Annotated in this window: 116 protein-coding genes (1 of these 116 running past the window's edge); 43 read left to right on the top strand and 73 right to left on the bottom strand. The window is 42.8% G+C overall.

Annotation, left to right across the window (positions count from 1 at the left end):
* The first annotated feature begins 28 nt into the window (after window positions 1–28).
* The gene (locus IEX80_RS13210; RefSeq protein ID WP_176623473.1) at window positions 29–793 is read left to right on the top strand and encodes an SDR family NAD(P)-dependent oxidoreductase; all 765 of its coding nucleotides are present in this window, start codon (window positions 29–31) and stop codon (window positions 791–793) included.
* Between the two features lie 115 nt (window positions 794–908).
* Here IEX80_RS13210 and IEX80_RS13205 read toward each other — a convergent pair whose 3' ends face one another.
* From IEX80_RS13205 to IEX80_RS13195, 3 genes are read right to left on the bottom strand one after another with little or no spacing between them, the layout of a single operon-like run.
* A complete protein-coding gene (locus tag IEX80_RS13205) occupies window positions 909–1610 on the bottom strand; it encodes a pirin family protein (RefSeq protein WP_176623472.1) in 702 nt (233 codons plus the stop codon).
* A 1-nt stretch (window position 1611) separates the two neighbouring features.
* Complete coding sequence (locus IEX80_RS13200) at window positions 1612–2133, bottom strand: hypothetical protein (RefSeq protein ID WP_176623470.1); 522 nt, start codon at window positions 2131–2133, stop codon at window positions 1612–1614.
* 28 nt (window positions 2134–2161) lie between these two features.
* Complete coding sequence (locus IEX80_RS13195; RefSeq protein WP_176623468.1) at window positions 2162–2890, bottom strand: dioxygenase family protein; 729 nt, start codon at window positions 2888–2890, stop codon at window positions 2162–2164.
* A 221-nt stretch (window positions 2891–3111) separates the two neighbouring features.
* Between IEX80_RS13195 and IEX80_RS13190 the strand changes: the two genes are divergently transcribed.
* The gene (locus IEX80_RS13190; RefSeq protein WP_188833152.1) at window positions 3112–4110 is read left to right on the top strand and encodes a beta-ketoacyl-ACP synthase III; all 999 of its coding nucleotides are present in this window, start codon (window positions 3112–3114) and stop codon (window positions 4108–4110) included.
* 52 nt (window positions 4111–4162) lie between these two features.
* Window positions 4163–4546 carry an acyl-CoA thioesterase gene (locus IEX80_RS13185; protein ID WP_091163312.1) on the top strand — a complete coding sequence of 128 codons (384 nt, stop codon included), beginning with the start codon at window positions 4163–4165 and terminating at the stop codon, window positions 4544–4546.
* A 95-nt stretch (window positions 4547–4641) separates the two neighbouring features.
* On the opposite strand, the gene IEX80_RS13180 is transcribed toward IEX80_RS13185, so the two are convergent.
* On the bottom strand, window positions 4642–5502 hold the full coding sequence (locus IEX80_RS13180) for a YitT family protein (protein ID WP_188833151.1): 861 nt from the start codon (window positions 5500–5502) through the stop codon (window positions 4642–4644).
* A 188-nt stretch (window positions 5503–5690) separates the two neighbouring features.
* Here IEX80_RS13180 and IEX80_RS13175 point away from each other — a divergent pair, with 188 nt between their 5' ends.
* Window positions 5691–5918: a hypothetical protein gene (locus IEX80_RS13175; protein ID WP_188833150.1), complete on the top strand. Its 228-nt coding sequence runs from the start codon at window positions 5691–5693 to the stop codon at window positions 5916–5918.
* The gene (locus IEX80_RS13170; RefSeq protein WP_188833149.1) at window positions 5908–6243 is read left to right on the top strand and encodes a hypothetical protein; all 336 of its coding nucleotides are present in this window, start codon (window positions 5908–5910) and stop codon (window positions 6241–6243) included. Before IEX80_RS13175 ends, IEX80_RS13170 begins: the two co-directional genes overlap by 11 nt.
* Here the strand turns inward: IEX80_RS13170 and IEX80_RS13165 are convergent, their stop codons facing one another.
* The 4 genes from IEX80_RS13165 to IEX80_RS13150 form a co-directional block, all read right to left on the bottom strand.
* Complete coding sequence (locus IEX80_RS13165) at window positions 6244–7500, bottom strand: aspartate kinase (RefSeq protein WP_188833148.1); 1257 nt, start codon at window positions 7498–7500, stop codon at window positions 6244–6246.
* Window positions 7501–8298, bottom strand: a complete 798-nt coding sequence (locus IEX80_RS13160) for a DUF3298 and DUF4163 domain-containing protein (RefSeq protein WP_188833147.1) — start codon at window positions 8296–8298, stop codon at window positions 7501–7503.
* A gap of 10 nt (window positions 8299–8308) precedes the next feature.
* On the bottom strand, window positions 8309–8821 hold the full coding sequence (locus IEX80_RS13155) for a GNAT family N-acetyltransferase (RefSeq protein WP_188833146.1): 513 nt from the start codon (window positions 8819–8821) through the stop codon (window positions 8309–8311).
* A gap of 475 nt (window positions 8822–9296) precedes the next feature.
* Window positions 9297–9986: a YggS family pyridoxal phosphate-dependent enzyme gene (locus tag IEX80_RS13150; protein WP_188833145.1), complete on the bottom strand. Its 690-nt coding sequence runs from the start codon at window positions 9984–9986 to the stop codon at window positions 9297–9299.
* 43 nt (window positions 9987–10029) lie between these two features.
* On the opposite strand from IEX80_RS13150, the gene IEX80_RS13145 reads away from it, so the two are divergent.
* The 4 genes from IEX80_RS13145 to IEX80_RS13130 all read left to right on the top strand — a co-directional run bounded on the left by IEX80_RS13145 (window position 10030) and on the right by IEX80_RS13130 (window position 15513).
* Window positions 10030–10605, top strand: coding sequence for a DUF4296 domain-containing protein (locus IEX80_RS13145; RefSeq protein WP_090523992.1), 576 nt, complete (start codon window positions 10030–10032; stop codon window positions 10603–10605).
* A 4-nt stretch (window positions 10606–10609) separates the two neighbouring features.
* Window positions 10610–12973 carry an endonuclease MutS2 gene (locus IEX80_RS13140; protein ID WP_188833144.1) on the top strand — a complete coding sequence of 788 codons (2364 nt, stop codon included), beginning with the start codon at window positions 10610–10612 and terminating at the stop codon, window positions 12971–12973.
* A gap of 245 nt (window positions 12974–13218) precedes the next feature.
* Window positions 13219–13581: a VOC family protein gene (locus IEX80_RS13135; protein WP_229701620.1), complete on the top strand. Its 363-nt coding sequence runs from the start codon at window positions 13219–13221 to the stop codon at window positions 13579–13581.
* A gap of 846 nt (window positions 13582–14427) precedes the next feature.
* Window positions 14428–15513: an SGNH/GDSL hydrolase family protein gene (locus IEX80_RS13130; protein WP_176623450.1), complete on the top strand. Its 1086-nt coding sequence runs from the start codon at window positions 14428–14430 to the stop codon at window positions 15511–15513.
* Between the two features lie 130 nt (window positions 15514–15643).
* Here IEX80_RS13130 and IEX80_RS13125 read toward each other — a convergent pair whose 3' ends face one another.
* On the bottom strand, window positions 15644–16201 hold the full coding sequence (locus IEX80_RS13125; protein ID WP_188833143.1) for a hypothetical protein: 558 nt from the start codon (window positions 16199–16201) through the stop codon (window positions 15644–15646).
* Between the two features lie 168 nt (window positions 16202–16369).
* On the opposite strand from IEX80_RS13125, the gene IEX80_RS13120 reads away from it, so the two are divergent.
* The 3 genes from IEX80_RS13120 (at window position 16370) to IEX80_RS13110 (ending at window position 18615) form a co-directional block, all read left to right on the top strand.
* Window positions 16370–17068: a CoA transferase subunit A gene (locus IEX80_RS13120; protein WP_188833142.1), complete on the top strand. Its 699-nt coding sequence runs from the start codon at window positions 16370–16372 to the stop codon at window positions 17066–17068.
* Window positions 17069–17210: 142 nt separating this feature from the next.
* On the top strand, window positions 17211–17867 hold the full coding sequence (locus IEX80_RS13115; RefSeq protein ID WP_090523970.1) for a 3-oxoacid CoA-transferase subunit B: 657 nt from the start codon (window positions 17211–17213) through the stop codon (window positions 17865–17867).
* A gap of 409 nt (window positions 17868–18276) precedes the next feature.
* Window positions 18277–18615, top strand: a complete 339-nt coding sequence (locus IEX80_RS13110; protein ID WP_090523962.1) for a superinfection immunity protein — start codon at window positions 18277–18279, stop codon at window positions 18613–18615.
* On the opposite strand, the gene IEX80_RS13105 is transcribed toward IEX80_RS13110, so the two are convergent.
* The 3 genes from IEX80_RS13105 to IEX80_RS13095 are packed head-to-tail and all read right to left on the bottom strand — an operon-like array spanning window position 18612 to window position 21036.
* Window positions 18612–19244: a uridine kinase family protein gene (locus IEX80_RS13105; RefSeq protein ID WP_091163301.1), complete on the bottom strand. Its 633-nt coding sequence runs from the start codon at window positions 19242–19244 to the stop codon at window positions 18612–18614. The two genes, IEX80_RS13110 and IEX80_RS13105, sit on opposite strands and share 4 nt — an antisense overlap.
* Window positions 19237–20250 carry a LysM peptidoglycan-binding domain-containing protein gene (locus tag IEX80_RS13100; protein ID WP_090523953.1) on the bottom strand — a complete coding sequence of 338 codons (1014 nt, stop codon included), beginning with the start codon at window positions 20248–20250 and terminating at the stop codon, window positions 19237–19239. The genes IEX80_RS13105 and IEX80_RS13100 overlap by 8 nt, the downstream gene beginning before the upstream one ends.
* Before the next feature lie 21 nt (window positions 20251–20271).
* Complete coding sequence (locus tag IEX80_RS13095) at window positions 20272–21036, bottom strand: DUF4905 domain-containing protein (protein ID WP_176623441.1); 765 nt, start codon at window positions 21034–21036, stop codon at window positions 20272–20274.
* Between the two features lie 95 nt (window positions 21037–21131).
* On the opposite strand from IEX80_RS13095, the gene IEX80_RS13090 reads away from it, so the two are divergent.
* Window positions 21132–21611 (top strand): Dps family protein, encoded by a 480-nt coding sequence (locus IEX80_RS13090; protein WP_090526149.1) that lies wholly within the window; start codon window positions 21132–21134, stop codon window positions 21609–21611.
* A 385-nt stretch (window positions 21612–21996) separates the two neighbouring features.
* On the opposite strand, the gene IEX80_RS13085 is transcribed toward IEX80_RS13090, so the two are convergent.
* From IEX80_RS13085 to IEX80_RS13035, 11 genes are all read right to left on the bottom strand, one after another.
* A complete protein-coding gene (locus tag IEX80_RS13085; protein WP_188833141.1) occupies window positions 21997–23580 on the bottom strand; it encodes an arylsulfatase in 1584 nt (527 codons plus the stop codon).
* A gap of 9 nt (window positions 23581–23589) precedes the next feature.
* On the bottom strand, window positions 23590–24321 hold the full coding sequence (locus tag IEX80_RS13080; RefSeq protein WP_188833140.1) for a thioredoxin domain-containing protein: 732 nt from the start codon (window positions 24319–24321) through the stop codon (window positions 23590–23592).
* A 2-nt stretch (window positions 24322–24323) separates the two neighbouring features.
* Window positions 24324–26204: an arylsulfatase gene (locus IEX80_RS13075; protein WP_175489888.1), complete on the bottom strand. Its 1881-nt coding sequence runs from the start codon at window positions 26202–26204 to the stop codon at window positions 24324–24326.
* A 92-nt stretch (window positions 26205–26296) separates the two neighbouring features.
* Window positions 26297–28132 carry an arylsulfatase gene (locus IEX80_RS13070; protein WP_090523940.1) on the bottom strand — a complete coding sequence of 612 codons (1836 nt, stop codon included), beginning with the start codon at window positions 28130–28132 and terminating at the stop codon, window positions 26297–26299.
* A 90-nt stretch (window positions 28133–28222) separates the two neighbouring features.
* Window positions 28223–29779: a RagB/SusD family nutrient uptake outer membrane protein gene (locus IEX80_RS13065; RefSeq protein WP_090523937.1), complete on the bottom strand. Its 1557-nt coding sequence runs from the start codon at window positions 29777–29779 to the stop codon at window positions 28223–28225.
* A gap of 25 nt (window positions 29780–29804) precedes the next feature.
* The gene (locus IEX80_RS13060) at window positions 29805–32894 is read right to left on the bottom strand and encodes a SusC/RagA family TonB-linked outer membrane protein (RefSeq protein WP_188833139.1); all 3090 of its coding nucleotides are present in this window, start codon (window positions 32892–32894) and stop codon (window positions 29805–29807) included.
* Entirely contained in the window at window positions 32891–33067 is a 177-nt protein-coding gene (locus IEX80_RS13055) for a hypothetical protein (RefSeq protein ID WP_188833138.1), read from the bottom strand. The genes IEX80_RS13060 and IEX80_RS13055 overlap by 4 nt, the downstream gene beginning before the upstream one ends.
* A 192-nt stretch (window positions 33068–33259) precedes the next feature.
* A complete protein-coding gene (locus tag IEX80_RS13050) occupies window positions 33260–34402 on the bottom strand; it encodes a formylglycine-generating enzyme family protein (protein ID WP_188833137.1) in 1143 nt (380 codons plus the stop codon).
* Window positions 34402–35367 (bottom strand): sterol desaturase family protein, encoded by a 966-nt coding sequence (locus IEX80_RS13045; protein WP_188833136.1) that lies wholly within the window; start codon window positions 35365–35367, stop codon window positions 34402–34404. The genes IEX80_RS13050 and IEX80_RS13045 overlap by 1 nt, the downstream gene beginning before the upstream one ends.
* Window positions 35360–35557, bottom strand: a complete 198-nt coding sequence (locus IEX80_RS13040; protein ID WP_090523922.1) for a hypothetical protein — start codon at window positions 35555–35557, stop codon at window positions 35360–35362. Before IEX80_RS13040 ends, IEX80_RS13045 begins: the two co-directional genes overlap by 8 nt.
* Complete coding sequence (locus tag IEX80_RS13035) at window positions 35554–35730, bottom strand: hypothetical protein (RefSeq protein WP_188833135.1); 177 nt, start codon at window positions 35728–35730, stop codon at window positions 35554–35556. The genes IEX80_RS13040 and IEX80_RS13035 overlap by 4 nt, the downstream gene beginning before the upstream one ends.
* Window positions 35731–36245: 515 nt before the next feature.
* On the opposite strand from IEX80_RS13035, the gene IEX80_RS13030 reads away from it, so the two are divergent.
* Window positions 36246–37073, top strand: coding sequence for an SDR family NAD(P)-dependent oxidoreductase (locus tag IEX80_RS13030; protein ID WP_188833134.1), 828 nt, complete (start codon window positions 36246–36248; stop codon window positions 37071–37073).
* 62 nt (window positions 37074–37135) lie between these two features.
* A complete protein-coding gene (locus tag IEX80_RS13025) occupies window positions 37136–38053 on the top strand; it encodes a helix-turn-helix domain-containing protein (protein ID WP_188833246.1) in 918 nt (305 codons plus the stop codon).
* Between the two features lie 135 nt (window positions 38054–38188).
* Here IEX80_RS13025 and IEX80_RS13020 read toward each other — a convergent pair whose 3' ends face one another.
* Window positions 38189–40354, bottom strand: coding sequence for a TIM-barrel domain-containing protein (locus tag IEX80_RS13020; RefSeq protein ID WP_188833133.1), 2166 nt, complete (start codon window positions 40352–40354; stop codon window positions 38189–38191).
* Window positions 40355–40744: 390 nt separating this feature from the next.
* On the opposite strand from IEX80_RS13020, the gene susR reads away from it, so the two are divergent.
* Window positions 40745–42379 carry a SusR family glycan utilization regulator gene (gene susR, locus IEX80_RS13015; protein WP_188833132.1) on the top strand — a complete coding sequence of 545 codons (1635 nt, stop codon included), beginning with the start codon at window positions 40745–40747 and terminating at the stop codon, window positions 42377–42379.
* A gap of 63 nt (window positions 42380–42442) precedes the next feature.
* Here the strand turns inward: susR and IEX80_RS13010 are convergent, their stop codons facing one another.
* The 15 genes from IEX80_RS13010 to IEX80_RS12940 all read right to left on the bottom strand — a co-directional run bounded on the left by IEX80_RS13010 (window position 42443) and on the right by IEX80_RS12940 (window position 62297).
* Window positions 42443–44173: a RagB/SusD family nutrient uptake outer membrane protein gene (locus tag IEX80_RS13010; protein ID WP_176623418.1), complete on the bottom strand. Its 1731-nt coding sequence runs from the start codon at window positions 44171–44173 to the stop codon at window positions 42443–42445.
* Window positions 44174–44185: 12 nt separating this feature from the next.
* The gene (locus tag IEX80_RS13005; RefSeq protein ID WP_188833131.1) at window positions 44186–47173 is read right to left on the bottom strand and encodes a SusC/RagA family TonB-linked outer membrane protein; all 2988 of its coding nucleotides are present in this window, start codon (window positions 47171–47173) and stop codon (window positions 44186–44188) included.
* A gap of 606 nt (window positions 47174–47779) precedes the next feature.
* Window positions 47780–48295: an SHOCT domain-containing protein gene (locus IEX80_RS13000; RefSeq protein ID WP_188833130.1), complete on the bottom strand. Its 516-nt coding sequence runs from the start codon at window positions 48293–48295 to the stop codon at window positions 47780–47782.
* A 158-nt stretch (window positions 48296–48453) separates the two neighbouring features.
* Window positions 48454–49365, bottom strand: coding sequence for an SDR family oxidoreductase (locus IEX80_RS12995; RefSeq protein ID WP_229701619.1), 912 nt, complete (start codon window positions 49363–49365; stop codon window positions 48454–48456).
* 6 nt (window positions 49366–49371) lie between these two features.
* On the bottom strand, window positions 49372–50148 hold the full coding sequence (locus IEX80_RS12990; protein ID WP_188833129.1) for an enoyl-CoA hydratase/isomerase family protein: 777 nt from the start codon (window positions 50146–50148) through the stop codon (window positions 49372–49374).
* Between the two features lie 3 nt (window positions 50149–50151).
* Window positions 50152–51966 carry an AMP-dependent synthetase/ligase gene (locus IEX80_RS12985; protein WP_188833128.1) on the bottom strand — a complete coding sequence of 605 codons (1815 nt, stop codon included), beginning with the start codon at window positions 51964–51966 and terminating at the stop codon, window positions 50152–50154.
* Window positions 51967–51996: 30 nt separating this feature from the next.
* A complete protein-coding gene (locus IEX80_RS12980; RefSeq protein ID WP_188833127.1) occupies window positions 51997–53172 on the bottom strand; it encodes an acetyl-CoA C-acyltransferase in 1176 nt (391 codons plus the stop codon).
* A gap of 26 nt (window positions 53173–53198) precedes the next feature.
* Window positions 53199–55577 (bottom strand): 3-hydroxyacyl-CoA dehydrogenase/enoyl-CoA hydratase family protein, encoded by a 2379-nt coding sequence (locus IEX80_RS12975; RefSeq protein WP_188833126.1) that lies wholly within the window; start codon window positions 55575–55577, stop codon window positions 53199–53201.
* 39 nt (window positions 55578–55616) lie between these two features.
* Complete coding sequence (locus IEX80_RS12970; RefSeq protein ID WP_188833125.1) at window positions 55617–56069, bottom strand: DUF2147 domain-containing protein; 453 nt, start codon at window positions 56067–56069, stop codon at window positions 55617–55619.
* A gap of 320 nt (window positions 56070–56389) precedes the next feature.
* Window positions 56390–56659 carry an acyl-CoA-binding protein gene (locus IEX80_RS12965; RefSeq protein WP_090523886.1) on the bottom strand — a complete coding sequence of 90 codons (270 nt, stop codon included), beginning with the start codon at window positions 56657–56659 and terminating at the stop codon, window positions 56390–56392.
* 79 nt (window positions 56660–56738) lie between these two features.
* Window positions 56739–57182 carry an acyl-CoA thioesterase gene (locus tag IEX80_RS12960; RefSeq protein WP_208057802.1) on the bottom strand — a complete coding sequence of 148 codons (444 nt, stop codon included), beginning with the start codon at window positions 57180–57182 and terminating at the stop codon, window positions 56739–56741.
* A gap of 12 nt (window positions 57183–57194) precedes the next feature.
* Window positions 57195–58172 carry an electron transfer flavoprotein subunit alpha/FixB family protein gene (locus IEX80_RS12955; RefSeq protein WP_090523882.1) on the bottom strand — a complete coding sequence of 326 codons (978 nt, stop codon included), beginning with the start codon at window positions 58170–58172 and terminating at the stop codon, window positions 57195–57197.
* 173 nt (window positions 58173–58345) lie between these two features.
* On the bottom strand, window positions 58346–59089 hold the full coding sequence (locus IEX80_RS12950; RefSeq protein WP_188833124.1) for an electron transfer flavoprotein subunit beta/FixA family protein: 744 nt from the start codon (window positions 59087–59089) through the stop codon (window positions 58346–58348).
* Window positions 59090–59308: 219 nt separating this feature from the next.
* A complete protein-coding gene (locus IEX80_RS12945; RefSeq protein WP_188833123.1) occupies window positions 59309–61105 on the bottom strand; it encodes an acyl-CoA dehydrogenase FadE in 1797 nt (598 codons plus the stop codon).
* 304 nt (window positions 61106–61409) lie between these two features.
* Window positions 61410–62297 (bottom strand): helix-turn-helix domain-containing protein, encoded by an 888-nt coding sequence (locus IEX80_RS12940; protein ID WP_112651847.1) that lies wholly within the window; start codon window positions 62295–62297, stop codon window positions 61410–61412.
* 215 nt (window positions 62298–62512) lie between these two features.
* On the opposite strand from IEX80_RS12940, the gene IEX80_RS12935 reads away from it, so the two are divergent.
* Complete coding sequence (locus IEX80_RS12935) at window positions 62513–63736, top strand: OmpP1/FadL family transporter (RefSeq protein WP_188833122.1); 1224 nt, start codon at window positions 62513–62515, stop codon at window positions 63734–63736.
* 19 nt (window positions 63737–63755) lie between these two features.
* Window positions 63756–65075: an SGNH/GDSL hydrolase family protein gene (locus IEX80_RS12930; protein WP_188833121.1), complete on the top strand. Its 1320-nt coding sequence runs from the start codon at window positions 63756–63758 to the stop codon at window positions 65073–65075.
* A 95-nt stretch (window positions 65076–65170) separates the two neighbouring features.
* Here the strand turns inward: IEX80_RS12930 and IEX80_RS12925 are convergent, their stop codons facing one another.
* Both IEX80_RS12925 and IEX80_RS12920 read right to left on the bottom strand, forming a co-directional pair.
* Window positions 65171–65575: a VOC family protein gene (locus IEX80_RS12925; protein WP_188833120.1), complete on the bottom strand. Its 405-nt coding sequence runs from the start codon at window positions 65573–65575 to the stop codon at window positions 65171–65173.
* 199 nt (window positions 65576–65774) lie between these two features.
* Window positions 65775–66596, bottom strand: coding sequence for a patatin-like phospholipase family protein (locus IEX80_RS12920; RefSeq protein ID WP_188833119.1), 822 nt, complete (start codon window positions 66594–66596; stop codon window positions 65775–65777).
* A 323-nt stretch (window positions 66597–66919) separates the two neighbouring features.
* Here IEX80_RS12920 and IEX80_RS12915 point away from each other — a divergent pair, with 323 nt between their 5' ends.
* The gene (locus IEX80_RS12915) at window positions 66920–68329 is read left to right on the top strand and encodes a hypothetical protein (protein ID WP_188833118.1); all 1410 of its coding nucleotides are present in this window, start codon (window positions 66920–66922) and stop codon (window positions 68327–68329) included.
* Between the two features lie 167 nt (window positions 68330–68496).
* Here IEX80_RS12915 and IEX80_RS12910 read toward each other — a convergent pair whose 3' ends face one another.
* The 4 genes from IEX80_RS12910 to IEX80_RS12895 form a co-directional block, all read right to left on the bottom strand.
* A complete protein-coding gene (locus IEX80_RS12910) occupies window positions 68497–69153 on the bottom strand; it encodes a phosphatase PAP2 family protein (RefSeq protein ID WP_229701618.1) in 657 nt (218 codons plus the stop codon).
* 364 nt (window positions 69154–69517) lie between these two features.
* A complete protein-coding gene (locus tag IEX80_RS12905; RefSeq protein ID WP_188833117.1) occupies window positions 69518–70078 on the bottom strand; it encodes an isochorismatase family protein in 561 nt (186 codons plus the stop codon).
* A gap of 19 nt (window positions 70079–70097) precedes the next feature.
* Window positions 70098–71357: an MFS transporter gene (locus IEX80_RS12900; RefSeq protein ID WP_188833116.1), complete on the bottom strand. Its 1260-nt coding sequence runs from the start codon at window positions 71355–71357 to the stop codon at window positions 70098–70100.
* A gap of 23 nt (window positions 71358–71380) precedes the next feature.
* On the bottom strand, window positions 71381–71818 hold the full coding sequence (locus IEX80_RS12895) for a MarR family winged helix-turn-helix transcriptional regulator (RefSeq protein ID WP_188833115.1): 438 nt from the start codon (window positions 71816–71818) through the stop codon (window positions 71381–71383).
* Window positions 71819–72034: 216 nt separating this feature from the next.
* Between IEX80_RS12895 and IEX80_RS12890 the strand changes: the two genes are divergently transcribed.
* The gene (locus tag IEX80_RS12890; RefSeq protein ID WP_308421690.1) at window positions 72035–72910 is read left to right on the top strand and encodes a glycoside hydrolase family 25 protein; all 876 of its coding nucleotides are present in this window, start codon (window positions 72035–72037) and stop codon (window positions 72908–72910) included.
* A 330-nt stretch (window positions 72911–73240) separates the two neighbouring features.
* Window positions 73241–73444, top strand: a complete 204-nt coding sequence (locus tag IEX80_RS12885; protein ID WP_176623386.1) for a hypothetical protein — start codon at window positions 73241–73243, stop codon at window positions 73442–73444.
* Window positions 73445–73514: 70 nt separating this feature from the next.
* Here the strand turns inward: IEX80_RS12885 and IEX80_RS12880 are convergent, their stop codons facing one another.
* On the bottom strand, window positions 73515–73874 hold the full coding sequence (locus IEX80_RS12880) for a DoxX family protein (RefSeq protein WP_176623384.1): 360 nt from the start codon (window positions 73872–73874) through the stop codon (window positions 73515–73517).
* A 92-nt stretch (window positions 73875–73966) separates the two neighbouring features.
* Here IEX80_RS12880 and IEX80_RS12875 point away from each other — a divergent pair, with 92 nt between their 5' ends.
* Complete coding sequence (locus IEX80_RS12875; protein WP_090523849.1) at window positions 73967–74368, top strand: winged helix-turn-helix transcriptional regulator; 402 nt, start codon at window positions 73967–73969, stop codon at window positions 74366–74368.
* An 80-nt stretch (window positions 74369–74448) separates the two neighbouring features.
* On the opposite strand, the gene IEX80_RS12870 is transcribed toward IEX80_RS12875, so the two are convergent.
* The 3 genes from IEX80_RS12870 to IEX80_RS12860 form a co-directional block, all read right to left on the bottom strand.
* Window positions 74449–74631: a hypothetical protein gene (locus IEX80_RS12870; RefSeq protein ID WP_188833114.1), complete on the bottom strand. Its 183-nt coding sequence runs from the start codon at window positions 74629–74631 to the stop codon at window positions 74449–74451.
* 80 nt (window positions 74632–74711) lie between these two features.
* Window positions 74712–75215, bottom strand: a complete 504-nt coding sequence (locus tag IEX80_RS12865; protein ID WP_188833113.1) for an inorganic diphosphatase — start codon at window positions 75213–75215, stop codon at window positions 74712–74714.
* 11 nt (window positions 75216–75226) lie between these two features.
* Complete coding sequence (locus IEX80_RS12860) at window positions 75227–76012, bottom strand: mechanosensitive ion channel family protein (RefSeq protein ID WP_090523837.1); 786 nt, start codon at window positions 76010–76012, stop codon at window positions 75227–75229.
* A gap of 184 nt (window positions 76013–76196) precedes the next feature.
* Here IEX80_RS12860 and IEX80_RS12855 point away from each other — a divergent pair, with 184 nt between their 5' ends.
* From IEX80_RS12855 to IEX80_RS12845, 3 genes are all read left to right on the top strand, one after another.
* Window positions 76197–76394 (top strand): type II toxin-antitoxin system RelB/DinJ family antitoxin, encoded by a 198-nt coding sequence (locus IEX80_RS12855; RefSeq protein ID WP_090523834.1) that lies wholly within the window; start codon window positions 76197–76199, stop codon window positions 76392–76394.
* Between the two features lie 7 nt (window positions 76395–76401).
* Window positions 76402–76683 carry a type II toxin-antitoxin system YafQ family toxin gene (locus IEX80_RS12850; protein ID WP_188833112.1) on the top strand — a complete coding sequence of 94 codons (282 nt, stop codon included), beginning with the start codon at window positions 76402–76404 and terminating at the stop codon, window positions 76681–76683.
* 122 nt (window positions 76684–76805) lie between these two features.
* Complete coding sequence (locus IEX80_RS12845; RefSeq protein WP_188833111.1) at window positions 76806–79841, top strand: glycosyltransferase family 117 protein; 3036 nt, start codon at window positions 76806–76808, stop codon at window positions 79839–79841.
* Window positions 79842–79902: 61 nt separating this feature from the next.
* Here IEX80_RS12845 and IEX80_RS12840 read toward each other — a convergent pair whose 3' ends face one another.
* Both IEX80_RS12840 and IEX80_RS12835 read right to left on the bottom strand, forming a co-directional pair.
* Window positions 79903–80805, bottom strand: a complete 903-nt coding sequence (locus tag IEX80_RS12840) for a metallophosphoesterase family protein (RefSeq protein WP_188833110.1) — start codon at window positions 80803–80805, stop codon at window positions 79903–79905.
* A 211-nt stretch (window positions 80806–81016) separates the two neighbouring features.
* Entirely contained in the window at window positions 81017–84130 is a 3114-nt protein-coding gene (locus IEX80_RS12835; protein ID WP_188833109.1) for a lantibiotic dehydratase, read from the bottom strand.
* Window positions 84131–84506: 376 nt separating this feature from the next.
* Between IEX80_RS12835 and IEX80_RS12830 the strand changes: the two genes are divergently transcribed.
* The gene (locus IEX80_RS12830; RefSeq protein ID WP_090523823.1) at window positions 84507–85589 is read left to right on the top strand and encodes a sensor histidine kinase; all 1083 of its coding nucleotides are present in this window, start codon (window positions 84507–84509) and stop codon (window positions 85587–85589) included.
* Window positions 85576–86313 (top strand): LytR/AlgR family response regulator transcription factor, encoded by a 738-nt coding sequence (locus IEX80_RS12825; protein ID WP_090523820.1) that lies wholly within the window; start codon window positions 85576–85578, stop codon window positions 86311–86313. Before IEX80_RS12830 ends, IEX80_RS12825 begins: the two co-directional genes overlap by 14 nt.
* Before the next feature lies 1 nt (window position 86314).
* Here IEX80_RS12825 and IEX80_RS12820 read toward each other — a convergent pair whose 3' ends face one another.
* Together IEX80_RS12820 and IEX80_RS12815 are read right to left on the bottom strand one after the other, a co-directional pair.
* Window positions 86315–89299 carry a lantibiotic dehydratase gene (locus tag IEX80_RS12820; protein WP_188833108.1) on the bottom strand — a complete coding sequence of 995 codons (2985 nt, stop codon included), beginning with the start codon at window positions 89297–89299 and terminating at the stop codon, window positions 86315–86317.
* A 438-nt stretch (window positions 89300–89737) separates the two neighbouring features.
* Entirely contained in the window at window positions 89738–90988 is a 1251-nt protein-coding gene (locus tag IEX80_RS12815; protein WP_176623368.1) for a DUF2130 domain-containing protein, read from the bottom strand.
* 237 nt (window positions 90989–91225) lie between these two features.
* Between IEX80_RS12815 and IEX80_RS12810 the strand changes: the two genes are divergently transcribed.
* Window positions 91226–91624, top strand: a complete 399-nt coding sequence (locus IEX80_RS12810) for a hypothetical protein (protein ID WP_129568859.1) — start codon at window positions 91226–91228, stop codon at window positions 91622–91624.
* A 472-nt stretch (window positions 91625–92096) separates the two neighbouring features.
* On the opposite strand, the gene IEX80_RS12805 is transcribed toward IEX80_RS12810, so the two are convergent.
* The 3 genes from IEX80_RS12805 to IEX80_RS12795 form a co-directional block, all read right to left on the bottom strand.
* Window positions 92097–92672: a YceI family protein gene (locus IEX80_RS12805; RefSeq protein WP_090523809.1), complete on the bottom strand. Its 576-nt coding sequence runs from the start codon at window positions 92670–92672 to the stop codon at window positions 92097–92099.
* A 171-nt stretch (window positions 92673–92843) separates the two neighbouring features.
* Window positions 92844–93065 carry a YdeI/OmpD-associated family protein gene (locus IEX80_RS12800; protein WP_188833107.1) on the bottom strand — a complete coding sequence of 74 codons (222 nt, stop codon included), beginning with the start codon at window positions 93063–93065 and terminating at the stop codon, window positions 92844–92846.
* Window positions 93066–93484: 419 nt separating this feature from the next.
* The gene (locus IEX80_RS12795) at window positions 93485–94306 is read right to left on the bottom strand and encodes an alpha/beta fold hydrolase (RefSeq protein WP_217633090.1); all 822 of its coding nucleotides are present in this window, start codon (window positions 94304–94306) and stop codon (window positions 93485–93487) included.
* Window positions 94307–94529: 223 nt separating this feature from the next.
* On the opposite strand from IEX80_RS12795, the gene IEX80_RS12790 reads away from it, so the two are divergent.
* On the top strand, window positions 94530–95351 hold the full coding sequence (locus tag IEX80_RS12790; protein WP_175489882.1) for an N-acetylmuramoyl-L-alanine amidase family protein: 822 nt from the start codon (window positions 94530–94532) through the stop codon (window positions 95349–95351).
* Window positions 95352–95399: 48 nt separating this feature from the next.
* On the opposite strand, the gene IEX80_RS12785 is transcribed toward IEX80_RS12790, so the two are convergent.
* The 8 genes from IEX80_RS12785 to IEX80_RS12750 all read right to left on the bottom strand — a co-directional run bounded on the left by IEX80_RS12785 (window position 95400) and on the right by IEX80_RS12750 (window position 99323).
* Complete coding sequence (locus IEX80_RS12785) at window positions 95400–95798, bottom strand: GNAT family N-acetyltransferase (RefSeq protein WP_090523802.1); 399 nt, start codon at window positions 95796–95798, stop codon at window positions 95400–95402.
* A gap of 167 nt (window positions 95799–95965) precedes the next feature.
* Window positions 95966–96337 carry a DMT family protein gene (locus IEX80_RS12780; protein ID WP_090523799.1) on the bottom strand — a complete coding sequence of 124 codons (372 nt, stop codon included), beginning with the start codon at window positions 96335–96337 and terminating at the stop codon, window positions 95966–95968.
* 85 nt (window positions 96338–96422) lie between these two features.
* Window positions 96423–97118: an outer membrane beta-barrel protein gene (locus tag IEX80_RS12775; protein ID WP_262892446.1), complete on the bottom strand. Its 696-nt coding sequence runs from the start codon at window positions 97116–97118 to the stop codon at window positions 96423–96425.
* A gap of 238 nt (window positions 97119–97356) precedes the next feature.
* Entirely contained in the window at window positions 97357–97572 is a 216-nt protein-coding gene (locus IEX80_RS12770; RefSeq protein WP_090523794.1) for a hypothetical protein, read from the bottom strand.
* 129 nt (window positions 97573–97701) lie between these two features.
* A complete protein-coding gene (locus IEX80_RS12765; protein ID WP_090523792.1) occupies window positions 97702–97917 on the bottom strand; it encodes a hypothetical protein in 216 nt (71 codons plus the stop codon).
* 106 nt (window positions 97918–98023) lie between these two features.
* Window positions 98024–98305 carry a YciI family protein gene (locus tag IEX80_RS12760; protein WP_176623338.1) on the bottom strand — a complete coding sequence of 94 codons (282 nt, stop codon included), beginning with the start codon at window positions 98303–98305 and terminating at the stop codon, window positions 98024–98026.
* Window positions 98306–98344: 39 nt separating this feature from the next.
* Window positions 98345–98728, bottom strand: coding sequence for a VOC family protein (locus IEX80_RS12755; RefSeq protein WP_229701616.1), 384 nt, complete (start codon window positions 98726–98728; stop codon window positions 98345–98347).
* 4 nt (window positions 98729–98732) lie between these two features.
* Window positions 98733–99323: a TetR/AcrR family transcriptional regulator gene (locus IEX80_RS12750; RefSeq protein ID WP_188833106.1), complete on the bottom strand. Its 591-nt coding sequence runs from the start codon at window positions 99321–99323 to the stop codon at window positions 98733–98735.
* A 312-nt stretch (window positions 99324–99635) separates the two neighbouring features.
* On the opposite strand from IEX80_RS12750, the gene IEX80_RS12745 reads away from it, so the two are divergent.
* Entirely contained in the window at window positions 99636–99857 is a 222-nt protein-coding gene (locus IEX80_RS12745) for a hypothetical protein (protein WP_188833105.1), read from the top strand.
* 204 nt (window positions 99858–100061) lie between these two features.
* Entirely contained in the window at window positions 100062–102296 is a 2235-nt protein-coding gene (locus IEX80_RS12740) for a tetratricopeptide repeat protein (RefSeq protein WP_188833104.1), read from the top strand.
* Window positions 102297–102404: 108 nt separating this feature from the next.
* Here IEX80_RS12740 and IEX80_RS12735 read toward each other — a convergent pair whose 3' ends face one another.
* Window positions 102405–102767: a helix-turn-helix domain-containing protein gene (locus tag IEX80_RS12735; RefSeq protein ID WP_090523778.1), complete on the bottom strand. Its 363-nt coding sequence runs from the start codon at window positions 102765–102767 to the stop codon at window positions 102405–102407.
* Between the two features lie 171 nt (window positions 102768–102938).
* Window positions 102939–103274: a hypothetical protein gene (locus tag IEX80_RS12730; protein ID WP_176623330.1), complete on the bottom strand. Its 336-nt coding sequence runs from the start codon at window positions 103272–103274 to the stop codon at window positions 102939–102941.
* Between the two features lie 197 nt (window positions 103275–103471).
* Between IEX80_RS12730 and IEX80_RS12725 the strand changes: the two genes are divergently transcribed.
* Both IEX80_RS12725 and IEX80_RS12720 read left to right on the top strand, forming a co-directional pair.
* Window positions 103472–103804, top strand: a complete 333-nt coding sequence (locus tag IEX80_RS12725; protein ID WP_090523771.1) for a hypothetical protein — start codon at window positions 103472–103474, stop codon at window positions 103802–103804.
* Window positions 103805–103944: 140 nt separating this feature from the next.
* Window positions 103945–104178, top strand: coding sequence for a hypothetical protein (locus IEX80_RS12720; RefSeq protein WP_188833103.1), 234 nt, complete (start codon window positions 103945–103947; stop codon window positions 104176–104178).
* A gap of 221 nt (window positions 104179–104399) precedes the next feature.
* Here the strand turns inward: IEX80_RS12720 and IEX80_RS12715 are convergent, their stop codons facing one another.
* Window positions 104400–104759, bottom strand: a complete 360-nt coding sequence (locus IEX80_RS12715; RefSeq protein WP_188833102.1) for a hypothetical protein — start codon at window positions 104757–104759, stop codon at window positions 104400–104402.
* A 67-nt stretch (window positions 104760–104826) separates the two neighbouring features.
* Complete coding sequence (locus tag IEX80_RS12710) at window positions 104827–105021, bottom strand: hypothetical protein (protein ID WP_176623326.1); 195 nt, start codon at window positions 105019–105021, stop codon at window positions 104827–104829.
* A gap of 205 nt (window positions 105022–105226) precedes the next feature.
* Between IEX80_RS12710 and IEX80_RS12705 the strand changes: the two genes are divergently transcribed.
* The 4 genes from IEX80_RS12705 (at window position 105227) to IEX80_RS12690 (ending at window position 107213) form a co-directional block, all read left to right on the top strand.
* Window positions 105227–105928 carry a S24 family peptidase gene (locus IEX80_RS12705; RefSeq protein WP_090523761.1) on the top strand — a complete coding sequence of 234 codons (702 nt, stop codon included), beginning with the start codon at window positions 105227–105229 and terminating at the stop codon, window positions 105926–105928.
* 5 nt (window positions 105929–105933) lie between these two features.
* Entirely contained in the window at window positions 105934–106134 is a 201-nt protein-coding gene (locus tag IEX80_RS12700) for a hypothetical protein (RefSeq protein ID WP_090523758.1), read from the top strand.
* A gap of 1 nt (window position 106135) precedes the next feature.
* A complete protein-coding gene (locus tag IEX80_RS12695; protein ID WP_090523755.1) occupies window positions 106136–106648 on the top strand; it encodes a GNAT family N-acetyltransferase in 513 nt (170 codons plus the stop codon).
* Between the two features lie 217 nt (window positions 106649–106865).
* On the top strand, window positions 106866–107213 hold the full coding sequence (locus tag IEX80_RS12690; protein ID WP_090523753.1) for a hypothetical protein: 348 nt from the start codon (window positions 106866–106868) through the stop codon (window positions 107211–107213).
* Between the two features lie 282 nt (window positions 107214–107495).
* On the opposite strand, the gene IEX80_RS12685 is transcribed toward IEX80_RS12690, so the two are convergent.
* The 5 genes from IEX80_RS12685 to IEX80_RS12665 all read right to left on the bottom strand — a co-directional run bounded on the left by IEX80_RS12685 (window position 107496) and on the right by IEX80_RS12665 (window position 111196).
* A complete protein-coding gene (locus tag IEX80_RS12685; protein WP_090523751.1) occupies window positions 107496–107786 on the bottom strand; it encodes an RNA recognition motif domain-containing protein in 291 nt (96 codons plus the stop codon).
* Window positions 107787–107931: 145 nt separating this feature from the next.
* Window positions 107932–108528, bottom strand: a complete 597-nt coding sequence (locus IEX80_RS12680) for a hypothetical protein (protein ID WP_090523746.1) — start codon at window positions 108526–108528, stop codon at window positions 107932–107934.
* A gap of 274 nt (window positions 108529–108802) precedes the next feature.
* On the bottom strand, window positions 108803–110047 hold the full coding sequence (locus tag IEX80_RS12675; protein WP_090523743.1) for a BamA/TamA family outer membrane protein: 1245 nt from the start codon (window positions 110045–110047) through the stop codon (window positions 108803–108805).
* Window positions 110048–110130: 83 nt separating this feature from the next.
* Entirely contained in the window at window positions 110131–110595 is a 465-nt protein-coding gene (locus IEX80_RS12670; RefSeq protein ID WP_167516197.1) for an RES family NAD+ phosphorylase, read from the bottom strand.
* A 97-nt stretch (window positions 110596–110692) separates the two neighbouring features.
* On the bottom strand, window positions 110693–111196 hold the full coding sequence (locus IEX80_RS12665) for an Xre family toxin-antitoxin system antitoxin (protein ID WP_090523737.1): 504 nt from the start codon (window positions 111194–111196) through the stop codon (window positions 110693–110695).
* A 176-nt stretch (window positions 111197–111372) separates the two neighbouring features.
* Here IEX80_RS12665 and IEX80_RS12660 point away from each other — a divergent pair, with 176 nt between their 5' ends.
* The 6 genes from IEX80_RS12660 to IEX80_RS12635 form a co-directional block, all read left to right on the top strand.
* The gene (locus tag IEX80_RS12660) at window positions 111373–111840 is read left to right on the top strand and encodes a terminase small subunit (RefSeq protein ID WP_188833101.1); all 468 of its coding nucleotides are present in this window, start codon (window positions 111373–111375) and stop codon (window positions 111838–111840) included.
* Between the two features lie 48 nt (window positions 111841–111888).
* Window positions 111889–113148: a PBSX family phage terminase large subunit gene (locus IEX80_RS12655; protein ID WP_188833100.1), complete on the top strand. Its 1260-nt coding sequence runs from the start codon at window positions 111889–111891 to the stop codon at window positions 113146–113148.
* A gap of 45 nt (window positions 113149–113193) precedes the next feature.
* Window positions 113194–113913 (top strand): hypothetical protein, encoded by a 720-nt coding sequence (locus IEX80_RS12650; protein WP_188833099.1) that lies wholly within the window; start codon window positions 113194–113196, stop codon window positions 113911–113913.
* Window positions 113856–114056, top strand: coding sequence for a hypothetical protein (locus tag IEX80_RS12645; protein WP_143020699.1), 201 nt, complete (start codon window positions 113856–113858; stop codon window positions 114054–114056). The genes IEX80_RS12650 and IEX80_RS12645 overlap by 58 nt, the downstream gene beginning before the upstream one ends.
* A 69-nt stretch (window positions 114057–114125) precedes the next feature.
* On the top strand, window positions 114126–114566 hold the full coding sequence (locus IEX80_RS12640; protein WP_188833098.1) for a hypothetical protein: 441 nt from the start codon (window positions 114126–114128) through the stop codon (window positions 114564–114566).
* A gap of 23 nt (window positions 114567–114589) precedes the next feature.
* A protein-coding gene (locus tag IEX80_RS12635; RefSeq protein ID WP_188833097.1) for a hypothetical protein crosses the window boundary here: on the top strand, window positions 114590–115343 show its 5' end (the start). It continues 1352 nt past the right edge of the window; only the first 754 of its 2106 coding nucleotides appear in the window; its start codon is at window positions 114590–114592; the stop codon falls past the right edge of the window.

Below are 115343 nucleotides of genomic sequence, written 5' to 3'. Positions count from 1 at the left end.
TTACTTTTGTATCAAAACAAAAAAGAAAATGGAAAACAGAAATAAAATTGCCGTGGTAACCGGCGGCAGCCGTGGCTTAGGCCGGGACATGGCCTTAAGACTTGCCGAAAAAGGAATAGATGTTATTATAAGCTACAATACCAATGCAGAGGAGGCAGCCAAGGTAGTTAACCTTGCAGAACAAAGCGGCGCAAAGGCAGCAGCATTGCAACTCAATACCGGAGTAATTAAAAGCTTTGATGCATTTACCGAAAAACTGCGTGAAGTTTTGACGGATAAATTTGGAACCGATCATATCGACTTTTTAATTAATAATGCGGGACAAGGCGGTTACAGCGCCATCAGCGATGTTACCGAGGAATTCTTTGATGATTTGTTGAACGTGCACTTTAAAGGTGTATACTTTTTAACTCAAAAACTGATCCCGTTGATGGCCGATGGCGGTGGGATTGTCAACGTATCATCCGGGTTGACGCGGGTATCGGTTCCGCGTTCTTCGGCCTATGCGTCTATGAAAGGTGCGGTAGAAATTTTCACCCGTTATCTGGCTAAAGAACTTGGCGGAAGAGGTATCAGAGCCAATGTGGTTGCCCCCGGCGCCATCATGACCGATTTTGGCGGCGGCCATTTACGCAACAGCGAAGAAACCCAAAAAATGGTAAGCAGCATAACTGCATTGGGCAGGCCGGGCGTTGCGGAAGATATCGGCGGCGTAGTAGCTTTTCTTTGCACCGACGATGCGCGTTGGGTTAATGGCCAGCGTATTGAAGCATCGGGTGGTATGGCAATTTAAATGGAAAACATCTTGATTAGTCGGGTACCTCGGTAAATTAATGAGGTACCCTTTTTGTAAGGGGTTGGCTGCATATTACAGAAAGTGTCAATAATGCGTCTCTACAACAGGTGATTTATTTTAATATTTCCAATATCGCAATCACCGCGTTATTGCTTAACGCTTCCATGTCAGCCTCTTCCAACTGCCATAACGCCAATCCGTCACGCTCGTGCATCAGGCGGCCCTGCAGCTCAAAAGCCCCGGCAAGCACAAATGCGTAAAATAACGATTTATTGTTTTGAAGTTGATAAAGCGCATCAGCCCTCCCGCCAAATACCCCTGCATGCAATCGAAACGGATGCATTCCGCTGGTGGGGACCAGGTCGATCAGTTCATTTTGTCTGTTGGTAATATCAAATTTAAAAACGGCGTCGCGCGGTAGATCTATAACCTCATCATCTTTTAACTGAAAATAAATGTAATTGATCCAATCGCTTTTATAAAGATTAGTTAATTCAAGACGCTCACCGGCAACAGCATAACCTACAAACAGCTCTCCAACATCAATCAGGCGGATATCTCCGTTTACCCTTTTTAGTAGCACTTCACCTGTAACCGGCATCAAAACAAACCAGCCGGAGTTTTCGACGGCGACATCAATCGAACTGCCGCCCGCCAGCATTTCATCATTCCATACCTCCAACCGGCCAAAGGGTTTACGATGCTCATTAAAGTAGTTACCATAGTTAAAACTGCTGTAACGCCTCAAGGTGTGGGTTTTCGTGAAACCTCTTTGGTCGGCCAAATGTATTTGCCCCGGTGAGATCTTTTCCATGTTAATTGTGATATTGCAATGAAGTTATGTTTATATACGGCTGCAATTGCATAAGGTTGGTGGATATGCAATTATTTTCGACATTTAACTGATTTTCGGCCTGTTGAGCGGATATCAGCAGATAATTATCTATGGTATCATGCCAAAACAACGGTTCGGAATAAAAATTAACCGCGACCTGGTGTTTATCCTTATCATTAATATCCGAATTGATGATCTCCAACTGAAACTTGCTGAACGTCAGAAACCGTCTGCCAACATTATTTAAAATATCAGGCATAATACTGCCAAGCTGCTGAATATAACCTGTAACCGATGGTGTAACCATACCGGCTAAACGCTGAGCATTGGGCACATTTCTTAACAACTCGGAATAGGAAGTATAGGCTGTTCCCTGGCTAAAGTTCTGGGCCTGCATTTTAAATTCCAGGTAGGTGCTTTCAAAAACCAGCTTATCCCATTGCTTGAACGACCGGATATCGATGATTTTACGATAACATAGAATGATGACGCGCTTTTGCATATGATGGTTCAAAAAACAAAATGGTTTTTTAAGCAGGTACACTTAAGCTGATAGCCAATACAAAACCGGCGGTGGTGCTACCGGTAACAGTAGCAGTTTCAAGCGTATATCCATCGCTAAACACATTATCACTCGCGTTATACGTATATCCGCTCATGCCTTTAGCATAACCATTAACAGCCGCCAGGGCCGTGCCGGAACCTTCCGGAAAAGCGATCTGTGTTACTTTCAATGATGTACCCGATGAGTTATACACATGAACGTGAATATGTGTAGCCCTGCCCGTATACCACCCTGGAAATATAGATGTAAAAGTTACCAGGCCATTTGAATCGGTAGTTTGCCTGCCACGTAAAAAATGAACTGATGTATAATTTGTTGATTGTGTACCGCTGCCGCCATATTCAGAATAATTGCCTTCCGCATCGCAATGCCAGATATCAACCAACGCTGACGATAGCGCGCTACAGCTATTATTGCTATTGTTGATTGTAATTTTCACGGTAAGTTTATACCCGGTACGGCCATCGGTAATATCGCTCCTTACATATGAAGCAGGCGAATGTGTTGGATATGGACCTTCCGTTTCGGTAGGCGCAACACTGCAACTGCCTGTGTCGGTTGAACCCGAGGTACTGCCGGAAGATGAAGTGGTAGTAGTTGTGACGGTATCAGCATCTTTTTTGCAGGCCTCAACCAATACCGACGATGACACTGCGCCAATTACCAGGCTTTTTAAAAAGTTCTTTCTTTCCATTGTTTGTTCTCCTTTTAAGTTTAATCTAAATCGTTGATTCAAAAGTAAAAGCAGTACAATAAGTGTTAAAACATGTGTCGGTTAGATGCGTTTTTGTGTCGATAAACAGCAAATTATCGGTGTGCGAAAAGATGAGATTGTATAAACATACAGTTGCATGACAGCTTTAAACCGTCAAATTTCTCTATCTTTGCATGTTTTTTTGAGAGTATATAATATTTATGGCATTAAAAAGCAGTGCGGTGATTACCGGTGTAGGTGGATATGTTCCCGACAACATTTTAACTAACAGTGATTTAGAAAAAATGGTTGAAACTAACAGCGACTGGATAGTTTCACGTACAGGGATCAAAGAAAGAAGAATCCTCGCCGACAGAACACTCGCTACTTCAGACATGGCTGCCTTTGCGGTAAAAAATTTACTTGAAAATGCCCAAGTTGATCCTTCTGAAATTGACTGTGTTATTGTAGCCACTTCAACCCCCGATTATCTGCTTATTTCTACCGCCAGCATCGTTTGTGATAAATGCGGTTTAAGCAATGCCTGGGCGTCTGACGTTAATGCGGCCTGCAGTGGTTTCCTTTATGCCTTTACCCTTGGCTCGAGCCTGGTTGAAAGCAACCGTTATAAAAAAGTAATAGTTATCGGTGCCGATCAAAACAGCGCCATTGTAAACTATGCCGACCGCAACACTTGTATCCTCTTTGGCGATGGCGCCGGCGCGGTATTGCTTGAACCATCTTCTGAAGATCTGGGCGTTATTGACAGTGTATTTAAAACTGATGGTCACGGGCGGGAACATTTATATGTACCTGGCGGCGGCTCTATGAACCCTGCATCAGAAGAAACCCTCGATGGTAAACTGCACTATATACGTCAGGACGGTCGCGTAGTTTTTAAAGCGGCCATTAAAGGCATGACCGAAAGCTGCACATCTGTGCTGCAGCGTAACAACCTTACCATAGATGATATTAACTGGCTAATCCCCCACCAAGCCAATTACCGCATTATCCACGCCGTAGGTGATGCTTTGGGCCTGCCTGAAAGCCGTGTTAAGATCAACATCGACCGTTATGGTAACACCACAGCCGCCACTATCCCACTGGCGTTGTGGGATTATAAAGAAGATTTTAAAGAGAACGATAACATGATCCTGACAGCATTTGGCGCCGGGTTTTCATGGGGCGCCACTTATTTAAAGTGGGGTAAATTGAGATAAGCGACCTCACCCCCAACCCTCTCCAAACGAGAGGGAGTTAAAATTCAACTCAATGACTACTGAAGAACGAATTAAAGAAGCCGAATCACGGATATTCAAAACCGTATTCCCGAGCGACACCAATCATTACGACACGCTTTTCGGAGGTTCGGCAATGGCCATGATGGACGAGGTAGCCTTCATTACGGCCACCCGTTTTACCCGTAAAAAAATGGTTACCGTATCATCCGACAGGATCGACTTTAACCGTCCTATCCCGGCAGGTACCATTATCGAACTTGTTGGCCGTGTATCACATATCGGCAATACCAGCCTAAAAGTTTTGGTTGAAATCTATATTGAAGAAATGTACTCTTTTGTGCGCGAAAAAGCCATCACCGGCACTTTTACCTTTGTTGCCATTGATGATCATAAGCACCCGGTAAGCGTTTTGTAAGCTGAAGGCTTAAAGCGGAAAGCTAAAAGCCAGAAAACGCTATCCTATTACCATTATTTAAAGATGCTTGCTTTGAGCCTTCGGCTTTAAGCTTTTCAATGTAGTTTCTTGCGCTTCAACAACCCGCCTGTTGTATCGTCAATGCTTTGCTGCACGATGAAAGCTTTGGGATCGATACGAAGGATAGTTTGTTTTAGCGATGGAATTTCCAAACGGGTAGCCACAGTGAACACAATATCCCGGGGATCATTTACATGGCCATCTTTTCCATAACCGCTTTTCCCCTGGTAAATAGTAACACCACGGCCAAGAGTAACTGTTATTGCCCTCCGTATCGCATCGCTTTTGGTCGAGATTACGGTAATACCCGAATATTGCTCGATACCGTTCAGCAAAAAGTCGATCATTTTGGCGGCAGCCATATAGGTTAATATTGAATACATGGCCGGTTCAACGCCGAGTACCGAGGCTGCTACTCCAAATATTAAAACATTAAGCAGTAAAATAAAGTCGCTCACCTTTAGCAGTTGTGTCTTTTTACTTACCAGCACCGCTGCGATTTCGGTACCATCAAGCACGGCTCCACCCCGCATGGCCAACCCGCTGCCGGTACCAATAAATACACCACCAAATACCGCGGTAAGCAATTTATCATGAGTAACATCCGGAAATTGCACTACTGCAAGGCATAATGAAAGCAAAGCAATGGCGGCGGTACTTTTAATAGCAAACCAAAGTCCAAGCTTCCGGTAGCCTATCCATAAAAAAGGCACGTTGATAACAAAGATCAAAACAGATATGGGAATGGAGGTTATATCAGATATCAGCATGGATACCCCGGTAGCACCACCATCGATAAAATGGCTTGATAGTAAAAAACCTTTTAGACCAAAAGCTGCCGATAAAATCCCGAGTCCGATATTTGCTGAATCCCTGATCGTGTTGATTGCCTTCATGCCCAAATATAGCTTTTTGGGGCTAAAGGCAGGTATAATAAGGATGAATAGGCAAAAACAGAGCAGCCGAAATCGTAAACAATACTCGGCTAAACCCTTTTTAGGAAAAGAACTCAGATAAGTATTGTTGTTGCTCAACAAACCATTTTGTTTATATAAATTCCTTATCTTTATTTAATTAATTGCTTATGATAACCGCTGAAGTGAAATTGAAAGAAAAAGATGCTGAAATGATTCTGAAAGTCATTTCAAAGCTCGGTGGAAAAGTTAAGGTTATAAACCCCGATCTCTCCAAAGAGACTTCTGCCAAAAAGAAATTTAAAGCCGACCTCGAGGACGCTTTCCATGAAGTAAAGCTCCATCAGGAAGGAAAAATAAAATTAAAGACAGCAAGAGAATTACTTGATGAGCTTTAATATTATCCCAATTGCAAGGTTTAGCAAAGAATTAAAACGACTTGCAAAAAAATACCCTTCGCTAAAGGCAGACTTTGCTAATTTACTTGATATTCTTGAAGTTACTCCACACCATGGTACTCCGATAGGGAAAAATTGTTTCAAAATACGTTTATCTGTTGCCAGCAAAGGCAAAGGTAAAAGTGGCGGTGCCAGGATAATTACCCATCTTATTATTAATTTAGATAGCGAAACGCTTTATCTTCTTAAGATATACGATAAAAGCGAAGCTGAAACAATAACTGACGCGGAGTTAAAGGATCTTTTAAATTCAATTAAAAGCTAATCACTTCACCACCACTTGTATCGTATTCCTGCTAATTTGCTCCAGCAAAATGGTTTTGCCTTCGGTTAGTTTCTTAACGGTATTCGCCCCGTCATGGCGTACTGTAATAAGCGTTAAACCCTCATTATACTTCACCTTAAAATCCTGTTTAAGACCAGTTAATAGCTTTTCAAAACGCTCTTCGTTCAAATCAAAGCAAACGGAAAAACTTAATGCTGATGTTTGCATCACATTTACCTTAACATTGTTTTGAGCAAACAGGCGAAACACATCGCTAAGGTGATCTTCCGTTATAAAAGAGTAATCCTTACCTGATACTGACAGTAATACCTGGTTTTGTTTCAGGATGATCACCGGCTTGGTAAACTGATTATGTCCATCTTCTTTAATTACTGTACCGGGCGCAGATGGGTCTGTAAACGGCTTTACCAGCAGTGGTATTTTAGCATTTTGTAAGGGTTTGATGGTTTTTGGATGGATGACACTGGCCCCGTAATAGGTCATTTCGATGGCTTCCGTATAGGAGAGCTCATCAAATTTAACCGTATCAGCAAAAAATCTCGGATCGGCGTTCAGGATGCCCGGAACATCTTTCCAGGCAGTAACCGATTCGGCGCCCAAGCAAGCTGCAAATATAGATGCTGTGTAATCAGACCCTTCGCGACCAAGTGTGGTGGTAAAATTTTCGGAGGTGCCGCCCAAAAAGCCCTGGGTTACAACAATACTTTTTTCAAGTAAGGTTGGAATATCCTTGCTGATACTTTCTTTAGTTTTATCCCAATCTACTATACCCTCTCTGTAAGTATTATCGGTATGCACATATCCGCGTACATCAAGCCATTTACTTTTGAACCCAACCTTGTTCAGGTAGGCATTAACTATCCGGGTTGATACCAGTTCGCCGATGGATATGATCTGATCATATACAAAATCATAGCTATCGTGTGGCTCATCCTCTATGGCCCAGTCAATCTCCACAAAGGTATTGGCAACTTCATCAAATACAGGGTGGCCCGGTTCAAATAATCCGCTCAGAATGTTGTAGTGATATTCTTTGATTTCGTTAAAGATCCCGTGCATATCATCGGTTTGCTCCATGTAGGCTTTGGTAAGCTTCTCCAGCGCGTTGGTAGTTTTGCCCATAGCCGATATCACGATGAGCAATTGTTGACCCGTATATTGTTTTACAACATTAGCAAGGTTGGTAACACCCGCGGCATCCTTAACTGATGCCCCTCCGAATTTAAAAACAAGCATTTATTTAATGAATTGACTTACAACCGAACCCGGCTGTACTAATGATTTGATCTGTGCGTAAGGAATAAACAATTCGGTAATACCGGCCACGTATGGTTTAATGTCATACTGATTATACAAAAATTTAATCCCAAGTGGCGTAATGGAAAAATTAGTATTGAGCGCGAATTTGTTATCCTTAAAAAAATAGTTAGCGGCGAGTGATGCGGTATCACTTAATTTTTCATTCTTCCTGAAGAGTTTCTCGGCAACGGCATTTAATTTATCATGATACCCGTCAACAAGAACATCATCAAGTTTGAGATTTTTACCGGCTTTGGCATCCCAGTTTATAAAGCCGACTGATGTGCTGCCATGAGCACCACCAGTGTATGAATAGCCCCGTACTTCGAGCGTTGTTAAGCTCGAATCCTGGTGGATTACCTTAACGGAATCATCCAGCGTAAAAAACATTCCCGACCGCAGGTTAGTCTTCCTGAATTCATCATATGATTTCAGGAACCTTTTGCTCATCAGCTCCAGGCTGGTGTCGGGCTTTCCATCCATAGCAAACATCGATGTAAGCTTACGGGTTATGGTATCATTTAAAGTTTTGGCGCTGTCGAAAACAGGGTAATTAATTTTTACCACCGTACAGGCGCTATCAGATTTAACGCCACAATCTGCTGCCCGTGCTTTGATGACTTTATAAGCATAACGCAGGGTATCAAATGACTTCTCGGGAATTTTATTAGGAACGCCCCACTGGCACGATGATAATCCCATCGCCATAAAAAACAACAGGCCCAGATTTTTCATAGGTATAGTATTAGTAGTTTAACAACTGCTCTTTTGAAAGCGAAGCATTTAACCAGCCCGCCTCAATATTCGCGCCGTACTTATTGTAAAAGTTAATGGCCGGTTCATTCCAGTCGAGCACCTGCCAAACCATACCGCTGAAACCTCTTTCTTTAGCTTCCCGGAGCAGCCTGTCGAAAAGTAGCTTGCCGATCTTCTTGCCGCGCATCTCTTCGGTTACAATCAGATCTTCCAGGTACATGCGGGAGCCTTTCCAGGTGGAGTAGCGAACATAGTACAAGGCAAAACCAACCACAACGCCGTCAACTTCGGCCACAAAAGCTTTCCAGACAGGGTTAGGGCCAAACCCGGTTTCTTCAAAATGCTGCAGGGTTACGGTAACCTCTTCCGGCGCTTTTTCATATAACGCCAATTCGTGTACCAGCTCCATTAAACGGGGACAATCGGATTGAACCGCGTAGCGAATATTAACCTCCCCCTGAAGGGGGTGCTGACTTTCAATTTTATTTTCTGTGTTATTCATGTTATTAATTGTCTGAACTCGAATTAAACGAATTAAGAGAATTTATCGAATTTGGCAAACATTCAGTCAATTCTGCGCCGTTGTTGGTGTTGTCACCAACAACTTTCTATTTATTTTAACAGGTGTTCAACTTTTTTAGGTGTGAACACTTACAGATATTCCACAAAAAAAATCAATTGATAATCAACCATTTAATTTTACGGATTATTGCCCATTCAAACAAAATGAACACATAATAACTGACAATCAAATACTTAGCTTTTTCACAATCTTACAAACTGAACACCCGTTTTTAAAAAATTGAACACTTAATTTCATTTCAAAAAACATGTTGTTGGTGACAACACCAACAACGGGCGGAACGCGCGGGATTTTCGTCTGAACCGGAATTTATCGAATTAAGCGAGTTATTTGAATGGTAATTTCATTCTGTCAATTCTTTAATTCCATAAATTCCGGTTCAGACAAATTCCAGTCAATTATTTTTCCAATGCTTAATTACCCTGCCGCCAAATATAGTACTGCCTAAACGCACCATATTACTGCCCTGCTCAATGGCCAGTTTATAATCCGACGACATGCCCATCGACAAAATATCAAAACTTTCTTCCTTCCTGAAATAGCTCAATTTTATGCCTTCAAAAAAGGTATTCAGCTCGTAATATTCTTCCTTGATCTGCTTTTCGTTATCGGTGTTTGTAGCAATGCCCATCAAGCCACGGATACGAACGTTTTTCATTGCAGCAAACTCTTCAGAGCGCAGCAATTCTATTGCTTCATCAAAGCCCAGTCCGTATTTGGTTTCTTCGTCGGCTATATAAATTTGCAAAAGGCAATCAATTACCCTTCCGGCTTTTTCAGCATGTTTGTTGATTTCGTGCAAAAGCTTCAGGCTATCAACAGACTGGATCATACTTACAAAAGGCGCTATATACTTTACCTTATTGGTTTGCAGGTGACCAATCAAATGCCATTCGATATCTTTAGGCAGTTGCTCATACTTCTCAACCATTTCCTGCACTATATTTTCGCCAAAAAGGCGCTGTCCGGCATCATAGGCTTCCTGTACATCTGCAACAGGTTTTGTTTTTGATACGGCCAATAATATTACCTTATCTGCTTCCGTTTCCTTTTTTAAGCTTCTGATGTTATCTGCAATGCTCATTTATCCGTAAATTTGCTTAATTAATCAGCCGCTAAATTACTGAATGCATAAATATATAACCTTGTTTTTTTCTGCAGCACTTTTTTTATGTGCCTGCAATGGCAAAAGTATTCCCAACGACGTCCTCAAACCCGACGCTATGGCAGCGGTGTTAACCGAAATGCACATCATCGACGGCAGCCTGTATAATACTACGCAAATACCCGATAGTTTGTATAAATACGGCGCGGGTAAATACATTGCCATGTTTCAGCGCCTGCATACCGATACCGCGCATTTTAACCGCAGCATGCGGTACTACGCCATGCAGCCCGATAAACTGCTGGCCATTTATGACCAGGTGGATATAAAAATTAAAAGTAAAACCGATTCGCTTGCCAAAGTGCAAACAGAGCAGAGCAAGGCTACGCGTAAGCTCGATTCGTTAAAAAACTTAAATATTAAAACTAAAATAGATTCGGCAAGAAAAATGCATCCTCATGAAAACACGGAAGCCCGCAAAGCCGACTCATTGAAAAATTTAAAAACTAAACTAAAAACCGACTCGGCAAGGAGATTCCATCCCCGCAAAAGCAAGAAAGCCCGCAAAGCCGACTCGTTAAAAAACTTAAAGTCATAACCTGATGCTTTACCCCCAAAACAGTGTAGATAAGCTGGGTTTTACCGAGATAAAAGAACTGATAAAAGCACATTGCCTGAGCGAAATGGGTCAACAAATGGTTGACAAGATCCAGGTGATGAGCAATTACGACCAGATCCATAAATTCCTGAGCCAGGCAAACGAGTTTAAGAATATCCTGGTTAATGATGAGGCGCTGCCTATTCAGCATTTTTTCGATATAAAGTCCCTTGCCAATAAAGCCCGTATAGAGGGCGTTTTTTTAAGCGAAGAAGAGTTTTACCAGGTTCAGGCTTCGTTAACCACGGTATTTGCCGTTATTGCTTATTTTAACGAGCGTGAAGGCCTGTACCCTAACCTTGAAGCCCTTTTTGAGCACCTGCCTATTGAAAAGGCGATCCTTAAAAAGATAGACGCCGTGATTGACCAAAAAGGCAAGATCAGGCCCAATGCATCGCGCGAACTGATGGAAATTACCACAGGCATTGCCAAAGCCGAACACGAAGCCCGCAAAAAAATTGATATGGTTTTTAAAAATGCCACATCAAACGGTTGGGCTGCCGATGGTTCATTAACTGTACGTGATGGCAGGTTGGTGATCCCCCTGCTGGCCGAAAACAAACGCAAGCTGAAAGGCTTTGTACACGATGAGTCGGCCTCGGGCCAAACAGTTTACATTGAGCCCGAAGAGGTATTTGTACTCAACAACCGCATCCGCGACCTGGAATTTGAACGCCGCCGGGAAACAGTAAAAATTCTGACCGCTTTAACCACCGAATTAAGGCCCTATGTGCCTTTGCTGCTCTCCTATCACGGCCTGTTAACCAAGCTTGATTTTGTGCGCGCCAAAGCCCTGTTTGCCATTGATATTGAGGCCGAAATGCCGCAGGTGATAAACGAGGCCAGGGTTAAATTATACAATGCCCGTCACCCGCTATTGTTCCTGAATTTTAAGGCAGAGAAAAAAACGGTTGTCCCACTCAATATGCAGATAGACGAAGGTACCCGCATCATCGTGGTATCGGGCCCCAACGCCGGCGGTAAATCTGTTTGTATGAAAACCGTTGGTTTATTACAGATGATGGTACAGGCCGGCTTACTCATCCCCGCGGATGAAGCCAGTGTCGTAGGTGTGTTCAAGCAACTTTTTGTTGATATAGGCGATGACCAGTCGATAGAAAGTGATTTGAGTACGTATAGCGCCCACCTGTCCAAAATGAAAAATTTTGTGGAGCAGGCCAACGGCAAAACCCTGATCCTGATAGATGAGTTTGGTACCGGTACTGATCCGCAATTTGGCGGGCCAATTGCCGAAGCTGTGTTGGAATCACTCAATCAAAAAAAAGTTAAGGGAATGGTAACCACGCACTACTCCAACCTTAAAATATTTGCCAGCAATACCGAGGGCATTGAAAATGCCTCTATGCTGTTCAATAACATTGAGATGAGGCCGCTGTACCAGTTGGAGATTGGCAAACCCGGCAGCTCATATGCTTTTGAAATTGCCCAAAAAATAGGATTACCGGCCAACGTGCTTAACCTCGCCAAAAACAAAATAAGCGAAGGGCAAAAAAAGGTGGACACCCTGCTGGTTGATCTGGAGCGTGAAAAACGTTCTATTTTTGAAACCAAACAAAAACTGGATAAGCAGCAGCGCAAGGTAAATGAATTGCTGGCCGAAAACGAGAAACTGAAAAGTTATCTTGAAGAAAACCAACGCTCGCTCATTAAAGAAGCTAAAGACCAGGCCAAGAATATTATCCTTAACGCCAACAAGCTGGTTGAAAATACTATATCCGAAATAAAGAGCAGTAATGCCGATAAAGAAAAAACAAAGCAGCTGCGCGAAAATCTGAATGTTGAGCTTAAAAAGAACACCGTTAAAACTGAGGCACCAAAACCTACTGCCCCTGCCGATGAAGAATTAAAACCCGGCGACTGGGTGAAACTCACCGATTCGGAAACTACAGGCCAGGTGATAGAGATCATTAAAGAGAATGTAGTAATTGCCATTGGCGATTTACGCACCGTTGCTAAAAAGAAACGCGTGATTAAAGTATCTAAATCGTCTGTTCCCAAAGAGATCAGGCGAAATTTCAGTTCGCACACCAATGACATGGCCAGTTTTAGTCCGGAGATTGACGTACGTGGCCAGCGTACCGAAGATGCGCTTCACGCCATTGAAAAACTGTTTGACCGTGCACTGATGATGGGCTTTAACAACCTCAAGATCATTCACGGTAAAGGCGATGGAATTTTACGCAAAATGATCAGGCAATACCTCAAAAAATATGAACAGGTTGACCGCATGGAAGATGAGCATGCTGATCGTGGCGGAGATGGAATAACTTATGTATATTTGAAGTAACGGCAAGGTTAAAATAAATAACCAAATAACAAGGAACGTCATTGCGAGGTACGAAGACAACCGACCGGAGGGAGCTCATTAATACCTATAAAAAACAAATTATAAGTATTAATAATCCCAAACTATACAAAGCGGATTTGCATATTCGCTCTGCCAATCGGGGATTGCTTCGTACCTCGCAATGACGGTTCACGATTGGTTAGCATTAATTTACCGATTCAACCTTAACTTATTTCAAATAAACTATGTCTTTAAAATCTATTGCTCCTATGTTATACACCCGGCAGGTACGGGAAAGTGTTGATTTTTATATTAATAACCTTGGTTTTACCTGCATTGGCTATGATGAGGACTGGGGCTGGGCCACGGTAAGCCGTGATGATATCGAGATCATGTTTGCTTTGCCTGTTGATAATGCATCGTTCACTGTACCTAAATTTACCGGCTCATTTTATATCCGCACGGATAAGGTTGATCTATTGTGGAGCGAACTGAAAGACAGGGCGGTGATTTGCTACCCCATTGAAGATTTCAATTACGGCATGCGCGAATTCGGCGTGTTTGATTATAATGGCTACCTGCTGCAGTTTGGGATGCCGATTGAATGATAATTTCTTAACAAATATTTAGCGGATAAGCCAATGACTTATCCGCTTCCCCGCCGTTGTTGGTGACAACACCAGAAGTGTTCGGAAGAAATAAAAAAAGCGAGGGATTGTGCGATTCCCTCCCCTGGGAGGGTGTAGGGAGGGGTTTCATTCACAGACTTATTAGCCTGAAATGACGTATAAACCCCTCCCTGCCACCACGAAATCCAGCCGCCCCCCTCCCAAGGGAGGGAATTAAAAATCTTCCGAACACCTATGGTGACAACACCAACAACGGCACAGACAAACCTAAGAAGCAATAGCTTATGGCCTTAATACTCGTACTGATCGGTGCAACAATCTTGTATTTAATAAATGGAAAAAAACTTTCGAATAAGACAACCTCTCTAAAAATATGGTGGTTCATTATTTATGCGGGCATTACTTTAGTGGGATTGTTGTTATTTTTTGAAATACTCCACATTATAAAATATCATTCAGTTGGATAACCATGATCTAACAGGTATATAGTTTCCTAACAACACCAAACAACGACATAAAGGGGTATGTTTTGCTTTGGCAAGTCAATCGCATAAGCACACCCCTGCCAACACACCTTCCTTACGCGCCCCCTCTCAAGAGGAGATTTTTTTGCTGCATTAATTTTGTATAAGTTTCCCCCCGCCGTTGTTGGTGTTGTCACCAACAACATTTGCTTACCAGTTTTATTAACGGTAACGTAATTAAAAAACATAATTTAGAAGTTGTTGGTGACAACACCAACAACGGCAGGCATAGAGGAGATTTTTTTGCTGCATTGATTTTGCATAAGTTTCCTATTTTTAGGGCGGCCAAACCCTAATAAAGATGCGCAGATTATATTTTCTTGTACTTTTCATTGCATTTACCGGTTCAATAACAAGCTGTTTCGCTCAAAATATTATTTTAAAGAGCAAAGATCAGCGCATCCGCTACACCGGGCGGATCAATCAAACTGATGAAGCTGCCGAACTATACTGGACGGGCTCATCGCTAAAAATTAATTTTGACGGAACAGGCGCATCGGCTGTGATGCAGGATGAACGGGGCGAAAACTATTTTACCATTATTGTTGATGACAAGGTTGTAAACACCATCCACCTTGATAATACCAAGCAGGCTTATACACTCGCTGAGAACCTGCCGAGCGGTAAGCACACCCTCGAACTGTTTAAACGTACCGAATGGGACAAAGGCAAAACCCTTTTTTATCAGTTCACCTTGGCCAAAGAAGCTACTGCATTAACTGCACCAGAGGCTAAAAAACGTAAGATCGAATTTTTCGGTAACTCCATTACCTGCGGTTATGCCGATGAGGACACCACCGGGCAGGATCGTGGCAGCGCCCCTTATGAAAACGGCTACCTTAGCTACGCGGCCCTTACTGCCCGTCACTTTAATGCACAGTATGTTTGCACCTCTAAAAGCGGGATCGGCATTACCGTGAGCTGGTTCCCGCTCATTATGCCCGAAATGTATAACCGCCTTGATCCAACAGACCCAACAAGCACCTGGAATTTCAAAAAGTATACGCCCGATGTAGTAGTGATCAACTTGTTTCAAAACGATTCGTGGATTGTAAACCAACCCAACAATCCACAGTTTAAAGAGCGCTTTGGCAGTAAAGCCCCCGAGCCGGAACAGATCATTAAAGCTTATAAAGAGTTTGTTAAAAATATCCGCAAAGCGTATCCAAAAGCACAGATCATTTGCGCGCTGGGTAGCATGGATGCAACCAAAGCAGGATCGCCATGGCCGGGTTATATTGAGAAGGCCGTTGCTGCTTTAAATGATAATGAAATATATACCCATTTTATCCCGTATAAAAACACCCCTGGTCACCCGAGCCTGAAAGAGCAGCAAGCTATGGCCGATGATTTGATCGCTTTTATGGAGAAGACGGTTAAGTGGTAAAATGAATATCCTTATTTCTTGCGCTCGTTTGCAACGAGCGCTTACTATGGTTTGGCGATTGCATCGCCAGTCGCGTTATAAACGCTAACCCTGGTTAAGCGCTCGTTACAAACGAGCGCAAGACTCTATCCTACTCTCCTACCCTCTGCTGATCAGGCAACTCATTAGGTCCGGGAATATTGGTTTGTTGCTTTTTGCTGGCATCCCCGTCATCGTCGGCAGTTCCTTCCTGGTATTGCTGCTGCGGGTTGGGCTTGCTATTACTGGTTTCCGTTTGTCCGCTGTCTTCATCCGAACGGCCGTTTTGTGACACGTTGATCACATTGCTGTAGTTGGCGTTACCGGCCTGGTTAGGATCTTTAAAATTGCTGTTTTCGGGATGTTCCTCGGCAGGCTGGGTGCGGTTAAAGTATTCGTTATTATTGCCCGCCATTTGCGAGGGGTTGTCTTTATCATTACCCGCCGGGGTGATATTGTTTTGGCCAAAGTTTTGGCCTCCCATACCGTTTCCTTCCATACCCGGGTCATTTGGGCTTTTCATTTCTGAGCTGCCAAACAAATAACTTCGTTTCAGGTCTTTTTCATCCTCATTATTGTCGTCATCTACCCGGTAAGCATTGGGTTTATTTCCTTCATGTTCGGGGCGTTTAAGCTCGTCGCTCCTGAACTCGTCATCTCGTAATTCCATAGGTTTTGATATTTGATGTATTAATTATTAATACAATTAATTTCCAATTGTTTTATAAAACCTATAAAACATCATTTATAAAAACACAGTCGTGCGGTAGGAAGTTATCTACATAACAATAAGCATTAAGCTTATTTTACTTAAATTTATAGCAACCAATTATAATATATGAATAAAGTAGTTAGTGGTGCTGATGAGGCCATCCGCGATATTACCGACGGCATGACCCTTATGCTCGGCGGATTCGGATTATGCGGATTGCCCGAAAATTGTATTGCCGCCCTGGTAAAAAAAGGGGTTAAGCATCTCACCTGTATCTCCAATAATGCCGGGGTTGATGACTTTGGTATCGGCTTAATGCTGAAGCAGCGCCAGGTAAAAAAAATGATCTCATCGTATGTGGGCGAAAATGCCGAATTTGAACGCCAGTTACTAAGTGGCGAGCTTGAAGTAGAACTGATACCACAAGGTACGCTGGCTACCCGTTGCATGGCGGCAGGCTATGGTATGCCGGCCATATTTACCCCGGCCGGGATTGGAACTGAGGTAGCTGAAGGCAAAGAAGTACGCAACTTTAATGGTAAGGATTATTTAATGGAGATGGCTTTTAATGCCGACTTCGCCATTGTAAAAGCCTGGAAGGGCGATACTATGGGCAACCTGGTATACCGGTCAACCGCCCGCAATTTTAACCCGGTAATGGCTATGGCCGGTAAGGTAACCATTGCCGAAGTGGAAGAACTGGTACAACCCGGCGAACTTGATCCGGATCATATCCATACACCGGGTATTTATGTACACAGGATTTTCAAAGGAAGTAACTATGAAAAACGCATAGAGCATGCGACGGTAAGGAGTAAACAATAAAATAATGCTTAGCCGCGCGTCATTGCGAGGAACGAAGCAATCGCGAACTATACAGAGGTACTTGCTTCGCTGCTGCGCTTGTTGGGGATTGCTTCGTTCCTCGCAATGACGGGAGCTACAAAACACATTTTCAAATTGAATTATGTTAGACAAACAAGGCATCGCAAAGCGAATTGCAAAAGAAATAAAAGACGGTTACTACGTTAACCTTGGCATTGGGATCCCTACGCTGGTAGCCAATTATATACCGGATACTATGGATGTGGTATTACAGTCCGAAAATGGTTTATTGGGTATGGGGCCTTTCCCATTTGAAGGGGAGGAAGACCCTGATACCATTAATGCAGGCAAACAAACCATTACCATGCTACCCGGCTCGGCAATATTTGATTCGGCGATGAGCTTTGGGATGATCAGGGCTAAAAAGGTAAACCTTACCATCCTGGGTGCTATGGAAGTATCCGAAAACGGCGACATTGCCAACTGGAAAATCCCCGGTAAAATGGTTAAGGGTATGGGCGGCGCTATGGACCTTGTAGCATCGGCCGAAAACATCATTGTAGCCATGCAGCACGTAAACAAAGCAGGCGAATCAAAGCTGCTGCCTCAATGTACACTGCCCCTCACCGGTGTACACTGCGTTAAAAAAATTGTGACGGAGCTGGGTGTATTTGACGTTTTGCCCGAAGGTGGCTTCAGGCTTATTGAAAGGGCTCCGGGAGTAAGTGTTGAAGAAATAAAACAGGCTACGGCAGGGAAGCTTATTATTGAAGGCGACGTGCCGGAAATAATTCTGTAGTCACGTCATTGAGTAACCATCAAGGAAACCCTGAAAAACACCGCGATGACGTATAAAATATATCTTAGCGATGGTGCGCCGGGCGCGTTAGCGATAGTAGCGGATACCGGCCTTGTGGCTAATGCCCGTGCAGTATGAGCGTATAGCGCGGGCCACAGGCAACGCCCATATCACAAAACAGGCCCCAAAAAACCAACTTGATAATCAATTATTTACGATGACGTCATCATAAGGCACGAAGACAACCGACCGTAGGGAGCTCATTAATACCTATAAAAATCAAATTACAATTATTAATAATCCCCAATAAGCAAGTCCGCTCTGTATAGCTCGCGATTGCTTCGTTCCTCGCAATGACGATTTAGTAAAACGCTATAGCATCCCTCAAAGAAACTCCTATCTTTAAAACATGAATTTCATCTTTGGCATTGCTGGAATGATGGGCATGGCAATTGGCGCACTGCTGTATTTTATACCCGCTATAATTGCCCGCGAAAAAGCCGACTTTAAATTAATCTTCCTGTTAAACCTGTTTCTGGGCTGGACTATTATCGGCTGGATTTGGGCGCTTATCTGGTCGTTTGAAAAGGAAAAAGCGCCTTTAGATTATTATAAAGCCGGCTATCCTGGTTATACAACCGAAAAAGCGCTGAAGCTGCATGAACTATACAAACAATTTGATGCCGGCGTTATTACCAAAGCCGATTACGACAAAGCACTGAAAGAGATTTTAGGCGATCTGTCTTAAAATAAACGTCCCCTCAAATCAGCCGAAATTTCTTCTGTTATCACCATAATATCCTCGGCAACGTGGGTGTTATTGGTGATCACGCGATCGCATTCATCTTTGTAGGGCAGCAGGTATTCTTTGTAGGCCGGCACCACGTGGTTGATCCATTTGTACATCACATCATCATGCGAATAGCCGCGTTCTATCAGGTCGCGTTTAAGGCGGCGCTGCAGGGCGATGTCTTCATCAGCATCAATAAACACTTTCAAATCAAGCAGCTCCGATATATCTTTAAAATGCAGGATAAACAAGCCCTCCACTATCAAAATAGGTGCAGGCTTGATCTCTATCATTTTGGGGATAGCATCGGGGTTATTGAAAGTGTATTCTTGTTTCAGGATAGCTTCCTTATTTAAAAGCTTGCTGATATCCTGCTGAAAATGTTCATGATCAATAGTTGAAGGAAGATCAAAATTATATTCTTTGTTCTCCTCCTTGGTCATGTTATGTGCTACCGGGATGTAATAATCATCCTGCGATACGAGGCTCACCTCGTCGGCAGTAAAATGTTCTAAAAAGCACTTTAAAAAAAAGGTTTTGCCTGAGCCGCTTCCGCCGGCAATTCCAATAATATAAGGTTTATTCATTCGGGCTGCCGTAGCTGATATTTACCTGGAAACGTTTATCTAAAGCACCTAAAGCATCGGCAGTGTTCTTGGTCATGATGATCAAAACATTTTTGTTTGTTTCGTTATCGGTAAAACGGCCAACAACCTTTGCAAAGGTGGTATGATTGTTCATAGGGTTGGTAATTTTAATGATGGTGCCTATTGGTGCTGTACGGTGCAGCACCAACTCCTTTTTAGGATCTAAACCGGCGTCATCCATCCAGGTAGCCACGCCTTTTTCAACTTTCTCGTATAAACCAAAACGGTTAGCTTTGCCATGGTCGCCGGTGGTGTCCTGCTGCGCAGCAACAGAAGTTGAATCGCGCTGCATTACTGGCTGTTTAACCTCTTCGGGAGGTAAACCGCTGCGCACATTAATCACCTGGTTAGGTGCTAATGAATCAGAGCTTAGTTTATTAAGTGCTTTGATATCCTCAACAGATGTATTAAAACGCTTGGCGATAGAAAACAAGGTTTCGCCCGCCGATACTTTGTATTGCTGCACATTAAGCATGCTTACTTTTTTAACGGTATCGGCAGCTGCTTGCTGTGTTTTATTTACTGTAGCTTGGGCTACAGGCGCAGGTGAGCTAACCGGAGCTTGTACCTGTGGTTTGTTTTGCTGAACAGGGGCCTGGGTAACCGGCTTTTGTTGTACAGGCGCAGAAGTAGTTGCTACCTGTTTTGCAGGCGCAGTTACGGCAGGCTGTGCAGCAGCTTCACCTGAAAAAGGTAATTCGGTAGGTACTTTAACAATGCCGCCAATTTTAAGCGGGGCGTTATTATTAAACTGTATAATAGCTTTAGGGCTGACGTTGTAGCGACGGCCTATAGAGTAGTAATTGTCTTTGGGATCAAGCTTGTGAACGATCACTTTTTTGCCGTTCAGGTTTTCAACACCAATTGAATCAACAACTGGGTTTGCAAAAAGCGATATGGAGAGTGTGAGTAAGGGAGCGACCAATAATAAAATCTTAAATTTCATAATAAATTATAATACAGTAATTTACAAGTTCAACACTATTAAGCCCGATCTGTTTTTTAAATAGATGAGCTGATTATTATGTAGTACAAACGCCTCGGGCTGCATTTTTTGTATAGCGTTATGTAACAAATCGTGATACAAAAGGGTACCCTCCTCGTTAAATACAAACAAGTGCTGTTCAAGATGCTCCTGCAAAAGCGTGTGCAAAGATACAATTCTGAATCTATTGTAGCTGATATAATGAACCGCATTTGCATATACGCTGAGCGGTAAATATAAACTATTTACTTCCGCTGAGGGCAACAGTTCAGGGCTAATGATCTGATTATTCAGCGGTTGATCAGGAACCGGCTCGTATCCTCTTAGTGTATTGCCGGTTTTAACATCAAGTAAAAATAATTTCTTTGGTTGTAGCTGGGCATTGTAAACTACAGGGCCATTTACCGACAGATGATCAAAAGCTAAAGTAAAATTACTCCATAATGCCTTGCCCGTTGTAGCTTCAATAGCTGTCAAGCCCTTATGTACCGGCCCTGTGGCCGATTGGTAATTATGGAGTAGTAATACGCCACCATAAGCAGCTTCAATACCAGTAAGCCAGCGCTCGGGGGTAGTTAAACCTTCAAAATAAACCTCACCGGTTTGCAGGTTCAGGGCCGAAAAACTAACCTGCTTATCGGCATGGTCCCTGATCTCCAGAAACAGCGTTTGGCTGCTTTCGTCAATTTCCATACGCCAAACCGGGGCTTGGTAATTTTTGATGATGAAGGGTAAAAGCGAAGTCATAAAGTTGCAAATATGCTCATTAAAATTAAAACTGTTTACCTTTACCAAACATTGCCCGCAAAGGCATGTTACACTTAAAAACATCAAATTTATTTATGAATGCTAAAGAAATAAGCCTCGAAGAAGTTAAAGTAAAACCCGTAGTTGACCACCTGAACGACCTGCTGGCTAATTACCATATCCATTACCAAAAACTGCGCGGCTGCCACTGGAACGTTAAAGGCACAAGTTTTTTTACCCTGCACCTGAAATTTGAAGAGCTGTACACTGCCGCGCTGGTTACTATTGATGAGCTTGCCGAAAGGATCCTGAGCCTTGGCAAACCTCCTATCAGTACTTTTAAAGATTATATTGAAACATCAAGCATCAAAGAGATCCAGACCATCGGCCTAAAGGATACCCTGATGGTGAAAGCTATTATTGAGGACCTGGCTGCGCTGATAAAAATGGAACGCGAGATATTGACCATCACCGCCGATGCTGGAGACGATGGCACTAACGACATGATCAACCGCTTCATGCAATTCAACGAAAAAAACACCTGGATGCTGCGTTCATTCGTGAACGAGGACTAACCCGCACATAATCTTACTGTAAAAAAGCCACATCACGGACAATCCGGATGTGGCTTTTTTTAAAACGAGGTTTACACCGGTTTGCATATTTCGTATATTTGCACTAAACAAAATGCCATCACTTTAAGTGGCAGATGTTCTGTTTATTTTCCTATGGTGTAATGGTAGCACGTCAGATTCTGGCTCTGAAGATTGAGGTTCGAGCCCTTGTAGGAAAACTTGTTTTGGAAAGCTCTTAGCGTATCGCTAAGGGCTTTTTTTGCATTTTGTAGCCTTTATTAAAGACATTATAAAGAAAACATGCCTATATCATTTGAAAATTATGTAAAACAAAAAACTTATATCTATTAACGTGAGATAGGCACGATTTAATCTGACAGTTGAGTTACAAATTCTTTATTGTTTCCCAGTCAACCACGCCAACTTTATTTGCCCAGGCCAGGTATTCCTTTTCCAGTTTAATAACCTTTGCGCGATATTTCGTAGCCAGGTCCTTCGTTTCAGATCGGTCTGCTTCCAGATCATATAACTCCCAGGGTTGCTTCGGTTCGGCTACGAGCTTCCATTGGCCTTTTCTTATGGCCCTGCTACCTTCATGCTCCCAAAATAAAGTTTCATTACCTGACGCAGCTTTGCCTTTAAAAACATTAAGCAAACTGGTACCGGCCAATGTTGTAAGGCGCCTGTTTTTAAACAGAGCCGGATAAGTTACCCCGGCCAGTTCCAAACAGGTAGGCATCAGATCGATCAAGTGGCCAGTGCTGCTATTGGTAGTCCCGGCTTTGATATGTCCCGGATACCAGGCAATCAACGGAGTGGCTATACCACCTTCATGTGTGTTGCGTTTAAACAACTTAAATGGTGTATTGCTCAGATTTGCCCAGGGTATCTCATAACTGTCGATCGAATTTACGGAGCCGGGGGGGCCGTTCTTTTGTATTACTGTTGCCAGGCTTTTAACCTCATCGGCGCTGCCTCCATTGTCTGATGCAAAAAGGACAATGGTATTTTTGTCTTTTCCCAGTTGCTTCAATTTGGTCATAATCTCACCTATGCAGGCATCCATGCGGTAAACCATGGCGGCATAAATAGCCATCCGGGTATCCCATTTATCTTTTTCATCGGGAGATAATGAATCCCATGCAGGGGCACGTTTATCTCGGGTTGATAGCTGCCATTGTTTTTTAATGATACCTGTAGCTAATTGTTTCACATACCGCTGTTTCCGCAAAACATCCCAGCCCTTAAGGTATTGGCCTTTAAACTTTGCAATATCCTGTGGCAGTGCCTGAATAGGCCAGTGCGGGGCATTGTAAGCTACATACATAAAGAATGGTTTCTGCTGATCTTTGATCTCATACAATGATCTGATCGCGAAATCGGTAATAGCTTGCGTAAGATATTTTGAAGTATCGCTGCGGGTGATCTCTTTATCATTCAGCATAAAAGTGATCTTGCTGCCATCATTATAAAGCGGTGCCGAGTTGAAATAACTACTCCCGTTGTTCAGCATGGTGAATGATTGATCAAACCCGCGGTTATAGGCCAGTGCAGATTGCTGCAACCCAACATGCCATTTACCCGATACGATGGTGTTATAACCCGCCTCATCTTTCAGCAATTCGGCGATGGTGGCGCTATGCTCATTCAGGTATCCCTGGTATGCCGGAGAACCTTTGTATTTTACCATATCACCCACACCTGCCTGGTGCGGATACAAACCGGTAAGCAATGCCGCACGTGACGGACAGCACCTGCCCGCGTTATAAAACTGGGTCATTTTTAAACCTTCCCGGGCAAGTCTGTCAATATTAGGCGTGTTGATCTCTGAGCCAAAGCAGCCTATATCAGAAAAGCCCATATCGTCGGCCAAAATGACAACGATATTGGGCTTTTGCTTTGGGGCCTGCCCAAATACAGGCCCCGTGCAAAATAGAGCTACCAGTAGGTAGCCAATGTATTTGATCATGTTCCGGTTTTATTTATTATTGGCGGCCAATCCGCTTTTGGCCAGTTCGGTTTCGGCAATAACCTGGGTTGTTGATGAAAAGCCCTGCTTTTTCCAAACTTCCTTACCGTTTTTATACAGCACCAGCGTTGGCAATACATTTACCTTTAGCTCTTTAGCCAGATCAGTGTTGTCATAAACTTCAATACTGATCACTTTAGGGGTAAAAGCCGAATTTGCTTTGAGCGAATCCAATACAGGTACCAGCTTTTTGCAGGCCCCGCAATACTTCGACCCAAAATCAACCAACACTAATTGTGATGAAGCCGCCAGCTCATCAAATTGGGCTTTTGATAGTGAAACGCCTTTTTTGGTTGTAGAAATGATAGGATAACCCGAACCTATCCAATTGGCTAAACCACCGGGCAATTCCTCTACATCCTTAAATCCTTTAGCCCTCAGCTCGCGCGAAAGTACGGTGCTACGGCCATTAGCTATTGAGTAAACAAATGTCGGCTTTTCCTTATCCAAACCATCCAGTTTTTGCTGGTAATCTGCTGCTTTTGCGTCAACATTTACTGCACCTTTAATATGATTTTGCGCAAACTCTTCTGCCGAACGGGCATCTAAGATCTGCGGTTCTTTTGCCTGTTTTAGTTTGGCTGCAAAGGCTTCAAGCGATAATAAAGCAGGTGATTGGGCTTTCACCCCGCCGGTAAAAACTACCAGTAAGGCGAGTAATACAATTTTTAAGTTTTTCATAGTTAATTATTGTTTTCGAGTTTGTGGATCCGTTTGTTATTGATATCATCACGATCAATAAAAGGATAGATGTGATTCTTTTTGGCTTCCGCGTCAAACAGATCTTTCAGCTCTTTTAATTTTTCAGGATATTTTTTGGCGAGATCAACACGCTCATTAAAATCCTCGTTCAGGTTGTAAAGCTTCCAAACATCCTTATCGTAATTACGCTCAGGGATGGTTTTCTCTTTCGGAAAGTTCAGCAAGTCCACATTATCCGGTCGGTGTGCGGCTTCGGCCTTCCAGCCATCTTTGTAGATGGAGCGGGAAGTGAAAATGTAATAGTACTGCTGCGTATGCAATGTTTTCGCCTGCGCATTGTTGAACGAGCTAAAGAATGACTTACCTTGCAACGTATCCTGCTTAATGCCCTTAACGTACTCCGGTAGTTTTAAACCGGCCGCCTCAATAGTGGTCGGAAATACGTCTGATACATGGCTGTACTGCGTACGGATGCCGCCTTTTTCTGTGATCAGTTTTGGATAATAAACTATCAGCGGGTTATGGGTGCCTCCCTCAGCGTCAGCATCCGATTTCCAATATTTGAACGGTGTATTAGCTGCCTGTGCCCAGCCTAAAGGATAGTTGGTTGAAGCCTCTGGCGTACCAATGGTTTCGTAATCGCTTTCGTTCTTTTTAATATAATCAGCCTCGGGTGTGGTTGCTGCCGAGTTTTTAGGATTGATAACGCCATGTACAGTTCCTTCCTTACTCGCTCCGTTATCCCCTATCATCACAAAAACCAAAGTATTATCAAACTGGCCCGAAGCTTTCAGATAGCTGATCACGCGGCCAACCTGGTGATCGATGTAAGTCAGATATCCTGCATAAACCTCCATAAACCGGGCATACAATTTTTTCTGATCGGCAGGCAGGCTGTTCCAGGCCTGGATCCGCTCGTTACGCTCAGGCAGTTTGGCATAAGCAGGAATGTAACCGGCTTTTTTTTGATTTTCAAATACCTTTTGGCGGTAAGCATCCCAGCCTTCATCAAACTTGCCTTTATACAGGTCGCTCCATTCATGGCTCACCTGGTGCGGGGCATGGGTTGCTCCCGGCGCATAGTATAAAAAGAAAGGTTGATCAGGTGCTGCCTTGTGCGCAGCATCAATATAAGCAATGGCTTTATCAGTGATCTGCTCGTTCAGGTTGCGGCCGTCGGGTTTGATATGGAAGTTATCCTCTACCAAATGCGGCGGGTTATACTGATCGGTAGCCGATTCCAGGAAGCCGAAATGATGGTCAAAACCCTTACCGGTAGGCCAGCGGTCAAACGGACCGACGGCTGTGGTGTCCTCATCAGGCGTTACTCCCCATTTACCTACAGCAAAGGTGCTGTAGCCGTTAGCACGAAGCGCCTCGGCAATGGTGCCTTTATCAGGCGGAATGCGACCATCATATCCCGGGAAACCGGCAGCGGTTGAAGCGTGGGCAAAGTTACCCATGTGTACATAGTGATGATTACGCCCGGTAAGCAGGGATGAACGTGTTGGCGCGCAAATACCAGCCGTGTGAAAATTGGTATAACGCAAGCCGTTGTTGGCCAGCGTATCAAAATTTGGAGTACTGATCAAACCACCAAAGGTTCCTGAGGCGCCGAAGCCTACGTCATCCAGCAAAATCCAAACAATGTTTGGAGCGCCTTTTGGCGCTTTGAGTGGTTTATTCCACCACTCTTTTGATTCGGCAAGTGTTTTGCCTTCTACGCCTTTATAATTGGCGGGATCAATTGGCGCTATGTTTGCCGGCGTCACCTTTACCTGCGGCAATTGCGCAACCACAGGCGCGCTGAACGCAACGGCCATTGCCGACATGGCGACAATTCGTTGATAAACGGATTTCATAATTGTAATGGTTATATAAGTTTTTTAATTAATCCAATCAAAGCTATAGCTTTGGGCTTTGTGCCTTCCGCTTTTAGCTTTTATATCATTGGTTACTTTTTATAGTTTTTGTGGATGCGCTGGTGATAAACATCATACCAGTCGATAAATGGATACAGATTATTTTTTTGAGCTTGTGCCTCAAAAACTGCTTTCAGCTCCTTTAACTTTTCAGGATATTTTTTGGCGAGGTCAACCCGTTCGTTGAAATCCTCATTCAGGTTGTATAACTCCCAGGTATCCTCATCAAAGCTTTTATCGGGCACGTTTTGGCCAACTTTAAAATCGCCCAATTCTACGTTATCGGGGTGGTGTGCAGCTTCAGCTTTCCAGCCATCGCTATAAATCGATCTCGACCCAAAAATGTAGTAGTGCTGCAAAACATGTTTTGATTTTGCTTCGGGATGATCAAATGAATACACCAAAGAAGTGCCCTGCAAAGTATCCTGCTTAATGCCGCGGATATACTCGGGCAGTTTAATACCGGTATACTCCAATGTAGTAGGCAATACGTCAATCACATGCCCGTATTGGGTGCGGATAGTGCCTTTGTCTTTAATGCCTTTTGGATAGTAAACTATCAGTGGGTTACGGGTACCTCCTTCGGAGTTGGCATCCTGTTTCCAATATTTAAATGGTGTATTGGCCGCCTGTGCCCAGCCTAACGGGTAGTTAGTGCTGGCCTGTGGTGTACCGATATCGTCAATGTCTTCAATATTGGTTTTTAGGTAAGCGTCTTCTGCAACAAGTTTAGCCGAGTTCTTTTTAGGGTTGATAACACCGTGAACCGTCCCTTCTTTACTGGCCCCGTTATCACCAATGATCACGAACACCAGCGTATTATCCAGCTGACCGCTTTGTTTCAGGTGATTGATGAGCCTGCCAACCTCATGATCGGTGTAGGTAAGATAGCCGGCATATACTTCCATAAAGCGGGCATACAGTTTTTTCTCAGCATCTGGTAGTGATTTCCAGGCCGGGATGCGTGAGTTACGCTCGGGTAGTTTGGCGTAGGCCGGGATAATACCCAATTGCTTTTGCCTTGCGATGACCTTTTCCCTGAAATCGTCCCAGCCGCTGTCAAACTGGCCTTTGTACAGGTCGCTCCACTCCTTCGCAACCTGGTGAGGCGAATGCGTTGCACCCGGCGCATAGTATAAAAAGAATGGTTTATCAGGAGCTACTTTATGCTGGCGTGTAAGGTAGAAAATGGCCTTATCGGTGATCTGATCAGTAAGGTGGCGACCATCCGGGGTTACGTGGGCATTGTCCTCAACCAAATCAGGCTTGTATTGATCTGTTGCCGATCCTAAAAATCCAAAGAAATGGTCAAAGCCTTTGCCCGTAGGCCAGCGGTCAAACGGCCCTGCATCGGTAGCATCTTCATCAGGTGTCAAACCATATTTACCAACCGCGAAGGTGTTGTAGCCATTTTCGCGCAAGATCTCCGCTATAGTCCCCTTATCAGATGGAATGCGCCCATCATAACCAGGAAAACCTGCCGATAAGGTAACATGCGAAAAACCACCTTCATGAACATAATGATGGTTACGTCCGGTTAATAAAGCTGATCGCGTCGGCGCGCAGATCCCTGCTGTATGAAAATTAGTATAACGCAGGCCATTATTAGCCAGCGTATCAAAATTGGGGGTCTTGATGACGCCGCCAAAAGTGCTTGTAGCGCCGAAGCCAACATCATCTAAAATGATCCATAATACGTTTGGCGCACCGGTGGGCGCTTTATGAGGCTCAGGCCACCACTCCTTCGAATCATCAAGCGTTTTGCCCACCGTGCCGCCAAATACCGGCGTTTGTCCGTTTTGTGCTTTGGCTGTAAATGCTGCAAGCAAGCCAAGCGACAGGAACAATGTTATTTTCTTTGTTTTCATTTGTATGTTGGTTTATTCGGCATAGCTGGAGCGGAATTTCACACCCCAGCGGCCGTTTTCTTTGGTTAGTATGTATAACGATAATTGAGATTACTGCCAGCCGGGGTTTTGCGTAAGCTTACCATTGCTGTTATCAATTTCCTGCTGAGGTATCGGGAACAGGTAAAATTTGCCTGCCGCGCCTTTGCTTACATTGGTTTTACCAACTTTAAGCAGGCTTGCCTCCAATATTCCATTGCCCGAAGCATCCCGCTCGCGGATCAAGTCAAACCAACGCTGGTATTCAAATACAAACTCCAGCCTACGCTCTAAATAAACCGCGTTACGAAATGAAGCCTGGTCAAGCCCGGCAAGATCGTCCAGCCCGGCACGTTTTCTCACCCTGTTGATAGAAGCATATGCTTTGGCAGTTGGCCCGTTTAATTCATTTTCTGCTTCAGCATGGATCAGCAATACATCCGAAAAGCGGATGATAGGCACATTGGCGCCCGACTCGGCTTCGTTAGATGCCACGCCCGGATCATAATATTTATTAAAGAAAGGGATAGAGTCGTTGGGAATAGTAGCGTCATTCAGCTTACCATACCACAGATTAGTTGCAGGACTTTGAAAGCGCGTTACAAAACTCACCCGCTTACGCTTATCATTGGCCGGATACAACTTATAAATGCTGAAAAACTTATCTACGCCGCCGGGTTTGGTAGCATCGGGCACCGGGTAAAACACCACCTGATCGGCATAGCTGCCCACTATACCCGGGATACCGTTCAATATTGATCGCGGAGCCTGGTTGTTGCCCTGTCCCTGTGAGTTTGATTTAAACTGCGCCGAAAAAATATGCTCCTTTCCATTTTTGGTCGCAGGCAAAAACACATCGGCATAGTTGGCAAACAGGTCATAGCCGTATGGGCCATTAATTACAGCTTCTGCCTGCGCTACGGCCTTATCCCATTTACGTTCGGTAAGATAAACCTTAGCCAGTAAGGAGTTGGCTGCACCCGCTGTAGCCCTGCCTACATCCGGACCGGTATAGTTATTTGGCAAATCGGCAGCAGCATTGGTTAAATCGGTTTCTATTTGTGCATAAACGGTAGCCGCGGCTGTTCTCTGAATTTGCAGATCAGATAGATTAATTGATGTTTGATCGTGCAATACCAGAGGCACATCGCCATACAAACGCACTAAATTAAAATAATACAATGCCCTCAAAAACTTCGCCTCGGCAACAAGCCTTTTATTTAGCGTAGCATCAAATTTGATATCAGGAATGGTATCAATGGCGATATTAGCCTTTTTAATAGCTGCATAATGCTGTTGCCAGATCTGCAGGATCCTTAGGCCGGAAGCTGAATGGCCTAATACAGACTGTGAGCGTACGTCGGCATTGGTAGCACCGGGGCCGGGACCTTCATCATCGCCCATAAAATTCATACCCGTGTTAAAAAGGGTGTTGTACGGTGTTTGAACACTATTTGCCCCGGCGTTCAATAACGAATAAGCAGCTGTGACTGCTGCCACGGCGTCTGCCTGGGTTTTATAAAACTGGCTTGCCGGGATGAACGACCGAGGGTCTTCCTTAAGTTTGGCGCATGAAACAGCGGCAAAAGCAACCAGTATAATAAGGTATTTAATATTTTTCGTCTTCATATCTTAAAAAATCAAGGTTTAGCCGTTACAGGGTAAGCCCTATGCCAACTATTACAGATTTATTGTTCGGGTAAGCACCGTTATCAACTCCTGATGTAATGGCCGATTGCTCGTTGCTGCTTACTTCAGGGTCGTAACCGGTATATTTGGTCCAGGTTGCCAGGTTTTGGGCACTCAGGTATATCCTGACTTTCTTGATAGGCGACCTGGAAAGTACCGACTGCGGAAAAGTGTAACCAAAACCAAGGCTTTTAAGGCGCAGGTATGAGCCATTCTCCACAAATCTATCCGATATAGTTGGTGCAGGGTCCTGGTATGCGCTATGTACATCGGTGTTAGTGTTGGTCGGCGTCCAGCGGTTTAGCAAGGTAGTTGTAGCATTGGTATAGCCTGTTCCTAATTCCAAAACACCTCTTTGCTGATTGTAGATCTTGTTGCCATATGATCCTTGCAAAAACACACTCAAGTCAAAGCCTTTATAGGCAAAAGTGTTAGTGATACCTCCGGTAAATTTAGGCTGCGAGTTACCAAGAATTACCCGGTCGCCGCTTTGTGTTATTTTACCATCGCCGTTAATATCCTGATAGTTTTGACCTCCCGGCGAAGTATTGGCAGCCGGGGTAAGTACCGGTCCGCCGGCCTGGATGAGGCCATTGGTTTTGTAACCGATAAATGAACCTATAGGTTCGCCAACTTTAATGATGGATGGCAGCGACGAATCTGGGATGAACTGGTTAACGCCGTTACCGCCAAGGCTCAGCACTTTATTACGGTTAACTGCAAATACCAGGTTGGTGTTCCATACAAAACTGCCAACAATATTGCGCGAGTTAATACCCAATTCAAAACCCTTGTTTTGCACCGAACCTACATTTTCATACTGCTGCGGGTTGGTAATAGCAGTGTTGGTAATGATGGTTAAACCGCTTGTTGCCGGTAAAGGCAGGTACAACAACAGGTTGGTTGTTTTCTTGTAGTATACATCGGCTGTTACAGTAACCCTATCTTTAAACAAGCCCAGGTCGAAACCAAAATCATACTGGCTTGTTTTTTCCCAGGTTAGGTTGGGATTGTATAAACTATTTGGCGCGAAACCAGCAACTGTTGAGTTACCAAAATTGTAACGATAATAACCTAACTGCGAGTACGACTGGTAAGCCGGGATATCGCTGTTACCTGTTTGTCCCGCACTCAACCTCAGTTTCAACTGGCTGATAGCCGTTACATTTTTCAGGAAATCTTCGCTCGATGCATTCCAGGCAATAGCAGCCGATGGGAATGATGCCCATTGATGCCCCGGTGCAAACTTCGATGAACCATCGGCACGCAAGGTTAACGTTAACAGGTATTTGCTGTTAAAACCATAATTGATCCTACCCAGGTATGATTTTAAAGCCCAGGTATTTGACGATGAAGATGGCGCTATAGCAAACCCACTGCCCGATACCGAAGTAACACTGCCCGAACCGAGGTTGTTAAAGGTATCGTAATCACTAACAAAGCCCGATGAACCTGTTATGGCGCCTTCGGCCTTAAACTGCTGCTGGGTAAACCCTGCCAGCACATTTAATGAATGTTTACCAAACTTTTTGTTATAGGTAAGCGTGTTTTCATTAAGCCAGTTAAATGAGTTTAGCGTACCAACCTCGCCAAGGCCCGAATAACCTGATCCCTCATAAACGGTAGACGGCAGGTAGCGGTTTTGTTTATTGTCGATGATATCCACACCGGCCAATACTCTTGCGGTAAGGTTTTCGGTGATCTTATAATCACCTGCGATATTGCCTAAAATGCGGCTTGTGGTAGTTGTATTGGTTTGGTTATATAGCGTATTGATCGGGTTTCCGTAGGTGCCCTCAAATACGTTTTTGATAAAGAATGAACCATCGCTATTGTAAACCGGGGTGGTTGGCGTCATTAGCAAAATGGCAGGAACGACACCCTGGGGTGCAATTTGCGCGGTGGTGCGGCTACCGGTAATGAATGAAGAGATCTTAAACTTATCGTTATAATCGTGCTCTACATTTACCCTGCCTGCGTAACGCTCAAAGTTGGTATTTTGCAAGATCCCGTCCTGTTTAAAGTAATTGCCGGAAAAGGCAAGTCTTGTACGCTCGGTACCTGAAAATATCGAAAGACTATGATTTTGTGAAGTCCCTTTACGGAAAGCGGCACCTTGCCAGTCGGTATTGGCATTGTATGGATTAAGCTGCGCTTCTGTTTGGGCGGTTTTACCGGTGTTTACCAAAGCATCGTTACGCAAAGCTTCCCATTGAGAAGTGTTAAGCAGCGACAAGTTTTTAATTACCTCCTGTTTACCGAAGCTGCCATCATAATTGATAGATGATACGCCAGCTTTACCTTTTTTAGTGGTGATAATGATTACACCATTGGCGCCGCGTGTACCATAAATAGCCGTGGCCGAAGCATCTTTCAAAACCTCAATGCTTTCAATGTCCGAGGTATTGATAGATGCCAGCGGATTGATCTTTGGGCCATTGGTTACACCGGCATCGGTAAGTGAGTTGCTGTTTGAAGTAGGAAAACCATCAATAATATACAATGGTTCGGCAACAGCGTTGATAGAGTTTACACCGCGGATCTGCACGGTTACGCCTGCCCCAGGCTGCCCGGTAGCCTGTGTTACCTGGATGCCCGAAACAGAGCCCTGCAAGGCCCTGTCGAGCGAAGGAACCGGCTGCTTCAAAGCAAGCGCAGGTACCGAGGCTACCGAACCGGTGATATCCTTACGTTTTTGGGAACCGTAACCCACCACAACCACCTGGTTTAGCTGGGTTTGAGCGTCTTTAAGTTTAATTTCAACAGGGCTGCCATCGGCAATAAACTCTTTCTTTTCGTAGCCGGTGAAGGTGATAATGAGTTTGTATGGAAATTTCTGGCCGGTTATAAAGCTGAATTTACCTTCAATATCGGTTGAAACTACGTGCGTGGTACCCTGGATCTTGACCACGGCACCGGGTAATGGCTCGCGGGTTGTGCTGTCAATTACACGGCCAACCAGGTGCGAATTGATGGTAGGCTGCGTTTGCTGCGCGATGGTTAACAACGGAAAAGCAATAAGCAACAGAAATGGGATTAATAGTAGTTTTTTCATGTCGACAGGTTTTTAGAAGATGAAAAACCGGACAACTGATCAGTAACCGTATTAAACGACATGTATAATTGCTGCGGATGAAAGGCATCCTCAATAATTTGCAGCGTAAAGGATGCTGCGTGCAGCGGAGAAGGCAACGCATAGCCAACCCCTGCATTTGCAATATTTTGCATAGATTTGAATATTAAAATGACACCATTGAAACAGGCTCAACGCCAATCGATCCCTGTTTCGTTGTTTTAATGACTGAGGGAAAGGCTTTGCTTTTCCCTTATTTGAAGAATGTAATTGTTTACTTTTTCATGTTCCTTTCTGGTTATGCCTGTTGAAGCAGGCCGATCAATCATTTATTTTAGGGGTATTATTTAATTGCTTACACAACGGAAACCAAGGTGCTCCATACCGCTATCTTCGGTAGTTTTCATCCGGCGCGATACGCGGTAACCGGAGCAGTAGCTGTCGTTACACAAAAATGAGCCGCCCCGCACTACCCTTTTAATGGCATAAGGCTCGTCCGGGTCATATGATTTTGAAGCGCCTTTGGGGTTTTTAACTCCCCCCGGGTTGTTTACTGTTTTGTAATAGTTATTATTATACAAATCGGCACACCACTCCCATACATTACCGGCCATATCATACAGGCCGTAACCATTGGGTGCAAACGAGCTAACCGGGGCCAGGTAATAATAATGATCACGTTGGGTGTTTTTATAGGGAAAACTCCCCTCCCAGGTATTTGCTTTGGGCAGCCCCTCATTCACCTTCTCATTTCCCCAGGGATAGATCTTATCTTCCAGTCCGCCTCTCGCGGCCCGCTCCCATTCGGCTTCAGTTGGTAAACGTTTGCCTGCCCATTTGCTGTAAGCTACGGCATCGTACCATGACACCTGCACTACCGGGTAATTATCTTTACCCTTGATATCGCTGCCCGGCCCATGTGGGTGTTTCCAGCTGGCACCTGTTTTCCACGCCCACCATTGGCTGTAATCGTTCAGGTTAACCGGTTTATTTGCCGGCACAAATATCAGCGAGGCCGCGACCAGCAAACTATCAGCAGGCTTTTCGGTACCCGGGGGCATTTGCTTTTTGAGCTCGTTCCAGTCGGGCTTACGCTCGGCTGTGGTGATATAGCCTGTGGCTTTCACAAATTTTTCGAACTGGGCATTGGTAACCTCGGTTTTATCTATCCAAAAACCATCGACACTTACGTCGTGTTTGGGGTATTCATCAGGTTCAGCCTGCTGGTTATCGGCTCCCATTCTGAAAGTTCCGGCCGGTACCCAAACCATCCCCGCATGGCTGGTTTGGGTATTACCCGTATCGGGCAGAGCAAGCGCCGCACCGCTTAACCCCGCTGCTTTAAACCTGTTGGGGATATTTGATTCGCAGCAAAGTTTCTTTTTAGCACCGGGAACCGTGGCAACCGCAATACCCGCCACTGGTTTCGCCGGTTGTTTACATGATGCTAACCATACGGTACTAAAAAGTATAAGTACAATCTTTTTCATTACGCTTTTACAGGCTGTAACTGAAATGCTGTGTCAACCTGTTCAGCTTCGGGCTGCACTGCAACATCGGGTCTGTATAAGTGATGAGGCTGCAAAGGCACATCTTCTCTAATCATCGGGCCACCGGCTGCAAGTTCACTTCCGGGTATCTTTGATTTAAATAAAGGCCAGGCCAGCTGTGCGTACCATTGGTCGCCTTCATAATGCGAAATACCATAAGCTTTAGGATACTGACGCGAGATATGAGCCGTACCGAAAATAATGTCCCACCAAAAGAACATATTACCAAAATTACCTTTATAATAGCCTACCCCGTCATCGGTAGTAGCTGCATGGTGCGCATGATGCGTTGCAGGCGTTGAAATGGTACGTTCAAGGATCCAGGCCAGGGGGTGTAATATTTTATACTGATAAAATGGTTTATCCCATGGAATGCTTGAATGCGCCAGTGTGGTAATGGTACCTTTAATACCTTTCACCACTACCGCAGGGATCCCCAAACCAAGGTAAACCAAAGCTGTGGTTAAATAGGTTTGCGAAAAAAAGATGGTATAAATGATATTTTGCCTGCTGGCCATTGCCATACCCATGTATGATGCCGAGTGGTGTGTACGGTGAAAACGCCATAGCCAGGGCACCTGATGGTGCAAACGATGATACCAGTATTGGGTAAGATCATCGGCCACCGCGATGATGATGAATCCCCAGAAAAATGGAACCCAATCAAAGGTGTTCTTTAATCCTGGTAATACAACCGGCAGCACTTTTAATCCGTAATAGGCCACCATTGGTTTTACCACCAGTTTAGGGATGGTAAAGCAGGCAATATCCACCCATTTTTCATTTTTGTTCCAGCGCTTTTTATAAAGGCCGAACGAAAATTCCAATACACCGAGTACCAATACCAAAACGGAAAAGCCATAGCCGTTAAGGTTTTCTATTATTTGCTTTATCTGATCAATCATTGTCTGGCGAGTTTGATGTTTTAGTTTTTATGGTGTTTTCCTGTTTATGCTGATGTTGCTTCTTTTCCCATGGGCGCTGACCGGTGATGGCGAAAGTGCCAAACATGAGCGCGATAGGCAGGATATAAAGCAGCAGGCTCAATGAAGCGTTTTTGATAATCTGCTTTTTGGTTGATTGATCCAGTTTCATAAAGGTGTACTGTTTTGAGGTTGAACAATTTGCGCTGTTTTAGTTGCAGAGCCTTTTTCCAATAGCTTACGGCCAAGCCACAGCCCGCCAAAAATGATAACAAAAGGTATGAGGGTTACTATAACGCCTACCAACACCTTTTTCCCAATCAGGGAAACGTCGTTAATGGTCATAATGAACTTATATTAAGTGATTAACAATGCAGGCGTTGCATAGCAATCCGCATAAAGCAGCAATGCCTGGTAAATAATGTAATGAATTGAAAAATTGAGTACCGTGCGATCAACGCACGATTATGGAGGAGGGATTACCCCTTGTGACGTAGCCTTAACAGCAGCAACAAGAATAACAACAAGAAGTAAAAGCAGCAGTATTTAACTGATGATTAGCAAAGCCGTATTTAGGTAAAAGTTCGGGTTGCATGGTGGGTGCTTTTAAGTGATTTAATTATTGTGATTAATTTTCTGAAGCAAATGTAAAAAAAGATTTGATAAATACTACTAATTCTATAGAAATTATATAATAATTATAAATAAAGTAAAGATGTCCCGGCGTTTTTTTGAGATACTTCTGGCTACGTCCCGGATTACCTGAACTAATACAGAGATCAGCCTACAAAGAACCGTAATTAGGCTACAAAGCAAAAGGCTTGTTCCCCGAACTTTGCTTTCATCAAATAAAATATAATATGACACAGCAAACGAATAAAATATGGTTCATCACTGGCGCTTCGCGCGGCCTGGGACGTATATGGACAGAAGCGGCATTGGAGCGCGGAGATCAGGTGGCCGCGACGGCCCGCGATCTGAGCAGCATCGCTGCATTAAAAGAACAATATGGCGATCGGGTATTGGCACTGGAGCTCGACGTAACTAACCCTGCTCAGGTTAAAGAAGTCGTAAATAAAGCGCATGAGCATTTTGGCCGGTTGGACATCGTGTTGAATAACGCGGGGTATCCACTGATCGGGACGATCGAGGACGGCAGTGCCGGCGATATCCGCGCCCTGTACGAAACCAACGTGATAGGCCCTGTTAGTGTTATCCAGGCGGCTTTGCCGCTGCTGCGTGGGCAAGGTTACGGACATATTTTGGGTACTTCCAGTAACCTGGGGCATCTGGCCATGCCGATCCTGGGCTATTACTGCTCGTCCAAATGGGCGTTTGAAGCGATCCATGAAAGCCTGGCCCTGGAAGTGGCGCAGTTCGGTATCAAAGTCACCATCATTGAACCGGGCGCATATGCAACAGAATTTGGTAGCGATCAGATCCCGAAGGTTTTCGAAGGAAATCCGGTCTATCACGATTTTAAAGCGAAATTCATGGAGGGACTAAAAGGCATGGAGAGAGGCAACCCGGCCGCTACCCCGCAGGCGCTGTTCAAAGTGGTGGACTCTGAAAACCCGCCGCTACGTTTTAACCTTGGTAGCCATAACCTCACCGGCCTGAAAGCTGCCTATACGGAGCGCATTGCCACCTGGGAAGCCTGGGATGAAGTTTCGCGCTCGGCGCAATGAAATTACAAAATACGGACACCAGCCACTGCAAATTACGGCCTGGTGTCCTTAACTTAGCTATGATGAAAAAGGATGAGAACCCGCCCTTGAAACTGGAGTCGCTGACCGAGGCGCACCGGATGTTCGGCTTGCCGCAGCCTAAACACCCACTGATCAGCCTGATTAACGGCGCACACACCTTGTTGGAAGGCAAATTGCCCACCCGGCATGTGCTGGCCTATTACAAGATCGCTTACAAGCCCAGGCTGGGCGGTAAGTTGAAATATGGCCAGGGTTATTATGATTTTGATAACGGCGGTTTGTTATTCGCCGCACCGGGGCAGATCATCGGCGGTAACGACCTGGAGGGTACAGTATGCTCAGAGTACACCCTGATCATCCACCCGGATTTCTTTTTGGGGTACCCACTGGCCAAAAAGATCAAGCAATATGGCTTCTTTTCCTACAGCACCAACGAAACACTGCATCTCTCGGAAGAAGAAAAAAACACGGTCCTGGCTATCTTTAGCTTTATGGAAAAGGAACTCGACGGCCGGATCGACGACTTTAGCCAGGAGGTGATGATCTCCCAGATTGAACTGCTGCTCAGTTATGCCAACCGTTTTTATAAGCGGCAGTTCCTGACGCGCAAAGCGGCCAGCACCGATATCCTGCAACGGTTGGAGGAAACCCTGGATGCGTATTTCAATGATGAACTGACGTTGAGCCGCGGCATCCCTACTGTTGCGTATCTGGCCGAAAAACTGAACCTTTCGCCTAACTACCTGAGTGACATGCTGCGATCACTGACCGGACAAAGCGCCCAGCAGCACATTCATGACCATCTCATTGAAAAAGCGAAGGAAAAATTGTCCACCACCAACCTGTCGGTCAGCGAGGTGGCCTATGCTTTAGGTTTTGAGCATTCACAGTCGTTCAGTAAGCTATTTAAGACCAGGACGAATCTCTCGCCGCTGGAATTCAGGAAATCTTTTAATTGACAACTTACTGTTATCCGCTATCATTTTAATAATTACACGTTTGGCAGATAATAGTTGACCCGTTTTTTTGCAGCTGCCAGAATTGCCGGTTGTTCCACAACTTGAACTACCGGGGTTTGCAGTCGCCAGAAACGTTTACATTTGCACAGAAACGCCCTTTTTCAAATTGCCTGCTCCAAAATATTCTTTGCCATCTTTAAGGACGACAACTTTTAAATGGGCAACCTCCTTATTAATGGGATAATTGCCCTCCCGGGCAACCACACGCAACATGATTTCGTGGCCGCTTTTTGTTGCCTTGAATTTGATTTTGCTGTACTGCTTTTTCTTAAATTCCCAACCTTCGCCCCTATCCCAGTAAAGTTCGCCCGTAGCGTTGCCTTTTGCATCTGGATTAATATATAGCGTTAAAGTGTTCAACGATTTCTCACCTGTATTTTGGATAACGTTTCCGGCAGGAATAATAGCACCGCTTTTCAGCAATAATTTAGCCTGATAAGGATCTGATTCTTCGCCATCAACAAGCGTTACCTTCTCCCATTTTCCGGCAGGCAGTTTGATATCTTTAGCAAAAGATGGAACTACCAGAAGGTTGTTGCCTAATAAAAATGACTGCTCTTCACTTCTTAAACTTAAATCTTTCGGATCGGCAAAAAAAGATGGTTGCATTACCGGCAAGCCTGTTTTGTGGGCATTGTAAAACAGCGTATAAAACAATGGCAATAAGCGATACCGACGACTAATGGCTATCTTCGAAGTTGTTTCAACGGCATCGCCAAATGCCCATGGCTCTTTGTTATTAGTACCCGCGCAGGCGTGCCCGCGGGCAAACGGCAAAAACACACCGAAGCCGAGCCATTTGGCCCACAGATCAGGACTGGTATTACCCAAAAAGCCGCCAATATCGGGCCCACTGAAAGGCTGACCTGACAAACCAAGGGTAAGGGACATCGGTACTGATACTTTCATAAACCGTTCGTCGGCTAAATTATCTCCCGTCCAGGTTGCGGCGAAGCGCTGGCCACCCAGCAAATTGGCTCTTGTTAAAATAAATGGCCGCTTATTTGGATTGGCCTCCATCACACCCTGTCGGGTAGCCTGAACCATCAACCGCCCATAAGCGTTATGGTATAACAAATGCGGCCCGGTGGGGAGTGCATCTCCACCCCTGTGTTGGTTATTATAAGGCATGGTACCTAATCTCTGCTCTTTCGGTAAAGCCTCGTCATTTACTGCCGGCTCGTTCATATCGTTCCATACACCGTCAACCCCGGTAGCCATAAATTGATGATACAAATCCGCCCACCAGCTACGCGCTGCAGGCATGGTAAAATCAGGGAAAGCACAATCGCCAGGCCAAACTTTGCCGTGATATTCCCTGCCGCCAGCGTCTTTAACCCAAATATCGTTGGCTGATCCGGATTGATAAACCGCATATGCACTATCAGCCTTAACACCTGGATCTATCATAAAAACAGAATGAAAACCTTTGGCATGCAGATCATCGTTCAGTTGCTTAGGATTTGGAAAATTATTTTTATTGAAGGTAAAAACACGGAAACCTTCCATGTAATCAATATCCATCCAAATGGCATCGCAAGGTATTTGCTTTTCCCTGAAGGTGTTGGCTATTTCCCTCACACGTTGCTCTGAAACGTATGAAAAACGGCACTGCTGATAACCTAAAGCCCACCTTGGCGGCATTTCTATAGTGCCGGTCATTTCGGCCAGCCCCTTAACCACCTCTTGCGGTGATTGACGATCGATCACAAAGACACGAAATAACGGACCTTCGGTATTGTAGGTTATTTCTTTCGAATCCGTTTTCAGCTCCGCTTTCCAATAGCTATCAAAAAGAATTCCGAAAGCGGTGCCGTCTTTCCGTACACCCATTACCCAGGGATGGGTTTGATAAAGGCGTTTTCCATTATCTGTGCCATAAGCACCGTTATCGGTATTCCAAAGTTTTATAGTTTGGCCGTTCCTTAATAGCGGGCCAGTGACTTCTCCACCGCCATATAGGCTAATGTCGCCCTCCAAATGAACAACAGCGCTTGCCTTCCCCTCATTCAAATTAAACTCAGGAAAAATACGCCATCCTGCCGGAACAGCTTTTTTAATAGAAGGTTCCCTTTGGAGCATCAGAGATGGAACTTTAGATTGATTGAAACCTTCAGGAACAAATTCGACAATGGATTTGCCGATGAGGCCCGATTGCCGGATAGGGATATTTTTTGCATCGACCGAAGAAAAGACCAGCAGAAAAAAGAGAATCAGATAATACCTGATAGAGGTTGTCATATAAAGTTTTAGTTGATGAATTTTAATCCTGAACATTACAGGATCAAAGTAAAACATGAAGGCAGCACCGTGAGCAACAAGTTGTTTCTACAGGTCGAAAAATCCAGCGACATATTTAATCAACAATTTAATATTCAGCCATTTAAATAGAACCCGCATGAAAAAAATCTCATAAAAATCGCGCAACCAGCCAATGCATAGCTTAAAAAACCGCGTTTTTCGAGCGAATATCCCTTTCCTTAAAACAGAGCTTGTAAATTTTAGATGTAATTTTATCCCCGTTTGCATAAAGCATCCCTCTTTTGTTTTCGAAATTGGTTTTTGCCGCCTTAGTATATTATCATGCAAACACAACATCTGCCGAAATCATTCAAATTTATATAGTTGAAAATGAAGAAAAATTTACTGCTTGTTATTATCTCATTATCCCTGGTAGTTCGCTGTTATTCGCAGGAACTGAGATCTGATAAAATATTAGCTGTTCTGAAATCTGAACTCGAAAAAGAGAACTCGTACGATCTTAAAAAAGAAGACCGCATAAAACAGCTCCGCATTCAGCTTAACCTCAGCGACAAAAAGAACTTTAATGCCCAATACGCCCTTTGCAGCCAGATTTTTGATGAATACCATTCCTTTAAGTTTGATTCGGCATTTATGTACGCGAGGAAGATGATCACCCTTTCAGAAAAGTTTAACAATACCAACAAACTAATCAGGAGCCAGGTACAGCTCGGCAGCACGTTGCTTAACTCCGGTTTTTATAAAGAGGCTTTTGATGCTGTTGAGGCCATTAATATTCATGGCTTATCCGATTCGTTGAAAGCAGATTATTTTAACCTCCGCGCAAGGCTAAACGCGGGGATTGGTGATTATGATGATGACGCTTATTTCTCGAAGATCTATCGCCAGCGATCTGAAGAAGATTTTAAAAATGCCGAGGTCGCAACGCCATCAAATGAGTTTGAAAAAACCATCAACATGGCATTTCAACCCGACTCGATCAGGGACAAAAAACTAACCCCCGATTTTTACTATGACTTTATCATTAGTGAGAACCTGCCCGAACACAAAGTGGCGATGGTTGCCACCAGGCTCAGTTTTGCCTACACCGGCGATAACCGGATCTTGTTCCTGGCACTTGCCGCGATAAACGATATTCGATCGTCAACCAAAGAAACACTGGCGATATTTCTGCTGGGGCAGGAACTGTTTAAGCGGAGCAAAACCGAAGACGCATATATTATGATGCAGCACGCTGTAAAAAATGCAAAGTTTTACGGAGCCCGGAGCCGGGAGGTGCAGATAGAATCCATATTACCACTTGTTGCCGGTAAGGTTATCGACCAGAAACAACACGAAAGGGATAAATTACTGATAGGCTTCCTGATATTTTTGATTGTTGCTGTAGTACTTTTCTTTTTACTGGTGATTTACCGGAAGCAGATTGAACGCATTAAAAATAACGAGCGTGTAATTAAGGAAATTAACAACGACCTAAAAAGCATTAACGACAAGCTCTGGGAATCATCAAGAATTAAAGAAGAATTTATTGGCTTGTTTTTTAAAACCTGTTCATCTTATATCGAAACACTTGATAAAGTTAAACGCCGTACGCAGCACAACATTAAGCTTGGCAAATACAATGAAGCCAACGCGGTGCTTGACAAAGTACAGGTAGACAAAGAAAAAGATCAATTGTATGACACTCTGGATACCATGTTTTTAACGCTCTTCCCAAATTTTATAACATCTTTCAATGCCCTGTTAAAAACCGAAGACCAGATCTGGCCTAAAAGCGGTGAAATGCTGAATGCCACCCTCCGGATCTTTGCTTTGATGCGCCTGGGGGTAAGCGAATTAGAAACTATTGCCCAAATACTTGATTATAGCGTAAGCACCGTGTACACCTACAAAAACCGGGTAAAAGTAAAGGCAATGGTACCTGCCGAGGATTTTGAGCGAAAAATAATGGAGATCAAATTTATAGATGATCTGCAACCTGTCGGTGCATCGTTATTGACCTAAGGTGCCAAAGCAAACAGCCACCGGATCCTGAAATATCCGGTGGCTATGGGTTAAACCAACCGCTTAATAGCCGGGGTTTTGTTTGAATTGCGGATTAACGTTCATAATATCCCGCCCGATAGGAAATATCTCGGTATGCTTGTCTCCATCAGGTTTCTTATCCCACCAGGTACCGGTGTTGAACACTCCCCAACGGATCAGGTCGGTACGTCTCCGGTTTTCACCAAGAAATTCCCGGCCCCACTCGTCAAGCATTTCCTGGTCGGTGAGCTGGCTACCATCCGGTTTATAAAGGCTTGAAGACCCATCAGGATAGTTGCGTCGCCTTACCTGGTTCAGATAATTGGCGGCACTGGCTTTATCACCCGCCCTATAACGGCACTCGGCCAGGGTATAATAAATTTCTGATAACCTGATCTCCGCGTAAGCTGAAGTGATCCTGTTAGGATCTGGTGTTGGATAAATAGGATATTTCACCATGAAAATGCCGGAGTTATGGTCGGCATGATTCATATCCGACTCCTTATCTGCAATTTTGGTTCCCGGTTTTGCGCCGAGGAACATTCCCACCTGGTCGCGGATGTAAAGTGGATAAGGGCCTTTATTGCCTTTAACAGTATCGGTACGGCTTACACCGTTTACCAAATGCGTATAAGGCAGATAGCCATATAAAAACATACCCTCGCGAGTACTGTTGCCCAGGTTTTTATATTTCTTTAACCGCAGGTCATCGGGGTATTTATGAAATTTAACATAAGGTTTGCCCAACTGGAAAGCGTACTCAACGCTATCTATATCGTGCCCGGGTTGTAATGCATAGCGCGGGTTAGCCTGCCCGAAATCTGTAAATCCGCAGTATAGCGGAGCTGCGTCGTAAGTCATTCCCCAAAAAAACATCCCGCCATCGTACTGCCAGTGTGTGCGCGCCAGTGAGCCTGGAAAACCGTAGATCACTTCCGAGTTTAATGTGGTGTTGGTATAATCGAAAGGGGCATCCCATCGCGTATCAAGTTGATAAGCGCCATATTTACCGCTAATGATGTCACGGCAAACAGCTTCGCATTCGGCATATTTATCGGTACCGGTATAAACTTTGGCGTTGAGATAAAGTCGGGCCAGCAATGATGCAGCACCAGCTTTGGTCCAGCGCCCTATACCTGCTGCTCCAAGCTGTTGCCGGGTGGGCAATCCATCGATAGCGCCTTTCAATTCCGATTCGATGTAATTAAACATTTCCTGCGGGGTAGATTGCGGGTTACCGTGTGTAGCTGTTTTTACATCGGTAACAATTTCAATATTGCGATAAAAATCAAATGCCCGTAAATAAAACCAAGCCCGTAAGGTATGCAGTTCTGATTTAAAATCGGTTAATTCTGCATCGGTAACACTGAGTTTTGCCGGGTCTTTGATGCCTTCCATATCGGTAAGCGAGTTGGTTGCCAGCACAATGCCCTGGTAAAAGTTTGTCCATGCACCGCTTGTAAAGCCATCTGTAATAGTCCAGGTATGGTAATGCATACGTTGATAGTAGCCACCATCCTGCCAATCGCCCTGGCGGTTGTAGGTAGCCATCTCGTCGGTACAATCTTCGCCTGCAGCATAAACATCGTTGCCCTGGATACTCCAGTACGCGTGTTCAAATGGGCGTAAAAAATCCCTGATCACATCATCCCTCCTGCTCAGAAAACTCGCGGCATCTACCTTATCATACACGTGCTCGTCGAGTTTTGTACAGCTGGCAGTCAGCATGGCCGACAGTAAAATACCGCTGATATATACTTTATATTTTTTCATGTCTTTTCAATTTTAAAAGGTTGCCTGCAGGCCAAGGATTAGTTGAAGTGTAGCCGGATAATAATTAAGCGAGGTGTTCACGCCCGGGGTAAGTCCGTTAACCTGTACCAGGTCAGGATCGCCGCCGGTAAAGCTTGTAAAGGTGTGCAGGTTTCTGCCGGTGGCGTAAATACGTATTGATTTAAGGTATTTGGTTTTAAACGGCTGGGTATAACCTAAAGCCACGTTATCTATTTTTACGAACGAGCCATTTTCCAGGAAATAATCGGAAGCGATAGCTGTTGTTGCCGAATTAGTTAACAACGAGTATTTACTTTTACCATCATAGGCCGATCGCAGCACGTTAGCATCGCTTTGGCTTGATGGCGTACCTATGTAGAAAGCCGCGGTATTGAATATTTTATAACCAAATGTGCCGCGTAGAAAAATCCCCAGATCAAACCTTTTGTACCTGAAAGTATTGCCAATGGAACCGATAAACTTTGGTAAACCGTTCCCTACAAATTGTTTATCATCTGATGATGCCTGGTTGGCCTGAACTATGGTGCCATCTTTTTTATAAACCTGCAAAGCCCCATCCTTATTCACCCCTGCCGAGCGCAGCGTATAAAACTCGCCAATGCTACGTCCTTCCTGGATACGCTGTATATTACCCGGCGATCCCGGAGCAGGCAAACCGGCCAATTCAACAAATGGCGCGCCTTTGTAAACATCGTTAGAGAAGGAAATGAACTTGTTACGGTTATAAGCCAACGCCGCGGTTATGTTATAACTGAAATCCGGCTGACTGATTACGCTGCCATTCAACGCCAATTCCAGGCCGTAGTTTTTCATAGTACCTACGTTGGCAAAGGTTTGCGATTGGGAGTTTGGCGGCAAGGGCACGTTATAATAACCAAGCAAATCCTTGTTTTTGCGGATGTAATAATCAAGTGAACCAGAGATGCGGTTATCCAGGATAGAAAAATCAATACCAGCGTTAAAATTGATCGATTTCTCCCATTTTAAATCGGGGTTTACGTTTGATGTAGGGCCATAAACCTGGTAAGTTTGGCCGTTGTACGGAAAATAGCCCGCACCACCATATAGCAGCAATGAAAGATAACTATCGAAATCCTGGTTACCTGTAACGCCGTAATCTGCACGTAGTTTAAGATCGTTTACCCATGGCAGCGCGCCTTTCATGAAACTTTCTTCGGATACACGCCAGGCAGCCGAAGCTGCAGGAAAATTACCCCATTTGTTTTTTATACCAAATTTGGACGATCCTTCCCTGCGCAAGCTTGCCGTAAGAATATAACGATTGTTAAAATCATAATTCAAACGACCGAAGAATGAGATCAATGTTGAGCCATTCTGCGTTGAACTTACGGCAGATTGGCCCTGCCCGGCGGCACCACCGTTGTATAAACCCGAGCCAAGATTGTTCCACAGGTATGAATCGAATGGAAAATCATAATTCTGGGCGTAAAAGGTATTATAGTTGTAAAGGGTATATGAATAACCGCCTAAGGCTTTGAGGTGATGTTGACCGAGATTGAGCGAATAATTTCCTGTCCATTCCACGTTTTTCTGGTCATTCTCTTCCTGCCGCTGCGATGCGAAATTGGTTTGGGTTATTTTGCCCGCGTGCAAAATGGATGATAATGTTGAAGGGGTAAAATTGAAACTCCTGGTCGATTTACTGATTTCAGATATCGTTACCGTTGTGCTCAGGCTTTTAAGAATATTTACCTTTAACGATCCGTTAAGATCCATTTCTTTGATTTGCGCTTCAGATTTGATCACATTAGCGTTCTCAACCGGGTTATTGGAGAAAAAGCCGGTATTGATATAGTTGTACCTTCCTGGGTTATCGTAAATTGGATAAGTCGGGTTTAAAGTGAGCGCGTTGTTGAAATTACCCTGATCAGAGTTTTTGGTATTCATATACCTGGGCGCGATATTCAAGGAAGCCACGAAAACGCCATTGTCTGATGTATGGTTTACGTTGATCCTCGCGCCATATTCCTTTTTATGCGCCCGCAGGTCAATTCCATCCGCATTGCGGTAGTCGGCCGATGCGAAGTAATTCGTTTTACCAGAACCACCCGACAATTGAACCGTATGTTTTTGAGCAAATGCCGGCGAATTGGTAACCGCATCCATCCAGTTTGTTTTAGCGCCGTAATCCTGTCCCTGACTATTTTTTACCCTGTCGGCAATAAACTGTTCGGGTGTAAGGTTTTGCAGTTGATTAGTTAAATAGTCAAAACTGGCATAACCTTCATAAAACGTACGCGCCTGCGATGAGCCTTTTTTTGTGGTGATGATGATAACGCCGTTGCTTCCGCGTGTACCGTAAATAGCCGACGCGGCACCGCCTTTAAGCACATCGATACTTTCAATATCATTTTGGTTGATATTATCAATGTTGCCGCCGGGCACACCATTCACCACATACAACGGCCCTAAACCCGCGTTACGCGATGAAACGCCCCGCAACTGAACACTGGGCGATGAATTGGGATCTGCACCGGAAGTATTGGTAATACTAAGTCCTGCAACCTTTCCCTGTAACGACATTAGGGGGCTGTTTGAGGCTACCGGAAGCAGATCTTTTGAGGAAACGTGTGTAATAGCGCTCGATACTTCACGTTTATCAAGCGTGCCATAGCCAACGCTTACAACAACCACCTCCTGCAATGAATTATTTGCCGCAGAAAGGGCTACGTTTAATGTGGCGTCGGCAGTTAACGGCATTTGTTTGGATGTGTAGCCGATATATGAAAAAGAGATCGTTTTAGCAGATGCGGGAACGCTAAGCGTATAAACGCCCTTAGCATTAGATGTAGTACCTACCGACATCCCGGTTACCACAACACTTACGCCTGGTAAAGGCGAACCGTCGGCAGCATCCGTAACAGTACCGGATATAGTTCTGTTTTGTGCCAGCGCCGTCCCGGTAAAAATACAACAGAGCACTATGGCACTTAGCCTGAGTAAAAGTTTCTTGTACATAAAAAGAAATTATAGATTGATTTTTGAGGTTAATTGGCCGCGCAATAAGGTCTCCGGCCACGACGAAAATGAGTGCCATTAAGGCGGCGAATGAGCCCGGTTTTCTGTTTTCATAAAGTGAGATTTTGATGGCCGCCAGGTATTGGCAAAGCGCAAATTGGTACGTTGTGAAATTAGAAAGTTAGTAATCCCCAATACACAATCGCGACCGGCATCCACAAAAAATCTCACAACAAATAAATACAAACGCCTGTATAACAAGTATATAATTCAAATAAAAACGAGAAAAATCTCAATTAAAAAAGGTTATCATTTTCAATTGAGCACCGATCAAACCGAATTGATGTAACAGGGAAAAGTAAGGCGCGTGTGAGGAGCTAAAGTTCATTCCATAGAAAAAAGTTGTCAGTTGAGTTGACAACTTACCCAAAATAGTACGCAAGCCCGACACTCCCACGAACCAATTTTTAGATGATCTGAAAGGTTTTGCCACTATGTTTGAAGATTGAGGTTCGAGCCCTTGTAGGAAAACTTGTTTTGGAAAGTCTTCCGTTGAGCGGCGGGCTTTTTCATTGTTAGAATGAGCTGTTAAAAAGACTGGATTTTTTAATTTCCCAATAACTTTTTCTTTTGCGATTCGTATTCATCTTTCGTTAAAACACCATCGTCCAATAGTCTTTTAAGTTTTGTTAACTCGTCGGCGACACTGAATTGTGGGACCTGATTTAATTGTTTAGGCTTGAAATTTGGCACGATTATCTCTCCAGCTTCGATAGCTGCTTCTAATTCGACTACACCATTTCTTGACGGGAAACTTACAACGGTAAATTGTTTAAGCCCGAATTTGTGAGATTCCCATTCTTTAAAATATTTTACGATAAGCCTTGTACTTGCATACATTTTTTGGAAGTTCACTTGATCAGTTCCAAGCAAATCGTTTGCAGGTTGATAGATAAATTTAAAATCGCCATTCGGATCAGAACCCAAACCCACTTTTAGCGTATCTCCCTTGTGAAATGTGCCGTATTTCGTAATCAAGGGGCCATCCCACTTGCCGCCCGGAATTTGAGCCAATAATAATTGCGGAATACATAAAAAGATTAAGAGTAAAGTTTTTCTCATGTGATTTAGCTTGGTGACTATAAACTTAGCCATTACCCTAAACTTTTCCAAGTTGACAAACATTACCTAACATACTTGCATGAAGAAATATATTGGGAGCAATTAACAAATTACACGGAGTTTTTTTGAAAAAATCTATTTATTAACTACCGACCACCCTACGCCGACCTCGTAGCCTTCTCAATATCATCCCACATTTCATCTGGTATCATTTCGAGCCCGCTGAACTGACCGGCACCCTGCAGCCACTCTCCCCCATCGATGGTAATCACCTCGCCATTAATGTATCCTGAATAATCGGATACCAAAAAAGCGGCCAGGTTAGCCAGCTCCTGGTGTTCGCCTACACGTTTAAGCGGCACCCTGTTTTTGAAATCAAACTTTTGGGCCATATCTCCGGGCAATAATCTTTCCCATGCGCCTTTGGTAGGAAAGGGCCCCGGCGCAATGGCATTGGCACGGATGCCATGCCTGCCCCACTCAACGGCTAAGGATCTGGTCATGGCCAGCACACCGCCTTTTGCACAGGCCGAGGGCACAACATAAGCCGAACCTGTAAAAGCATAAGTGGTTATGATATTCAGGATGTTTCCGGGCATTTTCTCTCTGATCCAATATTTGCCCAAAGCCAGCGAACAATTGGCCGAACCTTTTAAAACAATATCAATGATAGCCGAAAACGCGTTTGCCGATAAACGCTCCGTAGGCGAAATAAAATTACCTGCCGCGTTATTCAATAGTGCATCAACCTGCCCAAATGTTTCAATAGCTTGCTGCAACATTGCTTCAACCTGGTCGTACTTCCGCACGTCGCAGGCTATTGGCAATACTTTACGCCCGGTTTCGGCTTCCATTTCGGCTGCAGTTTGTTGCAGCACATCCAATTTGCGACTGGTAATTACCAGGTTAGCACCCAAATGCAAAAAGTAAGTCCCCATGGCCTTGCCTAAACCTGTTCCGCCGCCCGTTACAATGATGGTTTTTCCTTTTAAAGCGTCATCTCTTAACATTCCACCGGCAGTCGCGGCGTTTGGATTTGCAGCATCATTTGAAATTTTAGGATCTGTCATCGTCAATTATTTAACATCTGTATTTTTTGATTTTAAATTTTGGATCATCATTTGAAGACCTTGCCTGGTTTCGGGTGCCCACCATTGCTTCAGCATTTTGTCCAGGGTATCGGTTTGGTCGGCTTTGAGTTTCCCTATCAACTCCTTTCGCAAATTCAATTTACTTTCCGTCCAGGTAACCGGGTTCAGTTTCATAAAGGCTGTCACCTTTTCTATTGCAGCGTTCATTAACCTATCCGGTGAAACAACGTCATCGATAAGCCCGGCTTCTAAAGCTTCGTTTACCTTAAGCAGCTTCCCTTCCATCAAATATTGATAAGCTTTACGCTGGCCAAGCCAAAATGCATATAAGCTAAAAACACTATCAGGAACGATAATACCAACCGGAACTTCATTTAAGCCGATGATAAATGCTCCTTCAATCATCACCCGATAATCGCAGCAAATAGCTAATATGCAGCCGCCCGCCGGGCTGTGACCGCTAATGGCAGCTACCAAAGGTTTCCTGAAACCAGCCAAGGCACTTTGCAGGGCTAAAAAATCCACCCAAAACTCGCGGCTTTGTGCCTCATCATAATCATAAGCCTCAATCAGGTCGATCCCCGACGAGAAAAAACCTTCCTTGCCGGTTAAAATAACCCCGCCTACGTTATCATCATGCTCCAGCGTTTTGATACAAGAGGTCAGCTCTTTAACCATTTCATGATTGATGGCGTTCGACCTCCCCCTATCGAGCGAAATCACTATCAACCGCCCTTGTATTGTTGTTTGAAATGTATTCATCGGTTAATTTACAAGGGTTGGATCTTCGCTTACTTCGCAGGGATACATTTTATCTATTTCGGTTTTGTATTTTTCGGTGATCACTTTCCGTTTCATTTTACCTGTTGGGGTAAGCTCACCGCTATCTATCGACCATTCATTAGGAAGCAAGGTGATCTTCTTCACCTGTTCAACATGGTTAAATTCGGGATTATAGTTATTGATAATGGATTGATAAAGCTCAATAACCTTCGCATTTTTAACCAATTCACTATTGGATGAAAAAGTGATGTCATTGTCCTTACACCAAGGCTTTAAATGAGTGTAGGATGGTACAATGAGCGCCGCGACAAATTTCTTTTCCGCACCAACAACCATCATCTGCTCAATAAAATAATTTTCCTTCATCTTATTTTCGATGGGTAGCGGGGCCACGTATTTACCGCCCGAAGTTTTAAAGATCTCTTTTTTCCGATCCGTTATTTTCAGGAACCCATCCCGGTCCAGTTCGCCTATATCCCCGGTATGGAACCAGCCGTCTTCCAGTACATCTGCCGTTAGTTCAGGGTTTTTATAATAGCCCAGCATCACATTCGGGCCTTTGCAGAGGATCTCGCCATCAGCGGCTATCTTCACCTGTACACCGCTCAGCAAACGACCTACGGTGCCAAATTTCCTTCCGCTTTTTTCATAACAGTTAACAGCAATTACAGGCGATGTTTCGGTAAGCCCATAACCTTCCATAATAACAATATCGGCAGCGGTAAAAATTCTTTCCAGCTTAATGGGGCAGGCCGAACTGCCGACTACGATGGCTTTTATATTTCCGCCTATAGCAGCACGCCATTTGCTGTAAACCAATTTATCGGCTATGGCCAGTTTGATCTTATACCGCAGACTGGTATTATTAATTTCATAAGCTTCGGCCAGTTTTACCGACCAGAAAAAGATCTTCCTTTTAATACCGGTTAGTTTCTGCCCCTGCACCATAATTTTCTCAAATACTTTTTCGAGCAAGCGGGGAACCGCGGTAAAAAGGGACGGCTTTACCTCTTTCATATTTGCGCCGATGGTGTCCATACTTTCGGCGTAATAAATAGAAAAACCGTAGTACAGATAAACATAGGTACACATCTTTTCAAAAATGTGGTTCAGCGGCAAAAAGCTCAAAGCGCGCTTTTCTGTAACGGGGATCCGGCTGAGAATGTCGCCGGATGCCGAGGCATTGGTCATGATGTTTTTATGTGTAATCATTACCCCTTTTGGCCGGCCCGTAGTGCCCGAAGTATAAATGATGGTTGCCACATCGTCTTCAGTAATCTGATCATTGATCTGCTGCATTTTTTGCTGATAACCTTCTTGCAAAGGCTTAAGCAATGTGCCCCAATAATCACAGCCGTCGATGTTATCGAAAGTAAATATGCCTTTTAACGAGGGTATATTTAAATGAACTTCCTTAACCTTATCGCATAAATCTTTGCTGCTTACAAATACATATTTCACTTCGGCCTCGTTCAGGATCTGCTCAATTTCTTTAGTCCCTGTATTAGGGTATAGCGGGACCAGTATGGCTCCCGTTTGCTGTACTGCCAGATCGGTTATGATCCACTCGGGTCTGCCGTTGCTTATCAAACCTATTTTATCGCGGCCTTCGGTAGTGCCGTCACCGCCCGAAACGCCCAGGGCCAACAAGGCTGCGGATAGCTGGTTGATCATGGCATGCACTTCTTGGGTGCTGTATGACCTCCAGGAACCATTCTCCTTCGCATTCAAAAGATCCACCTTAGGCTCCTTAGCCTGGGTAATCATGCAATCAAACAATCTTGTCGCCTTTTCCATGCTTGCAATGGTTTAGATAAAGGTAAATTCCTACAACAGTTCAAATACACCCGCCGCGCCCTGCCCGGTGCCTACACACATGGTAACCATGCCATACTTTTTTTCGCGCCTTTTCAATTCGTTAAAAAGCTGAACAGAAAGTTTGGCCCCGGTACAACCAAGCGGATGGCCGAGCGATATAGCCCCTCCGTTTACATTTACAATTTCGGGATTAAGCTCCAGCCCCTTTATTATCGCCAGTGATTGTGAAGCAAAAGCTTCATTCAATTCTATCAGATCAATATCCTGCTGTTTCATCCCTGCCATTTTTAACACTTTGGGGATAGCCACCAGCGGGCCTATCCCCATGATCCGCGGCGGCACACCTGCAACGGCGTAATTAACCAGCCGGGCTATGGGTTTAAGGTTGTTCTGTTTCATAAAACGTTTGCTAACCACCATCACAAAAGCCGCCCCATCACTGGTTTGTGACGAATTGCCTGCAGTTACCACGCCCTTTACATCAAATACCGGTTTAAGCTTTGCCAGCGCGTCAATTGAGGTATCGCTGCGCGGACCTTCATCTGTATCTACCTTAAATTCCCTTTTCGCTTTTTTGCCGCTCTCATCTACATAGGTTTCCACAATATTTACCGGCGCTATTTCTTCTTTAAACTTGCCTTCTTTAATAGCATTGATGGCTTTTTGATGCGAATTGTAAGCAAACTGATCCTGCTCTTCGCGGCCGATATGATATTCTTTAGCTACAGCTTCGGCAGTGAGGCCCATGCCCCAGTAATAATCGGGATGTGCAAGGGCAATATCGGCGTTAGGCACAATGCGCCAGCCCCCCATCGGGATCAGGCTCATGCTTTCCACACCACCCGCGATAATACAATCGGCAATACCGCTGTGTATTTTTGCTGATGCTATGGCAATTGTTTCCAGTCCCGATGAGCAATAACGGTTCACCGTCATGCCGGGTACTTTATCGGTATCAAGCGCCATTAATGAAATCAGTCTCGCAACATTCAATCCCTGTTCGGCTTCGGGTGTAGCATTGCCTACAATTACATCATCAATCTGCTCTTTATCAACATTAGGCACTGATGCCAGCAGATGCCTGATCACATCCGCCGCAAGCGTATCCGGACGGGTAAACCTAAACCCGCCCCGGGTAGCTTTTCCAACAGCGCTGCGGCTGGCTGCCACTATATATGCGTTCATTTTATTGAGATTTATACTTAAAAAATTTAGTTCCTTAACACTTTACCACCGGTTAAAATCGATTGGATCCGTTCAAGCGTTTTCTTTTCGGTACAAAGCGAAACAAAGGCTTCACGTTCCAACCCCAGCAAATATTCCTCGCTCACTATGGAAGGCTGGGACAGATCACCGCCCGAAAGCACATAAGCCAGCTTTTGCGAAATTTTCACATCGTGCTCGCTGATGTAATTACCGCTGTACATAGTATTGGCCCCTACATAACCTAAACCCAGGGCCTGCTTACCCAGTACCCTGATATCACCGCGCGGAATAGGCTGTATGTACCCTTCGTTCGCCATCTGCAGGCATTGCTGTTTAGCTTCGGCAAGGAGCCTCTCGCGCGATACTACCACTATGTCCCTGCCCTTTTTAAGATAGCCAAATTCAAAAGCCTCATAAGCCGAAGTAGATACTTTGGCCTGGCCGATGGTTAAAAAACGGTCGCGGAAATTATTGAGTTCTACGTCACCTTCCTGTAGTTCGTCTGAAAGGCGCAGGGCAAATTCCTTTGTGCCCCCGCCTCCGGGAATCAAGCCAACACCAAACTCAACCAAACCCATGTATAGCTCGGCATGTGCCACTACCTTATCGGCATGCAGGCACATTTCGCAGCCGCCACCCAGGGCCATTTGATGAGGTGCTATAACCACTGGAACTGATGAATAACGGATCCTCATCATCGTGTTCTGGAAAGCCTTGATCACCATATTGAGCTCGTCAAACTCCTGCTCAACGGCCATCATAAATATCATACCCACATTGGCCCCTGCGCTAAAATTTGCGCCCTCGTTTGATATAACTAAGCCTTTATAGCTTGCCTCGGCAAGGGTGATGGCTTTATTGATGCCTTCAATCACCTCACCGCCTATTGTATTCATTTTGGTATGAAACTCAAGGTTCAGGATACCATCACCAATATCGGTAATGGTAGTACCGCTATTTTTCCACACCGTATTTGTTTCCCGGATATTACCGAGCAAAATAAGGCCTTCGGTACCAGGAATCACCTTGTAGCTTTTCGACGGAATATCATAATACAGGCGTTTGCCATCTTCTATTTTATAAAAGCTTTTTGCACCCGCCGCAAGCATATCATATACCCATTGGGCCGGTTTGTGCCCTGCCGCTTCCATGGCTTTTACCGTATCCTCAACACCAAGCGCGTCCCATTTTTCAAATGGGCCCAGTTCCCAGCCGAAGCCCGCATTGGTGGCTGCGTCTATTTTATAAAGTTCGTCGGCTATTTCGGGGATGCGGTTACTGGCATAGGCAAATAACTGATAAAAGGTAGCCCTGTAAAAATCACCGGCTTTGTCTTTTGCTGCAACCAGGATCCTGAGCCTATCTTTTAAGTTATCAACCGCCTTTGTAGTTTCCAGCGAGGCAAATTTTACTTTTTGAGAGGGCTTGTAATCAAGCATTTTCAGATCGAGCGCATAAAACTGGTTTCCACCTTCGCCTTTTTCTTTTTTATAAAAACCCTGCCCGGTTTTACTGCCCAGCCAGTTATTTTTTAGCATTCCCTCAACAAATGAAGGAATTTTGAATAACTCCCTTGCCTCATCATCGGGTGCGTTTTTGTAAAGACCGTTGGCAACATGTACCATCGTATCTAAACCCACCACATCATTGGTGCGGAAGGTGGCCGATTTTGGGTGACCTATTACAGGCCCTGTCAGTTTATCAACCTCTTCAACCGTCATACCGGTTTGCTCCACATAATGCAGCACACTCATGATGCTGAAAACCCCGATACGGTTACCGATAAATGCCGGCGTATCTTTGGCTAACACTGTGGTTTTTCCCAGGTATTTTGCGCCATAGTCCATCAAAAAATCAACAACGTCCGCTAAGGTGTCTTTTGTGGGAATGATCTCCAGTAATTTTAAATACCGGGGAGGGTTAAAGAAATGGCTTCCACAGAAATATTTTTTAAAGTCATCGCTCCTGCCTTCGGCCATTAAATGTATTGGGATACCGGATGTATTGGAAGTGATCAGTGTGCCGGGTTTACGGTACTTTTCTACTGTTTCAAACACATGTTGTTTAATATCCAACCGTTCCACAACTACCTCTATAACCCAGTCGCAATCCGCAATTTTGGGCATATCATCTTCAAAATTGCCGGTTGTAATACGTTTTGCGAAAGATTTGAGATAGATGGGCGAAGGGTTTGACTTTAACGCGAAGTCCAGCGCGTCATTAACAATTTTATTCCGCGCTTTTTTATCTGCCGGAGCATCCTTGGGTACAATATCAAGCAACAGTACCTGTACGCCGATATTTGCAAAGTGACAGGCGATACGACTGCCCATTACTCCCGACCCCAATACTGCAACCTTTTTTATAATTCGTTTAGCATTCATTAGTATCTGCTTGTGTTATTAAAACTCTTTATCTTTAATTTACTCTGCCCGCGACCAGGTTGTTGTCCGCCCGAAAAGCGAAATACCAATGTATCCGCGGATATCCAGGGTTTTACCTTTATAGGTCATTTTACAGGAGTACGTTTTGCCGTTATTAGGATCGTAAATTGTTCCGCCCGAGTATTTGTTATCCCCATCTTTCACAAAATCAGCCAGTACGGGTAAGCCCAGCCTCGGCCTTGAACGTAATTTTTCGTCACTATTCATTTCGTCAACTTTCGGCTTCCCATCTTTTAATGGTTCCTTAAGCCATACCACCTTACCATAAAATTTACCGTTGCTTTCTTTAGTGATCTGGATTTTGGCGGTTTTTACATCGTTGTACCATAAACCTTCAATTTTATCGGTTTGCGCTTTTGCGTTGATGCTTGCCGCCACAATGGTTAGCAGGATTAATACAAAACGGGTGAAATGTTTTTTTGATGCTGACATTGCCTTAGGTGTTTTTTATAGTTAAAAACAAGTCGGTTTTTAGGTCATCTGTCGCACTTACCCAATATCAATACGGGTATTGGAAGCCACCTAAAAAGAGACAGAGTAGAATTATAAAATGGTTTATATAAAGCTAAAAGCAGCATGCACAAGGCTTAAAGCTAATAGCCTGGTTATTATTATTTAATTATCTATGTGAATTAATAGATTCTAATCATATCCCCGATACCGGGATGGTTTATAATAACAAATATCTATTTCTGCGGTGCTTTATAAAGGTCTAAACGGCGGAAACATTTGTCAATATTTCGGAATTAAAGTTAGCTGGTTTTATTTGATAATTGCGTTACAAGCTGGATATATTGCTGCATGGCATTATCGGCGGTAGTGCCCTTCTGTTTTAGCCAGGCATCATATTTTGCTTTAGCTACAAAATCAAACATACCCGGAGGGTTTTCTGTATTTATATCGCCTTCCGTTGCTTGCTTATATAAACTGTACAGGCGTAATAATGTTTCATTATCAGGTTTTGAGGGTAGTTCCTTACTCTCTTTAACGGCCCTTTCAAAAGTGCCTTTCAGATCGGTCATAGATAAATTATTTAAAGCTAAAAACAGAAGGCATAAAGCCCAAAGCTTATAAACTGATATTCAACACTATTTAATTATTTCAGGCTGGATTGGCCTCTTCCACATAATCACTGCTCCGGGGCGCCTTCATAAACATCTGGCTTAGTTTTGAAGGCAATACGGCCAGCTTACGCTTTTCCATATCTATCCATGAACCTTCGGCATTTACGATTGCGGCTTTAACACCGTCACCCCGGTACAGCTCATGCCTGATTGCCCAGCGGGAACCATCAGGCCTGGATTTGGTAAGCTGGCAGGTTACCCTGATCTGCTCATTGATCCCGATCTCTCTCAGGTAAATCATTTCTTCCCTGAATAATACAGGCCCTATTTTGTATTCATAAAGTGTAGGCAGTTTTAAACCCAGGCTTTCAAGCATGGTGATGCGTGCCTGTGCTGCAAGATCGGCATATGCAGAATGCCGCATGTGCTGGTTCGAGTCTATCTGCGACCACAGCACCTGTCCTTCATAAAAAAACTCCATAGCCCTGATTATTTATTGATGATGTTCCTTAAACTTTTTTACAGCAGCAGTCAGTCGTGGCAGAATCTCCAACGCGTCACCAACTACACCATAATTGGCTGCTTTAAAAAATGGGGCTTCGGGATCTTTATTGATCACTACAATAGTTTTTGAACCGTTAACCCCGGCCAGGTGCTGGATAGCCCCGGATATTCCCACTGCGATATACAGATTTGGGCGAACGGTGCCACCTGTTTGGCCCACATGCTCGTGATGCGGTCGCCAGTGCGAATCGGCTACCGGGCGCGAGCAGGCCGTAGCGGCGCCCAGTTCTTTCGCCAGGTCTTCCAGTATGCCCCAGTTTTCCGGGCCTTTTAAACCCCTGCCTCCCGAAACAACCAGCTCGGCATCGGCAAGCGGCACCTCGCCGGTCACTTTATTTACCGATTTCACTTTTACGCCAAAATCCTTTTCGCTAAAGCTAACATCCAATTGCTCAACAATCGCCTTACCCTCCTCCTTTTTCGCCGGGAAAGTGTTAGGCATCAGCATAATCACCTTTACCTCACTTAAAATATTTACATACGCAAATGCCTTGCCCGAAAACACGGCTTTTTTGACCACAAAGCCTTTTTCCGTATCGGGGTAAGAAAGCGCCCCGGCTACCAGGCCTGCTTTTAATTTTACAGCTATCCGCGGCGCTACCGCCCTGCCCCTGATATCATGAAGGGTTACAACTACTTTACTATTCTCCTTTTGTGCTGCGGCTATTAACGCGCTGGCATATGCCCTTGAGTGTAACTCGTCCAACCGGCTATCGGCAACGTGCAGCACTTTTTGAGCACCGTACTGGCCAAGGTTTTCCATTTCAGCTTCGGTAACGCTGCCTAAAGCAACGGCAGTTACCGTAGTGCCCATTTTTGGGGCTATTTGAGCGGCATATTGCACAGCCTCAAAGCTTTGCTTTTTTATAATTCCTCCGGTATGTTCCACCAATACTATTACAGACATTTTTTTGTTTTTTTAGTTAGAAGTTAACTGTTTAAAAACTATTTAAGTTTTTCGGGTAGAGACGCATAATTGCGTCTCCCGCAGGACAAGCGGCTTTACTTATCTTTTTCAATTGCCATAATTTGCATTCGGGAGACGCAATTATGCGTCTCTACATTTAATAATAATTGACATTATATAACCTTAGCCTCTGTATGCAACAGCTCTACCAGTTCATCCATATCATCCGGGCTTACCAGCTTGATACCGGCCTTGGCAGGCGGCAATTCATACGACAGTATTTCGGTTACTGCAGCTATTCCTGAAGGCGTAATGACCTTTAACGGACGCGTACGTGCTGCCATGATGCCGCGCATATTGGGAATGCGGGCTTCGGCAACACCTTTCTGGCAGGAAATAACCAGCGGTAAATTACAGGCATCTGTTTCTTCACCGCCCTCTATTTCACGATTTACCACAGCAGCATTGGCCTCTATGCTGATCCCGGTTGCAAAACCAATATAATCGAGATCAAGCAATTCGGCCAGCATGGCACCTGTAGTTCCGTTATTGTAATCGATAGATTCTTTGCCGCATAAAATAAGGTCATAACCAACCCCGGCGGCATATTCGGCTATATAATGAGCCGTTTCATAAGGGTCATTGCTCTCAGCATCAATACGGATAGCTTCATCGCCACCCAACGCCAACGCTTTCCTGATCACGGGCTCAACATCGGCCTTACCTACAGTTATCAAATGAATTTCGGTGGCGATACCGCTTTCTTTTAATTCGATAGCCCTAATCAACGCGTACCATTCATCATACGGGTTGATCACATAAGTAACCCCATCGCTGTTAACAGAAGTATTATTATTTTTTAATACAATTTTGGTGCTGGTGTCGGGCACCTGGCTTATACACACTAATATTTTCATTATCAGAATTTTGTTTTTTAGGTTGATGTTATTTGAAAAATAAGCGAGGGGATTGTTGCCGTTAACGTAAAAGGCAGGGGATTGTGCGATTCCCCTCTTGAGAGGGGTGGAGGGGTGTGTCTCTGCTTTGATAAGCATACAGCATAAACACACCCCTGCTATCACTCGTTCCTTCGCACCCCCTCTCAAGAGGGGATTTTTTTTATCTTAAATGAAGCACTAAAAACAATATTTATTTTCGGAGATCAATTTGGCTGCGACATTTCTGCGTGCCTGGGTAGTATTAATATCTTCGGTTTTGGTGAAACGCTTAAGTCCCATGAGCATCATCCTTCTTTCATCGCCTTCGGCAAATGAGTTCAGTGCTTCTTTACCCGATTTGGCAATATGTTCGGCCGCGTCATTGATGTACACCCGCATCATGTCCAATTGTTCTTTACACGCTTCTTCGCCCCTTAAGCCAACCAATTTCTCTACCCTCAATTGCAGCGATTCGCTTACATACAGCTCTATCAGCATATCGGCCAGGTTCATCAATACTTCCTGCTCTTTGCTCAATTGCATCATTAGTTTTTGAACAGCCGCACCGGCTACCATCAATATGGCCTTTTTAAAATTGGCTATGTATTTCTTCTCTTTAGTGAACAGACCCTCCTCTTCAGCAGCGCCGAAATCAGGGATGCTTACCAATTCACCGGCTACTTTCTGGGCCGGTCCCATCAGGTCGAGCTCGCCCTTCATAGCACGCTTCAGCATCATATCAACTGTTAACAACCTGTTGATTTCATTGGTGCCCTCAAAGATCCGGTTGATCCTTGAATCGCGGTACGACCTGTCCATCGGTGCCTCGGCACTATATCCCATACCACCATAGATCTGCACACCTTCATCGGTTACATAGTCCAAAACCTCAGAAGCATGAACTTTTAAAATTGCAGCTTCGATGGCAAATTGCTCAGTGCCTTTCAGTTTGGCTTTGTTTTCATCAATGCCCGATGCAATTAACATTTCTGTAGCCTCCTCCATGTTCTGACTGGCCCTGTACACAGCCGATTCAGCAGCATAAGTACGGATGGCCTGTTCGGCCAGTTTATATTTTATCGCTCCGTATTTGGAAATAGCGCGACCGAACTGTTCCCGCTCATTGGCGTAACGTACCGATGAGGTGATCACATCCTTACTGGCCCCAACTGTTCCACCTCCTAATTTAATGCGGCCAAGATTAAGAATGTTAACGGCTATCTTAAAACCGTTTTGCCTTTCAGAAAGGAGGTTTTCAACCGGCACTTTGCAATCATTAAAAAAAACCTGGCGCGTTGAGCTCCCTTTGATCCCCATTTTATGTTCTTCCGTATTTAACGAAAGACCCTCAAAATCCTTTTCAACAATAAACGCGCTCAAGTTTTCATCGTCATCTATCTTGGCAAAAACCGTAAACACATCGGCAAAACCAGCATTGGTGATCCACATTTTTTGCCCGGTGATAAGATAATACTTACCATCTGCAGAAAGCTTTGCCCTGGTTTTACCCGAATTAGCATCTGAGCCCGCAGCAGGTTCAGTAAGGCAATAAGCCCCCTTCCATTCGCCGCTGGCCAGTTTGGGGACGTACTTTTGCTTTTGGGCATCATTGCCGTAGTATAATATAGGCAGGGTACCTATACCTGTATGCGCCGAAAAAGCAACCGAAAATGAATGGCCTGCACCTAACTTTTCTGTAACCAGCATGGCCGTTTTGAAATCTTTACCAAAACCGCCATACTCTTCCGGTACAGATATACCTAACAATCCAAGCGCACCGGCTTCGTCCATTAAATGGCGCATTAACCCCTCCTCCTGCTCGTCAATACGCTGCAGGTTTGGTGTTACCTGCTGTGCCAAAAAATTGGTACATGTTTCGGCGATCATCAACTGCTCTTCATTCCATTCTTCAGGAATAAAAACGCTTTCCGCAGAAGTTTCCCTGATCAGAAACTCCCCTCCTTTTATGGCTTTCATCGGTTCTGTGGCATTCATAAAGTTTTATTGGTTTATAATCAGGAGTAAAATTAGAGGCATTATGAAGCCAAAGAAAGGGCAGCAATGCGGAGATATTAGTCAAAAAGTCGGAAAGAAGATGAGAATGGGAGGGTGGAAAAAGGCTGTTGGTGTCCGAAACCTGAAGATCGACTGGGAATGATGGTTTAAAAACCCATGTCATTGCGAGGAGGAACGACGAAGCAATCTCGTAGCTATGCAGATGGACATGCATTGGCTACGAGATTGCCACGCTGCGCTCGCAATGACATATTTTTTTATTACTTAATTAACTAATAAACAATCAATGCGCAGATATCGCCCTATAATCAGAAGGCGACATGCCGGTATGTTTCTTAAAATATTTACCAAACGATGATTGGTCGGGGAAATGGATGCTCTCGGCCGCGCGTGCAATGCTGATCTCATGATTTCGCAGTAATACTTTGGCTTCCAATATTACCGCGTCGTCTATCCATTCCCCCGCGGTTCTCCCGGTTACTTCCTTAATGGTTTCGGTTAAATGTTTGGGAGATACATACAGCGCGTCGGCATAGTATTGCACGCTCCGATGTTCTTTATAATGATGGAAAATGAGGGATTGGAAAAGCACGTTTAGTTCCTGTTTCCTGGTTTGTTTACCTTTTATTATCAGGTGTTGCTTTTCGTAAATGGCCTGTATTTCATAAAGCAGTGTCATCAAAATGCTCCTGGATATTTCAACATCATAAGGATGCCCTTCGCGCGCTAATTTTTGCTGGATCAATAAATAAATTTCCAGGATCATTTTGGCATCGGCATTGCCCGGATAAATTACCGGGATAGATGCGCTGTTAAAATAACTGAATGATTCAAGGAAATGGCTATTGGCGTTATTTTCGATTAAAAAGGCTTTGCTGAAAACAACAAACCGGCATAAAAAATCGGCACTGCTATCGTAAATCCTCAAAACATGAAAGGGGGTTGCCAGAAGCATGGCATCCGGCCGGGCATCGTAAACCTGCAGGTTTACTTCTACTTTGGCTGTGCCCCTGGTACAAATGCCTATAATATAACCGTCCGAACGATAAGGATATTCGCTCAGGCTCAATAATTGCTTTTCGTCAACAACAAAAAAATCGGCACCAGCCAGCTTGTCTGCATAAAGATCTGCAAATTTCGACAGGCTTAATTGTCCAACTTTATTATTCATATAGTTTAGATATATAATTTTAACTATTGTATTTATTAAAGACGGTTGTAAAGCAATTTTCTTATCTGATATTAAAAATAAGCTTTATCCGACTTTTTGACTAATATCTCCGCATTATAGCCCTTTTTTTCTTTTTAATCCAAACTAATTTTATCCCTGACAGTTTCAAATTGTAACCTACAAGCAATTTCCTGTCACGAACCAATTATATTTTTATGAGAAAAATTCTACTATTGGTGCTCACCGCAGCACCGCTGTTAGCTTTTTCCCAGGGTTTCCAGGTGAACCTGGGGGGGCAAAAGCAAATAGGAATGGGCCATACAGGTACGGGTATCGTACAGGATGGCGCTTCCGTATTTTTTAACCCGGGCGCGGTAGCCATGCTGCCCGAAAATTACATACAGGGAGGAATAAGCCCTTTACTGTTCAAATCTGTTTTCAACCCCGCCGGAACCTCAATACAGAACCATACTTCCAACAAAGTTGCTACCCCGTTCCATGCTTATGCGGTATGGGGGCCCAAATCTTCCTTCTGGAAACTGGGACTTGGCGTTTATACTCCTTTTGGCGGCTTAACCGACTGGGGCAATACCTGGCAGGGCAAATATGTGTTGGAAAGCCTCGACCTGAAAGCTATTTATATTCAACCAACATTAAGTATAAAACTGGCCGACTGGATGAGTATCGGCGGAGGCTTCGTTTACAACCACGGCAGCGTTGATCTGACGCGGGCTATCCCACTTGCAAACAGCAGCGGCGACCCAGGGCAGGCCCGGTTGAAAGGCGGCGGCAAGGGCTACGGGTGGAACGCGGGCGTTTACTTCAAAACAGAAGCAGGTATTACCATAGGGATCACACACCGCTCGCAGGTAAATACCACTATTTCGGCAGGGAACGCTATTTTTACTGTACCTGCATCGCTGCAAAGTAGTTTCCCTCAGCCCAATACCTTTAGTTCAACCATACCCTTACCGGCCACTAACTCCATCGGTTTCGGCTTTTACCCCAGCAGCAAATGGATATTGGCCATGGATGTTAATCTGGTTAACTGGGATAGTTATAAAACGCTATCGTTTGATTATAAAAACAATACGGCTGTATTACAGGACACCCACTCCGCCCGGAACTACCAACAGGCGTTTAGCTTACGCGGGGGCGCTCAATATAAGGCTACCGATAAACTGGCCCTGCGTTTTGGCGGCGGTTATGGCGGCACCGCTGTTTTGGATGGCTATGTAACTCCCGAAGTGCCAGATGCCAACCGGGTTTATGGTACCCTGGGCTTAGGTTATACCGTAGCCAAACGCCTGGATATAGATATCTCCTTTGAGTATGAGCACCTAATGAAGCGCACGCAAACCAATATCGAATCGCAATTATCGGGAACATTTAAAACCGATGTTTACATACCAGGTATCTCATTAGCCTATCATTGGTAATCCTTAAAGAAATCAGTTCATGAAAACGTTTAAACTACATATTTATATTGTTGCAGGGTTACTGTTATTAGGTGCCTGCAAGCCCGAAATCCATACACCAAAACCATCCGCAGGATCTGTTGATTTTTCACGATACATTGCGTTGGGTAATTCGCTCACCGCCGGGTATGCCGATGGTGGCTTATACCTTGCAGGTCAGCAGGTATCTTATCCCAGCATCATCGGCAAGCAAATGCAGTCGGTGGGCGGGGGCGCATTTACGCAGCCGCTATTCAGCACGGCCCAGGCAAATGGGTCCGGGTATTTATCACTTACCGGCTTTAATGCCGATGGCACACCGATTACAACTCCTGTAACTACCAATCTGGCAGTACGCGGCTTATTGCCAGTACCCGGCTTCGGAAACGTAACTTTATATACCAAATATACCGGCGATATCAATAATTACGGTGTGCCCGGCATTAAGCTGATGCATATCACCTACGCACCTTATGGCAACCTTAACGGGTATTTTGAACGACTGCTGCCTGGTAACGCGCCAACAAACTCCACCACCTATCTTGATTTTGTAATGTCGAAGCCATTCACTTTCTTCTCAAACTGGCTGGGGAACAATGACGCTTTAAGCTACGCCACATCCGGTGGGGCCGGCGACGTGCTGACAGATAAAAATACTTTTGCTGCCCTATATAATGTATTGATCAACACCCTCACTGCCAAGGGGCAAAAAGGCGTGGTTGCAACCGTACCCGATGTAACTTCCATACCTTATTTTAATACCATCACCGTTTCTGCAATACTGGCCGGCGTGCAAAAAGCCAACCCGAATGCAAAAGCATTGTATATCAACGCGCTGGTTTCTGGCAGTACTTATGCGCCGCGCGTAGCGACGCCTAATGATCTTATCGTACTGACCTTCCCCACAAGCAAGATCGGGCAGCTGGTTGCAACTCCTGTTGGCAACCTGCCTTACGGTTTAACGCCATATACGCCGATAGATAACCAATATGTACTTGACGAAAAGGAAGTTGCCCTTACCGGGGATTATGTAACTTCTTATAACACCACCATAAAATCTGTAGCGGCGGCAAAAGGCCTGGCTGTATTTGATGCATATACCTTTCTGCAAAATATTAAACTGAACGGGATGGTGGTTGACGGTGTAAGCGTTAACTCAAATTACATCAGCGGCGGTCTGTTCTCATTGGATGGAGTGCACCTTACACCGCGGGGCTATGCAATTGTGGCCAATGAATTTATCAAAGCCATTAATGATAAATACAACTCATCAATACCACAGGTGAATATATCAGATTATAACGGGGTTAAGTTTCCCTGATCATTAGTCAGAAGTCTTAAGTCGAAAGTCTTGATTTCTAAGTCGATAGGGATAAATCCTAACTTAGAACTCAAGACTTTCAACTTAGAACTAAATTATCCCGCAGCACTATCCGGTTCCGATTCATCGCCTGGCTCCCAAAGCTCAATAATGTTCCCTTCCGGATCGAGAATATGAACAAATTTGCCATAATCATACTCGGCAATCTCGTCAATAATGGTTACGCCATCTTTTTTTAATTCGTCTACCAGTGCAACAAGATTTTCTACCCGGTAATTAATCATAAAAGGCTTAGTCGACGGATTAAAATATTTGGTATCCTGCGGGAACGTACACCAGGAGGTGGACCCTATTTTCGACGGATCATCTGCATGCCGCCACTCAAACGTTGTCCCGTATTGGCCGGAAGGCAGTCCAAGGTTTTTGACATACCATTCGTTCATACCTTTCGGATCGTCGCATTTAAAAAATACGCCTCCAAGGCCCGTTACTTTTTTCATAGTTTAATTCTGTTTGTATGATTAAGGTGCTATAACACAGAGAAATTTGTACACATCTTAAAGATTATTAACATCAATTAAATACTTTATGATGTACAACGTTTTGAGCAATTTCCATCTATTTTAAAACATTACCAAATCCGTTTTCAGATTTTTGCCCACTACTTTGTCAATCTTTCGTTACAGTGCTGTATCGTTTTCAGATAGGTTTTTTACTTTTTAGAGCCTGTATAACCTCTTTTAACTTTTCGTTGCTGTTGATGGTTTTTAAACCCTCTTCATACCCTATCATATAAATTTCTTCGGCGGCATCGGTATCAAAAATACCATAACCACCCAAGCCACGCGGCTCGATAACTATATCGCACAACATTTTATGCGCATTGAGGCCCGAATTAATCGTTATCATGGCCGCCCTGTCAACCAGGTTCACAAATGATTTAATTGTTGAAACAACAGGTAAATGGTTACAGCATGAACCTATGATAAGGTCACAATTACCCACCAATGGTTCAACCGGAAAATTATTGAGTATGCCGCCATCAACAAACATATGATCGTTAATGATGATGGGCCTAAAAATACCTGGCAAACAGCATGACGCTAAAATTGCTATATCCAACTCGCCCTCGGTAAAATAAACCAGTTTTGCTTCTCCAATGTCGACCGCCGGAATGGTAACACGTGTTTTGAGGCTTTGAAATGAATTATGCGGAATATATTTATTGATCAATACCCTGGCATGTGTTATTGAGATCAAACCGTTGCTGCCAAATGCCGGGCGCAGCAATTTGAGCAGGCTGTTGTCTTTGATGACGCGTAAAATTTCTTTTGGGGTATATCCCTCTGCAAAAAAAGCCGCAGCTATTGCGCCTGCACTTGTGCCCGAGATATGCGAGAATTTGATACCATAATCGGTTAGGGCCTGCATCACCCCCAAATGGGCCACCCCTCTTACCCCCCCGCCAGACAACACTAATCCTATCTTTCTTGAGCCGTTTTGATCAATATTTGTATTCATTTTATATAGATTACCACCAGTCCGTTACCCGGGAAAATCATCGGACCGTTGAGGTCAAGATATTACTTTTTTAATTTAAATAATGTTAATTTTTTTAATGATCAACTTTATTAATCTTATTCGCCGGACGACAGATGGCATAATTTCTATACATCAACTGTCCAAATGGTGCCGCCCTTGTTTTTTGTTATCAATTAAGAATACAATCAATACATCATATACGTATTTATCTCACCGAAGAAAACATCATATCTTTTAAAGATTTAACGGAAAATTAATTTTACTACAGGTTCTTTGGTACAGTTTTTCGGGTTCTTTACCTGATGACAAAAAACCTTCTCCTCTTCCTGTGCCTGTTTATTGTAAAAACCTCTTTAGTGTGCGCACAATCACCAACGCTCAATGGCGTATACATTGGTGCAGAGTTATACAACACGCCTTTTAACGGCATGCAGATCAACAATATCGTGATCAGTTTCCGGAGCGATGGCACTTTCAATAACGCATTGAACCAGGCAGACTGGAAAACCAAATCCAGCGGTTCTTACACAGTTAAGAACAACCTTGTACAACTCACATTTAAAAACGGCGACGAAAGCAAAAAATATAAACTGGCAGCTAATGGACGCCTTGAAAGTACAGCAGGGATAAAACATACCTTGTATAAGGTTAAAAAAGTAACTGTTATCCCTGCCGGGCTATATGAAAAAAGAAGCGCTTCCACCAGTGGGGGAATAGGTACGGGAATGCCGGCGGTGGGCGCTTTTTCTTCTGATTTAATTTATTTTGATGGTAAAGGTAATTTTTCAACAGAACGGTCGAGCGTTGTTGGTGTAACGGGTGACGCAGTGGGCGGTACTATAGGTGGTAAATTTGAAAAAAACGGTAAAACCAGTGGAACTTATAAATTGGGCGATGGAGAAATAACTTTAACATTTGGTAATGGCACTGTTGCCAAACAAAGCTTCTTTTACAGTCCGCCAAATGAAGAAGACCTGATTTTGTTGAATGGTGAATTCTATTTCAGAAACGAGGATGACAAAGAAAAGCCAGCAATTACACAAGGAACCACCGTTAGTTCAAAGACAAATACAAGTAAACCTGCAACAACTGGCCTGCCTGCGCCAGCCAGTCTGCTTACCCAACTCAGGGCACACTATGGTGGCGAAAACATAGACAAGTTAACAACTGTTAGGGAAACGGCCACAGTAACAGGTAACATGCAAATTATCGCTTTAACCGATATCCTTAATAACAGGATCCGTGCAGAAGTAAGACAGAACGGGAAGTTACTACTGGTAAAACAGCTGGACGGAAACGAAGGCTGGCAATGGATGAACGGCACAAAAAAGCCTTTAACGCAGGATGAAAAAGACGAACTAACCTTAAGCCTGTACCAGGGGATCCTGGGCTTGCATAAAAAACTAAACAGCTCTTTCCTTACAGGCACAGTATCCGCATCGGGCGATGATTATATCGTCACTTTTTACAGAAGTAAGAATAAACTGTTGTACCTGATTGGTAGTGATTATAGCCTGAAAGGAAATGCTTACTCCATCAATTCAGCGCCTGCTAATATTTCTATCTACAAAGATTTCACAAAAGCCAATGGCATCACCTATCCTGCTACCACCGAATCATCCGACGGAAAAAACAAACTGGTGTCAAACACGACCTCTATCGAGTTTAATCCTGTTTTAACCGAAGATAGTTGGAAAATGCCGGGAAGCTAAGTGTATACTTAGCTGTTGCGGTTCCATTTAAGCCTGTGGATACGCTTCCAGTCGGTGAGTAATAATCCAGCTAAAAAATCAAGTATGGCAATCATATATCTGACAAATTGATAACTAAAGATAGCGATTAAATCATAACTAAAAGACTTTCAGGCGATAAATTACCTCTACTTTTTCAAAAACGACATAGCCGCCGCACTTCCCGCCCCTACTGTTAGCCCGGCTGCCACATCGGTTGGATAATGAACACCGAGATACATTCTTGAATAGCTGGTGGCGCCCGCCCAAAAGAAAGATGGCGCTATCACATACCATTTAGGATAAGCCGCCGATAAAGCCGTAGCCGTAGCGAAGCTTGATGAAGTATGCCCCGAGGGGAACGAGGTACCGCCCGCTTGGTAAACCGGCGTGATATTGATATTTTGAATAAATGGCCGCGGCCTTTTCACCAGATGCTTGATCAGCAGCATAAAACCATATGATATGGCCGTGCTGCTGGCTACATAACCTGCGTTTTGGCGCATTTCTTTATTATTGCTTGCAATACCTCCTACCAGTAAGCCCGCCGGGATCCCGATATCGCCGTACAAAACATTCTTGCTCAGGAACATGAAAAAACCTGTTTGGCCGGGTGTGCGTTGATTTTGCAGATCGATCATGACACGGTCGTCCCAGCGCTGAACAGCGGGGGGAATAAATGCAGGACTATTTACGGTGACTTTCGCCGAATCCGCCTGAGCGAAAGCTTTGTTTGTGAAGCAAATAAATAAGCACTGCAAATGAATTAAAACTACCAGGGATTTAAGCGGGGAGATTTTTTTCATAGGCGATTGATCTGTAAAAGATGTACCGCTAATTTAGCTATAAATACCTATTGCGTGGAGATTGTTTGTGTGCTTGGGAGTAAAAGCACGAACAATAGATGACCATATGAATAAGACTTACGAAGTTTCAAAAACTTCGTAAGTCTGGGTTCTAATCAAGTCACCTCACTATTGCTGTGGGATGCCGAAGCAATTCATCTATGAAGTAAATAAAATGGGTGTCATGCTGAGGTTCTCGAAGCATGGCGTGCAGGGCCTCTGCACGCGACCCTTCGACAAGCTCAGGGAGACAGCCCCTCTTTGTTTAATTGTATTTTACCTTCAGAGTCACTAGGTTCGAAGATGCAGCATGACACGATTAAAATTATCCCAACTTCTCAATAATCTCGGCGGTAGTACCCACCTGCCCTATTCTCGGGAAAATGTATTTGAAGCTGTGGGCATGCGCTTCGGCAAACATATCGGTCATGGCATCACTGGCAAAGGCTATATTGTAGGCATACTCGTTGGCCGAGCGGGCAGTAGCTTCAACACCTATGCTGGTGGCTACTCCGGCCAGTACAATTTGTGTAACGCCTCTTTTTTGCAGTTCTTCGTGCAGCCCTGTATTATAAAAAGCGCCCCAGGTTTTTTTGGTGATAAAAATATCTGTTGGTTCGGTTTTAATTTCGGTAGCTATTTCGTTCCAGTCGGCGGGGAGTTCGGTCATGCTGTTTCTATTGTTGTCGCGCCTGGTTTTAAAAGCCGCACCGGTTGGTTCTACATGAACAACGACAATAGGCTTACCGGCCTTGCGAAAGGCTTCAACCAATTGAGCCGATTTTTCAAGTATGCAGGCCATTGGATGAGCACATGAAAGTTGTACAATGTATTTCTGCAAATCTATCAGCACCAGTGCTGTATTTTGATCTAATGTAGTTATCATGGTAGTTGATTGTTTAATGTTAAGAAATTGCTTCGGCGGGCTGCTGCATGGCTTCCATAGTTTTCTTTTTAAGCCTGCTGCGCCTTAAAAAAGCAAAATGTAAAACCCCTAAAAGCAGTGCTATCATGCCTTCGGCCATAACGGTATCGGGCACACCTATCTTTTGCGAAACCGCGCCAATAAGCAGACCGCCCAGCGGCTGCATTCCAAAAAAAGACATAGCATAAAAGCTAATTACCCGGCCGCGCATTTCCGGGCTTGCCGTGGTTTGGATAATAGTATTACCTATAGTGATCTGCGACATCATGCCAAAACCGATAATTGCTGAAAAAAACAGCGCAACAGGATAATTGTGCATATGTGAGAATGCTATCAGCCCCACCGCAAATATTACTGTATTAACTGCAAGGATCTTTTTAAGATCGGTACCGGCACTTAATGAGGCCAGGAAAATGCCGCCGCTAAAAGCGCCAAGCCCTATTACACTATCTATCACCCCAAATGTTGACGCCGTTCCTTTAAATATATCCTTAGCATAAACCGGTATCAGCGTACTGAATGGCAGTACAAACAGGCTTATCGACGCAAGCATCAGTAGCATAAACATAATAGTGGGAGTATTCCGGATATATTCGAAGCCGTCCTTCAGATCGGCAAATACGTTTTTACCGTGGGGCTTGGGCATAAATTCGGGCAAACGCATCATCAGCAATGAGCCAATTACCGGAATAAAGCTCAGAGCATTGGCCCCAAAACAAACCGAATCGCCAAATTTTTCAATAATCAGGCCCGCTATCCCCGGCCCTATTAACCGCGACAGGTTCACCATGGAAGAGTTAAGGGCAAGCGCATTAGGCAGGTCGGATTTATCATCAACCATTTCATATACCAACGATTGTCTTGCCGGAACATCAAATGCGTTAATCAGTCCTAAAACAGCAGTCAAAGCCATGATAGCCCAAACCGAATAATATCCGAAAAACACCAGCACAGTGAGCAAAATGGCTTGTACCATGGAAGCCACTTGCGTAAACAACAATACTTTAAAGCGGTTATACCTGTCAGAAACCACACCGCCCAAAAACGAAAAAAGAAACGAGGGGAACAAACTTGCAAACAAGGTTAGCCCCAACATAAACTTGGAGTGCGTTTGCGAATAGATCACCCAGCTTACAGCGGTTTTCTGCATCCAGGTACCCAACAATGAAACGGATTGCCCGGCAAAATACAGCCGGTAGTTGCGGCTTTTAAAAGCGTTGAATGTACTTAGCTTACTCATTTATCCCTTTCTGTCAGTTTTTATTAATCAAAGTCAACAAGTTTGGCCAGAGGTGCCAGCGCTTTTTTCAGGATCTCCTGCTCTTCGGCAGTGCAGGTGGCTTCGAGGGCGCGGTTAAGCCATTCATCTTTTTCACTTCTTGATTTATGGATGAGGCTGATCCCCTCTTCCGAAAGTGAAATGATCACCTTGCGTTTATCCAGCTCGGAGATGCGCCTTTTGATCAGCCCGAGATTGAGCAGGTTACTTAATACCTGCGACATGGATTGTGTGGTGATCTTCTCCATAGCTGCCAACTCGTTAGGCAGGATCTCCTCATGCTGAAAGATCAGTGCCATGGTTGACCGCTCGGTAAGCGAAAGCTTTTCGGCAGTAGCCGAAGTCTTCCTGATCTTTTTACTAAGCCTGCCAATGATAAACCTCAATTCGGAAGCCAGTTGGATCTCTTTTTCGTCGCTCATACAATTAATCAGTTAAACTTGTAAGTTTACCTTACAAATATAGAGATTATTTTGTTAAGGGAATGTAAACCTTGATTTTCTTGATTTGAAGATTTCCTGATTTAGGTTTTGGATACTGCTCAATAATTTTAATGGTAAACAACCTGCTATCAGGGGAATCCATTAATCCTAAAAATCAAGGTTCAAATCCCGGTTCAGATTTGCTATTTTTACCCCGTGCCTGCTCCTGAAAAGAAAACACCCGTAAGAAAGAAAGCGCCTGCCCGTAAAAAGCCGGTAGTTAAAGCAAAACAGCAGGCCAGTTTCTCCACCCAGTGGATAGTGGCTATAGGCGCGTTGCTGCTTATCCTGCTTTCGCCTTTTTATTATGGCTATATTTTAAAATTCGGCAGTGCCACCTGGCGGTGGATCATGGATGCGGGTGAGGATACCCATTACCGAAAATATAAGAACTTTGCTATCCATATTCCCGACGGTTATTCGGTATATGGTATTGATGTGTCATCCTACCAGGGCCGCATTAACTGGAAACAGGTAAAGGCCATGCGCGAGGGCGATGTCCATATCAGCTTTGCATTTATAAAAGCAACCGAAGGTATATTAAGTGTCGACCCTTATTTTCAGCGCAACTGGCGCGAAGCGCCGAAGGCAGGCATCATGTGCGGCGCTTATCATTTTTTTCTTCCGCAAAAAAGTGGTGTATGGCAAGCTAAGTTTTTCCTGCAAACCGTAAAAACTGAAAAAGGCGACCTGCCCATGGTGGTGGATGTGGAACGATTGTATCGCACCAGTCCTGAAAAAATGCGCGAGCAATTGGAGAGTTTTATCAAAACTATTGAAACCCGTACGGGGATCAAACCCATCATCTACACCAACCTGAAATTTTACCAGGACTACCTGGAGGGTTATTTTGATGGTTATACCCTTTGGATAGCACACTACTACCAGCCCAAACTGCTTGTATCCAACAAAACCAACTGGAAGTTTTGGCAGCACTCGGATAAGGCCCATGTTAATGGTATTAACCATGTTGTGGATTTTAATGTTTTTAAGGGTGATAGTACGGAGTTTGAGAAATTGCTGGTGCCGTAAGTAAAATCTCCTTAGTTAAATTACTGCTCAACGATTTGGGCTAAAGCCAGCCGCTCCTTAAATTACAAACCGTCGGTTAAAACCGACGGCAATGAAATAACAAATCTTTAAACAAATATTTTCAGACAAAGATATAAAACACTCCTTTGTCTGATGTGCAGCCATTATTACTACAAAATAAAAAACGTCATTGCCGTTGGTTTTAACCGACGGAAGTATGGTAGAAGTAAAAGGGTTTTAGCCAAAAAGCACTAAATAAAATAACCAGTCAATATCTCTTTTCTAACACGCAATAAATATGTATATTGATGTTAAAAACAAGAACAAACGTTGTACAAAAGAAAAATTGCCTTAGCTGCCAGCCATGTTCATAAAGAAGATGAAGATACGCTGGATGTGGAATTTTGGCTCAGCAAAAGCCCTTCGGAACGACTGGCGGAAGTAGTTCGCTTGAGGCGATTATATTTTATTTCATCAGGCAAAACCTTTCCAACCAAAATAGAGAAAATTATTTTTAGAAGAAAATTGCAATAGCTAAGCAGATCAATTTGTTTGGAAAAGTCTTCTAAAAATACTTCTATCTAATATTGACAATATTATTTACTTAATTCTGCTTCTTATAGTACAACACATACGATCCTCCCAAAATCGCCAGAAACACCAACGGCATCACACGGTTTGCTACCGGATCACCTGATGCACTATGTGCTATAAACGCCGAAACAAATACAAAAGTAAATCCTGCATAAGTCCACTCTTTTAGCCTGGCAGGCACTGGTACCAATAGTAATATTGCACCGATAACCTTGGCTATTGCCAGTTCAATCCTGAAGTAATCGGGGAAGCCTAAATGATGAAAAGCTGCAGCCATTTCGGGCTTTGTTAAGTATGAATAGCATGAAAAAGCCATCATCAATGCTACAATAGCGGTCAGTATCCAGTAAAAAATTTTAGTTGCTTTCATTTAATGAATTATTTGCCGCAAACTTAGCTACCTTTGCTATTAAAAAGATACTACTATCCTAAAGGATACCGGTATCGTTAAGGATAGCAAGTATGAATAACGAACAAATCATTCACAATAAAGAGACCTGCAAAGCTTCTGTAACCGCAGTACGCGATACGCTTTATGTAGTAAACGGTAAATGGAAGCTGCCGATGCTGGTAAGCCTGATGACCGGCCCTAAACGGTTTAAGGAACTTCAGCGCGATCTGGAAAGCATCACGCCTAAAATACTTTCGAAAGAGTTAAGGGAGCTTGAACTAAATGGCTTTGTTAAACGGACGGTTTATGATACCACACCGGTAACTGTAATTTATGAACGTACCGAATATGCTGATACGCTTGGTAAGGTTGTTTCAGAATTGCGCGAATGGGGCATGAACCATCGTGAACATATTAAACAAATGAGCCGGGCTGAAGCCGATGCCAAAAAAACAATGGCAGTTTCATTATAATGTAGTAAATAGCTCTTCAGAATTTAGAAGCACAAAGCGCCTTTGCCTGGTAAGCAAAAGCGCTTTTATAAACAATAACATTATGCTTTTTTCTTCTCGGGGCGATGAGCGCTATCCCGGCTTGATGTTTGATCGGATCGCTGCCCGCCCGCATTACTGATACCTTTTTGCTTTTGGGCATCATTTTGGTTAGCAAAGGCACGATCGGCAGTTGGTTTGCCCTGTGCATCGGTGTTATTCTTAAAATGCTGTTGACCTTTCATAGTAGCTATATTTAAATTCAACAATGTTTATATAGTTACTACAAGCAAACAGTAATTGGGTTTTATAAAATTAGCCCGAACTATCCATTACCGGTAGTTGCATTATTAAGAAGTTCCATAGCTCCTTCTGCACCAAGGCGTTCCATTAAATTAAATTCTTTAGATTCGAGGCGGTTGTAGTTTATAAAAAAAGCCTCTATCTGGTCGGTAAGGCTGTGCGGCAGTTGTGCGGCATCATACAAACCGGTAAAAATTTTTGATACTACCGGCACTGCCAGCAACCTGTCGTTCCGGTAGCGTTTCCCATCCGGACCGGCTTGCTCTACCTTAAAAGCTCCTATCAGCCGGCAATCTATCACACAGCCCGGAAAAGTACTGATCTCAGATATGACCAGCACATCCAAGGGATCGCCGTCGCCCCCAACTGTATCGGGTATAAAACCAAAATCAAAAGGAAAAACCATACCGGCCGGCAATAGTTTTTTAAGCCTGAACTGATTGGTGGCGGCATCATAATCATACTTATGGCCGCAGCCTTTAGGCGTTTCAACAATCACCGTGATCTTATTTTCTAAATTATCCATGCGTACATGTTTTATAAACCTGGTATTTTAACCCCGGAAGCTTTCAAGTCCTGCAAAATGTTTTCCTGTACAGCCAGTTTGGTATCCTGGAAACCATGGGCATGAACCCAAACATTAACTCCTACACGATAACCATCAGGATCTAAACCGGCAATACCTATCCTCCTGTCCGGAGTTTCCAATATATTTTTTGATTTATCGATAGAAGAGTTAATGACCGACTTCACCTCATTAAAATCAATATTATTGGTAAACTTCAGCTCGATATCAAGCCTGCGGGTGCCTTCCCTGCTGATGTTAATAATCACTTCGTTTGAGAGCTTGCTGTTAGGCATAATAACTATCCGGTTATCAAAGGTTTTAACAATGGTATAAAAGATCTGGATAGCGATAACCGTTCCTTCAAGGCCTTGAGCTATGATATTATCGCCCACAACAAAGGGCTTGAGCAGCAGTATCAGCACACCGCTTGCAAAATTTTGTAATGTACCCGAAAGGGCTAAACCAGCGGCTACACCAAAAGCACCCACGAGTGCAGTGAACAAAGTGATAGGCACACCCATGATCTGCACAACTCCTAAAATGAGCAACACACGCAATACCACTCCTACAAGACTTTGCAAAAACGGCTTTATGGTTGGGTCTATTTCCTTTTTTTGCATATGGGCCTGCCACCATTTCAGCAGCAGGTTAATGAGCCAAAGGCCGATGAATAAAACCACCAGCCCAATCAAAAAACTGGGTGCATAACGGATCACCCAAATGTATACCTGTTCATAAAACTTTTCAATCTTCATAAAACAAATCGTTTAGCTTCCGCATAAAACCACCTATGCTTAACGCATATTGGGGGGAAGGGTTTGTTTTAATGGCGTCAGCATTTCTTTCATCAATTAAAAAACTATAAAACAACAGCTTAACATCTGCGATAAACAACAGCACAAGCCTATTAATTAAGCAGATTATTGATTATTTTTGTGTATGCAAACACTCGAGATAATTGTTCCTGATAATAAAACACGTTTGGTTAAGGATATCCTGAAAGAATTGGGTGTAACTATTAAAGTAAAAAAAGAGAACAAAACACCTAATGCCGAAACTATTGCCGCTATGGACGAGTTAAAAGCAGGCAAAGGCAAAAAATTCAAAAGTGTAGACGAACTGTTCAAAAGTATCTAATTTGATCATGTTCGAGATCGTCACCTCAACCAAATTCCTCAAAGATTTAAAATTACTTAAAAAGCGTTCGCTTAACGATTTTCAGCTGTTGCAGAACGTAATTACCATACTCGCCAACAAAGGTCATGTGGGCCTCGACAAAAAACATAAAGCCCATAAGTTAAGTGGTAGCTACAAAGGCTATTGGGAATGTCATGTAAAACCCGATCTCCTGCTTATCTGGGATGAGAATGAACAGATCAATCTTTTAGAATTAGTGCGAACAGGAAGCCACTCCGATCTGTTTTAACAACCATTTAACACTTCAAGGCTCCAAGTGTTAACAAATGTTAAAAGTGTTAAATTTCAATACGTTACCAATTTTAAGCCCTAATTTGGTATTAACTATTTGAAAAAACTTTACACTTTATCATGAGCTACAACAAGATCAACAACCTTTTGGGCTGGCTTTGTTTTACCCTTGCATCCTTAACTTACATCCTTACTTTAGAACCCTCTGTAAGTTTTTGGGACTGCGGCGAATTCATTTCCTGTGCCTACAAACTCCAGGTATCACACCAACCGGGCTACCCGCTTTTTGCCATGATAGGTAAAGCTTTTTCCCTGCTCTCACTGGGCGACAGGACAAAAGTTGCCTATTTCACCAACCTTGGTTCGGCACTGGCCAGCGGGGCTACCATTATGTTTCTATTCTGGAGCATAACCGCCCTCGCCAAAAAACTGCTTGCTATAAAAAATACTCCTGTTAATACAACCCAAACCTTACAAATAATGGGTGCCGGGCTAACCGGCGCCCTTGCATTTACCTTTACCGATACCTTTTGGTTTTCGGCGGTTGAAACCATTGTTTTTGCCTGGGCATCGTTATGTACAGCTATAGTATTCTGGGCTATTTTAAAATGGGATGCCGTTGCCGATGAGCCGCGAGCCGACAGGTGGCTGGTTTTTATAGCTTATGTAATCGGCCTTTCTATCGGCATACATCTGCTCAATTTATTAACCATACCGGCTTTGGTAATGGTTTATTATTTCCGCAGGCATAAAAACATCAATATTAAAAGCGGTCTGATAGCATTTGCCGTGAGCATCCTGATCCTGGCCTTCGTTCAGTTCGGGATAAGGGGATATACCATTGGTCTCGCGGCCCGGTTCGATCTGTTTTTTGTAAACAGTCTTGGACTTGGTTTTGGCAGCGGCGTTTTGTTCTTTTTTTTGCTGATCATCGGCTTGCTTATCGCCGGGATCCGGTACAGCATCCGCAAGCAGAAACATCTTTTAAATATAGGCCTGCTTTGCATTGTGTTTGTTTACTTTGGTTACAGTTCTTTTGTTTATATCCCTATCAGGGCTTCGGCAGGTACCAATCTTAACAACTCCCACCCCAGCGACGCGTTTACGATGTATGAGTACCTTAACCGTACCCAATACGGCGAAACTCCCTTACTTAAGGGCCCATACTTTGATGCTAAAATAACAGATGTTACAGATGGCACACCGCTTTATCGTAAAGGAAACAGCAAATACGAGGTAGCCTATAATAAGCCTAATTATGTTTATGACCACACCAGCATTCTGCCCCGCATGTGGTCGACAGAGGAGAATACCACCTATGCCCAGGACGTGCAGTTTTACCGCGACTGGCTGCAGTTGAGCGATAATGCCACGCCTACCTTTTCGGATAATTTAAGGTGGATGTTCAGCTGGCAAATGTACCAGATGTACTGGCGTTATTTTATGTGGAACTTTGTTGGCCGCTACAACGATGATGATATGGAAGGGCAGACCAACATGAATGGCATCGGCGGTAACTGGACGTCGGGCTTGTTCAACAACGCCTCCAATACGCCTAAGTTTGTATTGAATAATGTTACCTATACGCCCCTTTATGCACTGCCTTTAGTAGTAGGCTTGTTTGGCATGTTTTATCACTTCAAAAAACGGAAGAAAGATGCTCTGGTCATAACGTTGCTATTCTTTTTCACCGGGTTGGCTATAGTATTATATGTTAACCAGCCATCTGTACAGCCGCGCGAGCGTGATTACTCATACGTTGGCTCATTTTATGCATTTGCCATTTGGATTGGTTTAGGATTGATAGCACTGATTGACATAATACCTAAAAAGATCAGTCCGCGGTTTGCCACCATTGGGGCTATGGTTATTTGTACTATTGTTGGCCCTGTTTTGCTGGCAAGTAAAGAATGGAAAAACCACGACCGCTCAACCAAAATGGCGGCGCATGATATGGCTTACAATTACCTCATGTCCTGCCCTAAAAATGCTATTTTATTTGACCTGGGCGATAATGATACTTACTCACTGTGGTATGATCAGGAGGTGGAAAACATCAGGCCGGATGTACGTATTGTAAATCTGAGCCTGTTGAGTGCCGACTGGTCGGTAAGGCAAATGCAGCGCAAAATAAACCAGGCCGACGCGCTGCCCATTACCATGAGCTTTGATAAATACAAGCTGGGTACCCGTGATGTGATCAGGTATAATGATGCCAAAATACCGGGCTATGTTGATGTAAAAGATATATTTGACTTTATCACCTCGGATGATAAACGTACGCACGTTGAATATACCAATGGCACTACCGAAAACTACCTGCCTACCAAAAACTTCAAGCTGGCAGTTAACGCCGATGATGTAATGAAAAATAAAGTTATTACGCCTGAGCAAAAGGGTATGTTAACAGATACTATGAAATGGAAATTCCCGCCTAATTATATCACTAAAGAAAACCTTGCCATGATAGATATACTTGCCCATAACGACTGGAAACGGCCAATTTGTTTCACTACATCTATTGGGCAAACAAGCATGGTTGGCTTACAGCCATATTTGTACCAGGAAGGTTTTACCTATCGCCTGTTGCCTTTCAAAACTGATTCATCGTTAAGAGATCAGCTTTCAAAGATCAACAGCCTGGTGATGTACAGCAACATGATGGATAAGTTTAAGTTCGGCAATTTCAAAACAGCCAAATACCTTGATCAGCAATCAACAACCATGTTTTTTCCGCAAATGGTGTCTGCTTTTTCTGATCTGTCGGCGACATTACTGAAAGAAGGCCATCGTAACCTGGCACTTAATACCCTGCACAAATATGAAGAGGTGATGCCTGATATCAACCCCAATTTCATGACCGCACAAGGCAAAATAACAATGGCCGATACCTCGTATAAGTTGGACTATGCCAAGCTGGGCAATAAACTCATTAAAAGTGTTAATAGCTACCTAACCGATAAGCTTGATTATAACTACCATCAGTTGCAAAAAGATACAGGCCGGTTAAGTCCGCGCGATGTGCAGATCAGTATGCAACTTCTCAATAATATGGCAGCCATTACTCAAAACGGCAACCAAAAAGAACTAAGCGGTCAAATAATTACACAGCTTAATGACTATGCCGAAAAGTTTAAAAGTATTCTCCAGCTCTAAACAACCAACATATATATGCCATGGGGCAGACTATTTGATTTAGCCTGCCCTTTTTTATACTTTAATAATTCACGTATTTTTCTTCAAAAGTACCATCGGCATACAGGTCTATCAAACCATAGCCGGGGGCTGTTTCCCGGCGGTTCCCCTCCCACCAGGCACCGGAAACGGCGCCGTTGCACAGGTAAGTAACATTGTTATAAACTACTTTATCGCGCATATGCAAGTGACCGCTCACACATAGTTTTACATTGGGGTGCTGGTAAAACAGGTTAATGATCTTAGCAGTATCGGTATGCATATCGCCGCCAAGCATTGTCCACTTGTTTACAATATCATCCTCTATCATCAGTAAAGCCGTCAATATCGGTATGTGCGACATGACCATTACCGGCATATTGGCGTCCGTAGCTTTCAGCTCATCGCTGAGCCAGTTAAGCTGTTCATCGCCCAGCTTACCTATATACCAGGTATTATCAATATCTAAGTGCACACTGTCCAGCACAATGATCTTCCAGCCGTTTTTTTCCATGCTGTAATAAGGCTTTACAAGCTGCAGTTTATCCAGTGCGTATTTTTTTCCGTAGATGGCCTGACCCTTGTCGTCCTCGTACCACCAGATATCGTGGTTGCCCAAACAATAATGAACGGGCAAACTGCATTCGTTTTTCATGATGTTTTGCACCAGCTTCCATTGATCATTGATGGTACTGATGTTTTCCTTGTTCATATCAAAAACAATGTCGCCGCCATTTAATACCATATCAACCTTTGGCGTTTGTTGCTGCAGGTGGTGAAGGCACCTGGTAAACCTGGCAGGGGCATCAAACTTATCCTTCAGGTGCACATCGGTAATGTGGGCTATTCGCAATGATGGCTTTGCAGCCGGTGTTGTATTGCCGAGTGCTAATGAAGGTGCCAGAAGCAGGCCGCCTATATTTTTTAATGCTGATCTTCTTTCCATAATATAAAAGCTGCCTCCCGGGTTCAGGCAATTTGAGGGTTAAAAATACATTTATAATATTGGTGAGCCACGGGAATTTCTGTTAAACTTTTATTAAGAAAATAATGACCGAAACACCTGTATAAAACAAAAAGCCTTCCGCGTTAGCAGAAGACTTAATAGATTTGTGTAGGGAAGGTTAAAATATTATTTCGGAGCGCTTAGCTATTAATTATTGAAGATATGGCCTGCCTGCCATGTACTCATTTACAACCCCGGCAATGTATTTATTGTTGTAACCCGTTTCTTTGTTTTGCAAAACTGTTTTATAATAAAGCAGCAGAAAATCGTACACCCCCAGTTCGTGAACCTGCTGGCTGGTCTTAAACAAGCGGTTCATACTCATTTGAATAAGGCTGATCACAAGCAGGTTCAAATCTTGCGGCACCGTTCCGGATGAAATAAGTTCGGCAAGCAATAAAGCTGCCGGCCTGTTGTTTAAACTCCGGTACCTGAGCAGGTCGTTGCCTGCAACCGCGGCGCCTTCGGGAAATAGGCCCTCAATCTTGTTACGGTAATGCCTGTATTTAAAAGTCAGTTGCTTTGAAAGCAGGTTATCATAATTAACGCCCGGATATGATGAAGCTACAAGCAGCTTCATAAGCTCGTTTTTTTGTTCGATCTGAAAATCAAAATCGTTCAACAGCCTGTCAATTGATAACAGTCCCCAAAGCCACCTCACCTCTTCAAAGTTTTCGGTCACATCCGCTCTTGATATGAGGCTGGCTATGGCAAGGCTATCGTTAAAAAACAACTGTTCAACAAGCTCAATGGATGCTTCTCCGTAACGTTCTAGTTCGCGCTCGTAGGTATCAAACTGAACCTTCCAGATCTGCTTTGATTTAATTGAGGCCGAAAAGCAATTGTTAATATTTTGAATGACCCTGCCCAATGCAAATACAGAAGCCAGATGGACCCTGAAACGAATATGAGGTTCAGGATCAGCATAACGTACATAAAACCACTGATCAATCAAGTCTTCATGGTAAAGCTTTTTGCTTAGCTGTATCAGCTCATTGCCTATCACATGCTCGGCAGTTTCAATACCGCAATACAGTTTTACATACAACCATTCATCCCCCGGGAAAAACTGACGTTTAGCTGCATTTGTACTAAGCGGCCCCATACCGGTATACTTGCCGGCTATCTTTTCGCCCCGTTTTAAAACAGCCACAAATTGGTTACCGATAAGCTTTTCATCCTTCTTTTTAAGCATGATATTATCGCGTTCGCCAATGTATTCCTTTAAAATAATTTCATTCTTTTTCTTGCATGACGAAAGCCATGCAGCAACCTCAAGCCTGCTGTTAGTATGTACGACCAATTCACTATCAATATCTGTAAAAACAAAAGCCTCAGGCAGATCCCAGTATTTAACAAACTTCGCCCACGCTTCGTTGTAATCAACTGCCAGTTCTTTTAACAGCTGCTGTAAATCAGCATTGGTGATGTACCAGGTTTTTAAGGCTAATATTACACCTTCATAAACTACCCTTGGCGTTTTGGTTACCCCAAGTTTAGGTAATATATCAAGATTAAACCCCAACTCGTATTTTGAATCCTGACATTGCAGATCGGCCAGGAACCGGTACATGGGTAAGGCTGTCATTCCGTAATTATATGCTGTATTTAAGCGGGGGATAATCCGTTTGCCTAATTTGGCCGAGCGCAGCACAACATTATTTCCTTTAACAGATACAAGCAGATCTGTTATATTAACTTCCTGGTCACCAGTGTTTACCGGCGTTTGAAACCGGTAATCCCGATATGGTGCGGAGGTAAAGCTCCCCAGGTAGTCATCAGGCGTGTGTACAATTTCGGCAACTATAGCCGGCTCATAAATACGGGTTTCTGTTTCGGCTATTTCATCAAGGATCTGGCCAAAATTCCGCTCGGCATTAGCCAAACGGCCAAACATTGAGGTACCGGCCGGCCATCCGCAATGTTCAAGATACAGCAAGGGCTCGTCATGGCCCGAAATACGAAACATTACCGAAAAACTTGGGGGTAACTCATCATCGTAAGCCTTAACGCCGTCAAACTGTGACTTTTGCAAATGGATAATTTCCTGCCCGGGATTGTTAACAATTTGCCCGATAAGCCACTTCACGGCGCTGGTATATTGCAGATCTTCCTTATCAGCTGCAAAGCCAGATGGTTCTGTATAACAGTTTATGGCATAGCCGATACCTTTTTCAGGATCAAGCGCTTCTGTTAGCAAAATCTCGCGCTCATGATACCGGTCGCGGAAGCGTTTTATAAACGTTTCCAGGTTTTTACTTTGATGCCTGGGTGTGATCCGGTTAAGCAGATCAATGGCATCGAGCAATTTATCAGCATAAGCTTTATCAAGCGTAGCCGAATCTGCCTGCCTAAAATAATCAACCTGCAGTAATGTCCCCTGTGAGGCATCACCTGGCAAATCTTTCAAAATCATAGCAACCTTATTATTTTTTGTAATTACATTATCGGTGCCGGTCAGCACCTGCTTAACGGTTTTCAGTTTTGATAAATAGTTTTGTGCCTGTGCACTTTGGTATGCCAACCGGGTAAAAATGCCAATGGCCTGGTCAAGGTATTCCCCGCTCTCAATACACGGTTCAAGCTCACTCCACAAAACCTGGTTTTTAATCAATTGATCCAAAAAAGCAGCGGCACATTCCGGAGTTTTGCCAAGTTTTTGCGTTATAAATAAGCATATCGAATTGTATGTCCTGGCGTTTTCACAAAACCCGATAACCACCCGCAGATCATCAGATATCTTTACCGGCGATGCTTTGTATTTACAACGGTTTACAGTTTGACGGTCAATTTTAAGGTAGGTCCCGTTTAAGGTATACATTGTTTTATTTACCTTGTAACTTAACAATGTCCGTATGACACGATTATTTAAAATTTGGCCGTTCAAATTAACCGCTGCGGCAACATTAAGCCTTACATGCTGGTAAGCATTACCAAGCTGTAAATCGCTCGTATTCCCCCAGGTAACAGGAGCGCAACCTGCAAATAACCCTGATGGATTGGTGCCAGTAGCGCTCCTGTTAATAAATTTGGCCAAGGTTATTTCAAGCTTCTCCAGTTTTTTCGCATCTGTAATATCATCTATATGCAAAACCGCTTCATACAAGTTTTTAGAGGTAAGCCAAAGCGCCTGCATAAACAATTCATCTTTTGTGAATGCCCTGATGGTTTCTTTATCAACTGTTTCCACGCAATCAAATGCAGGAAACCTGAACATCAGGCCCGATGAGAATTTATATTGTTCGGATAATTTGGCTGTTTTCATTGTAGTTACCTCTGATGGTTCTTATCATAAAACAGACATACTTAATATGATCTAAGTTCGTCCTTAGAACCCTGTTGAACTTGAAGTTTTTTCTGTTGTAGTACCCGTCATAGTCATATAGAAATCTACAGTGCCACCATTTTTTCCAATGTTATTTGTAAGTGCCCGGTTTAAAATTTGCACTTGTTTAATTTGGATCTTTGGTAAAGATGCTTTGCTATAATTTTTCATACTTTTAAGCTTTTTAAAGGGTGTGAATGATGATTTATCTGTTGTTATAGGATAAATGTGGCTAAGCGGATGCAGGAGAGGAAAAAATTAGTACCAATGCGCCGTTGGGGACGACCAAACCCATTAAAAGCAGGACAAAAAATTTATGACAACGAATGCAGAGCGGCCAAAATCCAGGATAAGGGTATTCTTTCAACACCTGCTTGGATGGCTTATTTATATATTATATGAAGAGGCCGTTGTCTATTTTTCAAAAATTGACATAAGCACTGTTTTTGCTTTTATTGTAAATGCCATTATATTTTATAACACCTGGAAAATTTTAAGGGCCATAAGTAAGAAGATCACTAATGTTTTTTTTCTGGCACCTGTTTTATTTGTAGTATCCACGGCTATCATTGCTATAACGGTATTGTTTAAGCTTGAGGTTGATGCATTGATATACCATACGTCGTTTCAGGTTTCGGCCGATCCTGATAAAATCTCCAGCCTTATTATGCGCACAATATATTTTGGCGGAATGGGGGCTGCATTTGGCTTTGCAAGAGAACTGATACAACGGGAACGCGAAGTGGCTCAACACAGTATAGAAAAGGCTCAGATACTTGAACAACAGCAAAAGCTTGAAAAGAAAGCCCTTCAGGCCGAACTAAATGTAATAAAATCACAGATCAATCCGCACTTTGTATTTAATACACTCGGCTTTTTATATGCTGAAACTTATAAGAAACTCCCGGAAGTAGGACAATCAATCATCACACTTTCAAACATTATGCGGTATGCATTAACCAAAAATGAGGACGGGTTTAGCAGCCTTGAAAGTGAGCTTGCCTATATCAAAGACTTCATAAAAATTCATGAAGACCGCAGCAAAGCTTTTTTTATGAAGATAAGTATCGAAAGCGGTGTTATTCCGTATAAGGTAGTATCATTGGTTTTAATTACCCTCATCGAAAACATGTTTAAGCACGGCATTTTCAATCAAAGCACAAAGGAGGCTGTGTTGAGCATTACCGTTGTAGATGGGAAGCTGCATTTTTATTCGCTTAATTATAAAAACAATAACAGCGTTAACAAAATACAATCGAACGGGATAGGATTAAATTATATTCGCGAAAGATTAACGGACGAATATGGCCGGGACGGATATGAACTACTGGTGGATGAAACGCACAATAGCTATGAATGCAAACTTACCATGCCTTTAAAATATCATGAAAGTAATTAACTGTATTATAGTTGAGGACGAGCCTTATGCCATTGATATTTTAAGCGATTTTATATCAAAAGTGCCTTTCATTAACCTTACCGAAACGTTTACCAATCCTATTGAAGCACTATTATATTTAAAAGGATCAGCCACTGACCTCATTTTTCTTGATATAAACATGCCTGAGCTTTCGGGTATCGACCTTATTAAAATGCTGCCTAAAAGCACGGAGATCATCATAACATCAGCCTTTAGTGAATTTGCGCTGGCGGGATTTGAAAACAATGTGCTCGATTACCTGCTTAAGCCCTTCGCTTTCGACAGGTTTTTACAGGCTTCACAAAAAGCCCTTGACAAGCTAATACTGCTTTCATCTAATAAGCCAGCGCCGGTAATTGACCTGCAGCCAAAGCCCGACTCATTTTACCTGAAAACCGATCACGGTAAAATTGTGCGCATCAACTTTGAGGATATCATTTATATAGAAGGACTTAAAAATTACTGTTCGGTTTTTACAGAAAATGAACGGCATATCTCGTTGGTGAGCATGAAAACCTTGGTTGATACCCTACCCCAGGAAAATTTTGCGCGGACCCATAAATCGTACATTATTGCTTTAAAACGCATTAAAGCTATTGATGGCAACATGGTGATCTTTGATAAGATTAAAGAAAAGATCCCCATAGGGGTTACTTACCGCGACAGCTTTTTCGCACTGCTCAATAATAAGATGTTCAAGTAAGCTATACTTTCCCTTTACGGGCTTTTTCCGATTTAAGGAACTTTAAGAGCATCCCGTACAGGATGCACTCATGCAGGCGCTGCCGGCTGCTAAAATAGCGGTTAACTGCCATGTGGATCACGCTGCTCAAAAACTTCGCATTCCAATCAATAGTGTAGTTTTGCAGCAGTAATTCTACCTGCATTCTTTTTTGCCGAAGCAGGTCATCATATGCTAAAAGCAGGTTATTAAGGCTGCCATGATATTTTCTATATAATTGATCAATCTGTATTTTAACCGCCTTATCATCAAACTCGGCAAAAAAATAAGCCTGCTGCCTTTCAACAAATTGCAGTTGGTCGTTTAGGTCATTGCTCATCAGGTTTAGGTAATCTTTGATCAGCCAAAAAATCAGGAGCCAGTCTTCCGTATCATAGCGGTTGCTTTCAAGCAGCCTGAATACGCTGCAGCAAAACGAAGTTTCAATGCAAAAAAGGCCCTCGGCTTGTTCAATTTGTTGCCCGTAACGTTCCAGTTCGCGCACGTAGGTATCAAGTTGTACAACATGAAGCTGCCCGCTTGTCAAAAATGGCGACAATACCTCGCGCACAGCCAGGTAAACATCCTGAAAATCACCCTCATCAAGCAAATTAATCCTAACCCGGATGTGATTATCCGGGTCATGGTACCGGATAAAAAACCATTGTTTTATTTTAACAGTACCTGAATAATTTAACAGTTCATCCAATTTTAACAGCACCTCGTTGGCGATGTTACTGCTGAGATATAGCTTGATAAATAACCACTCGCTTCCGGGAAAAAAATTACGCTGAAGCGTATTTTCAATATATTGGAAATATGGGGGCTTCAAAGGCCTGTCGAAATGGAAGGGTGCAACAAACTGGTGCATGTAAGGATCGCCATCCACATCTCGTACAATAGCCTCATGCTGAAGGTGAATACACTCAGATAAAATCAAAACCGGGTCCTGCCTTGCTATTTCCTTTGCAAGTACCTGTATACTAATCTCATTTTCAGTATCAATCAGTAATTCATTATCGCCCTTTATTATATAAAATTTATCGGGCAGTAACCACTCATTCCTAAAGCTGTTAAACAAATCGCCGAATTTATCCATGAATTTTTCAGCCTTGCAAAGTTCACCCAAGATAGCGGGCGTAAACTTCCAGGTGGCACGGTGCAGGATAACGCCAAAGCTGGTTTCAACGCGTGGAAAAAATACAAAATCTGTAGAGAGTGCCCCCCAGTTAAAACTTAAGCTGCCATTGCCCCGCTGATGCTGGATATCGCACAAAAAGGTGTAAATGGGGTGCTGCGACCTGTTATAATTATAAGCACTGCTTAAGCGCGGAACTACTTCCCGCTGATGTTTTTTTGAAAACAATTTAAAAACGCCCTGCTCAAGCTTTATGTAGATATCGTCAAGCCTCAAAACTGAACTTCCCTTGGCATCATCAATATAAGCCAGTTCATGGGGCCAGAAAGGCGGGTGCATCATGACGTTTAAGATCCGTTCTTCGGGCATATGGATCACTTCGGCAAACATGGCATCCGGGCAGTTGGCGATCTCCTTTGCCGCTATCTCTAAACCTGTTTTATAAATTTCGGCATCCCCAACTGCAAACCGTGCTATCATGTTTAAAGCGCCGGGCCCGGTAACTCTCTCCAGGTATACCATATCGTTTTCAAAAAGCTGAAAAACCGCCGACATGGAAAATGGCAAATGATCCGGGCTGCGTTCCCTGGCAAAATTATCAGGTATAATAACTTTATACTGTTTTTCAATTTTGGCGCGGTTTAACAGGTTGAGCATTTTAAAATCTATTTCTGTATAATCCACCCACGAAGGGCCCCCTTCACTTCCGGTGTACAGCCCTTCTGTAAAAAGGGTTTCATGCTCATACCATTGTCCGTATTCGATTCCTGTATCGGTGTCAAATGCCTCCAGCAGCGGTACGCTCTGCTCCTCATACCTTTTCCTGAACCTGCCTTTAAACTGCTCAATCCTTTTATTGGGAGCCACGGCACTCACATTATTAAGCAATACAATCGCCTTAGTTATTTTCCATTGCAATGATTGGTCAAGCTCCCGGCTTTCCATCTCGTTAAACCTGGTTACATGTACCTGGTCTTTAAGTTCCCTGCCGGTTATGTGATTAGTAATTTGTTCAATAGCAGTATATAACGAAAACCAGTTTGAGCTTTCAACATCTCCATTATTAATTTTATTAAGCAAATCGACCAATTCATTAATGGTATCCCTTAATCCCGGATCATCAGTCTTTTGCAAAAAGACCGGAAAATCATACCCTATTGCCGGCTCAAATGCCGGTTTTAGCAGTTGCCCTTCAATAAGGTCATTAATAAACACAATGAAATCATCAGGCTCAAAATCCGGGAATTTTTCGAGCAGTTGTTGTTTATTCCATATTTTATCACCAACAACGGCAATTATGTCATCAAGCACCTCATTGCAGGCAATGGCGCTCACCTGGTAAACCCTCTGGTTATCAATAATTTGATAAGTAATAAATCGCAAATCGCCCCCAACTTTATAAAGGGTATTATTCAGCTTATATCCTGCAGATAATTGATTGGAGTTTTCAATTTGTTTGGCAAGCGAGAAACTCACCACAGCGTCGGGCACTACATGTCTCCTGAACTTTGCCGTAAGTTTTACTTTATTTGCAGCCCCCCAGTAAACCGATGAACAACCCGCAAACAGCCCAAACGGCGTAGCCCGGTTTGCCATACGGGCCATATATTTATAAAAACTTGATAGTAATTGAGCTTCTTTAGCTTTCGTTTGCTGCCCGTTTGCAAAAAAAGCATCCAGTTCATTATAAAGCGATTTACTTGCCAGGTAAATACTTTCTTTGATTAACCTGTTATTCCATAATGTAAGCAAGCTTTTTTTATCAAGCTTTTGCCTGTACGACAAAGCAGCAGAGCGTAAAATTAAACCGTTAATAAAATTAACTTTCATCTGGATGTACAGGCAAGGTTCAGTATGTAAACAGCTAATTTAAGTAAAAGCTATTTTTATTGGCAGGTTTGTTATGGGTGCTGTCTATTTCTTTGTTTATAATATGGTTACTATAAAACTAAATTGATTAATCATTTCAACAAGAATGATTAATCAATTTAGTTAATATCGCCCTGCTTCATGCCTTTGTATTTAACGCAAAAATTGATATATTAACAAGGCGATCAAAATGTTTGCCATGCAAGTACACTATCCTAAATAGGGCAGCAAAAACTTACAAAAATATCATCCTTCGGTAATTAAGCACACTTGATTCCAGGGCCTTCACTTATAGCCGAGGTTCGGGTTATCAATTTGCAAGCAATCCGCATGACACAGCATGATAACCACAAGCGACGACGTTCGCGATAGCATATGGACCGACTGAAACTACATTAATTACTCCAACAGCAACGCATCCTCATCATCGGTAAGGTTAAGCTGAATAGTATCACTCCCCGCAATCCCTTCAATACTGCCGCGGATGTGAGCGGCACTTAGCAGCACTTTATCCAATTGCTTTTCGCGGGCTTTCCAGAGTTTTTCCATGGCATCGCGTTCGCGCTGAATGGATTGGCGCATGCTCATATATCCTTCACGAATAGCCTTCCATTGCTCCGAAAACTCGCTGCTGGTAAGGTAATCATACAACAGGTGCATTTTATCACCTTTATTATCCTGTGATTTGGCCAGGTTTGATAATTTCATCACGCCATCCCTTAAAATGTAGGATACTGCCTTTACCTCATCAAAACTACAAATCCAAACCCCGTCACGCTCGCCAAAACAATCCATGCCTTTTGGGTAGCATTGGGTTACAATAACGGCTACATCAACCCCCATGCTTCGCATGTCTTTTTTAAGCTTCTCGATCCAGTCTGCCGAAAAAGCATTGGTACGCTTGCTTTCATAAATAATGCGGCCGCACTCCTGGCCAAACTGGTTACGCACAGTTTGTACGCAGTCGGCACCGCGTACGCCCTTCCCTACTTCGCTTATGATATCGAACGGGAAATAATTGCGTAATAACTCTTCCAGTATCAGTTCCTGGGCTTCGCCCTGCAACTGCATAGAACCCTGCTCGGCTTTGCGCTTCATTTCATCGGCCAGTTTCTTCTGGTCGTCAAGCTGTTTTTCAAGCTCCTTTACCTTTAGCTGGTATTCGGTATCTTTTATGCTGTGGCGTTCGGCTTCCTGCTTGCGGATCTGGTCGGTAAGTTCGTTCCGTTGCTCCTGCAGCTTGCGCTGTATGGCAAGCTCCATTTCCTCTTCCTTTTGATGCAGTTGTTTCTCGCGCTGCAAAAACTCCAGCTCTTTCTGGCGTGATAGTTTTAGTTTTTCCTCAGTTTCAGCGGCTGAATTTTTAAGCAGTACAAGCTGGTTCTCAAAATCCTGGCTTATGGTTTTACGCAGGTTGTCTTCAAGCGTTTGCTGCAATTGCTTTTTTTCGTTGTTAAGCCTTTGTTCAAAGGCTGCCTGCTGTTGGCGCTCCTTATTTAAAAACTCCTCATCCTTTTTGCGGTATTCTTCTTCTTTTTGACGGGTATAATCCATCATTTTAACCCTGAGCTCTTTTTTATACTCCTCGGCCATTACCTCTTCTATCGGAAAACCGAAACCACAACTTGGGCACTTAACTTCTGTAGCCATATTATTTATATAAAAGCTGAGAGCAGGATGCACAAAGCTTTAAGCTAATAACTTGATTATTGATATTATTCAATCACTTAATAAAAGGAAAATATTTCCTGTAAATCAAAGATAGGGATTTTACTGTTTAGCAGATGATATGTAACTCATGAGGGGTATTAACATTATTGTAACAAAATGAAACTACAATGATAACAATCTGTTGTAAATGCCGTTTAAAATACCGAAGTTTATAACATGCAGATATTGAGAATTGGAAAGGTAATGTGGAGTCACGATTATGACCTGGCCACATTAGGGTTGGCAAATGACGGAGGAGCATTATTTGCATTTACCCCGCCACCACACCATTATAACGGCGAAATTATACTTACCCCTAAAAGCCTTGTACTTGACGGTGATAGTTATGAACATATCCCCCTTGATAGCCTTGAGCAATTATATTTAGGTTTTGACGAGCTATACAAACGTTCGATGGTACGGAACAATGGTTTATTCTGGCAACCGTTAAGATTACGCTACAGGCTAAAAGAAGAGCTTATTACATTATATCTTATTGTTGACCATACCCTTTTTGGAGCTAAAAATCAATTGTGGTTTAATACCCTAAAGCAACTGCTTTCCCGCAAAGCCTAATTGGACTTTCTTTTCTCCCTCTTTTTACCGGCGCTTCTTTCAAAGCTAAGCAGTTGCTCAGCAAATTACCAATTCAGGTTGTAAAAATACCGTGTAACGGGTATTTTATAAAAAGAAACATAGTGACATATTTGCAGCGCATTATTTGCGCTAAATACCATTATCACTTTTTTATGAAAAAACTTGGTTTCCTGAGGCTATTCTCCTGCTTGCCCCTCATCGCAATCATCATTCCTGACATAACCGAAACGCTTATCAATCCGGAGTTTAAAGTATCCTTTACACATGTCGTAGCAAGCGCGGCCCTTATTTCAATAATTAGCGTTTGCTCCTTAATAATCCGCTATCAAAAAAAACAGGGATTAAAAATGCAGTATCTGCATTCCTAAGCATAGATCTTCCACTGCCTGTATCATAAAACAAGAAAACAGCGCGGGTTATCCGCGCCGTTCCTGTTAATATATTTTTGCAATTATTTGGCTTTGCCAAACTCACCATTTGCTTTAATAGCAACTTCGTCGCTTACCATAGCGTTGCCAAATTTTGAACCGAAGTTAAAATCAGAACGTTTGATGGTGCCGGTTAACTGAAAACCTGCATCATCAGCTTTGCTCATTGGGTTTTGGATAGTACCACGGTACCATAAATCAAATGAAGCCGGTTTGGTTACACCGTGTAAAGTTAAGTTACCGGTAAGTTTGTAGTGCTTATCAGATGTTTTGGTGATACCGGTGCTGGTAAAAGTAATAGTTGGGTAAGTAGCAACATCAAAAAAATCAGGGCTTGTGATGTGTTTATCGCGCTGATCATTATCTGTAGTTACTGAGGCTGTTTGTATGCTGATCTGAAATTTAGCGTCGCTGAAATCAGGTTTAGCGGCAGTGATGGTTGCATCATAGTTTTTAAAAATACCATCAACATCAGATACCATTAAGTGGGTTACTGTAAATTTAACGTTTGAGTGAGCTTTGTCTACAGTCCAGGTAGTTTGTGCTGATGCCGCCGTGTAGGTGAATGCTGCTGCTAACAGGATAAAAATCTTTTTCATTGTTTTAATTTCTTTTTTTTGTTTTTGATTTATGGCTCAAAAGTATGTAAATGATCCGGACTTCAAATAAAATAAATGTTTAAACATGTTTTTATTGAAATCGGATGACAATATACTACCATTTTAGTAGAACTTACAAGAAAAACAAACTATTTCCGGGGAGATTTATACTTAGGTTTTTAAGGTTTTTTGTTTGTTACGGAGCATGCTCAATGCCTTATCGGCCCTTACTTTACGGGTAGCCTCCTGTTTAGCCGAACCTACCCAATCACAATAACCTTGTTTGTATGATTTGGACAGGCTTGCAAAAAACGCATGGGCTTCAGCATCGTTGTCAAGCAGGGCCTGCAGTTCGGCAGGTGTACCTTCAATATGTTCGCCGGGTTTAAGCATGGTTTTTCATCTGGGTTTACTTGCCGATAAAGATAATATTAATTGGCATAAACACCGGGCTGAAAAACCATAATTACGGCAAGTAAAACTATTAAAAGAAATGAGATAGCTAAGAGCGTGTCGATAAGCAGCCTTTGGTTTTTTGATTCCATATTACTTTACTTAAACAGTAAAAGCTGCAGGTTAGCTTACGGTTGAGTTATTGTGAAAACGGCAGCAGGCCGTAATTATTATAGTATTTTTGCACCAAAAGCCTATGTAACGCAAATTTTATAAAACCTAAGGCAAATAAAATTGTTGCCTAAAATAATTGAGATTTTACTAAAATAAAGTAATTATGTGAGATAGCCCGGCCTAATAACCGGGCTATCTTTTTTTTAAAGGCTTTATAACCAATTACCCCCTCTTTTTATATTCCTTTAACGCCGGTGAAACGGTTGCTCAAAAAACTCATCCACTTTTTTATTAAACTCATCGGTATGTTCGACCAATGTGCCATGACCCGAATTGGGCAGGATCCATAAATAAGCGTTCGGAATATTCTCGGCTATCTGAACGGTGTGTGTTGTTACGATAAGGTCATGGTCGCCGGCAATAATAAGCGACGGGCATTTAATAGTTTTCAATGCCGATAGTTTAATATTGGGTTCTTTATAATCAAGCAGAAACACCTTCCTGTCGTTCTTTTCTTTGGCAGTGATAAAATGATAATCCTTTTTGCTGGCATATTCCTTTTCCATATCCTTCCATAAGGAAGGGATCAGCGCTGTAGAATCGGGCCAGAGGTTGGCACCGGTCGAGGCCAGTTTTATTACTTTGTTGGGATGGCGCATAGCCATCACCAGCGCGTTAATGCCACCGTCACTCCATCCTATCACATAAGCCGAATCGATATGCATTAAATCGAGCAAAGCAGCAAAATCATCGGCCATCATTTCAAAAGTAAGTGAATCGCGCGGATCGGTGGACTTGCCATGTGCACGGCTGTCAACAGCTATTACTTTGTACTTCTTTGCAAAATAGGGTATATTTTTTTTAAAGGCATTGATGCTGCTACTGTTGCCATGTATCATCAGCAGGGGTTTGCCTTTACCATAAACTTCGGCATAAAGTTTTATCCCCCTAACATCATAATACTTACCGGCAGCGGCATTATCGCCATAAACAATACCTTTTTGCTGGCTGCAGGCCAAAAATGCCTGACATACCAATACAATTAACAACAACTTTTTTAACATCATGATCACACCTGTTTAAGTCATTAAATATACATACATAATGCAAAGTTTAAACTTCTGTTACGGACCCAGGCTATTATTTTTTAGATAGTGCTGTAAATCAAACATGTATTATATTTGCGCACTTTAACAAATGCGCTTTTTAAACCATACGGTTAAAACAATATCATACCTATAATTATTTGTTATAGAATGAATGTTTATAAACCTGTATACATATATGTTCATGCCTGCTTCCTTTCCTAAAAAATATAAAATATTTATTTCGCTTTTTTCTTTGCTATGCGTGCTTTTCGCCGCCAGGTGTTTCGGGCAACAGTCTGCAACAGCAAGCCCCAATCGTTTCAAATTTAAAACAGTTATTATCGATGCCGGGCACGGAGGAAAAGACCCAGGATCGCACGGGGCTTATTCAAAGGAAAAAAACGTTTCATTAAGTATCGCCAAAAAGTTAAGGGATGCCATAAATGATGAAATGAGCGGCATTAAAGTAGTAATGACCCGCAGTACCGATGTTTTTATTGAGTTGCACAAACGTACCGATATCGCTAACGACAATCACGGCAACCTGTTCATTTCCATTCATTGTAATTCATCCCCCCAGCGAAAAGGATCATCGAGAGGAACATTGTTGCTTGTATACGGCTTTCACCGCAGCCAGGAGCAGCGTGAAGCCTTGCGCGAAAATGCTTCGATATTTATAGAGAAGGATTACAAAGAAAAATATAATGGCTATGGCGATGACGCTGCGGTAAATACTATTGTACTTAACGCGTTTCAGCAAAAATACCGCAAGCAAAGCATCCAGTTTGGCGATTTGGTTGATAACCAGTTCCGCAAAACCAATGGAAGGCATAGTTTGGGTGTAAAGGAGCAGGGTGTTTTGGTATTAGCACAAAGCGGTATGCCCGCCGTATTGGTTGAAACCGGGTTTATCAATAATCCATCTGATGAAGCATACCTGAACTCGGCCAGCGGACAAAACGAAATTGTACGATCAATCCTAACAGCGCTAAAGCAATACCGTAATAATTTGGAGGGTAACTAAAAATAAATGAAGGCAGGAGGCAACATTTATATCCCTGCTGCCCTTATTTTATTTTACCCTATGGATGATAAAGCCGTTATGAACAGTTTCCATACCTACTTTAGGGTAATATTCCATAGCGGTTGTGGCCGAAAGCAGTAAAAGCATAGTTTCATCGCCAATGGCTTCCTTAGTTAGTTCAATCAGCTTTTTGCCTATCCCTTCTTTTTGATAAGCTTTAGTAACTGCCAGGTCTGAAAGATAGCAGCTGTAACAAAAATCGGTCAGCGCTCGAGATATGCCTACCAGTTTATCACCATCCCAGGCGCTTACCACAAGGTTTGAGTTTTGGTACATCCTGGCAATCCGCTGCTCGTCATGGGTTGGGCGTTTCAGCCCGGCTGTATCATAAAGTTCTATCACTTGCCGGGCGGATGGTATTGTACCGGTTTTATAAGTTATTTCCATATTGTTATTGAGTTGTCTACAAGCTTTTAATCAAATGTAAACAGCATCCGTATTATCCCAATAAGCCAGGATTAAGAAAGCAGGTAGTCCAGCAAATATGAAAACGGGAAGCGGGCAGTAAGTTTTACAGCGTATCATTCAGACCGCTTTACCTAAGTGTTAGTTAATTACCATTTTTTAAAAATAACAAATACCGCCAGCACAATTAGCCCGAAGCCTACCAAATGGTTCCAGCCCAGTTTTTCATTTTTGAAAAGCAGGGTTGTGAATATCATAAACACCGTAAGTGTAATGGCTTCCTGAATGGTTTTTAATTCAACCAGGGTAAAGGGGCCGCCGTTTTCCTTAAAGCCTCCTTCGTTAGCAGGTACCTGGAACAGGTATTCAAAAAACGCCAATCCCCAGCTTATAAGTATAATGGCTATTAAGCTTAGGTTTTTGCCCCAATCATACTCCTTAAACTTAAGGTGCCCATACCACGCAAATGTCATAAAGGTGTTGGATATAAACAGAAATGTAACAGTACGCAAGCCTTTCATCAATACAATTTTTTGTGCAAATATCAATAAATTGAGATTGATAACACCAGGGGCTGTAAATTGTTATGCTATTATTTATAACAATTTAAAATTTAAAAACCAGTTCGGCACCAAGCGAAAGCGAGTTCCAGTTTTGTTTTCCCGAAACATCACCCAAAGTTAGTTTCTGGGAAAAGAAATTGTATTTTGATTCGATGCTGATCCCTAATTTAGGAGTTATCGGAAATATTACCCCTACTTTAGGAGCATAATATAATGATTGCGACCATTTATCATAAACAAATGGATCTACGCCATCAATTTCATACCCCACAGCAAAATCAGTAAAATATACCCCTAAGTTCACGCCGCCATATACCCTGAAGTTATCGGCTATATCAATATTATAAGCAGCACCTCCATACGCGGCAATTACGGGCATATCCGCATAATACGTATTTGCAGTTGAGCCGGTACCTTCAACTTCTTCTGAAATTAAATATTCATCGGGCTTAAAGTTCATGTACCCTACGCTCAGATTTGCTGTAAAAGGGCCTAAGAACCTGTAAACGCTGGCATTAAAATTAATGGCAGGTTTAAAGGTATAATTAAAGTTACCTTGCGGAATATCGACACCTGTACCTGCGGCTATGCCCCAGCCATCGCTAAAATTAACAGCGCCGCTGCCTCCCCCACCATATGTTAATGCCCGGCTTGAATGATGCTGGGCCATAGCAGCATTAAAACAACAAAACAGTATAACTATTAAAAATATCTTAAAACAGACAGCTGATTTTTTCATGAGGAGTAAGTGCGCCTTACGGGTAGAAGTTAGATAATGGTGTTTAGGGTTCATTTACCCGTAAAAATAAAAAAAAAAGTTAACCCCGAACACTAAATTAATTTCATAACATGTAAAGCCACAAAAAAGCCCGACCTAAATAAACCGGGCAACAGGGCTTTAAGGGTACTAAACAATATATTTGGTTTATAATGATTAATGTTAAAAACTACGGGTAACCGGCGAGGCCCGTAATTTATTATTGCAACTGCGAACCAGGCCTGTCGCCAAGTTTCCGGATATAGGCTATGCCCAATGTACAAGCAATTATAAAAAGAAATAAAAAGCATTCAATGTATATATGAAACGGCGAAATATCTTGAAAACGGCCAACTATAAAAGTAGAAATATCAGGCAGTAATAAGCCGAACAATGGAAAGCCGGCAAACATTCTTAAAATTGCTAATTTTTCCATAATATTTTAAGGTATCAGTTAATACCTCTAATTTAACACTTTAGAGAACAATAAAAAAAATAATATTTATTAAAAAGCAATAAATATTTTCGATATGGTTAATGTAAGCTTTTATAGATTTAAACGGCATCAGAGTTTATAATATTCCTCAATTGAGCGGCCTATTTCCTGCAGTGGGATCAGATGATCTCCAAAACGATGCTCAATAATTTCCCAGTAACCTTTTGTTAACCGGGTTATGGTGTAAAAAGCCGAGTAGTTCAATACACTGAAGGTAGTTTCATTAACAACCGAAGGTATAATTTTATAAGTCCGCTTATTAACTCTTAGTTCAAAAGGCTCCATGGGCATCCGTTTACACAAAAATATTGTGCAGTATACGGATATACAAGCTCCACGCACCCCGTATTTTAACCCATTTTACACTACGTATTTTCACCCTAAAAAAGGGTTAAAAAGGCATTGCTTTTACCAATTCAAGTACATTTTGTTTTATTGCAGGATCGTTTTCAATGATCTGAACAAGCTCATTATCGTCTGACACAGAAACAATTACAAAATTTTTATCCTGGTTCCAGAAACTACCGCTTATAACAACTTTGCCATTGCTTTTAAGGTCAGCGTAATAACCATTTCTATCAACTAAACATTGTTCGTTATCCGCAAGGCTGCCAATCTCTTCAAAAAAAAGCATCACGTGATGCGGGTCTTTATAGGCTGATGCATGTACCATAAGTTGACTATTTTATTTAATACTTAATTATTAAACTGATTAAGCTAAACAAGTAACCTCTGTTAATATATTACCCGGAGCATTAAAATAAAACCCATAGCCACCACGCAAAGGCGCAGGAGCTTGCGTTACAGCTACTCCCCCTTTTACCAGCCGGTCATAAACTTCGGCAACCTGTTCATGGCTGTCAACCAAAAAACCGATATGAAAAGCATCGGGGTAACTGTTATTGCCATTCCGGTTAAAGGTATCAGCCATAAGCACCAGGATAAAACCATCCTTGCCTTCCATTACGGCCAGCATATTATTACCTTTTACACCGGTACATTTAAAGTTAAAATATTGCTCAAAAAATTCGGAGCAGGCGGCAACATCGGTCACCGGCAAATTAACATGATTAAGTTTAATAGTTGTTGCTGACATATTATTAGGGCTTTAATGCTTTTAAAACCAACCCCAGTGCTTGTTCCATCAGTTTATCATCCAATTTAAAACTACTGTTCACATAGCTGTTGCCCTGGTTATGAAATTTGATGAGCTGATAAAGCGGCGCATATGCTACTGCCCAATAAACCTCAAAAGGCAGTGGTATCAATTGCTGCTTTTCTTCTGCATTACGCATAAATGCGCCCAGTACCTGCCCAAAATTAACGGTAAGCATAGCGGTTACTTTTTCATAAAAATGTGTATAGCGCATAATTTCAATAAACTCCATATCTAACGGACATTGCATGAAATACTCGAGACGGTTGCGCCATTGTACCCTCAGCCCATCTGCAAAATCCATATCAGGCGAAAAATTTTGAAGACTAAAAGTCATCATCTTTTCGGCTACACCAACGCAAATACTGCTTATTAATTCTTCTTTATCCTTATAATAGATATAGATGGTAGCTGGTGACACTCCTGCCGACCGCGCAAGCTTATTCACCCCAAAACCGTCAAGACCTTCAGCCACTATCAATTCTATCGCCTTTTGGCGTATTTGGTATTCTTTATGTTCGTCACGTGGCCTCATTTCAACACAAAGATAAGTGAGCGTTCGCTTATTTAAAAATTTATTTTTATTCCTTTCGGATATAGGCTAAAAACTTGTATCATCCTAAAAAAAATCCATAAAAAACACGAACGTTAAAACAATAACCGGGAATGCAATGTTCTATCATCACTTAATTAATAATTACTAAAAATTAAAGAGGCATTTTATAAAGATGCCTTCAAAATAGTTACCTGGCTGGTTTTGAAGGTTTCAATTAAATGAATGCAATTTTATTTAAATTACAAAGAAATAATACGTACCTTAGCATTGTCATACTAAATGTTAATAATTATGGAAAAATTAATAATATTAAGAATGTTCTTTTGCTTCCCGCTTGTTGGTCTGTTGGTTCCGGATGCAGGTATTTTGTTGTCAAACTTCCCTGGCAAGGTTCCGGTAATTCACATTGTAATTGAGGTAGCATTATTGGTGTGCATTGCGCTTTGTACAGCCGCAATAGCATATGGAAAAAAACGGAATCAGGGCAGAACGAACGAAGCTTCTTTTTCCTGATCCATTGATTAAAAAATAAAGGAATATTCCTGTCCGGTTGTAATTAAACTCTTTAAAATTGGGGCTTTTACGCCCCAATTTTACCCCCAATGCCCATTGCCCCCCGCTCCTTTCTTATTAGTTTTAGATATTTCATGATGGTATAAGTTTTGCCATAGTCAATAACAGTTTTTTATTGATATTTGATAAACCGCTGCCGTGTTCATGAAAAAAATTCTATTTCTGCTTTTTTTGCCGCTATGTTCACTTGCCCAAACAGCAAGTAAGTATATTCAGGAGGGAAACTCAAAAGCCAATGTAGGGAATTACAAAGATGCCATACAAGATTTTACACGTGCTATAGAATTAAACAACAAAAACGCGGACGTTTTTTATTACAGGGCCAATGCATATGGCAACCTCAAAAACTATAAAGCAGCTATTAATGATTATGCTCAGGCCATTGCCCTGAAAGCCGATTTGACCAACGCCTACCTGTATAAAGCCAATGCAGAGGCTGCCATGCAAGACTATCAGGCGGCCATTATTGATTTTGACCGCGCGATAGCGCTGGGACCAAAAACTCCAGACATGTTCCACTACAGAGGCAATGCTAAAAGTAACATGAGCGATTATACCGGCGCTATTGCCGATTTTACCACGGCACTTCAATTTACACCAAACAACTCCGATCTTTACAAGTACCGGGGCCTGGCCAAAAACAATAATAACGATTTTACCGGGGCCATTGCTGATTATAACATGGCTGTTAAACTAAGCCCTAACAGCGCCGAAATCTATCAATACATGGCAGGCAGCAAGGCCAGCATAAACGATTATAATGGCGCTATTGCTGATTATACCAAAACACTATCGCTTAATCCCGATAACGCTGAAGCATACTTCTATCGGGCAAATACCAGGGCAAAACTAAATGATTTTAAAGGCGCGGTTGATGATTATAAAAAAGCGGCCGCTATCAACCCCAACCTTAAAAACCTTTTGCTTTACATGGCCAATGCCCAAAGCAGCCTGGGCGATTCAAATGGAGCTCTTGATTATTTCAACAAGGCAATTGCTCAATTTCCCCGGAATGCAAATCTGTACCTTTATCGTGGAATTATTAAAAGCGACAAAAAAGATAATAATGCCGCGTTGGAAGATTTTAACAAAGCTATTGCCCTTGACTCCAAAAACGGCGATGCATACCAAAGTCGTTCATTTTCAAAGCTGGCATTAGGCAATTACGAAGGCGCCAGAGCTGATGCCGATTCGGCAATTAAAATAAACCCCAACAGCATAAGTGCTTACGTAACCTTGAGCAAAGCTAAAATGGCCATGAAGGATACCGCGGGAGTGATTGCCGATTTAACAAAAGCAATCGGCCTGAACGGTAAAAGTGATGAAGCTTACCTGTCGCGCGGCGATGCTTATCGCGATTTAGGGGCTCCCTTAGCTGCTATTAACGACTATACCAAGGCCATTGCTATAAACCCGGTTTATACTTACGCCTTTTTAAACCGGGCTATTGAAAAAACCAAACTGGGCGATTATGCCGCGGCTGTAACTGACCTCGAAAAACTGATCAGTATTGCCCCACAACAACAAAATGGTTATTCACGATTGGGTAAAATCAATAATTTTTATAAATACACTAACAATGGCGTACAAATATTTAACAAGGCTATAGCACTTAACCCTGCAAATGCTGATTTTTACCTTTATCGGGGTGAAGCAAAAGCCGCCACCGGCGATGCCAAAGGGGCCATGGCCGATTATAATACCGGTGTACTAAAAGCCCCTAAAAATATAACGCTATTGTTGAAGCGGGGCCTGGCCAAAGCAGACGCTGAAGACAACAACGGCGCCATAGCCGATTTGAACAACGCACTAAAAATTGACTCATTATCAGATTCAACGGCTTTAGTATGGCAAGCGCGGGGGTTTGTAAAAGCCAAACTTAAAAACTATAAAGGCGCCCTCGCTGATCTCGACCGTGCCGTGTCAATTTACTCAAACGACGAAACCTTTTTAATCAGGGGCGATACTAAAATGGCTATGAAGGATTATGCCGGCGCTGCCGATGATTATCATAATGCCATTTATATGAACGATACCAATGTAAAAGCTTACTCACATAGCGGTATTGCTAAAAGTAATCTCGGGGATGCCCAGGGAGTGAAAGAAGATTTTGCAGCCGTGGTTAAACTTGCCCCTAACAATCCTGATCTATATATTGACAGGGCTGCCGCCAAAATAAATTTAAAAGATCTGAACGGAGCAATTTTAGACTGTAATACCGCTATAAGCCTTGACGCGAAAAATGGCCGTGCTTATCTACAAAGGGGGCTTGCAAAAATAACCCTTGATGATAAAACCGGCGGCTGCGCCGATATGAATAAAGCTTTAAGTATGGGCGTAAAAGAAGCATCTGATTTTATTATAAAATATTGCAAATAACAATAACTTTTCATTTACAATACTCGTATAATAAGTAACTATTAACTGATCTATAAATAACAATCAAGCCCCGAAAGGGGCTTTTACATTTACGCGGATTTGGAGTGGTTATACCGCCTTCTTATCTTCTATATGTAATTGCGCGCGCAGCTCTTTCAATTCCATTTCGTAGGCGCGCATACGGGCCTGTAAAATATCAACCTCGGTACGCATCATTTGTATTTCGGTAATAAGCTTGGCCGATTCGGGTTTGTTGATCATTTTTTCGCCCGTACCAAGAATAAGCCATTCGGGCGAGTATTTAAGCTGAAAACAGAGCTTCCGGATAAGATAATAGCTAATATCCTGCTTTTTGTTGATCACCTTGCTAATGAAACCCTGATCAACACCAATGGCCCCGGCAAGCCCCAGCTGGCCGCCGTGCTCTTTTACAACTACCTTTAACCGTTTTATAATCGCTTCGTCAGACATAAGTGACTGCAATAATAATCATTTTGTTTATCCATGCAATATATAATTACTTTATTGAATAAGCACCCAAAACAAAAAAGGTCAAATGCCCCAACAGCAAATGACCTTAAAGTAAAACTAACCAACAAAAACTATATATGACAATAAAATAAACTCAGGTTAAACCATAAATTATTTATTTCCTAAATTTTCAAGCAGCTCGCCAAGCTTATCATTATAAACCGGCAAACTGATCTTTCCTGCATGGTACTCATCTGCTATCTGTTGCAGGTTTGTCCCTATTTTTTGCTTCGCATCGTTACGAATATTCATATGACAGGTATCAGCACTGAGCCCCGCATTAATTTTACTTATTTTTTGATCCATGCATCGTTTCATCAGTAACGGCTGCACATCATTCGCGTTTTTCAGCAATAAATTAACCCTGCTGCGTTGTTGCTTATCAAACTGTAAAATAACAAATACCAGTCCGAGCCCCGCTATCATAAACAAATAAAAATAATCCATATAAAGCACTGATATTAAACATTCATTATACATTTTAATACGAAGTCAATAAAATAAGGTTGCATAATATTAAAAACTTTTTTCAAATATTTCTCAACGACAAAAATCCTTCTGCACAAATTTTAAAATACGCATAAAAAGCCGACCTTTACATTCATAATCCCTTAACAAAAGGGATACATAAAATTGCGATCATTATGAAACCGGGCGATAAGGTAATTTGTATAAACGACAAAATAGATCCTGAAAAGATGGCTGAAATACGGCAGGACTTTGAGATTTGGATCACCAAAGATAAGGAATACACCATACGCGAAATACTTGATAACAATGGTATTGTAACCGGCCTGTTGTTGGAAGAAGTACACAATTTCCCCAAATTTTTTAAACTGATAAACCGCTTCCAGGAACCTGCTTTTGCCCAGTGGCGTTTCCGCAAGCTAAACTACGCAAGTCCTGAAGCCGAAGCTGTTAGCGAAGATTTGGAGCTTGTTGAGCATATTGAAAAAGAACAACAGCTGGTTAAGTAAAATAGTGTAGAAGCCTGCATACCGGGCCTCCTTTAGGCATACCATAATTACTTTGTTAAAATAAGTTAAACATTTGGCCGCAACCTATTCATAAACGGATATTTATATAGCGAAACTGCTGCATATAATTATCGGTCTGTATGAAAAAGTTACCCGCATTGTTTTCACTGGCAACCTCAATTGGATTGTGGTATGCCTGCACCCAGCACCCGAAAAACAAAAACGCTGTTGATAAGTCTGCTGTAAAAATCAGCAACCATGAAGTTAACATTGCTTACACAGATTCGGGTAAAGGTGATACCGCATTGCTTTTTGTACATGGATGGCGCATTAACAAAAGCTACTTTAACAAATCACGTAAAATCCTTTGGTAATAAATGCCTGGTTATTACGATTGATTTGCCTGGTTACGCCCAATCAGGTAAAACCGTAACTCATGGACGGTGAATGATTTCAAGCCTATGAAACAGTATTTAAAGCAATTTTAACAACACGGTCAATTATGTAATAAATGCCAAATAGCATATTTTACAGCTAATTTAATAAGTATAATCGCTTGCTGCACCTTCTTCTACAAGTTGTGTAAGCAAAGCTTTCAATACAGCTTCGCGGGTCCATTGCTGTTCGGGTGACGAGGCATCCTCTTTATACCATTGCAAGGGGTGTTAATTTCGATGCGGGCCTTGTAGGCAAAGTTTTTGGTTGGGTGTAATTTGGTACCCTCGTAACTATTCAGATTTTCGGCTTTAATGATCCGGGCAAGGTCACGGATCCGGATATCTACCTGAAGGCATTCATCAATTGAGTTTTTAAAATCCTGTTTATCTTCCAGCCACAAAGTAAGCACTTCATCGGTAATATCGTGTTCGGCAATAGTTATCCGGCTGTAATCATAATCAACCGATATAATAAGCCACCAAAGCTGGCTTTTAAGTTTTTGAGAAATTTTTATCATGATAATTAGTGTATTGATTTCGTATTATTTTAATTGAGCATTTTAGACCGTAATACCTGCAACCAGGTTATGACCGTTTAAAAGCGGGCATCCATCCCGGCATATACTTTTGGATAGCAGCAATTTCATCTCTATATTTTTCACATGCAGTTTTGTAACCCTCAAAGCGCTGCAAAGCCTCATGTTCATTCAAAGTATCCCGACTATCTTGATTGTTATTAACTCCTGTCAATTGCCGCAAGGCCGAAAATGCTATATGCATGGTAGTATGATATTGATTATTTATTGATATTATTTCTTGATTTTAAATTACAGAACATTGTATTTAACTAAAAGAATACTCTTTATAAAACGAACCGAACATTTTGATTTGTGAATAATTTGACTTACATTAGCAATTATCAACGAAACAAATATACAGAATAATCTTTATTATAATAAAGAAAAATCTTTAAATTATTTCATCCATGGAAAACGAGATAAAACCAAACAAAATAAAGATTGTACGGCCCGAAACATTGGAGTTCATCATACTTTATAATCAGCTTAAGGGAAAAGCTTTTAACGGAAATGCTCAATTAGCTGAAGCGTTAGGCTTTAATTCACCAAGCTCGATCACTGAAATAATAAAGAGCCGACAGAACATAGATCCAGAAAAACTCCGTATTTTCAAAGAAAAATACAAAGACTACATAGCAGGAGATAAAACACAGAATTTTCCTGAATCAAAGCCTGTATCCAAACACAGTGAGGGCATACCTATGTATGAAATTTCTGCAACCGCTTCAGGCGTAGAAGTATATAACGACATTAATGATTCACAGCCTGTTGGTCATATGAATTTCCCGGGCATTGAGGACTGCGATTTCGCACTTCCGGTTTGGGGGCACAGCATGTATCCATACCTTGAAAACGGCTGCTGGGTTGCACTAAAAATAATTCATGACAAAAAGATCCTACCCGGCGAGGTTTATTACATTGAGTGGGGAGATTACCGCATGTATAAACGCCTGCTTGCAGGGGATAGCCCTGATGAAGTAATTGCACATTCAGATAATACAACCGAGATGGTTGGCAACCGGCTTAAATATGCCCCATTTATTATAAAAGTAGCCGACATCAAAAAACTTTGCCTTGTTAAAGATATCCACAAAAAGCATAACCATTAACCCGCATGGCGGTAGAATTTGTTAAAAGAAAAACAAATTCTACCGCCATTATTACCTGCCCGGTGACCAGTTATCATACTTATAAAATGAATACCGAAAACCGTATAAAAACCCTACGGCGAAATAAGCTGATCATTATTACAAAAGGCAAGCTATCATATCTTAAACACTTCCCTATTTTTAATTACAATTTATTTGACAGATAAAATGACAATCCGGCTGGCTACCCTCAATGATATACCCCAGATATTAGCTTTTGTAGCTGAAGTAATACCTGGCATGAAAGCAGCAGGTAATTTTCAATGGAATGACGACTATCCCAATAAACAAGTATTTACAGATGACATTAACCTTAACCAACTTTGGGTGGCCGAAGTTACAGGAGCAATTGCGGGTGTGGCTGCCCTAACTACCGATCAGGATGCAGAATATGCGCAGGCCGGGCTTGATATCGGTGAAGCTGCTATAGTTACGCATCGGCTTGCTGTAAACATTAACTACCAGGGCCGGGGCGTCGCCACAGCACTTCTCAAGCAGGCCGAACATGAAGCTATACAGCGAGGAATAAATACATTACGAATTGACACCAATACTGCGAACATGGCAACGCAAAAGCTATTCCCAAAGCTGGGCTATGTTTTGGCCGGCGAAATTAGCCTGGATATAAGGCCGGGTTTAAGTTTTTTGTGCTACGAAAAGCGGCTCAATAGCAAACAATAACAAATTACAACAGCTATCCGGCATGGCTAACCTGTTTCCATCTATTTAAAGCTTCACATATTTACACAAAACTTACAACCATTTCTCAATAGTTATTCACAAATGGGCATTTTATCAACAATAGCTTTTTAGTTTATTCTTTATTCAATTATATTTATAGTAATTATAAACCGCAGGCCTCTGCCGGAGTGATAAAGTTGTAATAAAAGAGAAGAAGATGGAACCTATCATGATACTGGTAATCGCGGCTATTATTGCTGCCATAATTTTAGTTGAATTTAACAAACGGCAAAACACAAAAGCTGGCGATAGTAGTCATATAACCGCCGATGTGCAACAGCTATACCTGCTTAAAGCTGCAGAACATAAAATAGAAGTAATTGAAGATTTGCAAAAGAATGCTGCCAATACCAACAATACCATTGTAACAAGTATTGAACAGGAGTTAACACGCTTAACAGGGGCTTTTGAAAAAGGCGATATCAAATTGAAAGAATTTAACCTCAAGCTTGACAACTTACTTAGTAACCTCGATGTTAACAATTCACTGGCACAAGCATCATAAACAATAAGTTACTTAATTGCGCCGGCTCGCATATATCACTTTAAAAGTGTTACATACCCCGACAGCGGTTTCTTACCATCTTTAAGATCAACCACGTAATAATAAGTCCCGGCCGGCAGCACGTACCCATTAAATTGCGCACGTAAACAGATCAATTTCAGGGCTGTTGTTTGGAAAGCAACAAATTAATTTAAATTATAAAATCCGACATCACCAAAAACAAAAAAGCCGGACTAAGCCGGCTAATATTTTTAAAAAAGAAGAATAATGTTTTAGTTGGTATTAATTACGTCTGAAGCCACCTTTTTGGCCACCGCCGTTAAAGCCAGGACCTTTATCTTCGGCTACGTTAACCGTGATCCTGCGGCCATAATAACTTGCTCCATTCATGCAACGTATCGCTTCTTTCGCTTCATCCTCGTTAACCATCTCCACAAAACCAAAACCCTTACTCTCTTTTGTTTCGCGATCTTTAATGATCCTGAGCGATTTAACCGGCCCAAAATCACCAAACACAGCTGTTAATTCGGCCTCATCTACTTCTAAAGGAAGACCTGCAATAAATACTTTCATCAATGTTTTTAAAATTTGCGTAAAGGTACAAAAAAAGAGCCGGATTCCTGCCTCGCCCGGCACTAATGATGATTAGGTAATGGCTTTTTTACCTTCATATTACTGAGTAAAATTTCCAAACCAATGTTAAAAACAGAACCGGATTTTATTTGAGTTGTAGCTCGAAGCTTCCCTCAACGCGGTAAAAGGGAGAGTCAGACTTATCGTCTTTAGCTAAAAAGGTAAAGAAAGTACCTTTAGCAATCATATTTTCGTGATTATACTGATCTATATCAATCTTACCAAAATCCTGTTGTCCGGCATATTTGGTCAGGGTATATTGAAGCAAAGGTTTTTTTTCATCAACCTTAAACAAAAACTGACTTCCGGCTACGTCGCTGCTGGTTTTCACAGAAGCCAATCCTAACGAGCTGATGCCAAAACTCATGTTATGCGCTTTATTGATCGCTGTGATGCCAAAGTATTTGTTATCGCCATTATGCACGTTTATGAATGCGATTGAATCCTGGCTGGCATCGAAAGTGTAAGTTGAATCTTCGATGGTAACTTTTAAAGTACCTTTGCCTGCAAGAAAATTACCCGGAGTATTGATAATGTTTACTGACGATACGCTGTCCTTACTGCCTGATGTTTTAACCGCGCTGATATCTTTCACTTCCTCGTCTTTTTGGCAGGAAGTTAAAGCCACCGAGATGGATAAACTTAGTAAAACAAACCATTTAGTAAAACTGGTACGTATCATAGGCTTATTGGCAAATAAACATAGCAATAAATAATTACAAATTTCATTAAATATGGTTAAACGAATTAATTTTTTAACTTTTTTTAACTTTTATATGAATATACGTCAATAGTCATGCTAAAGTTGCCGGTTTACGCGCGGTAATGCACTTTTAATAAAAATGCAAAAAACAGACAAGCTACGGCCTATTTTCAGGGATTTTCACCATCCAAAATGTAAAAATTAAAATACAAATTACAGGCAACATGCTGTTAATCAAATCAATATCGACCAATTAAAACACTTCGCCCACATTAATAAACAAGCCTTTTGACCCTTCGCGCCCGAAACCATAATCAATGGCTATGTTTGTTTTGGATACCTTATTTAGTTTAACCCTTAAACCGGCCCCAAAACCGGGTTGCACAGTTTGCAAAGCCGTACCCGGTGCCGCCGAAAACGACTCGCCGTTTACAAAAGCTACCCCTCCAAGTAAACCATTACGGGTTATTTTAAACCGGTATTCGCTTTCAAGGTAAACCATTTGCGCCCCTCTAAACCTGCCCTGTATGTATCCGCGCCCGGTAGTAAAGCCTGGGTCGTGCCCCGTAGCGGGCAGATCGAGATATGCCGGCCGTCCATTAATTACCAGCCAATTATATGACCAAAAGGCCAGCACGTTATCCGAGCTTTCCGGAAACCTGAAGTATTTGCGCACATCAACAATTAAAGAGCGCCAGGCAGTTGTACTACCTAAAAAAGTATAATTATCCCGGTACTGTAACGAGGTGTAAAATCCGCGCGACGCATTGATCGGGTTATCGCGACTGTCATAGAGCCCGCTAAACGTTATCCCGGTTGATATAGCGCGGCTAACAGGGCCGTACCTTTCATAGTCGGACGTTTTTCCGTTTAACTGCCCTTTCTCGTACATATTCCACCTGTCATCAAAAATATATCCCAAACCGGCGTAAAAATTTCCGGTTATATTGCGCAAAACAGTTTCATGAAAACGAAAAAAACTATAAACCAGGGGATTTTCATTATCCCTGTCAGAATTACTGCCTAAGCCAAAACTGCTTTGCGGATATTTGTAAAACCTGAAATCGCCTATAAAATCATATTTATTATTTTTCGACCATATGTTTGATTGGATGGGGACGATCACCTGCTTATTTTGAGTGTAGGCAGGGTTTACTGTTATGGTGGAGATCCGGGTATCGGGTGCTAATCTGAAAATCACATTGCCTGATATAGTACCCGCCAGCCCTGTTTGTAAAGTGTAACCTATAGCCGGAATAATTGATATTACCGGTTTTGAAGTTACAGAATCAACTTTGCCGGGCTTCTTGCTTTCACCAAAAATGGATCCTATAACGTCAAATATATCTTTTTCAAAAGTGGTATCGGGATGGGTAACCAGTATTGTATCTTTATATTTAGTGTGCCCTATCGGGATGTATCTTTTATCCTGGGCGTGTACTCTGATACTTATGAGCAGCCCTGCAAAAATTAAAATGCTTGTTTTATTAATACCCATTATAATTATTCGATGCAGGAAAAGTAAAGGTTTATCCGTGCAATTATAAAATAATTATTTAAGTTATTTGTTTGTACAAGATTTTATTGAGCTTTAAGCCGCGGATCAAAAGTGAACTTATTTACACTGCTGATAGTTATTTTGTTATAATCGGGATGGGCCGGATTAAGCAGGTAATTATATTCCAGGTCAATAATTGCCGATGGTACTTTTAATACGGCCGTTTCCATTTTACGAAGCCAGGTATCGCCAAGCAATTGAGTAACCGGGTAGTTAATTACCTTGTGCCAATTGGCATTAAGTTTTTGGAGTTTGTTTACAGTGATTTCAAAAACAGGCAGGTTATCCGGTATCTGAAATATAATAACCGAAAAATCACCTGCATATAAAGCAGTGCCAGGCGAGTGCGCCAGTTTTTCAAGGCATGAAAGAGCCAATGAACCGCCTGTATAGATCATATATTGTCCCAATGAATTCCATCGGCCGTCAATTCCTGAGCCTTTGCGGTCATGGGCATATTTGGTTTGACTTATCCGGTAAACGTTCAAAAGATAGAAGGAAAGATTAATAACCTATTTAGTGATCATAAATTTGCGTTAAAAATGCAATCAATAATTCACTAAATCATTAATTCAATAATTATTTTTAGGCAAGCACACCGTAATCAATACGGATAAGCTGACTTATTACAATACCAATGCCTGTTATGGTATCGAGTAAATCAAATGGGATAGCATCAATACCCGGATTATAATGTTTTAGCCAGCCTTTAAACTCATCAAGGGAGCCAAAGGTATCCAGGCCCTTGTCAAAAAGCTCAAACAGTTGAATGATGTGCTCACTCAGCCCCTGGTTTAGCTCATGTGTGCTTTGTAAATGCTTACGCAAAGTAGGCTCGGTTATATGCAACCATTTGGCAATATCACTTTGAGTAGCACCGGTTACCTTTACTAAATCAGTGATGGAATTTGAACGCAACCCTTGTTTTATAGCCCCAAGCTTGGCCAAAGGCGATTTAAAATAGGTTTCATAAGGCATCAGCAGATCATTAAAAACCTGCATAGGCGCATCGGTAAATACATACGGGCGGGATGCAGCCTGCCCTTGCCTGCCTTCAATAGCTGTATTACGTTTAATTGCTTTGCTCATACACAAATGTAAATATTTTCTATTAAAAAAGAAAATATTTACATTTTATTTATTCCACCGCCTATGCCTATCCACTTGTATCTGCTTAAATAAAAAATTACCAATAAAATTAGCAATTGTAAAAAATATTCCCGACATTTGATTATTCTTTTATGCCAATCGGCATTTACAACATAATGAAGCCCTATATATTTTCCTTTGATAACGCGGCCCAGGTTGAGCGGCTTATTGACAAATATTTCGCCTATATAAAGGGGAAATATCATATTGAACAAAAACCGGTAAAAAACAGTAAAGACAATGCAGAAACTATTGAACAAAAGGTTTGGGACCGTGAACCCGAACCTGCAACATTATCAGGGCTGGCCCTTGCCCTTGGCTTTAGCAGCCGGCAGGAGTTTTATACTTATGTACAGCACGGCCCGTTTTCACAGGCAGCTAAACAGGGCGTTTTACGCGTAGAAGCCTGCTATGAAGCCCATCTGCACCAAAATGTAACCGGGGCAATGTTCGCGCTAAAAAATATGGGGTGGAGCGAAAAACATGATCAATTACCAAATACAGAAGCAGGGAACATTTTAACAGTAAAGGTCTTTAGCTCAGGACCTCCCCCTGCCGGCAGCGAAAAAGAAGTAAAACTATAACTCCGGTACCCGTTTGCAACCTCAGCTATCAGATTAAAATCAGTAACAATGACCGATGAAGAAATAATCACCGACATTCCATTTAAAGAACCGGAAGGTTTTCACTGCTCTGTCCTGTTCAAACAAAATTATCTTTCAACCGCGCATGTGGTAATTAACCAGGGAGGCACCAGCAGCGGTAAAACATTTGCCATTGAGCAGGCGCTGTTTTGCCTTGCCTGCGAAAACCCCAAACAGGTGATCACCATAGTTGGACAGGATATCCCTAACCTTAAAGCAGGCGCCCTGCGCGATGCTCTAAATATATACAGCTCTTCGCCGGTATTACAGGCAAAAATTAAAAGCTATAATAAAAGCGACCGTATTTTCGAGTTTCTCAACGGTAGCATAATTGAGTTTAAAAGCTACGACAACGGACAGGACGCAAAATCCGGAAAGCGCGACTACCTGTTTATCAACGAAGCCAATGGCCTTACATGGGACGTATATACAGAATTGGCCCTGCGTACCAAAAAGCGCATTTTTATTGACTATAACCCCAATACCGGCTTTTGGGTACATGAGCACTTAATTGGTAAACCGGGGGTACAACTTATAGTGTCCGACCATCGGCATAACCCGTTTTTAGGTCAGGAAGTACGTGATAAAATAGAAGCGTTAAAAACTGTTGATATTGAACTATGGAAAGTATACGCCCGTGGTTTAACCGGCAAAATAACCGGGCTTATATTTGACAACTGGTATATCTGCGAATCTATCCCGGCCGATGCCCGTTTGATAGCCCTGGGCTTAGATTTTGGTTTTACCAATGATGAAACCGGATGCATTGAAGTATACCAGCAAAACGGCGAATTGTGGGTAAACGAGTTACTCTACAAAACAGGCCTCACCAACACAGATATTTCCTCAAAATTAAAAGAGGCCGGTGTAGGTTTTAACTGCGAAATTATTGCAGATAGTGCAGAACCCAAATCAATAGAAGAATTAAAACGCCTGGGGTGGCGTGTTACAGCTGCAAAAAAAGGTGCCGATAGTGTTAAAAACTCTATTGATATCCTTAAACGCTACAAAATAAATATAACCCGCAATAGTACAAACCTGCGCAACGAGCTTAACCGTTATAAATGGCGCGTAAATGTAACAGGCAAAACCATCAATGAACCGGTTGACTCATGGAATCATTTGATAGACCCCTTAAGGTATATCGCCCTTAATAAACTAAAAATAAACGGTACCGGAAAACTCCACTCGCGCCTGCCGCACAGGCAAAGCATTCAACAGGCAGGGGTTTTACACGGGCTGATCTAAACATCCATAATCAAAAACCACAAAACCGATACAGGCTTAATAGATATGACAGAACAAATATTAAAAACAACCCAGGGCAAGTTGCGGGTCCGGATACCAACGCAATTAAATGAAGTAACCCTGGGCCAACTAATGGATTTGCAGGCCCGGCCCGATATAACAGATTTGGAGGCCATCAGCATACTTTCGGGCATCCCGGTTATTGAGCTTCATAACATCAAAAACTATGATGATCTGCACCAGTTTGGCGATGCCGTGCTTTCTTTATCCTACCAGATTAAACACCTGTACAACAGTAACGAGATCCCCAAAGAGGTAATTTTTATGCTATCTGGGGACAGCGGGGCACCATTCCAAAAAACAAAGGTAAAAGTAATGCAAAACCTTTCGGTTGAGCCTGCTGGCGCTTTTATGGCAGCCCGCGATATCATAGCCGAAGAAATAAATACCCATATAAAAACCCATGGCGAAGATGATTGGCAGGAACATTTTAACCCATCATTAAACGCCTGCTGCCAGGTATTGGCACAATACTTTTATTGCCGGGCTACGGGTAAAAAATATAACGAATATGAAGTCGAAAACTTTATTGATGAAGTTAAAAAGCTACGGGTAACGGAGGCACTGCCCATCTCAAAGCATTTTTTTACCTGTTATCCCAGCTTATCGATGCCGAGAATAAGCTTTTGGCATCGGTTCCTACCGTATTGGAAAAAAGGGCAGGAATCCAGTCGTTCGAAAAATTCAAATACATCAACACTGTAAACTCATTAGCAGGCGGCGATATTACCAAATGGGACTTGATCATGAGTATGCCATATGAGCGCTTGCTTACCAAACTGCTGCTTAACAAAACTGAAGCTGAATATCAAAAACGATATAGCGAGCTATCTCAAACTACAACTTAAAGCGCCTTATCCCTGCAAGGCTATTAAATACCAAACCACCCCAACCCAGGGATCGGGGCCTGAATTATTATGCGTAACCAAATAGAAGCTATTGTACAAACACTTAATGGCAACCTGGCTTTTGCCTATGGCACCCAGGCCGAACTGAATACCCTTGCAGATGATATCAGCTTTCCCTGCGTATTTCTTTACCCCCTTCAGCCTATTGAGGTAAGTCCGCAGGTTAATGGCTCGGTTGATAATACGTTCACCGTTTATATGGAGTTTCTGTTCAAAACAGATTTTGGACAGTTCACGGCCGAAAATGAAACCTGTATATCGCAGGCACTGCAAATGGCTAACCAATTTGTGGTAAAAGCCTCAAAATACAGGGAAGGCGAAGGCCGGTACTTCAGGGTCAAAGCAGGGCAAAAAGCCAAATGTGTGCCGGTTTATAACAAGTTTGATGTTAACACCACCGGTATTGGTTTAACCATAGCGTTATCGGCCATGTATTTTGATGCTTTTTAAACCCTCATTCTAACCAATAAAAAATGAATATAACAGCCACTATTAATGAAACCATCAGCTCAACAACCTACCCCGACCAAAACGGGGGACAAATCGATCAGGGCGATGTATTCATCAGCATTATTGATGCTGATACCAGGCAGCCTACCAATGGCAATAACTGCGAAGTCACCTATCAGCGTAACGAAAACGGGTATACAAGCACCTTCACCGTTATTGTAGCCGGGCAATCATTCCCACTTTATTCAGGTATCATCAGGGATTACGAATATAGTCCCCAGGGCGATATGATTCGGAGTAATTATGTATCGTTCAGCATAATTGCTGTCAAAGCCGGTGACAATCCTTCCCCCAATCCCTCTGTTTGTAATCTGAAGATAAATTATATAGCTATTAATAAGATCGAGTCGGCCCCGGGAGCTGCCGACGCTCAGATTACAGTTAACGCGACCTCAAGTTTTGCATCCATATTGTATAGTATCGATCTGGGTGTAAACTGGCAGGCGTCTCCTGTTTTCACAAACCTAAGCGGAGGGTTAAAACACATACTTGTAAAAGACAGTAACCCCTTAGGCTGTACAGACACTGCGGAGGTTAGTATTTCAACATCCACCAATCTGTTAACCGGTGACCCTTCGGTAATGCTCCCCGATGGATATATATCACGCTGGAGCGCGGCGTTCAATCCTATCGTGTTTACCTATCAAAGAAAAGATTTCACGATTAACAACATAACAGCCGACGGCGAAAAAGGGCATGCCTGCATCAGTGTTAACG

The organism is Mucilaginibacter rubeus, assembly GCF_014643835.1.
GTDB classification, from domain to species: Bacteria; Bacteroidota; Bacteroidia; order Sphingobacteriales; family Sphingobacteriaceae; genus Mucilaginibacter; species Mucilaginibacter rubeus.
Note: the sequence above shows the minus strand (reverse complement) of the source record. Positions and strands in the feature narration are given on the sequence as shown.

Bases quoted from the DNA above. Each gene is read 5' to 3' on its own strand.
- IEX80_RS13210 (WP_176623473.1), top strand. From the start codon at position 29: ATGGAAAACAGAAATAAAATTGCCGTGGTAACCGGCGGCAGCCGTGGC.
- IEX80_RS13205 (WP_176623472.1), bottom strand. From the start codon at position 1,610: ATGGAAAAGATCTCACCGGGGCAAATACATTTGGCCGACCAAAGAGGT.
- IEX80_RS13200 (WP_176623470.1), bottom strand. From the start codon at position 2,133: ATGCAAAAGCGCGTCATCATTCTATGTTATCGTAAAATCATCGATATC.
- IEX80_RS13195 (WP_176623468.1), bottom strand. From the start codon at position 2,890: ATGGAAAGAAAGAACTTTTTAAAAAGCCTGGTAATTGGCGCAGTGTCA.
- IEX80_RS13190 (WP_188833152.1), top strand. From the start codon at position 3,112: ATGGCATTAAAAAGCAGTGCGGTGATTACCGGTGTAGGTGGATATGTT.
- IEX80_RS13185 (WP_091163312.1), top strand. From the start codon at position 4,163: ATGACTACTGAAGAACGAATTAAAGAAGCCGAATCACGGATATTCAAA.
- IEX80_RS13180 (WP_188833151.1), bottom strand. From the start codon at position 5,502: ATGAAGGCAATCAACACGATCAGGGATTCAGCAAATATCGGACTCGGG.
- IEX80_RS13175 (WP_188833150.1), top strand. From the start codon at position 5,691: ATGATAACCGCTGAAGTGAAATTGAAAGAAAAAGATGCTGAAATGATT.
- IEX80_RS13170 (WP_188833149.1), top strand. From the start codon at position 5,908: ATGAGCTTTAATATTATCCCAATTGCAAGGTTTAGCAAAGAATTAAAA.
- IEX80_RS13165 (WP_188833148.1), bottom strand. From the start codon at position 7,500: ATGCTTGTTTTTAAATTCGGAGGGGCATCAGTTAAGGATGCCGCGGGT.
- IEX80_RS13160 (WP_188833147.1), bottom strand. From the start codon at position 8,298: ATGAAAAATCTGGGCCTGTTGTTTTTTATGGCGATGGGATTATCATCG.
- IEX80_RS13155 (WP_188833146.1), bottom strand. From the start codon at position 8,821: ATGAATAACACAGAAAATAAAATTGAAAGTCAGCACCCCCTTCAGGGG.
- IEX80_RS13150 (WP_188833145.1), bottom strand. From the start codon at position 9,986: ATGAGCATTGCAGATAACATCAGAAGCTTAAAAAAGGAAACGGAAGCA.
- IEX80_RS13145 (WP_090523992.1), top strand. From the start codon at position 10,030: ATGCATAAATATATAACCTTGTTTTTTTCTGCAGCACTTTTTTTATGT.
- IEX80_RS13140 (WP_188833144.1), top strand. From the start codon at position 10,610: ATGCTTTACCCCCAAAACAGTGTAGATAAGCTGGGTTTTACCGAGATA.
- IEX80_RS13135 (WP_229701620.1), top strand. From the start codon at position 13,219: ATGTCTTTAAAATCTATTGCTCCTATGTTATACACCCGGCAGGTACGG.
- IEX80_RS13130 (WP_176623450.1), top strand. From the start codon at position 14,428: ATGCGCAGATTATATTTTCTTGTACTTTTCATTGCATTTACCGGTTCA.
- IEX80_RS13125 (WP_188833143.1), bottom strand. From the start codon at position 16,201: ATGGAATTACGAGATGACGAGTTCAGGAGCGACGAGCTTAAACGCCCC.
- IEX80_RS13120 (WP_188833142.1), top strand. From the start codon at position 16,370: ATGAATAAAGTAGTTAGTGGTGCTGATGAGGCCATCCGCGATATTACC.
- IEX80_RS13115 (WP_090523970.1), top strand. From the start codon at position 17,211: ATGTTAGACAAACAAGGCATCGCAAAGCGAATTGCAAAAGAAATAAAA.
- IEX80_RS13110 (WP_090523962.1), top strand. From the start codon at position 18,277: ATGAATTTCATCTTTGGCATTGCTGGAATGATGGGCATGGCAATTGGC.
- IEX80_RS13105 (WP_091163301.1), bottom strand. From the start codon at position 19,244: ATGAATAAACCTTATATTATTGGAATTGCCGGCGGAAGCGGCTCAGGC.
- IEX80_RS13100 (WP_090523953.1), bottom strand. From the start codon at position 20,250: ATGAAATTTAAGATTTTATTATTGGTCGCTCCCTTACTCACACTCTCC.
- IEX80_RS13095 (WP_176623441.1), bottom strand. From the start codon at position 21,036: ATGACTTCGCTTTTACCCTTCATCATCAAAAATTACCAAGCCCCGGTT.
- IEX80_RS13090 (WP_090526149.1), top strand. From the start codon at position 21,132: ATGAATGCTAAAGAAATAAGCCTCGAAGAAGTTAAAGTAAAACCCGTA.
- IEX80_RS13085 (WP_188833141.1), bottom strand. From the start codon at position 23,580: ATGATCAAATACATTGGCTACCTACTGGTAGCTCTATTTTGCACGGGG.
- IEX80_RS13080 (WP_188833140.1), bottom strand. From the start codon at position 24,321: ATGAAAAACTTAAAAATTGTATTACTCGCCTTACTGGTAGTTTTTACC.
- IEX80_RS13075 (WP_175489888.1), bottom strand. From the start codon at position 26,204: ATGAAATCCGTTTATCAACGAATTGTCGCCATGTCGGCAATGGCCGTT.
- IEX80_RS13070 (WP_090523940.1), bottom strand. From the start codon at position 28,132: ATGAAAACAAAGAAAATAACATTGTTCCTGTCGCTTGGCTTGCTTGCA.
- IEX80_RS13065 (WP_090523937.1), bottom strand. From the start codon at position 29,779: ATGAAGACGAAAAATATTAAATACCTTATTATACTGGTTGCTTTTGCC.
- IEX80_RS13060 (WP_188833139.1), bottom strand. From the start codon at position 32,894: ATGAAAAAACTACTATTAATCCCATTTCTGTTGCTTATTGCTTTTCCG.
- IEX80_RS13055 (WP_188833138.1), bottom strand. From the start codon at position 33,067: ATGCAAAATATTGCAAATGCAGGGGTTGGCTATGCGTTGCCTTCTCCG.
- IEX80_RS13050 (WP_188833137.1), bottom strand. From the start codon at position 34,402: ATGAAAAAGATTGTACTTATACTTTTTAGTACCGTATGGTTAGCATCA.
- IEX80_RS13045 (WP_188833136.1), bottom strand. From the start codon at position 35,367: ATGATTGATCAGATAAAGCAAATAATAGAAAACCTTAACGGCTATGGC.
- IEX80_RS13040 (WP_090523922.1), bottom strand. From the start codon at position 35,557: ATGAAACTGGATCAATCAACCAAAAAGCAGATTATCAAAAACGCTTCA.
- IEX80_RS13035 (WP_188833135.1), bottom strand. From the start codon at position 35,730: ATGACCATTAACGACGTTTCCCTGATTGGGAAAAAGGTGTTGGTAGGC.
- IEX80_RS13030 (WP_188833134.1), top strand. From the start codon at position 36,246: ATGACACAGCAAACGAATAAAATATGGTTCATCACTGGCGCTTCGCGC.
- IEX80_RS13025 (WP_188833246.1), top strand. From the start codon at position 37,136: ATGAAAAAGGATGAGAACCCGCCCTTGAAACTGGAGTCGCTGACCGAG.
- IEX80_RS13020 (WP_188833133.1), bottom strand. From the start codon at position 40,354: ATGACAACCTCTATCAGGTATTATCTGATTCTCTTTTTTCTGCTGGTC.
- susR (WP_188833132.1), top strand. From the start codon at position 40,745: ATGAAGAAAAATTTACTGCTTGTTATTATCTCATTATCCCTGGTAGTT.
- IEX80_RS13010 (WP_176623418.1), bottom strand. From the start codon at position 44,173: ATGAAAAAATATAAAGTATATATCAGCGGTATTTTACTGTCGGCCATG.
- IEX80_RS13005 (WP_188833131.1), bottom strand. From the start codon at position 47,173: ATGTACAAGAAACTTTTACTCAGGCTAAGTGCCATAGTGCTCTGTTGT.
- IEX80_RS13000 (WP_188833130.1), bottom strand. From the start codon at position 48,295: ATGAGAAAAACTTTACTCTTAATCTTTTTATGTATTCCGCAATTATTA.
- IEX80_RS12995 (WP_229701619.1), bottom strand. From the start codon at position 49,365: ATGACAGATCCTAAAATTTCAAATGATGCTGCAAATCCAAACGCCGCG.
- IEX80_RS12990 (WP_188833129.1), bottom strand. From the start codon at position 50,148: ATGAATACATTTCAAACAACAATACAAGGGCGGTTGATAGTGATTTCG.
- IEX80_RS12985 (WP_188833128.1), bottom strand. From the start codon at position 51,966: ATGGAAAAGGCGACAAGATTGTTTGATTGCATGATTACCCAGGCTAAG.
- IEX80_RS12980 (WP_188833127.1), bottom strand. From the start codon at position 53,172: ATGAACGCATATATAGTGGCAGCCAGCCGCAGCGCTGTTGGAAAAGCT.
- IEX80_RS12975 (WP_188833126.1), bottom strand. From the start codon at position 55,577: ATGAATGCTAAACGAATTATAAAAAAGGTTGCAGTATTGGGGTCGGGA.
- IEX80_RS12970 (WP_188833125.1), bottom strand. From the start codon at position 56,069: ATGTCAGCATCAAAAAAACATTTCACCCGTTTTGTATTAATCCTGCTA.
- IEX80_RS12965 (WP_090523886.1), bottom strand. From the start codon at position 56,659: ATGACCGATCTGAAAGGCACTTTTGAAAGGGCCGTTAAAGAGAGTAAG.
- IEX80_RS12960 (WP_208057802.1), bottom strand. From the start codon at position 57,182: ATGGAGTTTTTTTATGAAGGACAGGTGCTGTGGTCGCAGATAGACTCG.
- IEX80_RS12955 (WP_090523882.1), bottom strand. From the start codon at position 58,172: ATGTCTGTAATAGTATTGGTGGAACATACCGGAGGAATTATAAAAAAG.
- IEX80_RS12950 (WP_188833124.1), bottom strand. From the start codon at position 59,089: ATGAAAATATTAGTGTGTATAAGCCAGGTGCCCGACACCAGCACCAAA.
- IEX80_RS12945 (WP_188833123.1), bottom strand. From the start codon at position 61,105: ATGAATGCCACAGAACCGATGAAAGCCATAAAAGGAGGGGAGTTTCTG.
- IEX80_RS12940 (WP_112651847.1), bottom strand. From the start codon at position 62,297: ATGAATAATAAAGTTGGACAATTAAGCCTGTCGAAATTTGCAGATCTT.
- IEX80_RS12935 (WP_188833122.1), top strand. From the start codon at position 62,513: ATGAGAAAAATTCTACTATTGGTGCTCACCGCAGCACCGCTGTTAGCT.
- IEX80_RS12930 (WP_188833121.1), top strand. From the start codon at position 63,756: ATGAAAACGTTTAAACTACATATTTATATTGTTGCAGGGTTACTGTTA.
- IEX80_RS12925 (WP_188833120.1), bottom strand. From the start codon at position 65,575: ATGAAAAAAGTAACGGGCCTTGGAGGCGTATTTTTTAAATGCGACGAT.
- IEX80_RS12920 (WP_188833119.1), bottom strand. From the start codon at position 66,596: ATGAATACAAATATTGATCAAAACGGCTCAAGAAAGATAGGATTAGTG.
- IEX80_RS12915 (WP_188833118.1), top strand. From the start codon at position 66,920: ATGACAAAAAACCTTCTCCTCTTCCTGTGCCTGTTTATTGTAAAAACC.
- IEX80_RS12910 (WP_229701618.1), bottom strand. From the start codon at position 69,153: ATGAAAAAAATCTCCCCGCTTAAATCCCTGGTAGTTTTAATTCATTTG.
- IEX80_RS12905 (WP_188833117.1), bottom strand. From the start codon at position 70,078: ATGATAACTACATTAGATCAAAATACAGCACTGGTGCTGATAGATTTG.
- IEX80_RS12900 (WP_188833116.1), bottom strand. From the start codon at position 71,357: ATGAGTAAGCTAAGTACATTCAACGCTTTTAAAAGCCGCAACTACCGG.
- IEX80_RS12895 (WP_188833115.1), bottom strand. From the start codon at position 71,818: ATGAGCGACGAAAAAGAGATCCAACTGGCTTCCGAATTGAGGTTTATC.
- IEX80_RS12880 (WP_176623384.1), bottom strand. From the start codon at position 73,874: ATGAAAGCAACTAAAATTTTTTACTGGATACTGACCGCTATTGTAGCA.
- IEX80_RS12875 (WP_090523849.1), top strand. From the start codon at position 73,967: ATGAATAACGAACAAATCATTCACAATAAAGAGACCTGCAAAGCTTCT.
- IEX80_RS12870 (WP_188833114.1), bottom strand. From the start codon at position 74,631: ATGAAAGGTCAACAGCATTTTAAGAATAACACCGATGCACAGGGCAAA.
- IEX80_RS12865 (WP_188833113.1), bottom strand. From the start codon at position 75,215: ATGGATAATTTAGAAAATAAGATCACGGTGATTGTTGAAACGCCTAAA.
- IEX80_RS12860 (WP_090523837.1), bottom strand. From the start codon at position 76,012: ATGAAGATTGAAAAGTTTTATGAACAGGTATACATTTGGGTGATCCGT.
- IEX80_RS12855 (WP_090523834.1), top strand. From the start codon at position 76,197: ATGCAAACACTCGAGATAATTGTTCCTGATAATAAAACACGTTTGGTT.
- IEX80_RS12850 (WP_188833112.1), top strand. From the start codon at position 76,402: ATGTTCGAGATCGTCACCTCAACCAAATTCCTCAAAGATTTAAAATTA.
- IEX80_RS12845 (WP_188833111.1), top strand. From the start codon at position 76,806: ATGAGCTACAACAAGATCAACAACCTTTTGGGCTGGCTTTGTTTTACC.
- IEX80_RS12840 (WP_188833110.1), bottom strand. From the start codon at position 80,805: ATGGAAAGAAGATCAGCATTAAAAAATATAGGCGGCCTGCTTCTGGCA.
- IEX80_RS12835 (WP_188833109.1), bottom strand. From the start codon at position 84,130: ATGAAAACAGCCAAATTATCCGAACAATATAAATTCTCATCGGGCCTG.
- IEX80_RS12830 (WP_090523823.1), top strand. From the start codon at position 84,507: ATGACAACGAATGCAGAGCGGCCAAAATCCAGGATAAGGGTATTCTTT.
- IEX80_RS12825 (WP_090523820.1), top strand. From the start codon at position 85,576: ATGAAAGTAATTAACTGTATTATAGTTGAGGACGAGCCTTATGCCATT.
- IEX80_RS12820 (WP_188833108.1), bottom strand. From the start codon at position 89,299: ATGAAAGTTAATTTTATTAACGGTTTAATTTTACGCTCTGCTGCTTTG.
- IEX80_RS12815 (WP_176623368.1), bottom strand. From the start codon at position 90,988: ATGGCTACAGAAGTTAAGTGCCCAAGTTGTGGTTTCGGTTTTCCGATA.
- IEX80_RS12810 (WP_129568859.1), top strand. From the start codon at position 91,226: ATGCAGATATTGAGAATTGGAAAGGTAATGTGGAGTCACGATTATGAC.
- IEX80_RS12805 (WP_090523809.1), bottom strand. From the start codon at position 92,672: ATGAAAAAGATTTTTATCCTGTTAGCAGCAGCATTCACCTACACGGCG.
- IEX80_RS12800 (WP_188833107.1), bottom strand. From the start codon at position 93,065: ATGCTTAAACCCGGCGAACATATTGAAGGTACACCTGCCGAACTGCAG.
- IEX80_RS12795 (WP_217633090.1), bottom strand. From the start codon at position 94,306: ATGATGTTAAAAAAGTTGTTGTTAATTGTATTGGTATGTCAGGCATTT.
- IEX80_RS12790 (WP_175489882.1), top strand. From the start codon at position 94,530: ATGCCTGCTTCCTTTCCTAAAAAATATAAAATATTTATTTCGCTTTTT.
- IEX80_RS12785 (WP_090523802.1), bottom strand. From the start codon at position 95,798: ATGGAAATAACTTATAAAACCGGTACAATACCATCCGCCCGGCAAGTG.
- IEX80_RS12780 (WP_090523799.1), bottom strand. From the start codon at position 96,337: ATGAAAGGCTTGCGTACTGTTACATTTCTGTTTATATCCAACACCTTT.
- IEX80_RS12775 (WP_262892446.1), bottom strand. From the start codon at position 97,118: ATGAAAAAATCAGCTGTCTGTTTTAAGATATTTTTAATAGTTATACTG.
- IEX80_RS12770 (WP_090523794.1), bottom strand. From the start codon at position 97,572: ATGGAAAAATTAGCAATTTTAAGAATGTTTGCCGGCTTTCCATTGTTC.
- IEX80_RS12765 (WP_090523792.1), bottom strand. From the start codon at position 97,917: ATGGAGCCTTTTGAACTAAGAGTTAATAAGCGGACTTATAAAATTATA.
- IEX80_RS12760 (WP_176623338.1), bottom strand. From the start codon at position 98,305: ATGGTACATGCATCAGCCTATAAAGACCCGCATCACGTGATGCTTTTT.
- IEX80_RS12755 (WP_229701616.1), bottom strand. From the start codon at position 98,728: ATGTCAGCAACAACTATTAAACTTAATCATGTTAATTTGCCGGTGACC.
- IEX80_RS12750 (WP_188833106.1), bottom strand. From the start codon at position 99,323: ATGAGGCCACGTGACGAACATAAAGAATACCAAATACGCCAAAAGGCG.
- IEX80_RS12745 (WP_188833105.1), top strand. From the start codon at position 99,636: ATGGAAAAATTAATAATATTAAGAATGTTCTTTTGCTTCCCGCTTGTT.
- IEX80_RS12740 (WP_188833104.1), top strand. From the start codon at position 100,062: ATGAAAAAAATTCTATTTCTGCTTTTTTTGCCGCTATGTTCACTTGCC.
- IEX80_RS12735 (WP_090523778.1), bottom strand. From the start codon at position 102,767: ATGTCTGACGAAGCGATTATAAAACGGTTAAAGGTAGTTGTAAAAGAG.
- IEX80_RS12730 (WP_176623330.1), bottom strand. From the start codon at position 103,274: ATGGATTATTTTTATTTGTTTATGATAGCGGGGCTCGGACTGGTATTT.
- IEX80_RS12725 (WP_090523771.1), top strand. From the start codon at position 103,472: ATGAAACCGGGCGATAAGGTAATTTGTATAAACGACAAAATAGATCCT.
- IEX80_RS12720 (WP_188833103.1), top strand. From the start codon at position 103,945: ATGAAAAAGTTACCCGCATTGTTTTCACTGGCAACCTCAATTGGATTG.
- IEX80_RS12715 (WP_188833102.1), bottom strand. From the start codon at position 104,759: ATGATAAAAATTTCTCAAAAACTTAAAAGCCAGCTTTGGTGGCTTATT.
- IEX80_RS12710 (WP_176623326.1), bottom strand. From the start codon at position 105,021: ATGCATATAGCATTTTCGGCCTTGCGGCAATTGACAGGAGTTAATAAC.
- IEX80_RS12705 (WP_090523761.1), top strand. From the start codon at position 105,227: ATGGAAAACGAGATAAAACCAAACAAAATAAAGATTGTACGGCCCGAA.
- IEX80_RS12700 (WP_090523758.1), top strand. From the start codon at position 105,934: ATGGCGGTAGAATTTGTTAAAAGAAAAACAAATTCTACCGCCATTATT.
- IEX80_RS12695 (WP_090523755.1), top strand. From the start codon at position 106,136: ATGACAATCCGGCTGGCTACCCTCAATGATATACCCCAGATATTAGCT.
- IEX80_RS12690 (WP_090523753.1), top strand. From the start codon at position 106,866: ATGGAACCTATCATGATACTGGTAATCGCGGCTATTATTGCTGCCATA.
- IEX80_RS12685 (WP_090523751.1), bottom strand. From the start codon at position 107,786: ATGAAAGTATTTATTGCAGGTCTTCCTTTAGAAGTAGATGAGGCCGAA.
- IEX80_RS12680 (WP_090523746.1), bottom strand. From the start codon at position 108,528: ATGATACGTACCAGTTTTACTAAATGGTTTGTTTTACTAAGTTTATCC.
- IEX80_RS12675 (WP_090523743.1), bottom strand. From the start codon at position 110,047: ATGGGTATTAATAAAACAAGCATTTTAATTTTTGCAGGGCTGCTCATA.
- IEX80_RS12665 (WP_090523737.1), bottom strand. From the start codon at position 111,196: ATGAGCAAAGCAATTAAACGTAATACAGCTATTGAAGGCAGGCAAGGG.
- IEX80_RS12660 (WP_188833101.1), top strand. From the start codon at position 111,373: ATGAAGCCCTATATATTTTCCTTTGATAACGCGGCCCAGGTTGAGCGG.
- IEX80_RS12655 (WP_188833100.1), top strand. From the start codon at position 111,889: ATGACCGATGAAGAAATAATCACCGACATTCCATTTAAAGAACCGGAA.
- IEX80_RS12650 (WP_188833099.1), top strand. From the start codon at position 113,194: ATGACAGAACAAATATTAAAAACAACCCAGGGCAAGTTGCGGGTCCGG.
- IEX80_RS12640 (WP_188833098.1), top strand. From the start codon at position 114,126: ATGCGTAACCAAATAGAAGCTATTGTACAAACACTTAATGGCAACCTG.